We start from the raw sequence: 114,269 nt of genomic DNA on the forward strand, positions 1-114,269 counted from the left end.
TCCTGGCCCCGTCGCAGCCCCAGTACCTCCGCCGCGGCGAACGTCTCGTCCCGGGGCCGGTCCGCGAAGTGCGCGCCGAGGACGGCGTCCAGCTCCTCGTGGTCGAACACGTCCTCCTTGCTGTCGAACTTCGCCCGTACCCGCGGCCGTTCGACGACGGCGACCATGCCGCCGTGCGCGACGAGCAGCTGTCCGTTGATCCGGGCGGCGGCGGGCGAGGCCAAATAGCCGACCAGCGGGGCCACATGCTCGGGCGCCAGCGGGTCGAGGCCCACGTCCGGTGGTGCGAAACCGGCGAAGACGTCCTCCGTCATCCTGGTGCGGGCGCGCGGACAGATGGCGTTGGCCGTCACCCCGTACTTGGCGAGCGCGAGCGCCGTGGACGTCGTCAGTCCGACGATTCCCCCTTTGGCGGCGGCGTAGTTGGGCTGCCCGGCCGAGCCCGCCAGGAACGCCTCCGAGGAGGTGTTCACGATCCGCCCGTACACCGCGGCGCCCGCCGCCTTGGAGCGGTCGCGCCAGTGGGCGGCGGCGAAGCGGGTCGTGTTGAAGTGCCCCTTCAGATGGACCCGGATCACCGAGTCCCACTCGTCCTCGGCCATCGAGAAGACCATGCGGTCGCGCAGGATGCCCGCGTTGTTGACCAGGATGTCCAGTTTGCCGAACTCGCCGATCGCCAACTCGACGAGCTGGCGGGCCTGTGCGAAGTCGGCGACGTCCCCGGTGTGGGCGAGCGCGGTGCCGCCGGCCGACCGGATCTCCCGCGCCACCTCCTCGGCGGGCCCGGCCGACGCCTCGCCCGACCCGTCCCGGCCGGACTGCCCGTAGTCGTTGACGACGACGGCCGCGCCCAGCCGCGCCAGCTCCAGCGCCTCGGCCCGGCCGAGCCCGCGCCCGGCGCCGGTGACGATCGCGGCCAGCCCCTCGAGTGGCAGTGCCATCGGACGGCCCCCTCAGATCTCTATGCAGGTACGGAGCGCCGCCCCGGTACGCATCTGGTCCAGTGCCTCGTTGATCTCGGTGAGCGCCACGCGGTGGGTGATCAGGCCCGACAGGTCGATCCGGCCGGCCCGCCACAGGCCGATCGTCCGCTCGTAGGAGCGCAGGACGTCGCCGCCGCCGTACATCGAGGGCAGGATCCGCTTCTCGTCGAAGAACAGCTCGAACATGTTGAGCTGGAGGTGGTCGTCCAGGGCGCCCGCGCCGACGACGACGAGGGTGCCGCCGCGCCGGGTGTTGTCGTACGCGGTGCGGGCGGTGGCGGAGCGTCCGACGACCTCGAAGACGTAGTCGAACCCTTCGCCCGCGGTGACCAGTTGCTTCGCGTCGGGCAGCTCGTCGGGTGAGACGGCCTTCGTGGCGCCGAAGGCGAGGGCGGCCTCCCGGCGCGAGGCGACCGGGTCGACGGCGACGATCTCGGCGGCGCCCTTGAGCCGCGCGCCCTGGATCGCGGAGATGCCGACGCCTCCGCAGCCGATGACGGCGACCGACGAACCGGCCTCCACGTCGGCCGTGTTGAGGGCGGCGCCCAGGCCGGTGGTCACTCCGCAGCCGATCAGCGCGGCGATGTCGAAGGGGACGTCGTCGGGGATCGGGACCGCGCAGCCCGCGTCGACCACGACCTCCTCGGCGAAGGTCCCGGTGCCGGCGAAGCCGAAGACATCGCCGCCGGGGCGACGGAAGTTGGGTGTGCCGGCGTTCATGAACCCGGCCAGGCACAGTTCGGTCTGGCCCCGCTTGCACGCGGGACACGCTCCGCAGGCCGGCAGCCAGCAGACGACGACCCGGTCACCGGGCTTCACCCGGGTGACGCCCTCGCCCACCTCCAGGACCTCACCCGCACCCTCGTGACCGGGCACGAACGGGGCGGGCTGCGGGAGCACGCCGCTCATCGCGGACAGGTCCGAGTGGCACAGGCCCGTGGCCCGTACCCGGATCCGGACCCGTCCGGGGCCGAAGCCCACCGCCTCGACGTCGTCGAGGACCTCCAGCTTTTCCTGGCCGATCTCGTGCAGTACGGCTGCGCGCATGGTGCGGCTCCCCTCGGGTCCCCTCGGATGCTGGGCGGTTCTGGAGGTGAATTCGGCTGCTGCCGACGGTGGTTCAGGTCGTCCGGATCATCCCGACGGTCCGGGTCCCTTCGAACGGTCCGGCCCTTCGGACGGTCCGGGTTCCTTCGGCTCGTTGCGGGCTCTTCCGGCGCCTCCCGGGTCCCTTCGGCTCGTTGCGGGTTCCTTCGGCGCGTTCAGGCGCGTTCAGGCGCGTTCAGGCTGGCTCAGGAGTGTTCGACGAGTGTGTCGGCGAGGACCGGGGCGTCGTCCCGCTGTACGGCGCTGACGGCCACCCGGACCGCACCGTCACCGCGCCACATGCGGATCCGCAGGGTCTCCCCCGGGAACACCACCCCGGCGAAGCGCGTGGCGTAGCCGCGCACCCGGCTCACATCGCCGTCGAGCAGCGTGTCGACGACCGCCTTGAGCGTGATGCCGTAGGTGCACAGGCCGTGCAGGATGGGCCGGTCGAACCCGGCGAGTTTCGCGAACTCCGGGTCGGCGTGCAGCGGGTTGTAGTCGCCGGAGAGGCGGTAGAGCAGGGCCTGGTCCTCGCGGACGGTCCGCTCGACCACCTTGCCGGGCTCACCGGCGGGCGGGTCGAGCCGGGCGGAGGGGCCCCGGTCGCCGCCCCAGCCGCCTTCTCCCCGGACGAAGATCTGGGCGTCGTTGGTCCACAGCGGCCCGTCCGCGTCGGCGACCTCGGTGCGCATGACGAGGACGGCGGCCTTGCCCTTGTCGTACACGGCGGCGATGCGTCCGGTGGCGGTCGCCCGGCCCGTCACCGGGATGGGTCGGTGGATCTCCAGGCGCTGGCCGCCGTGCAGGACGCGGGCGAGGTCGACCTCGACACCGGGCATGGACAGTCCGCTGATCACGCCGGGCGAGCCGGAGCCGGCGACGGTGGCGAAGCTCGGCAGGACGTGGAGCCGCGACTCCAGCGTGTAGCGCAGTTCGTCGGGGTCGGTGGCCGGACGGCCCGCGCCGATGCCGAGGTGGTACAGCTGGACGTCCCGGCGGTCCCAGGTGATCTCGCCGGTCCGCGGTTCGGCGGCGAGTGCCTTGGCTGCGTCGATGGGCATGGAGCTCCTGATCGCTCGGATCGATCGGATCGATCGCGTCGTTCCAAGACCTCGGCACGGCCGTCCGCACCGATCGGCCGCACCGAGGCCGTCACGGGGCCGCGGAACCCGCCCGAGCCAGAACCGATCTAGAACGCGTTCCAGTGCGGCGACCCCCTGTATAGCCCAGGCCCCGGAAGTTGTGAAGACACCTGACGGCATGTCAGAAACGGGTGCCGGTGACATTTGTCCTGCCCGACCGCGTACTTCCGGCACTGCCGCTCGCGGGCCCGGAACCGTAGCGTCGAGGACCGGCGGACCGCCCGTGGCACGCACGGCGGGGCCGCGGTGGACCGTCGAGCACGGGCAGTGGACACGCGGGAACGGGGGACGGACACATGACCAGGTCGTTCGAGGAACGGCGCCGCGCGGCGGCCCGCCGCCGGGACTCCTGGCGCTCGGCGCTGCGTACGGCACGGGAGCGCCGTCGGCAGTGGAGAGCGGACAAGGAGCGCTGCAAGGCCGAGTACCGGAGCGCCCGGCGGGCCGGGCGGATCACCGAGGACCCGGGTCCGCCGGCCAGCGGGTTCTCCCTGCTGCCGTGGCTGCTGATGGGGATGGGCGCGTTCTCCAACCTCTTCCAGGGCGACGCCGACCCGTGGATCGGCGGCCTGGGCCTGCTGACGTTCAACTCGCTCTACGTCTACGTCTCTTTCCGCGCCTTCGTGAAGGAGACCCGCGAGGCGGCCTCCACGCGGCTGGCGCTGGTGGCGCTGGGTGTCGTGACCTGCGGACTCGCCCTCGGCTACGGCGGGAGCTGGTTGCTCTTCCTCCCGCTGTTCGGCCTCGCGACGGGCGCGGTGCTGCGCGGCCCCCAGCTGCGGACCATCGGCACCGCCGTCGCCGTCCTGGCGGGCGCGGTCTCCTGCGCCCGCGACGGCTGGGACGGGCTCACGATCGCCTACGCCACCTGGATCTCGACGATGGTGACGGCCGCGATCCTCTCCCTCTCCGAGGCCGTACGGGAGCTGCGCGCCGCCCGTGAGGAACTCGCCCGCCGGGCGGTGGAGGAGGAGCGGCTGCGCTTCTCCCGCGATCTGCACGACCTGCTCGGCCACACCCTGTCGGTGATCGTGGTGAAGTCGGAGGCGGCCCGGCGGCTGGCGCCGCGCGACATGGACGCGGCCCTCTCCCAGGTCGTCGACATCGAGGCGGTGGGCCGCCAGGCGCTGACCGAGATCCGCGAGGCGGTCACCGGCTACCGCGAGGGCAGCCTGGGCGGCGAGCTGGACCGGGCCCGCTCGGCCCTGACGGCGGCGGGTGTCGAACCGTCGGTGAGCCGGTCGGGACCGCCGCCGGACCCCAAGACGGCGGCGCTGCTCGGCTGGGTGGTGCGCGAGGCGGTCACCAACGTGGTCCGGCACAGCGACGCGAGCCACTGCGGGATCACGGTGTCGGGCACGCCGGAGCGGGTCCGGCTGACGGTGACGGACGACGGCGGCACCGACACCAGCACCAGCACCTGCACCGGCGGAGGCCGAGGCGAAGTCGGCGGCGACACGGGCGGTGGCGGTGACGACCGCTGTGCGCCGGGCGGCGGCACCGGGCTCACCGGACTGCGCGAGCGCCTGGCGGCCGCGGGCGGCACCCTGACGGCGGGTCCGGGACCGCGCGGCGGCTTCACGGTCACCGCGGAACTGCCGGTGGAACTCCCGACACCGCCCCCGGACACCCCCGCCGTGGACGGCACCGGCACCGGCACCGGTGTCGGCGTCGACACCGTGCCGTCCGTGGCGGCCGGCCCTAACCTGGGCCCGTGACCGAGATGCCGGGTTGGCCCGTGAACGAGATGCCCTCCGACCACCGCCCCGCCAAGTCCATCAGGGTGCTGCTCGCGGAGGACCAGGGCATGATGCGCGGGGCGCTGGCCCTGCTGCTGGGGTTGGAGGCGGACATCGAGGTCGTCGCGCAGGTGGGCACCGGCGACGCGATCGTGGACGCGGTCCTGCTCCACCGGCCGGACGTCGCGCTCCTCGACATCGAACTCCCCGGCATCAGCGGCCTGGACGCGGCCGCCGAGCTGCGCGACCAGGCGCCCGGCTGCCGGGTGCTGATCCTGACGACGTTCGGCCGGCCCGGCTATCTGCGCCGGGCCATGGAGGCCGGGGCCTCGGGGTTCCTGGTCAAGGACGGCCCGGTGGAGGAGCTGGCGGCGGCCGTCCGCCGGGTGCTGGCCGGCGAGACGGTCGTGGACCCGGCGCTGGCCGCGGCCGCGCTGAGCGCCGGACCGAACCCGCTCACGGCCCGCGAGTGCGACGTCCTGAAGGCCTGCGTGGACGGCGCGACCGTCGCCGACATCGCCACCCGGCTGCACCTGTCGGAGTCCACGGTCCGCAACTACCTGTCCGCCGCGATCGGCAAGACGGGCACCCGCAACCGCATGGAGGCGATGCGGGAGGCACGGCAGCAGGGCTGGCTGTAGCCCTCGGACTGGCTGTAGCCGTCGGGCTGGTCGCGGCGGTCGGGACCGCCGCTGGCATAGTGCCCGCATGCCCTTACCGATACGGATCCTCAGGCGTCCGGCCGCGCTGGCGGCGAGTGTCGCGGCGCTGTTCGCCACGGCCGTGGCACCCGCCTCGGCCGACGGCCCGGACCAGGTCGTGCTGCGGTTCGAGACCGTGCGCACCTACGTCATGTACCACGCCGACGAGGGGTCCAGGGCCTCGAACGACGACTTCGCGATCCCGGTCCACGTCGAGCGGAGCGAGGGTGGCGAACCGGCCCGCAACGTCCGGGTGGTCGTGGACGCGTCCGGCCTGGAGGGCGTCGCCCGGCTCGGCGACAACGACATGTGCGCCGCCGAGGGCGCGGTCTACACGTGTGCGTACGGCTCCTTGCAGAACGGCGACGGCGAGAGCTACACGCCCCTCACCCTCCTCGGGGTGGACGGCGTCGAGCCCGGCGACAGCGGGACGGTGACGTACACCGCGACCGCCGACAACGCGCCCACCGTCACCGGCACCACCCGGATGACCGTCGGCGGCCCGACGCTCTCCGCTCCGGGACAGGAGAAGGGCGTGAGCGGACTGGCGCCGGGGAAGTCCGCGAACGTGACCGCGCGGCTGGCCAACAACACCCGCTTCCCCACGGAGGGGGGCGTCGCCCTCAGGGTCGACGTGTCGGAGGGGATGACACTGACCGCCCTGCACCGCAACTGCTTCTACACGGACCCCGCGCCCACCTCCGCCTGGTGTGCCTTCCCCACCCGGGCCGCGGCGGGCGCCGCCTACCGCACCGGCGCGCCACTGGTCTACACGCTCACCCCGCCCGGAACCCTGACCGGCGAGGTGACCTACACCTGGTCGTCGTCCGCGAGCCGCCCGGCCGGTCACACCGTGCGCGGCACCGGCCCGCCGCTCACCCTGGTCCGGACGGCGGCTCAGGCCTTCGGCGAGAGTCAGGGCCGGGTCGGGATCACCACCACCGTGCAGGCCGACTACCGTCCGGTCACCGCGACCGTGCGGGGCCGGGTCGGCGACACGGTGAAGGTGCGGCTCGGACTGGAGGACCTCGGCCCCGGCCGGACACAGGGCGACGAGGAGACGGGCCGCTTCGAGGTGGTCCCGCCGGAGGGCACCACGGTCACCTCGATCCCGTACACCTTCGAGGGGGACGGCGGGAAGTGGGCCTGCGACCGGCCGGACCGGACCGGCGGGGCGTTCGTCTGCGAGATCGGCTACGACCGGTTCTACGAGGTGCGGCACGAAGGGGGCACGACCGCCATCGACTTCCACATCCGTATCGACCGTCAGGTCCCGGGCGCCGAGGGCACGGTCCGCACGTACAACCCGTTCGACCGCACTCCGGCCAACGACCTCGCCGTCATCCCGCTCGACGCCTCGCCCGCTCCGGCCTGCCGCCGCGTCCCGGGCCACCCCTGGACGTGGGCCGCGGGCGCCCTGGCCGTCGTCCTCCTGGCAGCGGTGTACCGCCGTCGCCGCGGGCGGTCGGCGCTCTAGACGCCCGCGCCCGTGCGCCGCAGCACCCGCAGCGAGCCGGTGTCCGAGACCTCGGTGAAGGCCCCGGAGGCCAGGGCGCGCAGGTAGACGCGGTAGGGGGCCTGGCCGGTGAACTCGTCGACCGGGTCCGGGAACACGTCGTGGATGACGAGGAGCCCGCCCTCGGCGACATGGGGCGCCCAGCCCTCGTAGTCGGAGGTGGCGTGCTCGTCGGTGTGACCGCCGTCGACGAAGACGAGGCCGAGGGGCGAGTTCCAGAACGCGGCGATGCGCGGCGACCGTCCGACCAGGGCGACGACATGCTCCTCCAGGCCCGCGCGGTGCAGGGTCCGGCGGAAGGTGGGCAGCGTGTCCATCAGGCCGACCTCGGGGTCGACGGTCTCCGGGTCGTGATACTCCCAGCCCGGCTGCTGCTCCTCGCTGCCGCGGTGGTGGTCGAGGGTGAGCGCGCTGACCCCGGCCTGGCGGGCCGCGTCCGCGAGCAGGATCGTGGAGCGCCCGCAGTAGGTGCCGACCTCGAGCAGCGGCAGCCCGAGAGCGGCCGCCTCGACGGCGGCCGCGTACAGCGCGAGTCCCTCGTCGACCGGCATGAACCCCTTCGCCGCCTCGAACGCGGCCAGGATCTCGGGCTTGGGTGCCGCGGGCATGGGGGTCCTCCGGGTACGTGCGGGGTGGGACGGGCGGGGCGGTACGCGCGGGTGGATGCTCCGGGCTTACGGCCGCCCATGCTGCCGCACCCCCCGCCGCCGAGGCGACAGGGGGTGCGGAAACGACGGCGACGGGGCGGTCGGACCGTGGGGCCGGGCCCGGCGGGGGTCAGGCGTCGACCGTCTCCCCCGGCAGGGCCAGGTCCAGGTCGACCGGACGCTCGTCGCCCGCGTGGGTCGCGGAGCTCGCCAGCGGACCGTGGCCGGTGGCCTTGGCGGCGAGGACGTAGGCGCCCTGGGCGGGGACGGCGAGGGCGTAGCTCCCGTCCTCCTCCGACAGGGTCGCGCCGGCCTGGCGGCCGCGGCGGTCGATGAGCGTGACCTTGGCGCGGGCGACCGGGGCGCCGTCGGCGTCCAGGACCCGGCCGCGGAAGCCGTTCAGGACGTCCTCGGCGTGCTTCAGGTTGGCTTCCTCCTCGCTGCTGGCGCGCAGCTGCGGCACGGCCGACGGGCGCTGCTGCCGGGGCAGGAAGAGGGCGAGGAGCAGGCCGATGGCGACCGCGCCGGTGGCGATCAGGAAGGAGACGCGGAAGCCGTGCATGGTCGGTACGGCGACGCCGCCGACGTCGTTCGCGGTGTTGGCCAGCACCATGCCGATGACGGCGCTGGACACCGAGGTGCCGATGGACCGCATCAGGGTGTTGAGACCGTTGGCGGCGCCGGTCTCCGAGGCCGGGACCGCGCCGACGATCAGCGCGGGCAGGGAGGAGTAGGCCAGGCCGATACCGGCACCGAGGACGACGGCGATGACGAGGCTCTGCCAGGCGGCGCTCATCAGGCCGAGGCCGGCGCCGTAGCCGATCGCGATGATCAGCATGCCGAGGATCAGGGTGAACTTGGGGCCGTACTTGGCGGACAGCCTCGCGTAGACGGGCGCGGTGAACATCATCGTCAGGCCGAGCGGCGCGACGAGCAGACCGGCGACGACCATCGACTGGCCGAGACCGTAGCCGGTCGCCTTCGGCAGCTGGAGCAGCTGCGGCAGGACCAGGGAGACGACGTAGAACGAGACGCCGACCATGATCGAGGCGAGGTTGGTGAAGAGGACGGCGGGTCGGGCCGTGGTGCGCAGGTCGACGAGCGGGGCCTTCAGCCGCAGCTCCATCACACCCCACAGGACGAGGACGACGGCCGCGGCGGCGAAGAGGCCGAGGGTGGTGCCGGAGGCCCAGCCCCAGTCGCTGCCCTTGGTGATCGGCAGCAGGAAGAGGACCAGACCGGTGGAGAGGCCGATCGCGCCCACGACGTCGAAGCTGCCCTCGGCGCGCGCCGGGGACTCGGGGACGACGAGGAGGGTGAGGGCGATGGCGAGGGCGCCGAGGGCGGCCGCGCCGTAGAACAGGGCGTGCCAGTCGGCGTGCTGGGCGATCAGGGCCGCGAGCGGCAGGGCGAGGCCACCGCCGACGCCGATCGAGGAGCTCATGAGGGCCATCGCCGAGCCGAGCTTCTCGCGCGGCAGCATGTCCCGCATCAGGCCGATGCCGAGCGGGATGGCGCCCATCGCGAAGCCCTGGAGGGCGCGGCCGGTGATCATCGTGATCAGGTCGCTGGTGAGGGCGCTGACCAGCGCTCCGACGACCATCACCGCGAGGCTGGCTATCAGCATGCGGCGCTTGCCGTACAGGTCACCGAGGCGGCCCATGATCGGGGTGGCCACGGCGCCCGACAGCAGCGTCGACGTCAGGACCCAGGTGGCGTTGCTGGGCGCGGTGCCCAGCAGCTGGGGCAGGTCCTTGATGACCGGGACGAGCAGGGTCTGCATCACCGCGACCACGATGCCCGCGAAGGCGAGCACCGGGACGACGGCTCCGCTCGCTTCGCGGGATGGCCTGTCGGTCGTCGTGTGCGTCATGAGGTGGGGCCTCCGGGGCGGGTCGTTCGTGGGTTACATGGGAGCTGAACCTGTATGCATGGGCAACTATTCCGATGCTTTGGCGTACTAACGTTTTCTTTAGCTTCTCTTGAAGGAACGGCCGGAAGACGGCCGCGCACGGGCGGCCGCAAGGGGGCGGCGCCCGGGCACACGGGGGCCGGAAGGGGGCGGCGCCCGGACGGCCGGAGGACGGCGGCGATCGGACGGCCGGAAGGGGGCGGGCGATCGGTCGCGGTCGCGGCGGTCAGCGGGCGGGGGTCTGGAGGATGCCGCTGAGCAGCACGTCCAGGCCCCAGGTGTCGCGGTCACCGGCCGAGAAGAGGGCCGACCGCAGCGCGGTGATCATCGGATAGCGCTCCGCGGGCAGGGCGGCGTAATGGCGATCGGCGTCCGCCACGACGGTCTCCTCCTTGCCCCCCTTGGTGAGGTGGGCACTCTGCTCGGCGGCGGCCGCGGCGCTGTGGAGATGCAGCAGGTCGACGGCCCAGGCGGCGGTGATGTCGTCCAGTCCCGCCTGCTTGAGCAGCGCGAGCATGCGGTCGAGGACGAGCAGGGCGTTGGCGCCGGTGGGGATCGCGCCGAGGGCGACGGCGGCCAGCCCCTCATGGCGGCTCATGGCCTCGACACTCGCCGCGACCAGGGCGTGCAGCTGCTCCCGCCAGGAGCCCTCCGCGGTGAGCGGGACCCGGGCGAGCGCCTCGTCCAGCATCGCGGCCATCAGGTCGTCGCGGTTGGCGACGTAGACGTAGAGCGAGGCCGGACCCGTGTCGAGCTCCTTGGCGACCCGGCGCATGGTCAGCGCGTCCAGCCCGTCACGGTCGAGGATGGCCAGCCCGGCCCGCACGATCGCCTCACGGCTGAGGGGGGCCTTGGCGGGCCGCGCGCGGCGGCTGATCGGCTCGGGGGTCGCGGGGGGCGGGGTCACGGGGAGAGGGTATCCGGCACGAACGCCGGTCGCCACGAACGGCGACCGTGACGAACGTCGGCCGTGACGAACGTTGTTTGACACGAACGGCGTTCGCTCCCTAGTCTCGGCGCATCAACTGAACGAACATCGTTCGCCACGAACGTTGTTCGCAATCAGACACTCAACGATCCGCCGTGATCCGCCGATACCTCGCGACCCGTCGGCACCGCGCAACCGGTCGACATTTCGTGACGGGCCGGCGCCTCACGACCGGCCGGCCCCTCATGACCCCGGCGCCTGGTGGCCCGCCCGCACCTCGCGATCCATCAGCACCTCGCGATCCATCAGCACCTGGCGATCCGTCGGCACCTCGCACCCGCGGGCACCCCAGGATCGATCGACGGCTCACCCGTTCGCGCGTCCGCCCGTCCGCCAACCACCCCGTCCACCCCCCTCACCCACAGAAGGACCCGTCATGATCCTCATCACCGGAGGCCGCGGCGCGGTAGCCACCCGGCTGCTCGCCCTCCTGCACGCCGACGGCATCCCCGTGCGGGTCGGCTCCGCCGCCCCCGCCGACCTCACCCCGCCGCCCGGTGTCGAGGCGGTCGCCCTCGATCTCACCGACCCGGCGACCTTCCCCGCCGCCCTGAACGGCGTCACCTCCGTCTTCCTCTACGCGAGGCCCGACCGCATCACCGAGTTCGTCGAGCACGCCCACCGGGCCGGCGTCACCCATGTCGTGGTGCTGTCCAGCTCCAGCGTCCTCGGCGCACCCGGATCCGAGCCGAAGGACGACCTCCTGGCCGGCTCCCATCTGGCCGTGGAGCGGGCGCTGCTCGACTCCCCGATCACCACCACCCTGCTGCGACCCGGCTCCTTCGCCTCCAACGCCGCCTCCTGGGCCTGGTCCGTGCGGGCCGGGCTGCCGGTCGGCCTGCCCTTCCCCGGCGCCCACACCGACCCCCTGCACGAGAGGGACCTGGCCGAGGCCGCGCACGCCGTCCTCACCGACCCCCGGCACCGCGGTGGGCGGTTCACCCTCACCGGACCCGAGTCGCTGACGTTCGCCGAGCAGATCGACCGGCTCTCCGCCGTCACCGGCCGTGCCATCGCGGTCGAGCACGTCACGCCCGAGGCGTGGCGGAAGCAGACCGACGGACACATCCCCGCCGCCTACGCCGACGCGCTCCTCGCCTGGTGGGAGTCCACCGACGGCAGGCCCGTCGCCCTCACCCGCACCGTCGAGGAACTCACCGGCCACCCCGCCCGCCCCTTCACGGTCTGGGCCGCCGACCACATCGCCGACTTCACCGCCCCCTGAGCCGGCGGCGGCCGGCACCGTCCGTCGTCCGCCGCCGTCCCCAGTCCCCAGTCCGCCGTCCGCCGTCCGCCGTCCGTGGCACGTCATCCGGCATCTGTCATCCGTCCGGACGCCGTCGCACTGAGACCCCGCCGGGGTGGCCGTTAGGGTGGCAGGCGTGTCGTACGCAGGCTCGAACCCCGGTCCCTCCGACCCCTCCGACCCCTTCGGCCCCTCACGGCCGCGCCGCTCACCGCTGCGCCGCCCGCTGACCGTGGCGCTCGCCGCGCTCGTGCCCGGAGCGCTGCTGGGCTGGCTGGCGTACGGGGCATGGGGCGGGACAGGAAGCGGCGGGACGGACGGCCCCCGCGCGGGGGCCGTGCCGAGCGTCCTCGGCTCCGCCACGACCGGCGAGGGCGGCACGGGTGGTGACGGGAAGACGGGTGCGGGCACGGGTGCCGGCACGGGCACTGCGTCCGCCCCGGCCGCCGGTCCCGGCGGGGCCTCCCTCCGGGGCAAGGTCGTCGTCATCGACCCCGGGCACAACCCCACCAACTACCTGCACACCGCCGACATCAACAGCAAGGTGGACGTCGGCACCCACCGCAAGGAGTGCGACACGACGGGGACGTCCACGAACTCCGGGTACAGCGAAGCGCAGTTCACGCTGGACGTGGCCCACCGGCTGCGCGCGATCCTCCAGCGGCAGGGCGCGACGGTGAAGCTGACGCAGGACGCGGACCGGCCGTTCGGCCCGTGCGTCGACGAGCGCGCCCGGATCGGGAACGCGGCGCGGGCCGACGCGGTCGTCTCGATCCACGCCGACGGCGCCGGGGCCGGGCAGCGCGGCTTCCACGTGATCCTGCCGGGCGCGGTGCACGCGGGCGCCGCCGACACCCGTGCGATCGTCGGCCCGTCGAAGGACCTCGGGAAGCTGATCGCGGGCGACTTCACCCGGGCGACGGGTACTTCACCGTCCAACTACGTCGGCGACGGCACCGGTCTCGTCACGCGTGAGGACCTGGGCGGTCTCAATCTGTCAACGGTTCCCAAGGTGTTCATCGAGTGCGGCAACATGCGCGATACCAAGGACGCGGCGCTGCTGACCAGTGGCGCCTGGCGGCAGAAGGCGGCGCAGGGGATCTCTGAGGGAATCGTGAGTTTCCTGCGCGGGTAGTGATCAGGGCGCTCATCCCTGCGGACAGCGCGATCGTGGTGACGATAGTGTCATCCCTACGATGAGGGGCCACCCCCGCGCTTCACACAGGGGCCTGACGGCGACATGGTGACAGCGACGCCTCTACCGACATGTGTACGCGTGTACCGATGACGAGACGACTGACGAAGGACCTGAAGTGAATATCCGCTCCCTCACTCGAGGCGACGGCGTGGTGATCGGAGCAGCGGTATTGCTGTTCATCGCGTCGTTCCTGGACACGTTCGACGGCTCCGGCAGTGACGTCCCGAACGCCTGGGACAACCTCGGCCTCGTAATGAGCATGTATCTCGGCGGAATCATCGGTGCCGCCCTGATCGTCGTCGCCCGCGCGCTCCCGCAGCCGCGCAAGGTGGCCGGCATCGACCTGGGGCAGTTCGGTGTCGCTCTGACGGTCTTCGCCGCGTGGACGGCGTTCTGGACGATCATCGACCCGCTCGGCGCGTTCAGCGACACCTTCGGCAGCGCGGACGTGGACACCGGCTCCGGTCTCATCCTGGGCCTGATCGCCGCGCTGCTGCTGGCCGGCGGCGCGATCGCCACCCCGCTGGTGCCCGCCCTCCAGGCCGCCCTCGTTCCGGCTCCCCGGCCGGCGGCCCCGCAGCCCTACGGCGCCCAGCCGCCCGCGGGTTACGGCTACCCGGGCGCGCCGCAGCCGTCGGCCTTCGGCGGTGCGCCGCAGCAGGGTCAGCCGGGTCAGGCGCCGTTCGGCGGTGGCCAGCCGGGTCCGGCGCAGCCGTCGGGCGGGGACTTCTCCCCGTTCTGGTTCGCCGTGCCGGTGCCGCGTCCGCTGTACGCGGAGGACGGCGCGCCCACGCCGATCGCCGAACTGGCGCCGGGCACCTGGTACCTGGCGGTCGAGCAGGGCGCCCAGGGCCTGGTCGCCCAGACCCAGGACGGCCGCCGCGGTGTCCTGCGGGACTCCTCCGGCATCCAGCGCGGCTGAGCCTTCGCCCGCGCGGCTTTCCGCACGGCCCCTCGCCCTTCCGGGCGGGGGGCCGTTGTCGTACAGTCGCAGCCTTCCCTTGTCTGACACACCGTCAGGAGGCGGGCATGCGGCTCGGTCTGGCGCTCGGCTACTGGGGCCGCGGCCCCTCCCCCGACCACGTGGAGCTGGCGCGCGAGGCGGAACGGCTCGGCTACGACTCCGTGTGGACGGCGGAGTCCTGGGGCTCGGACGCCTTCACCCCTCTCACCTGGATCGCCGCCCACACGTCGACGATCGAACTGGGCACGGCGGTCGCGCAGATGGCGGCCCGCTCCCCCACCACCACCGCGATGCACGCGCTGACCCTGGACCATCTCTCGGGCGGCCGGATGAACCTCGGGCTCGGCCTGTCGGGCCCCCAGGTGGTGGAGGGCTGGTACGGGCGGCCGTTCCCCGGCTCCCCGCTGACCGCGACCCGGGAGTACGTGGACGTCGTGCGTCAGGTGCTGCGCCGCCGGGCGCCGGTGGAACTGGACGGCCGGTTCCACTCCCACCCCTACCGCGGCCCGGACGCGACCGGCCTCGGCCGGCCGCTCAGGTCCATCACCCACCCGCTGCGCGCCGAACTGCCGGTGCTGCTGGGCGCCGAGGGTCCGCGCAACGTCGCCCAGACGATCCGGATCGCCGACGGCTGGCTCCCGTTGTACTGGTCGCCGAACCGGCCGGACGCGTACGGCCCGGCGGTGGCGGAGCTGCCCGAGGGCTTCCGGGTCGCACCCCTCGCCCAGGTACGCGTCTGTGACGACGTCGGCGCGGGTCTGCTCCCCGTGAAGACCATGCTCGGCTTCTACATCGGCGGCATGGGCCACGCCACCCGCAACTTCCACGCCGACCTGATGGCCCGCATGGGATTCGAGCGAGAGGCCCGGCACGTCCAGGAGCTCTTCCTCGCCGGGCGGCGCGAGGAGGCGGTGCTGGCCGTCCCGGACGCCTTCGCCGACGAGATCTCCCTGGTCGGCCCGCGCGAACGTGTCGCCGAGCGGCTGGAGGTCTGGCGCAAGGGGCCGGTGACGGACCTGCTGGTCGTCGCCCCGGACCGGACGACCCTGCGGGTGCTGGCGGAGCTCAACTCATAGCCAGGGGCGCACGGAGAGCGAACACTCCACGTTTCAACCGGGATTCCGGGGCCAGACGCAAGTCATGTCTCGATATCGCAGTGGTTCCAACTCCGCCGGAACGGTCATAGCGGTGGTCGCGGACGTCATGGCCGTCATCCTCGGGCTGTGGATCCTCATGTACCTGCTGGACGCCAACCGGGGCAACGACCTGGTCCAGTTCGTGCATGACGCGGCCAACTGGCTGGCCGGCTGGTCACGTGACCTGTTCACGTTCGACGAGGCGTGGGCGCGGGTGGTGGCAGGGTACGGCCTCGCAGCGGTCGTCTACCTGTTCATCGGCCACGCGATCGCCAACCGCGTACACCGCCACTAGCACGGATCCCGGGCCGGGTGCCGAGTCGGGCACCGGGCCAGGCGCCGGGTCGAGCGTCGGGGCGGGTCCTGGGATCCGCCCCGGTCGCCGGTCAGGCGCAGCAGTCCGCCTCGAGCCCGGTCAGTCCGCTCGGCAGCTGCTCCCCGCCGAACACGGCGCAGGTGGCCTCGTGGCCGCCGAGAGCCGCCACGGCGAGCAGCAGCGACCCCGCGGTCCAGGTGGTCAGCTCCTGGGGCCAGATCGCCTCGTCCTCGAACACGAACCCCGTCCAGTACAGGCCCGACTCCGCGTCGCGCAGATGCTGGATCGACTGAAGGATCTCCAGCGCCCGGTCGGACTCGCCCACCACCCACAGGGCCAGGGCGAGTTCGGCCGATTCGCCGCCCGTCACCCACGGGTTGGGGACGACACAGCGCACGCCGAGACCCGGGACCACGAACCGCTCCCAGTCGGCCTCGATCCGGGACTTGGCCTCCGCGCCGGTCAGCGCGCCGCCCAGCACCGGGTAGTACCAGTCCATCGAGTAGCGGCCCTTGTCGAGGAACCGCTCGGGGTGCCGCCGGATCGCGTGCCGCAGCGCGCCCACCGCCAACTCCCAGTCGGGCTGCGGCTCTTCGCGCTGTTCCGCGATGGCCAGCGCGCAGCGCAGCGCGTGGTGGACGGAGGAGGAGCCGGTGAGCAGCGCGTCGGCGGTCGGGGTGCCGTCGTCCTCGCGGCGCCAGCCGATCTGGCCGCCGGGCTGCTGGAGCCGCAGCACGTACTCGACGGCCGCGTAGACGGCCGGCCACATGCGGTCCAGGAAGGTGTCGTCACCGGTGGACAGGTAGTGGTGCCAGACGCCCACGGCTATGTAGGCGACGAAGTTCGTCTCGCGCCCGCGGTCGGTGACGTCGTCGAAGGCGCCGTCCGCGTAGGCCGCGAACCAGGAACCGTCGTCGTTCTGGTGCCGGGCCAGCCAGGTGTACGCCCGCTCGGCGGCCTCGTGTTCACCCGCCGCGTCCAGCGCCATCGCCGCCTCGGTGTGGTCCCACGGGTCGAGGTGGTGGCCACGGAACCACGGGATCGCGCCGTCCTCACGCTGCACGGCGAGGATGCCGGCGACGGTCGCGGCGGCCTGCTCGGCGGTGAGGACCCCGGGCAGGACGAGGTGTTCTGTCCGGGGGGTCGTCACTTGGCGCCCGCCCCGGTCTTCTGGGTCTTCTGGTTCGTGTCGTTCTTCTGGGTCTTGTCGCTCTTCCGGGCCTGCCCGGCGGCCTGCGCGGTCCGCTCGGTCTGCTCGGCAAGTCGCGGCAGGTGCGGCTTGGTCGCGTACGCCACGAAGCTCTTGCCGATGAGCGGGTTCAGCGCCTGCTCGGCGACCCGGGTGGCCAGGGGCTTCTTCATGATGTCCCAGACCAGCAGCTTGTGGTACGCCCGCACCGGCAGCGCCTTGTCGTTGTCGACGCCGAAGGCGCACTTCAGCCACCAGTACGGCGAGTGCAGCGCGTGGGCGTGGTGGGTGCCGTACGGCCTCAGGCCCGCCTCGCGGATCTTCGTCAGCAGCTCGTCCGCCCGGTAGATGCGGATGTGGCCGCCCTCGACCTCGTGGTAGGCGTCGGAGAGGGTCCAGCAGACCTTCTCGGGGCCGTAGCGCGGGACGGTGATGGCGATGCGGCCGCCCGGCTTGAGCACCCGCACCATCTCAGCGAGGACGCCCTTGTCGTCCGGGATGTGCTCCATGACCTCGGAGATGATCACGACGTCGAAGGACTCGTCCGGGAAGGGCAGGGCGAGGGCGTCGCCCTCCATGGCCGTCGCGGTCGCGCCCTCGGGGGCCTCGCCGGCCTCCTTCATCGCCGCGAACCACTTGGCGACCTCGCGGATCTCCTCGGCGTTCTGGTCGAGGGCCACGACCTGCGCGCCGCGCCGGTAGCACTCGAAGGCGTGCCGCCCGGCACCGCAGCCCAGGTCCAGGACTCGGTCGCCCGGGGCGAGCGGGAACCGGGAGAAGTCGACGGTCAGCACGTGGCCCTGCTTTCGCGATCGGATGCGTCGGATACGGCGTCGATGTCGGCACCGGCACCGGCACCGACGACCTCGACGGCTGCGGGGGCGGCGGGAGCCGCGGAAGCCTCGGCGACCCGGGGGCGACCGCCGTCGGCTATCGCCTCGCGGTACCGGGCGACGGTCCCCTCGGCGGCCCGCGCCCAGGTGAACCGCTCCAGCACCCGTTGCCGTCCGGCCGCGCCGAGCCGGGCCCTCAGCTCCGGGTCGCCCAGCAGCCGGCCGAGACCCGTGGCCAGCGCGCCGGAGTCGCCCGGCGGCACGGCAAGGCAGGTCTCGCCGTCGCGCCCGGCGACCTCGGGGATCGCCCCGCCGGTCGTGGCGAGCAGCGGGGTGGCGGTGGCCATGGCCTCGGCGGCCGGCAGGGAGAAGCCCTCGTACAGCGACGGCACGCAGGCGACCTCCGCCGAGCGGACCAGGTCGACCAGTTCGGCGTCGGAGATGCCCTTGACGAACTCGACGGCGCCTTCGAGGCCGTAGCGCTCGATCGCCTGGGCGACCGGCCCCTCCTGCGGGCGCTTGCCGACGACGACGAGATGGGCGTGCGGGTGCTCGGTGCGCACCTTGGCCAGCGCCTCGACGAGGAAGACCAGGCCCTTGAGCGGGACGTCCGCGCTGGACGTCGTCACGATCCGGCCCGGCACGACGGCCACGGTGGGGTCCGGCGAGAACAGGTCGGTGTCGGCGCCGATGTGGACGACGTGGATGCGGTCGTCGCGGACGCCGAGATGGTCGACGATCTCCTGGCGGGAGGTGCCGGAGACGGTGAGCACGGACGGCAGCCGGCGCGCGACCCGCTTCTGCATCCGGGTGAACGCGTACCAGCGGCGCACGGACCAGCGGCGGCGCCGTCCCTCGGCGGCGTCCAGCTCCAACTGCCGGTCGACGGTGATGGGGTGGTGGATGGTGGTGACCAGCGGTGCGCCGATGTCCCCCAGCAGCCCGTATCCCAGGGTCTGGTTGTCGTGCACGATGTCGAACTCACCGCTGCGCGCGCGCAGATGGCGGCGGGCCCGCAGCGAGAACGTCAGCGGCTCGGGGAAGCCGCCGGTCCACATCGTGGCGACCTCGAGGGCGTCGACCCAGTCGCGGTACTCGCCGCGCTTCGGGGTCCGGAAGGGATCCGGCTGACGGTAGAGGTCGAGGCTGGGCAGCTCGGTGAGGGAGAGGCGGTCGTCGTGGCCCGGGTCCAGCACCGGATAGGGCTGGGAACCGATCACCTCGACGCGGTGTCCGAGTCGGACGAGCTCACGCGAGAGATGCCGTACGTAGACGCCCTGACCCCCGCAGAACGGGTTCCCCTTATAGGTGAGGAGCGCGATGGTGAGCGGTCGCCCTCCGTCGGCGGCGAGGTCGTGCCGGGGCCCTGCCTTACTGGCCTCAGCGGTCACTCCGGGCCCCCTTCTGCCTGCATTGTCCCGCGAGACTACGACGGGACGCTAATCTAGAACAAGTTTCAGACTTGATCGTTCGGGAGGCTCTGAATCTACCGGCAGGTAGGAGAGCTGTGAGCAGTGGATCAGGTGATTCACGCCACGGCCGACCACCCCGTCGAGCTGTGTGCCCACTGAGCCTCACCGACTGTCACGGAACGGGACCCATGTCTGCGGAAGCCAGCCCCCAGCGCCCTGCGCACTCCCCGCTCACCGAGCGGCAGGAGGCGCGCCGCCGCCGCATCCTGCACGCGAGCGCGCAGTTGGCCAGCCGGGGCGGTTTCGACGCGGTGCAGATGCGGGAGGTCGCGGAGTCCTCGCAGGTCGCGCTCGGCACGCTCTACCGCTACTTCCCCTCCAAGGTTCACCTGCTGGTCGCGACGATGCAGGACCAGCTGGAGCACATGCACGGCACGCTCAGGAAGAAGCCCCCGACGGGCGAGCGGGCGGCGGAGCGCGTCGCGGAGACCCTGATGCGCGCCTTCCGCGCCCTCCAGCGCGAGCCGCACCTGGCGGACGCGATGGTCCGCGCGCTGACCTTCGCCGACCGCAGCGTCTCGCCGGAGGTCGACCAGGTCTCCCGTCAGACGACGGCGATCATCCTCGACTCGATGGGTCTGACCGATCCGACCCCCGAGCAGCTCTCGGCGGTCCGCGTCATCGAGCACACCTGGCACTCGGCGCTCATCACCTGGCTGTCGGGGCGCGCCTCCATCGCCCAGGTACGGATCGACATCGAGACGGTGTGCCGCCTGATCGACGTGACGGACCCCCACGCCTCCGACGACTGAGCGCGGGACCGGGACACGTCAGGGGGCGCGGACCGGGGGCGAGGTCCCGGGGGGGCGCGGTCCCGGGGGGCGAGGTCCCGGGACACGACGGGACCTACGAGACGACGAGGGTTCTTTCAGGTCCTGTCCCGCGACCTTCGGATCCCTCGGTCCGTCCGTCGACGTCGGCCCCGGCGGATGCCTTCGCGTCTCGCAGAAGTCGGCTACTCCGGTCGAACCCCCTCATTCGCCTCGTAGGCCACTACCAGGATAAAACGTCATAAACCTGACGCAATACCCTCTGGAGATTTTTCCCTCACCCCTACTCCTCCGGCGGGAAGACCGCCTCCCCGCTGCCGGACAGCGTGATCATGATCGCCTCCACCGGGCAGCTCTCCGCCGCCGCCAGGACCGGCTCGTTGGCGTCCGGGTCCGGGTCGACCGGATGGGACTGACGCGCGGTGTCGAGCCGGAAGCCGTCCGGCGCGTGGTGGACGCACTGGGCGGAGCCGATGCACAGGGACCGGTCCACCTCGACGTGCCACCGGTCCCCCGCCCCCGCGCCCTCCCGCGCCTGCGCGAGCGGTACCTCCACCCGGCTCACCCCTCCCATCCCGCCGGCAGATGGATCATCTTGTGCTCGAGGTACTCGCCGAAGCCCTCGGGCCCGAACTCCCGCCCCAGCCCCGAGTTCTTGTAGCCGCCGAACGGGCCGAGCATGTCGAGGCTGAAGGTGTTCACCGAGTACGTCCCGGTACGGACCTGCCGGGCGACCTCGACGCCGTGCCCGACGTCGGCCGTCCACACGCTGCCGCTGAGCCCGTAGTCGGAGTCGTTCGCGATCCGCAGCGCCTCGGACTCGTCGCCGTAGGGCAGCAGGCAGATCACCGGCCCGAAGATCTCCTCGCGGGCGATCCGCATGGAGTTGTCCACGTCGCCGAACAGGGTCGGCTCCACGTACCAGCCGCGGTCCAGACCCGCCGGGCGCCCGCCGCCCGTGAGGATCTTCGCGCCCTCCTCCTGCCCGATCCGGATGTAGTCGAGGTTCCGGCGCTGCTGCCGCTGCGCCACCAGCGGGCCGACCTGGGTGGCCGGGTCCAGCGGGTCGCCGACGACCAGCGCGGCCGCCGCGGCGGCGAAGGCGTCCGCGAACTCGTCGTAGCGCGAGCGCGGCAGGAGGATGCGGGTCTGGGCCACACAGGCCTGCCCGTTGTTCATCCAGGCGGCCGAGACGATCCCGGGGACGGCCGTGGCGAGGTCCGCGTCCGGCAGGACGACCGCCGCCGACTTGCCGCCGAGCTCCAGGGTCACGCGCGTCAGGTTCCTGGACGCCACCTCCATGACCCGCTTGCCGGCCGCGACCGAGCCGGTGAACGACACCTTGTCGACGCCCGGATGCCCGACCAGGTACTCGCTCACCTCGCGGTCCGCCGGCAGGATCGACAGCACGCCCTCCGGCAGCCCTGCCTCCCGCGCGATCTCGGCGAGCAGATACGCGTCCAGCGGCGACTCGGGCGACGGCTTCAGCACCACCGTGCAGCCGGTGAGCAGCGCGGGCGCGAGCTTGGCGGCGGCGACGAACTGCGGGACGTTCCAGGGGACGACGGCCGCGACGACCCCCACGGGCTCCCGCCGCACGAGGATCTTCCCGAGCACGCCGTCGCGCCGCTCCTCGAAGGCGAAGCCGCGCGCGACGGTGATCGCCGCGTCCCACACCATCATCGCCCCGAGGGCCTGCGCGAGGACGCTCCAGGAGTACGGGGAGCCGTTCTCGGAGGAGATCACCCGGGCGATCTCCTCGTGGCGCAGCGCGATGCCGTCCTTGATACGGGTGACGACGGCGATCCGCTCGTCCAGCGACAACCGCGGCCAGGGCCCCTCGTCGAAGGCCCGCCGCGCCGCCGCGACCGCCCGGTCGACATCACCGGCCGACGCGTGCGGCACCCGCCCGATGACCTCCTCGCTGTGCGGCGAGACCACCTCGATGACGTCCTTACCCAGGGGGTCGGTCAGTTCCCCGCCGATGAACAGCTGTCCGTGTTCCACGAGCTCGGCCATGGCCACTGCCTTCGTCTACGTTTCTGACGGTGTTTCAGGAACTGATACCAGTTCTAGTTATAGTGGGCAATGGCCGTGTGACGGAGGGCAGATGAAGAGCAGTCAGGGCGAACCCACCACGTACGACCACGGCGGCGGTGTCCGGTCGCTCCGGGTGCCCATCCCGGACAATCCGTTGGGGCACACCCTGGTGTACGTCGTCGACACCGACCGGGGGCCGGTCCTGATCGACACCGGCTGGGACGACCCGGCGTCCTGGGAGGCGCTGACCGCGGGGCTGGCCGCGTGCGGCACCTCCGTCGCCGAGCTGCGCGGAGTCGTGATCACCCACCACCACCCCGACCACCACGGCCTGTCCGGCCGGGTGCGGGAGGCCTCCAGGGCGTGGGTGGCGATGCACGCGGCGGACACCTCGATCGTGCGGCGGACCCGCGAGACGCGCCCCGACCGCTGGTACACGTACATGGCGGCGAAGCTCACCGCCGCCGGCGCCCCGGAGGAGCACATCGCCCCGCTGCGGACGCCGCCCGCCCGGCGGCGGCCCTTCCCCGGGCCGGCGCCCGCCCTCCCAGACCGCGAGATCGTCCCCGGCGAGTTCCTCGACCTCCCCGGCCGCCGCCTGCGCGCGATCTGGACGCCGGGCCACACCCCCGGCCATGTCTGCCTCCACCTGGAGGAGGAGCATCCCTCGCAACTCCCCGGCCAAGGGCGGCTGTTCTCCGGCGACCACCTGCTGCCGGAGATCACCCCGCACATCGGCCTGTACGAGGACCCCGACGACGCCACCGTCACCGACCCCCTCGGCGACTACCTCGACTCGCTCGAACGCGTCGGCCGGCTCGCCCCCGCGGAGATCCTCCCGGCCCACCAGTACGCCTTCACCGACGCGCCCTTCCGGGTACGGGAGTTGCTCACCCACCACGAGGACCGTCTCACCGGCCTGCTCGCCCTCCTCGCCGCCCCCCTCACCCCCTGGCAGCTCGCGGAACGCATGGAGTGGAACCGCCCCTGGCCGCAGATCCCCTACGGCTCACGGAACATCGCGGTGTCGGAGGCCGAGGCGCATCTGCGGCGACTGGTGAAGCAGGGACGCGCGGAGGCGGTGACCGGGAGCGACCCGGTGACGTACGTGGCGGTGTGAATCGCTCGCGGCGGCCGACACCGTCGGTACCAATGCCCTTGGCACCATCACCCTCATGGTTCCCTCTCCCGCCGGATACCGGTGGTCCCGGTGATCTCGGTGGGTCCGGCGAATCCGCGTAGGCTGCTGATCCGATCCGATCGTCGGACCACGGGGTCGATCGATCGCGGGGTCGATGGATCACGGGGTCGATGGATCACGGGTCAGGGGATCAGGGGGATCCAGGGGGATTCAGGGGGATGAGAGCCGATGCAGCACGCCACTGAGGCGTTCCAGCCGCTCCAGGCGGACGATCCGTCCCTGGTGGGCGGTTACCGTCTCGCCGCCCGGCTCGGTGCGGGCGGCATGGGCCGGGTCTATCTGTCGCACACGCAGGGCGGACGGCCGCTGGCGCTCAAGGTCGTACGTCCGGAGCTGGCCGACGACCCGGCCTTCCGGCGGCGGTTCGGCCGGGAGATCAAGGCCGCCCGGCGGGTCCGCGGCGCGTACACCGCCGAACTGATCGACGCCGACGCCGACGGCGCTCCCCCCTGGCTGGCCACGCTGTACGTGCCCGGACCCTCGCTGGCGGAGGCCGTCGGCCGGCGTGGACCGCTGCCGGTGCCCGCGGTGCTGTGGCTGATGGCGGGGGTGGCGGAGGCACTCCAGGCCATCCACGACGCGGGAATCGTGCACCGGGACCTGAAGCCGTCGAACGTTCTGCTGGCCGCCGACGGGCCGCGCGTGATCGACTTCGGCATCTCGCTGGCCACCGACCTCACGTCGAACACCGCCACCGGCCTCGCCGTCGGCACGCCCCAGTTCATGGCCCCCGAGCAGGCGACCGCGGGAGAGGTCACCGCGGCGACCGACGTGTTCGCGCTCGGCCAGACGGCGGCGTTCGCGGCCCTGGGCGAGCCGCTGTACGGGGACGGCCCCTCGGTCAGTGTGCTGTACCGGATCGTGCACTCGGAACCCGACCTGTCGCCGCTGCCCGAGCCGCTCCGTCCGATGATCTCCCGCTGCCTCGCCGCCGATCCGGAGGAACGGCCCACCCCGACGGAGGTCGTCGAGTGGTGCAGGCGACGCCTGGACGCAGACACCGGCCCAGGCGCCGGACCGGCCGTCTGGCGGGACGTCACCGGGCCGGAGGTGGCCGTTCCGCCTCCGGTCCCCGATCCCACCCCGGTGCACACGCTGCCGTTGATCCCGCGGCCTTCGCGCAAGGTGCCCTCGCACGAGGCGCCCCCGCACACGGCTCCTCCGCCCGCGACGCCCTTGCTCGCGCCGGTGCGGTCGCAGCTGACGGGGCCGGACGGGCGGCCGGGCAGGCGCCGGCGCGCCGCGCTGGTCACGGCCGCCGCGGTGACCGCGGGTGCGGTGGTGCTGAGCGGCCTGGTGTGGACCGTGGTGGAGGCGGCGGACCGGCTGCGCCACCGGGACACCACCGCGTCGTCCGCCACGCCCGGTCCGACCGGGTCCGCCCAGTCCTCGGAGCCCTCGGAGTCCTCGGAGTCCTCGGAGTCGTCGTCATCGACGTCGTCCGGGGACCGGGGGGTGGAGGGGGCAGCCCCCTCCACGACCGTGCCCGCGACGCCGCGGGCCACCGCGTATCCCCTCCAGTGGCTGGACGCGAAGACCTCGCTGGACGTGAAGGAGCCGGTCCGGCGCGAGGACGCCAAGGGGGACATCCGCTTCTCCTGCGAGGAGACCGGCTGCGCGCTGGAGAGCGACACCAGCGTGTTCGGCCTGGTGTACGGCGATCCCGGCGGCTCCCTCGACTCCTGCCGGATCGTCCTCACCGGCGCCGAGAGCCACCGGCTCCCCCTCGCCGCGGCGGCGGCCGGCAGCGAGATCTGCGTCAGGCACCCGTCCGGGGACATCGCGCTGCTGGTGATCCAGGTGAAGTCGACCGCGCTGCCGGACATCGCCTTCCTGACCGCGGACATGACGGTCTGGCGGGCGGGCTAGCGGTCCGGCCGGCCCACCGTCGCTCTGATCAACTCAGCCGCCGGGCCGAGGAGTTCCGTCTCCGCGCGGCTCATCGTCGGGTTGGCCGCCCGTCGGCGCAGGGCCTCCGTCAGGCCCTCCTCGGTGACGTCGGAGGGGTCGGCGAGCAGCGCGGTCAGCATCGCCCGGGCCGGGTCGGCGAGCGGCAGGCCGGAGACGGCGACCTGGGCGAGGATCACCGCGGACATGCCCCAGTCGAGCCCCGGGTCACCCTCCCCCGCGTTGGCCCAGTCGATGACCCGGGGGCCGTCGGGCGTGAGGATCACGTTGTCCGGGTGGAGGTCCAGGTGCAGCACGCGGGCGTCGGCCGAGACCCGTCCGGGCAGGGCGTGCAGCTCGCGCAGCAGCCGGGCGAGGACGGCCCCCGCCTCCGCGGGGTCCAGCGTCCCGGCCGCGAACGCCTGGAGCATCGTCGGCCCTTCCAGCCGTTCCATCACCAGGTCGGCGCGGGAGCCGGTGGGCCGGACGGCGGGTGCGGGGTAGCCGTGCTCGCGCACGTGGGACATCACCGCCGCGAGGAGGGCCGAGTCCTCCCAGCCCTCCCGGTCCCGCCGCAGCACCCACGCCGCGTCGATCTCGTACACGTCGGCCGTCCGACCCGAGCCGAGCAGCCGACCCGGCAGCCCACCCGGCGACTCGGCCTGCGGCCCGCCCGGCACCTCACTCGGCGGCTCAGTCTGCGGACCGCCCGTCGGCTCAGTCCGCGGTCCGTACGGCGACTCAGTCTGCGGACCGCCCGTCGGCTCAGTCCGCGGTCCGTACGGCGGCTCAGACTGCGGACCGTACGGCGGCTCTGCCTGCGGTCCGTCCGGCAGCCCAGCCTGCGGGTCGTCCGACAGCTCACCCCGCAGCCCAGCTCGCGATCCGTCCGACAGCTCACCCGGCAACCCAGTCCGCGGCCCGCCCGGCAGCTCGCGTGACGCCCTCCCCGTATTGGTCATGGCCCGAACATATCGAGGGCCGGTACCGATACCGGGCCGGGATCGAGGCCGTGTCGGGGGAGGGTTCCGGTGTCTGCGGGGCGCTTTCACAGGCGCCCCTCAGGCGCTCCGCTACCTGCCGGTAGAGTGGCCGCGTCGTCATCACGCCCGTACGGGGGGAAGCCGGTGCAATTCCGGCGCTGACCCGCAACCGTGAGCCGTCCGAGCCGTCCAAGTCGGCGCGGCGGCAAGCCGGATCGCCCGGTACGGGACCGTGACCGGCTCACGTGCGTCGGCAGGCCCGCCGCCGCACGGCACCGTCGAGGTATACGGAGCCGAGCCGCCGGGATGTCCCGTGCCGCCCGGCCGCGTGACCTCACCGACCGGGAGAGGCACCCGCCGATCATGAACATCCGCCGCAGCGCCGCTGCTCTGGCAGCCGTCACCGTCGTGCTGGGTGCCGCTGTCCCCGCCGTCGCCGCCACCCCGTCCCCCACGCCGTCGGTGGCGATACCCGACGGGTTGTACGGCACCACCGATCCGACGTACGACGGCGTCTGGCGCCAGTCGCTGGCCCTGCTGGCGCAGCGGACCACCGGCGTCACCCCCGCCGACCGGGCCGTGGCCTGGCTGACCGGCCAGCAGTGCGCGAACGGCGCCTTCGCCGCGTACCGCGCGGACACCACCAAGGCGTGCGACGCCAAGCTGATGGTGGACACCAACAGCACGGCGGCGGCCGTCCAGGCGCTGACCGCGCTGGGCGGTCACCAGGCCGCGACCGACAAGGCCGTCAGCTGGCTCAAGTCGGTCCAGAACGCCGACGGCGGCTGGGGCTACACCCCCGGCGGAGCGAGCGACGCCAACTCGACCTCCGTGGTGGCGGGCGCGATGGCGGCGGCCGGGGAGAAGCCTTCGGAGGTGCGCAAGGGCGGCAAGTCGTCGTACGACGCTCTCCTCAAGCTCTCCATCAAGTGCGACGTCGAGCCCGACGGCGGCGCGTTCGCGTACCAGCCGGACAAGAAGGGCGCCCTCGCGGCCAACGCGGACGCGACGGCGGCAGGCGTGCTCGGCGTCCTCGGCAAGGGGTTCGTGACGACGGCCGGCAAGACGTCGGCGGCCCCCGCCTGCGACTCCACCACCGCGGGCACGCCGAGCGGGCTCGCCCGCAACGGCGCGTTCTTCCTCGAAAGCCAGGTCCGCGACACCGGCTACCTGAAGTCCGCGCTGCCCGGCGCCGAGGAGCAGCCCGACTACGGCAACACCGCCGACGCCGTCGTCGCCCTCGCCGCGCAGGGTGCGACCGGGCAGGCGAAGAAGCCCCTCGCCTGGCTCGAGCAGAACTCCGCGGCCTGGGCGAAGCAGAGCGGCCCCGCCGCCTACGCCCAGCTCATCTTCGCGGCCCACGCCATGGGCGCCGACCCCCGCGACTTCGGCGGCGCCGACCTCGTCGCGCAGCTCGACGCGACGGGTCCGGCCCCGCAGGCCACGGCGAAGGCCACCGATCAGGCCGCCGACGCCGACAAGAAGGACGACAAGAAGGACGACTCGGACGCCGGTTACGGCGTCTGGTGGACCGTCGGGGTCTTCCTCGTCGCCGGTATCGGCATCGGCTTCCTGATCAGCGGCCGCGGCAGGAAGCAGCAGCCGTGACGCGCCGGAGCGCCGCCCTCGTCCTCGCCGCGCTGCTGTTGTCGCTGACCGGCGCGGTTCAGCCGGCCCAGGCCGCCGGCTACCGCTACTGGTCCTTCTGGGACCGCTCGGGCGACGGCTGGACGTACGCCACCCAGGGCCCCTCCACCGCCCGCCCCGCCGACGGCGACGTCCAGGGCTTCCGGTTCGCCGTGAGCGCGGACTCCCGGGACGCCTCTCAGCCGCGCGGCGCGGCCTCCTTCGCGGCGATCTGCGCGAAGACCCCCGAGCGGGACGGCACGAAGCGGGTGGCCCTGGTCATCGACTTCGGCACGGCGGCCGACGCCCCGAGCGGCGAGACCCCGCCGTCGCCCCGCACCGCCTGCGCCCGGGTCCCGTCCGACGCGACGACGGCCGAGGCACTCGCCTCGGTCGCCAAGCCCCTGCGCTACGACACGAACGCCCTGCTCTGCGCGATCGCGGGGTATCCGGAGACGGGCTGCGGCGAGCAGGTGTCCGGGCAGGCGCCGGGAACGGACGGGCCGACGTCCACCGCGGAGCCGGACCCGGCGAACGAGTCGGAGCCGAAGGCGGAGGAGAAGAAGGACGAGAAGGGGGACGGCGGGCCGTCCGTGGGGCTGTACGCGGGCGCGGCCGTCGTGGCGGTCCTGGGCGCGGCGGCGGTGCGGCAGGCCCGGCGGCGAGGATCCCGCAGGGATGGCTGACGGCCGGATGGCCGACGGCCGCCCCCGCACACCACGCACCGCGCTCCACCCGGCCGCATGGTGGCTGTGGGCGCTCGGCCTCGGCACGGCCGCCACCCGCACCACCAACCCGCTCCTCCTCGGTCTGCTGCTCACCGTGTCCGCCTACGTCGTCACCACGTGCCGCCCCGACACCCCCTGGTCCCGCTCCTACTCCGCGTTCCTCAAGCTCGCCCTCGCCGTCCTCGTCATCCGGCTGGTCTTCGTCGTCGCCCTGGGCTCGCCGATCCCGGGTACGCAGGTGCTCGTCACGCTCCCCGAAGTCCCGCTCCCCGACTGGGCGCAGGGCATCCGGCTCGGCGGGGCGGTCACGGCCGAGGGTCTGCTCTTCGCGCTCTACGACGGCCTGAAACTGGCGACCCTGCTGGTCTGCGTCGGAGCGGCCAACGCCCTGGCCAGCCCTTCCCGCCTCCTCAAGACCCTCCCCGGCGCCCTGTACGAGACGGGCGTGGCGGTGGTCGTGGCCCTCACCTTCGCCCCGAACCTCATCGCGGACGTCCACCGCCTGCGCGCCGCCCGGCGTCTGCGGGGCCGCCCCGACACGGGTCTGCGCGGCCTGCTCCAGGTGGGCCTGCCGGTCCTGGAGGGCGCCCTGGAACGCTCCGTCGCCCTCGCCGCCGCGATGGACGCCCGCGGCTACGGCCGTACCGCCGACGTCCCGGCCCCCGTCCGCCGGACGACCGCCGCCCTCACGCTCGGCGGTCTGCTCGGCGTCTGCGCGGGAACGTACGGCCTGCTCACCGCGGCGGGCGGCAGCTACGGCCTGCCCGTGCTGTTCGCCGGGGTCCTCGCGGCCCTCGCCGGGCTGCGGCTGGGCGGCCGCCGCTCCCCCCGCACCCGTTACCGTCCGGACCGCTGGACCCCGCGGGCGTGTCTCACCGCCGCGTCCGGTGCCGCGGTCGCGGCCCTCCTCACCGTCGCCGCGTCGAGCGACCCGGCCGCCCTGCACCCCGGTGTGGTCCCCTTGACCGCCCCCGCCCTCCCGCTCTGGCCGGCGGCGGCCGTACTCCTCGGCCTGCTGCCCGCGTTCCTGCACAAGGAGCCGTCGTGATCCGCTTCGAGAACGTCTCCGTGACGTACGACGGCGCCGCCGGACCCACCGTCCGCGACGTCGACCTCACCGTCCCCGAGGGCGAACTCGTGCTCCTGGCGGGCCCGTCGGGCGTGGGGAAGTCCACGCTCCTCGGCACGGTGTCCGGCCTCGTCCCGCACTTCACCGGCGGCACCCTGCGCGGTCGCGTCACGGTGGCCGGCCGGGACACCCGCACCCACAAACCGCGCGAACTCGCCGACGTCGTGGGGACGGTGGGGCAGGATCCGCTCTCGCACTTCGTGACGGACACCGTCGAGGAGGAACTCGCCTACGGGATGGAGTCGTTGGGGCTGCCGCCGGCGGTGATGCGCCGCCGGGTCGAGGAGACCCTCGATCTGCTCGGCCTGGCCGCCCTGCGCGACCGCCCCATCGCCACCCTCTCCGGCGGCCAGCAGCAGCGGGTCGCGATCGGCTCGGTCCTCACCCCGCACCCGCGCGTCCTCGTCCTGGACGAGCCGACCTCCGCGCTCGACCCGGCGGCCGCCGAGGAGGTCCTCGCCGTCCTCCTGCGCCTCGTCCACGACCTCGGCACGACCGTGCTGCTGGCGGAACACCGTCTGGAACGCGTCCTCCAGTACGCCGACCAGGTCGCCCTGCTGCCCTCGCCCGGCGCGGCCCCGCTGCTCGGCGCCCCGGCGGACATCATGGCCGTGTCCCCGGTGTTCCCGCCGGTGGTGAGCCTGGGCCGGCTGGCGGGCTGGTCCCCGCTCCCCCTGACCGTCCGCGACGCCCGCCGCAGAGCGGCCGACCTGCGGGAACGCCTGACGGAAGCGGATCACGCGGACTCCGGGGACCGTGCCGATCACACGGGTCCCGGAGACCGTGCGGATCACGCGGATCACGCAGACCGCGCGGATCACACGGGCCCCACAGATCGCAGGGACCGCACGGATCACACGAATCCCGCAGACCGTGCGGACCCCGAGACCTCCGTAGACCCCGAAGACCCCGCGGACCCTGCGGATCACGCAAACCCCAAAGACCCCGCGGACCGTGCGGATGACGTGGACCGGTCTCTTCCACCGGCTCCCGCGCCGCCCCGCCCGCGCTTCTCCCCCTTCCGCAGGCGTCCGCGCCCGTCCGCCCCGTCCGCCCCGTCCGCTCTCACCACGGCCGTCGCGCCCGTCGCGACCGCCGCCCCCACCACGCCCGTCGCCGCCGTCGAGGCTCGGGCCCTCTCCGTGCGCCGGGCCCGGGTCCAGGCGCTGCGCGAGGTGGACCTCACCGTCCGGGCCGGCGAGACCGTCGCCCTCATGGGGCGCAACGGCGCCGGGAAGTCGACGCTGCTCAACACGTTCGTGGGCCTCGTCGAGCCGTCGGCGGGAACGGTCCGCGTGGGGGGTCTGGTGCCGCACCGCACCCCGCCCCGGGAACTCGTACGCCGCGCCGGTCTCGTCCCGCAGGAGCCGCGCGACCTGCTGTACGCCGACACGGTCGCCGCCGAGTGCGCGGCCGCCGACCGGGACGCGGGCGCCGCCCCCGGCACCTGCCGGGCCCTGGTCTCGGACCTCCTCCCCGGCATCACGGACGACACCCACCCCCGCGACCTCTCCGAGGGCCAGCGCCTCACCCTCGCGCTGGCGGTCGTCCTCACCGCCCGCCCGCCCCTTCTCCTCCTGGACGAGCCGACCCGCGGTCTGGACTACGCCGCGAAGGCGCGCCTGGTCGCCGTCCTGCGCGGGCTCGCCGCCGCGGGGCACGCCATCGTCCTGGCCACCCACGATGTGGAGCTGGCCGCGGAACTGGCCCACCGCGTGGTGCTGCTCGCGGAGGGAGAGGTGATCGCCGACGGCCCCACCGCGGAGGTGGTGGTCTCCTCCCCCTCCTTCGCCCCCCAGGTCACGAAGATCCTGGCCCCGCAGAAATGGCTCACGGTCGCGCAGGTGCGCGAGGCGCTGCGGCGGGAGGCCCTGCGATGACGATGCCCGCGAGGCGGCGTCCCGTACATCTCGGCCCCCGTTCGCTCGCCGCGTTGGCACTGGTCGGCGCGGTGGGCGTGATCGCGTTCGGCTGGCCCTTCCTGGCCCCGCCCGCTTCGGCGCTGAACGCCCATGCCCAGGACGCACCCTGGCTGTTCGCGGGCCTGCTGGTGCTGCTGGTCGCGGTCGTGGCGGCGACGATCTCGGAGTCGGGGCTCGGCGCGAAGGCCGTGGCGATGCTGGGTGTGCTGGCCGCGACGGGCGCGGCGCTGCGTCCGATCGGCGCGGGGACGGCGGGCATCGAGCCGATGTTCTTCCTCATGGTGCTGAGCGGCCGGGTCCTCGGCCCGGGCTTCGGCTTCGTCCTCGGCTCGGTCACGATGTTCGCGTCCGCGCTGCTGACGGGCGGGGTGGGCCCGTGGATGCCGTTCCAGATGCTGGCGATGGGCTGGTTCACGATGGGCGCGGGCCTGCTGCCGGGCTCCGAGCGGCTGCGTGGCCGTGCCGAATGGGCCCTGCTCGCGGCCTACGGCTTCGTGGCCGCCTTCGCGTACGGGACGGCGATGAACATGGCCGGGTGGCCCTTCATGGGGGCGCTGGCCTCCGGTGTCGCCTTCGACCCGGACGGGACGGTCCGGGGGAACCTGGCCCGCTTCGCCGCGTACTGCGTGGCGACCTCGCTGGGCTGGGACCTGGGGCGGGCGGTGGTCACGGTCCTGCTGACCCTCACCCTCGGTCCGGCGGTGCTCAGGGCGCTACGCAGAGCGACCCGCCGCGCGGCCTTCGAGACCGCGGTCACATTCGAGGCCCCTCGGAAGGGCCCAGAGGGCCGTTGACCGGTGAAGCACCCCACATGACCCACATCACCTACTATCCGACGTAGTCGGACAAACCGGACGCCATGCCCATGCCATAACGGGGTCTGACCTGGGCATTGAGAGCCAGCTCACACGGAGCACCGACCCCCCGAATACGACCACAACTAGCAAAAGGGGTCTTTGCGGACGGCGCCCGATCCTGTTTCTCTGGATGACGTCGCAGGGTGCCACCGGGTCCACGGACTCAGGCACCACGGCATGCAGCCACCCACCGCAACCACACGGTGCGGCCACGCACCGCGTGACTCCGGCATGCAAGCGACCGCCATCGTCCCCGAAGGAAAAGGTTCTCTGTGTCCGTCTCCGTCATCCGTCGCATCGCTTCCCCCAAGAAGGCCCTCACCGGCATCGCCGTGGCCGCCGCCACCGCGGGGATGGCGCTGTCCGCCGCCCCCGCCCACGCCGCGACGCCCTCCTCCGCCGCCCAGGCCCAGGCGATCGCGCACAAGATGATCCCGAACGCGGCTCAGTACAAGGCCTTCTCGAACATCGTGAAGCACGAGAGCGGCTGGAACGTCACCGCCACCAACGCCTCCTCCGGCGCCTACGGCCTCGTCCAGGCCCTGCCGGCCTCCAAGATGGCCTCGGCCGGTTCCGACTGGAAGAGCAACGCCAAGACCCAGATCAAGTGGGGTCTGGACTACATGAACTCGCGTTACGGCAGCCCGGTCGCCGCCTGGAACTTCTGGCAGGCCAACGGCTGGTACTGAGCCACGCCACCGCGCTGACCAGCGCCCCCGCACCCGTCGAAGGCGGCGGCCCCCGATCCCCGGGGCCGCCGCCTTCGGCGTTTCCTCACCTTGCCGTGCTCAACTGAGCGGATGACCGGCACCGAGCCCCCGACCGAGCCCTCAGAGCCTTCGCCGCCTTCGGCTTCTTCGGCTTCTTCCGCGGACCCGGACGCCCGCGGCGGCGTCCGGCTGGTCCCCGTCCTCCTCGCCCTGACCGCCATGAGCGGCCTGATCGACGCGGTCACCTTTCTCGGCCTGGGGCATGTCTTCACCGCCAACATGACCGGCAACGTCGTCGTCCTCGGCTTCGCCGCCGCCGGCGCCCCGGGCTTCTCGGTGCCGCACACGGCGACCTCACTCGCCTGCTTCCTCGCGGGCGCGGCGACCGGCGGGCGGATGGCGCGACGGACGGAGGGGAGCTCACGCCGCAGATCCGCCCGGGTGATGCTGGGCGTGGAGGCGCCCCTGCTGGCCGTCGCCGCGGCCGTGGCGTCCGTCACCTCGGACGACGCCCCGGCCACGGTCTACACGATCATCGCCCTGACCGCCTTCGCGATGGGACTGCGCAACGCGACCGTCCGCAGACTCGCGGTGCGCGACCTCGGCACGACCACCGTCGTGACGATGACCCTGACCGGCCTGGCCTCCGACTCCCGGGCGGGCGGCGGCACGGGCGGGCACTCGTCCCGCCGTACGGCATCCGTGGCCGCGATGTTCGCGGGCGCCGTACTGGGCGCGGCCCTGGTGCTCCACAACGACCTGGCGATCCCGCTGCTGGTGGCCGCCACGACCTCGGCGGTCCTGGCGCTGACGGCCTCCGGCAGGGAATGACCGAGGCCCCTCGCCCTCGCGGGGCCACCGGCCCCCCGCCCTCGCGGGGTCACCGATCCGCGCCCTCGTCGTGTCACCGGTCCGCGCGGTGTCCCTCGCTGTAGTTCTTCCCGATGGGCCGGCCCGGGATCGGCTTGGCGATGAGAGCGACCGGGACGAACAGCGAGAAGTGACCGATCGCCATGGTGAGCATCCAGAGCTCCTCGTCGTCGTAGAGCTCCGCCGCCCTGGCGAACAGCTCGTCGGAGACGCGTTCCCCGTAGGGATTGGGGGTGAGGACGGCCTCCACCAGCTCCAGCGCGATCCGTTCGGCGTCGGTGAAATAGGGGGCACCCTGCCAGGTCGCCACGGCGGTGATGCGCTTCTCGCTCTCCCCCGCCTTGCGCAGGCTGTCGGTCAACGCGACGGCGTGGTACGTGCTGCCGACGATCTGTGCGGCGCGGAACAGCATCAGGTTGATGGTGGTCTTCGCGACCGGCCCGTTCCAGACGGCGCCCCGGACGGCTCCGGAGAGCTTGGACAGCTCGGGGAAGAGGTGAGTGAGGTCGGGCAGACGCGACCGGACGGCGTCACCCTGCTCCGCCGACGTGCCGGCCGTCGGCGAACCGGGCGCCGTGCCGGGCGCCGCCTCGACCGTCACCTCGGTCCTCCCGCCGGGCGCCGCCTCGACCGTCACCTCGGCTGTCGTGTCGCTCGTCGTCGTGTCGCTCGTGGCAGACGTGGACATGGCGAGTTCGTCCTTCCTTCGTCCTGATGGATGTCTCACCGCTCCGACAACGCAGGTGCTCGGAATGTGAGGCGGGACGCCGACGTCACGTTCGCGGGCGCCGTCTCGTCGAAGTGATGAGCGATGACGCGACCGAGGGAGCCGGCGACACCATGACGACCCCATCCATCCCGCGGGACGGCCACCCCGACCCGGGTCTGAGCACGCTCATGAGCGAGCGGCGTCAACTGATCAACGTGGCCTACCGGCTCCTCGGCTCCCTCGCCGAGGCCGAGGACGCCGTGCAGGAGACCTACGCCCGCTGGTACACCCTGTCCCCGGAGCAGCGGCGCGCCATCGACTCTCCCGGCGCCTGGCTGACCAGGGTCGCCGGCCGCATCTGCCTCAACCTGCTCAACTCGGCACGGGCCCGGCGGGAGAACTACATCGGCGACTGGATCCCCGAGCCGCTGCCGGGATCCGGCGAGTGGTCGGGGGGCCGGACGGGCGGCGGCGCCGTCGACCCGGCCGACCGCGTCACCCTCGACGAGTCGATCACCATGGCCTTCCTCGTCGTCCTCGAGTCGACGACCCCCGCCGAACGCGTCGCGTTCGTCCTCCACGACGTCTTCCGCTATCCCTTCGCCGAAGTCGCCGACATCGTCGGCCGTACGCCGGCGGCCTGCCGTCAGCTGGCCTCGTCGGCCCGCCGACGCCTCCGCGCCGCACGCACGCCCGCGCCCCCGACCGCGCGGCAGGCCGCCGTCGTGAGGAACTTCAGGCGGGCCTGGGAGGCGAAGGACATCGACGCCCTGATCGGCCTCCTCGACCCGGACGTCACGGCGACCGGCGACGGCGGCGGCCTCGCCACCACCGTGCGCCGCCGGTTCGAGGACGCCGGACAGCTCGCGCGCGGCCTGGTCGAACTGGTCGACAGACTCGCCGACCTGACGATCGTGGAGCGCACCGTCAACGGCCGGCCCGGCCTGGTCGCGCGGCAGGACGGCGTCGTCGTGACCGTGTACTCCTTCGACATCGCGGACGACCGGATCACGCACAACTGGGCCGTCCGCAACCCCGAGAAGCTGCGGCCGTGGACGGGCCGACGGCACCGGCGACCCGACGGAGCGCTGGCCTGACCAGGACCGCCGGGGACCGGCACCCCCGGCCGGGTCCCTCACCCGGCGCTGACCCGAAGCTCCTTCACGCCGTTGATCCAGGCGGACCGCAGCCGCCGGGGATCGCCCACGAGCCTCAGGTCGGGCAGGGCGTCGGCGATGGCGTTGAAGATGAGGTTGATCTCGAGCACGGCGAGCGACTTGCCGAGACAGAAGTGGGGCCCGCCGCCGCCGAAGCCGAGGTGCGGGTTCGGGTCCCGGGTGACGTCGAACTCGTCGGGCCGCTCGAACACCTCGGGGTCGCGGTTGGCGGAGGCGTAGAAGAGACCGACCCGGTCCCCCTTCCTGATCTGCTTCCCGCCCAGCTCGGTGTCCTGGGTCGCGGTCCGCTGGAAGGCGATGACGGGTGTGGCCCACCGCACGATCTCCTCGGCGGCGGTGTCCGGCCGCTCGCGCTTGTACGACTCCCACTGCTCGGGATGGGTGAGGAAGGCGTGCATCCCGTGGGTGGTGGCGTTCCGGGTCGTCTCGTTCCCGGCGACGGCCAGCATCAGCACGAAGAAGCCGAACTCGTCGGAGTTGAGGTTGCCCTCGTTCTCGGCGGCCACGAGCGTCGAGACGATGTCGTGAGCGGGGCACTGCTTCCGCTCCGCGGCCATGTTCATGGAGTACGCGAGGATCTCGGCGGCGGACTGCTGCCCGACCTCGGCCGTGATCGCGAACTCGGGATCGTCGTACCCGATCATCTTGTTGGACCAGTCGAAGATCTTCGAGCGGTCGTCCTGGGGTACGCCGATCAGCTCGGCGATGGCCTGGAGGGGCAGCTCCGAGGCGATGGACGTGACGAAGTCGAAGGAACCGTCCTGCGCGCGGGCGCGGTCGACGATCGCCGTGGCGCGGTCGCGCAGCCGCTCCTCCAGCGCCCGGATGGCCCGGGGCGTGAACCCGCGCTGCACGATCTGCCGCACGCGCGTGTGCTCGGGCGGATCCATGTTCAGCAGGATGAGCCGCTGGGCGTCGATGGAATCCCGTTCGATGTGCTCGTTGAACCGGATGATCGCGGTGTTGAGGTAGGAGGAGAAGATCTCGGGGTGGGTGGAGACGTACCGGACGTCCGCGTGCCGGGTCACCGCCCAGTAGCCGTCGTCCTGGAAGCCGGCCACATTGCCCGACTGAGGGATCCAGCGGACCGGTTCGGCGAGCCGCAACTCCGCGAACTCCGGTAGCGGCACATGGTGCTGAAGCAGGTCGGGATCGGTGAAGTCGAATCCGTCGGGAAGCTCTGGACAGGGCATCGGCGGCTCCAGCCATCGGACGATGCGATCTGACGGTATCTGACGGTTCATCAGAAACAGATTGTCGTGAAGGTAGTTCAGGACCCTCGAGCCTGCAAGACCCTTGCGGTGACGCACATCACGTCAGCAGACTGCACACAGCAGAGAACTAGAACACGTACTAGTTCCGAAGGGATCCGCACCCATGGCCGCCGAACCCGTGATCGTGGAAGCAGTCCGCACCCCCATCGGCAAGCGCGGCGGCGCGCTCGCCAACCTGCACCCCGCCTACCTCCTGGGCGAGACCTACCGCGAACTACTCGGCCGCACCGCCATCCCCGCCGACGCGGTCGAGCAGATCGTCGGCGGCACGGTGACCCACGCCGGTGAACAGTCCATGAACCCCGCCCGCACGGCCTGGCTGACCGTGGGCCTGCCGTACGAGACGGCCGCGACGACGGTCGACTGCCAGTGCGGCTCCTCGCAGCAGGCGAGCCACATGACCGCGAACATGATCGCGGCGGGCGTCATCGACGTGGGCATCAGCTGCGGAGTCGAGGCGATGTCCCGCGTGCCCCTCGGCTCCGGCTCGAAGCACGGCCCCGGCAAACCCTTCCCGGACGAGTGGAACGTCGACCTCCCCAACCAGTTCGAGGCGGCCGAACGCATCGCGCGCAACCGGGGCTTGAGCCGGTCGGACGTGGACGCCCTGGGTCTCCTCTCCCAGAACCGGGCGGCGACGGCCTGGTCGGAGGAACGCTTCAAACGCGAGACGTTCGCCGTCCAGGTCCCGACGACGGAGGACGAGCAGGCGGCGGGCCAGGGCATGTGGCGCCTGGTCGACCGCGACGAGGGCCTGCGCGACACCTCGCTCGACGCCCTGTCCCGCCTGAAGCCGGTCATGCCGACGGCGATCCACACGGCCGGCAACTCGTCGCAGATATCGGACGGCGCGGCGGCGATCATGTGGGCGTCGAAGCGGATGGCCCGCGCCCTGAAACTGAAGCCGAGGGCGAGGATCGTCGCCCAGGCCCTGGTGGGCGCCAACCCGCACTTCCACCTGGACGGCCCGATCGACGCGACCCGCGCCGTTCTCGGCAAGGCGGGCATGTCCCTGAAGGACATCGACCTGGTCGAGATCAACGAGGCTTTCGCGTCGGTGGTGTTGAGCTGGGCGCAGATCTTCGACGCGGACCTGTCCAAGGTCAACGTCAACGGCGGAGCGATAGCCCTCGGCCACCCCGTCGGCGCGACGGGCGCCCGCCTCATCACGACGGCCCTGCACGAACTGGAACGCACGGACAAGGAGTTCGCCCTGATCACCATGTGCGCGGGCGGCGCCCTGGCGACGGGCACGATCATCCAGCGCCTGTAGCGCCACCACCGGTCCAGGCGAGGAAGGCGGAGAACGCGGCGGGCTCGATGGCGAGTATCGGGCCCGCCGGGGTCTTGGAGTCGCGGACGGCGATGGGGGCGGGGGCCTCGGCGATCCCGACACGGGTGACAAACCCCTACGGCCGACCACTCCCGACCCCGACGAGGCGGAATCGAGCGAGTGTTGTCACGGCTCGTTCGTTCGAGAACCCTTCCGCTTCAGCCAGGCAGCCACGCAGGACAGCGCGAGGGCCACGACCCCGAAACCGGGGGACCACAGCCATCCCCTGGGAAGGTCTTGATGAGGAGCGATCAGCCAGAACATCCCCGACAGAACGGCCCACGCTCCGAGCACCCGCAGAGTGACCGCTCGCCGCGAGAGCGGCTTCGCCCGAAGTGCCTTCTGCCGCACCTCCTCGTATCCACCGGTCCGCGTGTAATAGGCATGCAGCCATCGAGCATTGCGGCACGCGGCCCAGACGAGCAGCCCCAGCCCTGCCCCTGTCGAGGCAGCCTGTAGCAGAACAACGGGATCGTCGAAGCCGGACAGGACCGCAGCGATCGACACCGCCATCACAGTTCCGCTCGTCGCGCCGACGCGCACGGGATGGCGAGCCGCCGCCAGTTCCAGGCGGGAAGGCGGCGCGCCCGTTCCCAGGACCCGGTCGACCGCCAGCAACGCCTTCTCCCAGCGACGCATGTCCACCCCCATGGAATCCCGCGGCACCGATCAGAAGGACGGCCGCACCAAGGTGCCGGTCGGCCGTACCGGTGCGATGCCGTCGTACCGCGATGTTAGCCTCGCGGTTTTCGACGATGAAGGATCCCCCTTGTCCCCCACCCCCGCGGCCACCCGCGATCGGCTGCCCTCTCTCACCGGGCTTCGGTTCTGGGCCGCGTTGCTGGTGGTGATGTATCACCTGTCGCGGCAGGTGGGGAGCGTGCCGGGGGTCGGTGATGTCGTCCGGTACGGGCGTAGTGGGGTCACGTTCTTCTTCGTGTTGTCGGGGGTGGTGCTCGCCTGGACGTACGCGGGGGCGGGGGTCGCCGTCCGGGTTTTTCTGTGGCGGCGGTTCGCTCGGGTCTGGCCCTTGCTCGCCGTCAGTGTGGGGGCGTCCGTCGGGGTGTGGTGGGCGGTCATGGACCGGGGGGTGTCGGTCGGGGCGGTGGTGGCGACCCTGCTGCTCGTCCACGCGTGGTTCCCGCAGCCCGTGATCTTCACCGGCGGCAATCCCGCCGCCTGGTCGCTCAGTGACGAGGCCTGGTTCTATCTCGCCCTTCCCGTGCTGCTGGCCGTGCTGGGCACGCGGCGGGCCAGGGTGTGGGCGTGGACCGCGGGCGGGGTCGTCCTCGTCGCGCCGCTGCTGTGGGTCGGACTGTCCGGGCTGTCGGCCACCACGCGTACCTGGGCGCTCGACTATCTGCCGCTGACCCGGTCCCTTCAGTTCGTGCTGGGGGTGGTGGCCGGACTGGCGCTGAAGCGCGGGTGGCGGCCGCCCGTGTCGCTGCCGGTGGCCGTCGGGCTCGTCGTCGGCTGGCATCTGGTGCTGATCCCGTGGTCGGGCGCGGTGCCGGATGCCGTCTGGTACAGCCCCTACTCCGCCTCCCAGTTGCTCTCCGCGCCGCTCTTCGCGGCCCTGATCTGCGCCGCCGCCCGGGCCGACCTGGACGGGCGGCGGACCGGGCTGGGCGGGGGCTGGACGGTCAGGCTGGGGCACTGGTCGTTCGCCTGGTATCTCCTCCACGAGATCGTGATCCGGGTGGCCGTGTTCGCGTGGGGCAGGCCCGCGCCCGGTGGCGGGACGCTCCTGTTCTGGGCGGGGGTGCTGGTCGTCAGCCAGGCCCTCGCCGCCCTGGCGTATCACTGCGTCGAGCGGCCGGCCGAGCGTCGGCTGCGGGGGCTGGTGGCCGGGCCCGGTCGCGGCCCCGCGGACGGATCAGCCCGGCGGCGTCGGGCGGTCGCCCGGGCGGTCGTCGAGACGGACACGGTTTCGGGCGCGGTATCGGGCCCGGTATCGGGCCCGGTATCGGGCCCGGTATCGGGCCCGGTATCGGGCCCGGTATCGGGTGACTGCCCGCCGGGCGGCTGAGATCAGCAGGGCCACGCCGATGATCAGGGAGCCCGCGGTGAGGAGCGCCAGCACGACCAGCGTCGGGTTGACCCAGGGCGGAACGAGGTCGTACGACGCGTTGCACCTGTTGTGCAGCGGGAAGATCCGTGACGGCTCGCGCCAGTGCTCCGCGCGGTAGGCGTCGTCGTACTTCTGGCCCTTCAGGAGCGTGCAGGTCTCCGCCACGTCCAGGCCGCCGGACCAGGCGCCCCATATCCACGTGAGGAACGACCCCACGCACGACAGTGCCGAGAGCACCAGCCAGAGGAGCGGTGTTCGCCGCATGGACCGCGCCCTCGGGTTCGCTGTCATCCAGCGATTCTCCCCTCCGGTGATCGGAACGCCGGGCCGCCCCCAACTCCCGTCGGTAGCATGCGCTTTGTCCCGTCCGCGCAGCAGCTGGCCGGGGCGAACACGGGGAGGGGATCCGACGTGCTGAGCGAAGCGTTGACCGCGGCCGCGGCCGGTGGGGGGATGGCCGTCGTGCAGGCGGCCGGGACGGACGGCTGGGCCTGGTTCCGGGTGCGGTGTGCCCGGCTGGTCGGGCGGGGGGACTCCGACGCCGAACAGGAGGCGATCGAGCGGCTCGACCGGACCGCAGCCGTGCTGAACGCCGTCGACGAGGGTGAGCGCGAACGGGTGCGGGCGGTGCACGCGGTGTTGTGGCAGGGGGAGTTCGCCTCGCTGCTCGACACCCTCGCGGACGACGAACGAGCCCGGCTCGTCGAGCGACTCGTGCAGCTCAGCAAGGAGTTCGGTACCGAGGGCGGGCCGGCCCGTGGTGTCGTCAGCGGCAACACCTTCCACGGGCCCACCGCCGTGCAGACCGGCGATCACAACCGGCAGGAGAACCACTTCGGGTCCGGCGGATGACCGACTCCGGGGCTGAGAGCACTCCCGGCTCCGGCGAGGTCTCCGGGAACACCTTCCACGGGCCGACCGCCTTCCAGGCCGGGGATCACAACGTCCTCAACGTCCAGCACGTCCATCACCACGCGGCTCCGGCCGCCGAGGACCCCCTCGACAGCGTCGCCGACGAACTCGCCCGGGTCGTCGGTGCCCAGTGGCAGGAGGAGGCCGGGCTGCGGCGGCTGCTGGAGCCCGCGCCGCTGCCCGTGCGGTGGCGGGTGAGTGAGCGCCAGGTGGCGGGCAGGGTCGTCGCGGCCACCGCGGAGGGGGCGGGCCGGGCGCGGTTCGGGCCGCTGCCGGGGATCGCCCCGGCCACCCGGGCGCGGCTCCGCGACGGCGGCGGGGCGGCCGAACTGCACGGCGTCTACGGCGGGCTGGCCTCCGGGCGGCTGCTGCTCGTCGGGCCGCCGGCCGCCGGGAAGACCGCCGCCGCCGTGCTGCTGCTCCTCGACGCGCTCGCCCATCGGGCCGCGCGGGCCACACCGGCGGACCGGGCTCGGGTGCCCGTCCCCGTACTGCTCTCCCTCGACGGATGGGAACCCGCCGAGGACACCGCCGTCGACTGGGCCGCCGACCGGCTGACCCGTGAGTACACGCTCTTCCACGGGAGGGAAGGGCGGGTCCGGGCGCGGCAGTTGCTCGAACAGGGGCGGGTCTCCCTCTTCCTCGACGGCCTCGACGAGGTCACCGGCAAGCTGCGCGGGGCCATGGTCGGCGCGCTGGAGACGGCACCGTTCCGGCTCGTGCTGGTGTCGCGGTCCAGGGAGGCCGTGCTCACCGCGAAGAAGGCCCGGCTGGGCGGCGCGCTCGCGGTGGAGATCCAGCCGGTCAGGCCCGCCGACGCCGCCGGATATCTGCTGAACCGGTTGCCCGCCACGCCGTCCGCCGCCTGGCGGGAGCTCACCGGGCGGCTCCTCACGGAGACCGGGCCGCTCGCAGCCGGGCCGCTCGCCGCCGCGCTCGCCGGGCCTCTGGCCATCGCCCTGCTCCGCGACGTGTACGGCGACGACGGTCCCGTCGACGAACTGCTCGACACCGCCCGCTTCCCCACCCGCGCCGCCGTCGAGAACCATCTCCTCGATCACGCGGTCGTCGCCGCCTACACCCGGCGCCCGGGGCACCCCCGCCCGCGCTGCTCCGCCCGGACGGCCGAACGCACGCTCCGGTACCTCGCCACCCGGCTCACCCAGGAGGGCGGCCACGACCTGCGCTGGTGGCACCTTCCCGGCTGGACGGGTCACCGGCCGCGGCTGATCGCGGTGTGGATCGTGTCCACGCTCGTGTGCGGGCCGCCCGGCACGGTCATGGCCTGGAGTCTCCACCCGACTCCGGCGGTGGCCCTGCTCGGCGTCCTGGCTTCGATCGGGGGCGGCTTCGGCGTCGCCGTGCGGATCACGGAGTTCAGCGAGCCGCAGCCGCTGTCGAGTGCCGGCCGGCGCGACATCTTCACCCCGGACACGATCCGGTCCGGCATCGGGCAGTGGCTTTTCGTGGGGACCGGGCTCTGTCTCGCGCTGCCGCTGGTCTTCGACCCCGGCCCGCCGGTCTGGCTGCTGTATCTGGTGACGCTGCCCATCGGCTTCTCCGAGCTGCTGGTGACCGGCCGAGGCCACAAGATCCTCTCCGGTACCCCGCTCCTGTCCGCCGGCTCGGGGCGGCGCTACGACAAGGTGCGGGAGGGGTTCGCCCGGCCCCAGGTGGTGGACACCCGGTCGGTGGGCCCGATGGACGTGTGGCGGCACCACATAGGGCTGCGGCTCTTCCTGGGGCTGCTGACCGGGTTCGCCCTCGCGCTGTACATCGGCCCGATCATCGCCTGGACGCAGTACCCGCTCCTCGGCGCGATGTTCGCGCTGACGGCCGCCCTGTGGACCGGCGCCACCTCGGTCCTCGTCGGCAACCTCGCCGTCGCGACCGCCCTCACCGCCGTACAGCTCCACTTCGAGGAGGGCACCCCCGTACGGCTGATGCGCTTCCTGGAGGACGCCCGCCGCCGCAACCTGCTGCGGGCGACGGGCCCCGTCTACCAGTTCCGGCACGCGCGGCTACAGGAGCGGCTCGCGCGGACCGAGGAGTGATCGGATCGGACGGCTGTCACGGGGACGGACGGTTCCTAACGGCCGGGCTTCGGCATCGGCACCGTCTCGGTCCACCGGAACGTCATCGACAACGGCTTCTGGCCGCCGGGGAAGACCGAGCGGGCGGCGTTGGAGATGCCTGACGCCATCGGGTCCTTCGCTCCGTTCTCGTACCCCTCCTTCGACACGCCCCGGGTCAGTGACTCGACGGTCATCTTCTGGGTGATCTCGAACTGCACCGTCCCGCGCTGGTTCAGTCTGTTGTAGCCGGTGACGGTCGCCTTCATGTTGAAGGAGCCGAGTACGGCGCGGGTGGCACCGGCCGCCGTCTCCGGGTCGTTGTCACCGGCGAGCTGCATCAGGGCGTCGGACACCTCGCCCACCATCATTCCCTTGAGGGGGAGATCGTTCATGGCCGCGCCGTACTTGGTCTTGTAGTCGAGGCCCTTGATGGTCTGCCCGATCTTCGTGTTCTTGCGGTGCGACAGGAACGTGCGCACGACCTGCATCCAGATGTGGTCCTGGACGGCCTGGGTCATCTTGTCGTTCTCGTCGAAGTAGTAGGCGGACGGAGTGACGCCCATGAACCACATGGCCGTGAGCTGGGTGGCGTTCGGGTTGAGGATGACCTCCGGGTTGAGGACCAGCTGCTCGCGGTAGGCCGCCGCGGCCCGTCGGCCCAGCTCGTCCTGTCGCGACCAGGTGTCGCCGCCGGCCGTGCCGCAGTTGCTGTTGCACGGGTGGGGCGTCTGCGGCTTCGAATAGTCGACGGCTTCGTTGGGGCGGCCGTTGCCGGGGGTGCCGTCCGGGCGGGTCGGGCAGGCGGCGTCGTCGCCGTGGCCGCCGCAGGCGAGGCCCAGGCCGGTGGGGTCGCTGTGGGTGAGCGGGTTCTGTACCGCGTACGAGTAGCCGTTGAGGGTCTGGAGCTTGTCGGCCTCCAGGAGCGGGTCGACGCTGATGAACTGGCCGATGGACGCGTCGTACTCACGGGCCCCGATGTGCGTCAGGCCCGAGGTGGCGTCCCGTGTCTTGCCCAGGAAACCCTTGTCGTCCGGCCAGGGCCCGTTCAGCGTCGTACCGCGGTCGGCGCCGAACGGGGTGGTGTAGCGCTTGGTGAAGGTCTGACCGGCGTCCGGGTTGAGCGCCAGGGTCGAGGTCCGGTGCTGGTCGGCCGTGAGGTAGGTGAGCTTGTCGGCGCCCGACTGGTTGGAGCGGAGGGCGACCGTCAGGTCCTCGGCACCGTAGTAACGCTGCGCCCAGGTGGTGCCGTTGGCGCGGAGGTGGAGTTCGGTGGCGCCGGTGTACAGGACGCGCTCGCCGTTCTGGGTGCTGCGGATCAGCAGGGTGCCGTCCGTCGTGTAGAGGTAGTCGGTCGCCACTCCCCCTTCGGTGAGCCGGCTCAGCTTGCCGTCGGGTGACCACTCCAGGGTCTGGGTTCCGCTCGTGCCGGGGCGGTGCCAGGTGTTGCCGGACTTGTCGTAGTCGTAGACACGCTCCGGGGCGGCGCAGTCGGTCTTGGTCGTGGTGCCGGTCAGGACGTGTTTCTGCGTGGTGGCGGTGTAGCAGTACGTCGTCTTCGTGTCGCCGGTGCTCTTGTGGACCGTCTCGCCGGTCCGCTGGCCGGCGTCGTTGTAGGAGTAGGTCGACCAGTACGGGGCCGGGCCCGACAGGCTCGACGCGCTCTTCGTGTCGGCGCACTTCTGCGAGGCGGGCGTCCAGGCCTCGGTCAGGCGCTGGTGGCCGTCGTAGGCGAAGCACTGGGTCTCCGCGGAACCGTTGCCGCCCAGGAGGGTCGGGTCGCCGATCGCGGTGACGTTGCCGGTCTGGTCGTAGGTGTACTCGAGGTCGCGGAGCATGTAGCCGTGCGTCTGGTCCGTGACGTTGCTGCGGGTCAGCCGGCCGGTGCCCTCCTCGTAGGTGTTGTTCACGTAGAAGCTCTTGGCGCCGGTGCCGCCGGTGCCCAGGGTCAGCTGCTGGGGCTGGGCCTGCGCCGAGTAGTCCACGGCCAGGAGATAGCCGGTCGCGCCGCCGACGGAGGTCACGTCGCCCACGTCGTCGTACCCGTAGTCGACGATCTCGGACGACAGGCCGCCCACGGCGGGCTCGCGGCTGAACTTCTTGCTGCCGTCGGTGTTGAAACCGGTCTCGTACGCGAGTGTGGCGGGTGCCCCGGCCTTGACGAACGGGTCGGTGGCCGGCAGCTGGAGCTCGGTCCCGGTGGGGCGGTCGAGGCTGTCGTAGGCGGTGACGGCCTGTGTGTAGGCCGCGCCCGCCTTGCCGTCGACGTAGCGGGTGGAGGAGGTGAGCCGGCCCTTGAGGACGCTGTCGTAGGCGAAGCCGGTGAGCTGGTTGGCGTCCGTCTTGGAGGTCTTCCAGGTACCGGTGGTCCGGCCAAGGACGTCGTAGGCGGTCAGGACGGCCGTGCCGCGCGCGTCGGTGGTCCTGACCGGCCGGTCGAGGGCGTCGAACTCGGTGAGCGTCACGCCCTTGTCCGGGTCGGTGCTGATGCCCTCACGGCCGAACAGGTCGTACACGTACGACCACTTGGCGCCGTCGGGGCCGGTGATCGTCAGCTTCTTGCCGTCCGGGGCGAAGTCCGTCTTCATGGACGTGTACGAGGCGCCGGCGCTGCCGCCGTAGGCGGCGTCGGCCGGGCTGGTGCTCGCGTACTCGCGGGTCTCCGTCGTCTGGCCGCGGACGTCGGTGATCGTGCGCTGCGCCGAACCGCCCTCCAGGGCCGTGGTCGCGACCGAGTCGCCGGTGTAGCTGGTGCTGGTGGACCACTTCTTGACGCCGTAGGTGTACAGGGTGCTGGTCGTCGCGCGGCCCGCCCCGTCGAACACCGTCCCCGTCTGCTGGGGCGCCTCGCCGTACTCGGCCCGCGTGTACGTGCCGTTGGGCGTGCTGGTGGTGTCGAAGATGTCGGCGTACGCCTCGTAGGCCAGGCCTCGCGTGTCGTAGCGGGTGTCGGTCAGCAGCCGGCCGCCCTCGGGGGTGGGCGACTGGGTCTGGAGGGGGCGCAGGAGAGCGTCGTAGATCGTGTAGGTGGTCTTGTAGGTCTCGCCGTCCTTCTTCAGCGTCGAGGTCGACACCCAGGACGGCTTGGTGTTGTCCGAGTGGTAGGCGTACTTCTGGTTGGGGCTCTGGCTGCCGCTCGTCCGGTTCGGCAGCCACACGTCGGTGAGCCTGCCGAGGGCGTCGTAGGCCATCTCGGTCTTCTTGAGATTCACGTCGTAGGTGCGCAGCGGCACCGCGCGACGCGGGTCCAGGAAGGTGACCGTGGTGTACGTCTTGGCGTTCGTGCTGATCGTCTTGGTCAGCGGCCCGGCGTCGACGGGGGTGTAGGCGGTGCTGGTGGGGTTCCCCACCGCGTCGGTGACCTTGAGGGTGCGTCCCAGGGTGTCGTACGTCGTGGTGGTCGCCGTCTGCCAGCCGGACGGGAGCCGGTCGCCGGCCGCGTCGGCGGTGGCGGCGTAGCCGGTGGGGCGGCCGGTCCAGGTCGCCAGGCCCTTCGTGGGCTTCTGTGTCGCGGACCAGGTGGTGGCGTTGGCGGTGTCGTAGACGGTGCCGACGTCGGCGAGGACGCTGCCCCGCTCGGGCGCGGCCGGCTTCATCGTCGCGGGCAGGGCGAGCGAGGCGTCCGCGGTCGCGCAGCCGCGGGCGACGGTGCGGGTGCGGGAGGTCAGGCCGGTGAGGCCGAGGTCGGTGTTGCGGGCGTACCAGGTGCGGGTGCAGGTCTCGTCCGAGGCCTTGCCGACCTGCCCGGAGTCGTCGACCGTGACGGGCATGCCGTAGCTGTCGTAGGAGGTGTTCGTCAGGCGCTCGCGCCAGGTCTGCGAGGCGGTGAGGTAGGTGTAGCTGTGTGCCTTCTGCGGGCGGACGTAGCGGGCGACGTGGTCGCCTGCTCCGGGCACGCTCTGCCGGGCGGTCTCCTGCGACCAGGGGTCGTTGACCGTCGCCGAGACCGCCGTGGACCCGTCGTACGTGACCTGTTCGCGCAGCTGACCCGCGTACTGCTCGCTGTCGGTGAGGGCGGCGGCCCCGAGGGCGGGGGACGGCAGGGGGGCGACGGAGACGGACTTGGCGGTGCCGTCGCTCTTCTCGTCGCCGTCCATGCCCTGGAGGTAGAGGGAGACCGTCCGGGAGCGTGTCACGCCCGTCGCGCCGGTCCACGCGGTCACCTGGGCGTAGCCGCGCCACTGCGACCAGGTCCGCTCGGCCTTCGGGGCGAACGGGTCGTCGTCGTAGTGCCAGGCGGCACCGCCGTAGGAGTAGGCGTGCTCGACGGCCTCGTTGTTGCCGGTCGGGTCGGAGACGCCGACCGCCAGCACCCGGTACTTCTGGAACCAGTCGATCGAGGCGTCCTCACCGCCGTTGATGTGCCAGAACTGCGGGTAGCAGGAACGGGTGTTGGTGTCCGGGGCGGCGCCCAGCACCTGGCTGCGCACGCACTCCGCCGCCGACAGCGTCACGGAGGTGATGGCGCCGGTCTCGGAGACGACGGTGGAGATGCGCGGGCGGGTCAGGGGCAGGATGTCGTCGGTGCCGTCGACGCGGTTCGGCCGCATCTGGTAGGTGAAGGAGACCGGGTCCATCGCGATGGCGGTGCCCGCCTCAGCGGTCCGCCTGAGCGACTTCAGGGTGAGCACCTGGTCGGAGCTGTCACCGATGTCACCGCCGTCGAGGTACTGCTCGACCAGGTCCCAGGAGTCCACCGCGTCGTACTCGGTGGAGGTGGCGTCGTAGGAGAAGGTGTCGATCCCGGTGAGCCGCTTGCGGGAGAAGAAGGCGGGGCCGACCGCCTTGCAGTCGTCGTCGTCCTTGGCGCAGACCGCGTCGAACGGCACGTCCGGCCAGTTGTCGGCGGTGTCCTTGGTCAGCGAGGAGCAGTCCGAGGCGGTGCAGCGCTCGGCGTAGCCGAAGGTGACCTTGGCGTCCGCCTTGTCGGTGAACAGGGCGCCCTCGCGCAGCCCGTACTCGATCCGGTTCAGGTAACTCCCGCGCGTGTAGGCGGCGTCGGCCGTCTCGGCCTTGTTCTTCTTGTAGTAGTTCGATTCCTTCGTGTACCAGTAGGTGGCCGCGTTGTCCCGCAGGTCCTCGACGTAGTCGAGGTTCCACCGCCAGGCCTGGGTGAGGGAGCGGTCGGCGAAGGCGTCACCCGCCGAGTAGCCCGGCTCGCCGGAGTCGTCGCCGAACACGGGCACCGTGGCCACGGAGTTGGTGCGCTGGGTGTCCGCGCCGTCCAGTTTGTTCAGGCCGAACACGTACTTCGTGCCGTCACCGGTGACGACGGTCCAGTACTCGCCGTTGTCGTCGCCGTTGTCGGCGCCGGTGGACCGGGTCACCTTCGACGCGTCGTCGCCCTCCAGCCGCCACTGGCCGTCGTCGTCCTTGACCAGCCGGGTCGACCTGCCGTTCAGCACGAGACGCGCGTTGTCGTACTTCCAGCAGAGGTCCGAGATGTCCTCGTGGCCGTCCTCGTCGCAGGAACCGTAGGTGCGCTCGATGTAGGACTCGGTGAGCGAGAAGCCCTCACCGACCGACGTGCCCTGGTTGTTGGACGTGGCGGTGCGGCCGTCGACGCTGCCCGAGTCGTACGACAGGGACAGGGGCGGCAGCGGGCCCGCCGCCGCGGGCGGCAGCGTGAAGTCGTAGGACCAGGTGAACGACCCCGAACTGGCGCCCGCCTCCCAGGACGAGGACTCCGAGAGCGGGGTGGCCGAGTAGTCGCCGGTGCCCTTGGGCGACTGTCCGGACCCGGCCGCGGCTGCGGTGACGGCCAGCACGGTGGCGGCCGGGGCGGCGCCGCCCGCGGCCTTCGTGAGCCGGGTCGTCGTGCCGTCCGTGGCCTCGGCGATGCCCACCTTCGCCGAGACGGACTGCCGCGCGGGGTCGTTGTCGGAGGCGAGCGGACGCTGGGTGCGGCACTCGCTCTTCCGCGGGGTCGTCAGGGCGCACGCGGGAAGCTCCACCAGGCGCAGCCGCTGGGACCAGCCGCCGCCCAGGGCCGAGGAGAAACCGCTGTAGTCCACGCTCACTTCGGCCTTGCCCGCGGTGTCCGCCGCGGCGGTCAGCAGGACCCCCGTGACGCCGGCCGCGCGGGCGGCCTTCTGGTCCAGCACGGTGACGCGCGCCGTGCCGGCGGCCGCGGCCCTGTCCCCGGCCGGGGGCGCCACCGTGACCGGGACTCCGCCCGGTTCGGCCTTGCCGGTCTTGCCGCCCGCGAGGGCGAGTGTCGCCGCGCCCTGTCCGGGCCAGGCCGCCTGCCGCTCCGTACGGGCCCGTTCGGCCTGGGCCTTGTTGGCCTTGTTCTCCCGGGCGACCCGTTGCCGGGCTTCCTTCGCGCCGGGGCCGTCGACCGTCTCGACCTTGCTGACCCGGGACTTGGGCACGTCGGGCCGCCCCAGGCCGGAGGTCTCCGCGGCCTGGGCCAGCTGTGCCGCGCCCAGTGGTGCGACGAGCGCCAGGGCCAGCGACTGCACCAGCAGCCGGCCGGCTCGGTGCCGTCCGGCGGCACTCCCTCGCCAGATTGAGGTGCCCCTGCCAAAGATCATGGTTGTCTTCCCCCGGTCCTGTGCGGTGGTGTGGAGAGAGGCGCGAAGACGACGGGGCAGGGCAGCCCGCCGAGCGAACCGCCCTGCCCCGCCTCGTCAGTCGCCCACGGTTTCCTCGATCTGGTCGGATCCGGCCATCGCGCCCGCCCACAGGCGCACGTCCGCGACGCGTCCGGGCAGGTAGTGCCCCCACGCGGCGGCGGCGAAGTCCTTGCCGACCGCGAAGTCGCCCGAGCCGATCCGGGCCGTGAACACCTGGTCGTCGCCGTTCTGGACGGCTCCCAGGTAGAGGCCGATCGTGCCGTCCTGGGCGTTGAAGACGCCGGTCATCCTGACCGTGCCGTCCACCGTGGCGGCCTCCTCCGAGGCCACGGCGCTGAAGGTGCCGTCGGCGTTGAGCCGGCCGAAGCGCCAGAAGCCCACCGGAACGGTCTTCTCCTCCAGGGTCTCCTCGTCCAGCACGGTCTGCTTGTCCGTCAGCTCGTACCAGAAGCCCCAGGCCGATCCGTCGGCCGTCCGCTGCCCCACCACCTGACCGGTGTAGCCGACGCTCTTGGCGGCGAGCGCGGGGGCGTCCAGGGACGCCAGCGCGGTGACCGTGAACGACCCGGTGTCGTCCACCACCGGACCGGCCGTGGTGGCCGCGTCGTCCACCCCGTCCAGGACGATCGACTCGCCGTTCAGCGAGGCACCGCCGCCGAGGGTCAGCGACCGGCCGTAGCCCGAGGTGGTGTCCGCGATCGTGGTCCCGGATCCCCGGTCGGCCGACCAGTCGGCGACCAACTCCACACCGGCGTACCCCTGCGAGGTCAGCGCCCGGGCGTCGTCCTCGATCTCCTCGGAGGACAGGGCCCGCTGCCACGCCATGGGTTCGTCGACGCTGCCCTTGAAGTAGTCCACGTAGGTGTCCGCGTACAGCAGGCGGCCGATCTGGAACGCGCCGTCCGCGTGCCAGGCGGGCCCCGCGTCGACCGATGCCTGGAGCTTGCCGTTCACGTAGAGGTGGACCTTCTTGGCGACGGCGTCATGGACACCGGCCACATAGGTCCACACGCCCTTGGGCGAGGTGGTGGGCGCGGCCGCCTCGTGGAAGGAGCCGTCCGTGCCCAGCACGCGCATGCTCCACTTGGTGCCGTAGGAGATGATGAACGGGCTGTACTTCGCGGTGAACGGGCTCGTCGCCGTGGACTGGCTGAGGACCGTGACGGTCTTCGTGGAGGCCGGGTCCACCCGTACCCAGGCGGCGACCGTGTACGACCCGGCCGTGTCCAGCACCGTGCCGGACGTGGCCGCGTAGCCGGTGGTGCCGTCTAGGGCCAGCCCCTTGTCCGTCACCGGCGTCGCCAGCGGCACGCCGGCGGCGTCCCGCGTGATCAGCCCGCGCCGGCCGCGGTCGTCGCGGACCGCGCCACCGCCGAGGGTCGCGTTGTCCGCGCCGTCCCAGGTCGCGGAGTCCACCGCTGCCCCGTCGGTCTCGCCGAACTGCCACTGGCCGACCGGCTTCTCACCGTCGGCGACCAGGAAGTCGACGACCGACTGGGCGCCGTAGCGGCCGATGCCGTCCTTGGCCCGCACGTACAGGCGGTACGTGCCCGCCTTCGTGGGCGTGATGCCGACCGACACGGAAGCACCGGTCTGGTCCTTCGACCACGCGGCCGTCGAGGAGAGCTTGTACTGGTAGGCGACGTTGGTGTCGCCGGTGGCGGGCCCGAACTTGAACGTGCCCTTCACCGCGGGACCGCCGTGAGCGGTGCAGTCGTTGGTCGTGCAGGACGTGTAGGGGCTCCCGACCGTGATGGCGGGTGCCTTGGGCGCGCTGGAGTCCACCTTGAAGTAGCACCAGCCGGTGGTGGAGGCGTTGGACGCGCCGGACAGATAGCTGGCGCCCCCGTTGTAGTACGACCGCGCCCAGGCCCGGTACCGGTAGAGGGTGCCGTCCGTGAGGGTGGACCAGGTCAGCGTCACCTTGGCGTTGTCGCCGACGTAACCGGTGGAGGGCCGGGCGTCGCCGTTGCCCGGCGCGGTGTCCACCCAGGTGCTGCCGCTCTTGCTGTCGAGGTCGTAGGCGATCCGCAGCTGGGCGTCCTTCTCACCGCCGGCCTTGGTCTGCGCGGTCGCGGCCAGCGCCGGGGTGGGGTCGGAGACGACCGCGGGGTCGCTCTCGGTGGTCTCGCAGACCGTGCCGGAGCCGGTGACGAGGCCGATGCCGCTCGGCTTGTCGGGCAGGCCGACGAAGTTCACGGCGAGCACGGCGTCGTTCTTGAACCGCTTCCACGCCGACGGGTCCGACTCGTCGTGCGCCTTGATCTCCAGCGTCAGCCGGGAGAACTTGCCCGCCGCGAAGCTCGACACCGTGGAGGTGAGGTTCTCGTTCGTCTCCTCCGGGTTGTCGTTGAACTCGATCGGCGCGTCCGGCGCATCCGGGTCGCACAACGACCCACGCCCCGCGGACACGTTCCGGTCCACCATCAGGTCCAGCTCCGCCGGCCGCGAGGACCACGTCGTCGCCGAGGAGATGTTGTTCGTACGGACCAGATCCACCCAGCGCGGATCACACTGAAACGCCCAGGGCTCCGTCACCCGGAACGTGGCGTCCAGGACCTTCTTGCCCTTCAGACTCGCCGGGGAGAACTCGAAGTACAGCTTCTGCACATACCCCGGACCGCAGTAATAGCCGTTCCACGTACCGCACTTGCCCGCGCCCTTGCCCTGATCGTCATCACCGTTGCTCCACCCGTACGACTCGTAGCCGTCACTGCGCAGCAGCGTGCGCTCCGACTCGCCCCAGGTCACCGTCGGATCGATGAACAGCGGAAAGGCCGAGGCCTCGGACGTGGTGAGCATCGCCGTGTCCGGGACCACCGACAGCGAATCCTTCGTGACCGCCACGTCCATCCTCGCGACCTTGTCACCCTGACCCGGCTCCACCCCCGAACCCGACGGAGCCACCTCGGCAGGATCGGAGGTCGCGACCGGCTCCTCACCTCCCACCCCCGCCCGCAGCAACTGGGGCCGGGCCCCGGAAGTCCCGGCCCCGCCGGCCGCCTCCCCCGCCGAATCCCACATCCGCGCCGGCGGCGCCTTGAACACCGTACGGCCGCTGCCGTCCACGGCCGTGAGATTTCCTGCCGCACCCTCACGAACGTCCAGCCCCCGCGTCCTCAGACCGAAGGTGAGCTTGTTCAGCTCCTCGTTCGCCGCGGCCTCCGGCGTCTTGACGACGAACACCGGCTGGAAACTCTCCGGCGTCGCCGTCACCTGAAGGTCGACACCCGGAAGAACCTCGGCGTACACGGCATTCGTGCCGTCGAGTCGGGGAGCGGGCAGCTTCCCGGGCCAGTGAAGTTCCAGGGAATTCCCCTGCTCCTCGATCCGGGCCAGGGCCGCCTTTTCCCCTCCGCCCGAGAACGCGATCGACACGGCCGCCGCCCTGGGACCGACCGAACCGTCGGAACGCTTCTCCAGAGTCGCGTCCGGCGCCTGCCAGCCACCCCCCGGCTTCGCCACCCGCACCGGAACGACCGACTGCTCCAACGTGAACGTGAAACCGTCGGGATTGGCGAAGACCGTGGTCCGGTCCGTCCGCTCCCCCGCCACCTCCACCCGCTCGCCGGAGGCCTTCGCCTGCGCCAGCGCCCGCTGGCCCTCCGTCGAAGGCGCGGAATCCGCCTCCGGGAAAGCGGCCGCGGCCTGCTGCGCGGGCAGCGCCAGCATGCTCAGCAGCACGGCCACCGCGGCCGTCGTCGCTCCCGTTGCCCTGCGTCCGCCGCGTCTGCGACGTCCGGACGTGCCTGAACCACCCCGTGCCGACAGCACTGAACTCCGCCCCCCAGAGTCAGAGAATCCCGAAAAAGTAATCGCATTCAAACCCTCCCCTCACCCAGCGTCAAGGATCTATCGCTTTGCGCAATGGCCATTTGACACACCAAATCCGGTCAACTGCCGTGCGGGAAAAGTACTTTCTTCCAGACAACGTCCGCACAGAGCGCGCGACGAAAGCGGGACGAAAGAAAAGAGAATGACGAAAGAAAGCGGAAAGGAAGAGGGAAAGAGGGGCTGAGGGAGAGGTGAAAAGGAGGGCGAAAGGGGCGGCGCCCGCTAGTTGATGGTCATCACCACGTACAGGCCCGCGACGACCGCGAGCACGCACACGACCGCCAGAACCACCAGCACGAGGCCGATCAGACCCGTCGCGCCGGCGATCGCCGTCCACCCGGCCCGTTCCGCGCGCTCGGCCCGCCGGACCGCGTCGCGGTAGTCACTGTCGTCGTTCCAGTCGTGATCAGTCATGATTCCCCCTGACCGGAGCCTACCGGCCGCCTTGTCCCGCCCCCTGGCCCGACCGACTCGGTGCCGGGTTCTTCTCCGTGCCCGCGGGCCCGGCGGATTCGGTGGACCTGACGGCGTCCGCCGCCTCCGCCGTCGTCGTCCCGGCCCGTGCCGTCGCCCGCGCCGTCGCGAGCCGCGCCCGGGGGCCCATGAACAGGTACGACAGCCCGAAGCCGCCGCCGACCACGACGGCGCCGCCGACCGCGTCCAGCACCCAGTGGTTGCCCGTCGCGACGATCGCCGACACCGTGAAGAACGGGTGGAGCAGGCCCAGCGCCTTCATCCACCACTTCGGGGCGACGATCGCGATGACCAGCCCGCACCACAGGGACCAGCCGAAGTGCAGGGACGGCATCGCCGCGTACTGGTTCGTCAGCGCCGTCAGCGTCCCGTAGTCCGGCTTGGTGAAGTCCTGGACACCGTGGACCGTGTCGATGACACCCAGGTCCGGCATCAGGCGGGGCGGGGCCAGCGGGTAGAGCCAGAAACCGACCAGCGCCAGCAGCGTCGCGAAGCCGAGGGAGGCACGGGCCCAGCGGTAGTCGACCGGGCGGCGCCAGTACAGAAGTGCGAGGACTGACAGCGGCACCACGAAGTGGAAGGACTCGTAGTAGAAGTCGAAGAAGTCCCGCAGCCACCCGACCTTCACCACCGCGTGGTTGGCCCAGTGTTCGATGTCGATGTGCAGGAACCGCTCGATGTCGAGGATCTGCCGGCCGTGGGCCTCCGCGCGGGCCCGGCCGCCGGAGTTCGTGCCGCCGGTCGCCGCCAGCCGGACCTGCTGGTAGGCCGCGTACGTCACCCGGATGAGCAGCAGTTCGAGAAGGAGGTTGGGGCGGGTCAGGACCCGCTTCAGGAAGGGCAGCAGCGGTACCCGCTTCCAGCGGGTGGGGACCGGCCGCGCGTACTCCGTGGGGACGGGTGTCCGGTAGTACGGGGACGTGCGCGGCAGGAACGGCAGGACCGTGGCCGCCGCGATCGCCGCCAGCAGCACCGCGTTGTCGCGCAGCGGGTACAGGGCCGCCATGTTCGGCAGCATCATCTTCGCCGGGAGGGTCATCACCAGGATCACCGCCACCGGCCACACATAGCGGTCCGAGGCGCGCTTGCCGACCCGTCCCACCACCGCGGGCAGGACCCACAGCAGCTGGTGCTGCCAGGTCGTGGGCGACACGACGATCGCCGCGCAGCCCGTGAGGGCCACCGCCAGCAGCAGCTGGCCGTCGCGGGCGTAGCGGACCGCCCGGCGGACGCCCAGCACGGCGACGGCCGCGCCGAGCGACAGGAACAAGCCGATCTCCAGCGGTCCGGAGAGGCCCAGGCGCAGCAGTGCGCCGTGCAGGGACTGGTTGGCGAGCGCGTCCGCCTCGCCGCCGAGCCCGACCCCCGCCATGTGGTGCACCCAGTAGGTGTACGAGTCGTGCGGCATCGCCGCCCAGGCGAGCGCGGTGACCGCGGCGAACGAGGCGCCGGTGGCGGCCGCGGCGCGGCGGCGGCCGGTGCACCACAGCAGCGCGGCGAAGAGCAGGACCGTGGGCTGGAGGGCCGCCGCCAGGCCGATCAGGGCGCCGGCCACCCGCCAGTCCCGTGCGACGAAGCAGCCGAGCAGGACCAGCAGCACCGGGATGATGCTGGTCTGGCCGAGCCAGAGGGTGTTGCGCACCGGCAGCGACAGCATCAGCAGGCTGATCGCGACGGGCGCGGCGAGCAGGGCCGTCCGTCTGCTGACCGGCTGGGGCAGCGCACGCGCCATGATCAGGCCGAGGGCGGCGACCAGCAGCAGGGTGCCGAAGGTCCAGCCCCAGCCCAGGGCCTGTTCGGCCGCCCGGGTGAGGGGCTTGAGGACGAGCCCGCCGAAGGGGGTGCCCGTGAAGCGGGTGGAGTCGTAGAGCGAACCGTTGACGTGCAGCACGCCGTCCGGTCCGACCCAGGTCTCCAGGTCGGTCAGCCGTTCTCCGCGCGGGGTGCCGAGGACGACGGCCACCTGGCGCACGGCGAGGACCGCCGCGACCAGCCAGAGCCCGAGGCGGGCCGCGCGCAGCCGTGCCCTCGTCGTGTCGGCCGCCGTCGCCCCGAGGGCCTCCGCCGGCCGCCCGCTGTGCTCCGCATTCGCCACGCCTCGTCGGCCTCCCGCCGCGTCTGTCCCACGTCCCGTGCGCGAAGAGTTTCCTCTCGCACCCTATGAGGCTCGCACCGCCCCAGGACAGAGACGCAGGCCATCCCCACTTCACCTGACGTCCGCTCTCCTTTTGTCCGGAAGACGATAGTCCTCCCGGGACCCCGTCGTTCCCACGGACCGCCATGCGGGACGGTCAGGAGCCGGTCGGGGGGCGGGAATTGGATCAGGCCGCGAACGGATCGGGGGCTTCGGACGTACCGTCGTTGCCACCACAATGCGCGCTGGCGGGTACGGAGAGTGCGGGAGGGGTTACGAGGCATGGTGGGTTTCCTGCGGGGACGGCGGACGCGGCGGACGCGGTTACGCGGCCGGGTCACGGCCGTGCTGCTGGCGCTGCTGGCGATCCAGCTCGGTTCGCTCGTCGCGCCGGCCTACGCCTGCGGGTGCGGCGCGCTGATCCCCGGTGACCAGCGGCAGGTCGTGGTCGGCCGGGAGGTCTCCGCCGTGCGCTGGGACGGCGCGCGGGAACAGATCGTGATGCGGCTGACGGTGGACGGGGACGCCGAGCGGGCCGCCTGGATCATGCCGGTGCCGCACCGGGCGACGGTCGGCCTCGGCGATCCGGAGCTGTTCGACCAGCTCGCCGCGGCCACGGCCCCCGTGCACCGCACCCGGCACCACTTCTGGCCACAGGACGGCGACTGGCCGCTGACCACCGGTGGCGACACGGTGGGCCCGCCGCCGCCCGGGGCAGGACCCCGTGTCGGCGTGATCGGCCGCGAGCGTCTCGGCCCGTTCGACGTGGCCCGGCTCACCGCCACCGACCCGGCCGCGCTCGACGCCTGGCTGCGCTCCCACGACTTCGCCCTCCCCGGCCGCCTGGAGACCGCGCTCCAGCCGTACGTCGACCGGCGCTGGGAGTACGTGGCGGTCCGGCTGGCGCCGGAGACCGCCGGGTCCGCGCTGCGCGGCGAACTCGAGCCGCTGCATCTCACCTTCGCCACCACCGGCCTCGTCTATCCGATGCGGCTGTCCCGGTTGGCGGCCACCCCGCAGTCGCTCGGCCTGTACGTCCTCGCCGCACACCGCATGGAACCGGCCTCGCGGATCGGCGGCGAGCGGCCCCGGGTGACGTACGCCGGGCCGCTCGGCAGGGCGACCGGCCCGCTGGCCGCGCTGGCGAAGGGCACGCCGTACCTGACGGCCGTCGCCCAGGAGTTCCCGCGGCCCTCGGAGATCTCCGGGGACCACGAGCTGCGCCGGGCGGCCACGGACGCCGCGTACCGGCAGGTGGTCTACGAGGACCGGCTGCTCGCGCTCGCCGGGATCCCGGTGTGGCTGCTGACGGTCGTCGGCGGGCTGGCCGTGCTGAACACGGTCGCGGTCGTGCTGGGGGTCCGCTGGGGCCGGGCCCGCCGGGCGCCCCTCCCCAGCCCCCGCCATGCCTCGGGCCTCCAGCCGGCCACCCCTGCCGGGACGGCCCCCTCCGCACCGACCACGCCCATCTGGCCGGCCGCGCCGACCGCACCGACCGCACCGACCGCACCGGCCACGCTCTTCGGGCCGACCGCACCGCCCGCGTCCTTCAGGCCGACCGCACCGCCCGCGTCCTTCAGGCCGACCGCACCGCCCGCGTCCTTCAGGCCGACCGCACCGCCCGCGTCCTTCAGGCCGACCGCACCGCCCGCGTCCTTCGGGCCGACCGCACCGCCCGCACCGACCACACCGGCCGCGCCAGCCGCACCTGGTGCGCCACCGCCCGTGGCCCCGCGGCCGCCGTCCTCGCGCCCCGCGCCCCCTCGGCCGCCGCGGCCGCCCGAGCCGGCGGCGCCTCCCAGCACATCCCCCACTTCCGCCCCTGCCCCCACTTCCGCCCCCGCGCCCGCTCCCGTTCCGCCGAAGCCGACCGCGCCGCCCGCACAGCCCCCGTCCCCTTCCGTGCGCTCCACGCGCCCCACTCCGCCCGCGCCCCCTGCGGAGCCCTCCGCTTCGCTCCCTCCCGCCGGGCCCCCTGCGCCGAACGGCTGAAAGCCCCGGCCGGGGAACCGGGGGGCTCGACTTAGCATGCCTGACTAGACATACCGCCAGATATGTCAGGTACACGAGAGGCAGAGCGCATGAGCGAGTCGCAGGCCTGGGACGCCGTCGACGCCTACTTCACCGACCATCTCGCCCCGGACGACGAGGTGACGGCCGCGGCCCTGCGCGACAGCGAGGCCGCCGGGCTGCCGCACGTCAACGTCACGGCGAACCAGGGCAAGCTGCTCCAGCTGCTCGCGGAGATCCAGGGGGCCCGGACGGTCCTGGAGATCGGCACCCTCGGCGGTTACAGCACGATCTGGCTGGCCCGCGCGCTGCCGTCCGACGGCCGGCTGATCTCGCTGGAGTACGACCCCCGGCACGCGGAGGTCGCCACCCGCAACATCGCCCGCGCGGGCCTGGACAAGCTGGTCGAGGTGCGGGTCGGGCCCGCCCTGGAGTCGCTGCCGCTGCTGGCCGACGAGAACCCGCCGCCGTTCGACCTCGTCTTCATCGACGCCGACAAGGTGAACAACGCCCACTACCTGGAGTGGGCGCTGAAGCTCACGAGCGTGGGCAGTCTGATCGTCGTCGACAACGTCGTACGCGGCGGCCGGGTCGTGGACGCCGACAGCGACGAGGGGGACGTGGCCGGCACCCGCGCCGCGATCGAGCTCATCGGCTCGCACCCCAGGCTGAGCGGCACGGCCGTCCAGACGGTGGGGGCGAAGGGCTACGACGGCTTCGCGCTGGCGCGCGTGCTGGCCTAGGCCGTGTCCGCGGGGTCCCGCCCGGCGCTGCCCTGCGGACACGACCCGGCCGCACGGCCCTTCCCCGGAAGCCGTCACGCCTCGTGATAGAAGCCCACGTTGACGCTGCGCGGCCCGGTGCGGTCGAGGACGATGATCTCGCCGGAGCCGCCGCGCGCCAGCGGCACGGTCCCGCCGTAGGCGAGCGGCTGCGCGTACCCGCCGCTCACCAGCCGTACCTCGGAGGACGGCTCGTCCTGCGAGCCGCGCAGCCAGGAGACCTGCCAGGTGCCCTCGGGACCGCACAGGAACTCCAGGTGCACCCGGGAGACGAACAGCCAGTCGTCGGGGGTCGCGAGGCGGCACACGGACTTGTCCCGGCCCACCCGGAGCACGGCACCCGGGTCGCTGGGCGAGTCGGCCATCAGCATGCCGGCCGTGGCGCCCTCTTCCGTCCCGGAGACGGTGGCCATGGTGAGTTCGAGCACGTGCGCTCCCCTTGAGATGTCTTCGGCATGCCTGTCGGCCTGCCGCTCCTCAGTGTGCTTGTACAGCGGCCGCATGATAAATCGCCCGGCCCCACCGCGTCCGGCACAATGGACGCATGACCGAGCGAAAGCCACCGGGTGTCCCGTTCGAGTCCTGGGTCGACAAGCAGATCCGGGACGCGGAGCGGCGCGGTGAGTTCGCCGAACTCCCGGGCGTGGGCAAGCCGTTGCCGGCGGGTACGGACACCACCTACGACGAACTCTGGTGGATCAAGCGCAAGATGGCCCGTGAGGGCCTCTCCGTCCTGCCGCCGACGCTCGCTCTGCGCAAGGAGGCGGAGGACGCGCTCGCGGCGGCGTACGCGGCGCCGTCGGAACGCATCGTCCGGAAGATCATCACGGACGTCAACGTCAAACTGCGCGACATGATGTTCAAGCCGCCGCCCGGCCCCCCGCTGGGCATGAAGCCGTACGACGTCGAGACGGTCGTACGGGAGTGGCGGGAGCGCCGGGCGACGGCAGGTGGGCCGGCCGCGAGGGCCGAAGGGGCCGAGGGCTCAGAGGTGTAGCAGCCGCTCGGTCAGTTCGCGGTAGTCCCGCAGGGCCAGCCGGAGCTGTTCGGTGTCGGTGGCCGTGGCGGTCGCCGAAGAGCGGTCCTTGCCGCCCTCGGCCGGCTGCCAGGACCCGCGCAGGGTACGGCGTCGCTGGTCCACGGCGTCCGTGAAGCGCGCGGCGAGTTCCTCGAGCACCCGGTCGGCCTCCGCGACGGCGTCGCGCGGGCCGTCGACGAACCCGACGACCGCGTGCCGCATGCGGGAGGCGATCCGGTCGCACTCGTCGTCCGGCAGGAGGGACTCGCCGTGACCGCCGGGACCGGCGTGCGCTGCGGCCGTCGTCGGTGCGCGGCCGGTGACGGTGTCCGCCGCGCCCGCCTCGCGGTGGCGGGGCGGTGCCCCTTCCTCCGAGGCGCTGAGCGGGCCCGCGTCGCGGCCGGAACCGGCGGCCCGGCCGCGCGCCGCGCCGCCCGTCTCGAAGCCGGTACCCGGCGGCGTCTGCTCCTCGACGGCTGTCGTGCCGCGAGTCGTCCCGCGCGGGTCCGCCGACGTCGTCCGTCCCCTCTCCCCCGGCAGGACGGTCTCGCCCGGCAGAGCGGCTCCACCCGGCGCGGCGGCCTCGCCGCTCCGTCCGGCCTCACCGGGCAGTGCCGTCTCGGCGGGCCCCGCGGTCCGAGCGGAGCGTGCGGCCTCGGCGGACGGCGCGGTGTCCGCGGACCGTGCGGTGTGCGCGGACCGTGCCGCGTCGGCGGCCCGTACGGCCTCGGCGGTCCGTGCGGCGTCGCCTGCCTTCGTGGCGCGGGCCCGGTCGCCCGCCGGGCGGTGGTCGTCGACGGGGACGCCGGGGACCGCGTCCGGGCTCGTACCCGTGTCCCGTGACGTGTCCCGCGTCGGGTCCGGCGTCTTGTTCGGTGTCAGATCGGGCATGGCGGTCAGCTCTCCTTCGCCTGGTGGCGGTGGAAGCCCCGCGGCAGGTGGTGGCCGGACCGGGAGCCGTTCTGGCTCACGCGCTGCTGCGCGCGAGGGCGGTCGGCGCCGAGGGAGGTCCCGCCGAGCAGGTCCTCGAAGAGGGCGCGGGCATCGACCATGGCGGCCCGCAGGTCCTCCGTGCCGGGCGCGCCGGACGTGCCGGTCGCGTGGGTGTCGTGCGTGCCGACGCCGTTGGCGCGCACCCGTGCGACATGGTGGACGCGGCGGTAGCCGTGCACGTGGTGTGCGTGGTGGACGGAGAGGGCGGCGAGCTGCTCCTCGTACTGGGCGCCGTCCGGGAAGCCCCGGGCACCGGCCACTTCCGCGAGCAGCCGGTCGGCCTCGGTGACCGCCTCCTGGGGCGAGTCGACGAACCGCTCCTGCGCGGCCGTCCAGCGGGCCTCGAACCTCTCACGCTCCGCGGGCTCGAGCGGGCGCTCGCGCAGCCCGCCGTGCCGCTCCACGAGGGCGTCGAGCTCGCGCTCGGCGGCCTTGACGTCGCCGTCGTGCCGGGCCACGGCACGGTCGTACTCGGGCCCGAAGCGACGCTTCAGACCGTGTCCGCCGTGCGAGCCGCGGGCCCGCACGGCCAGGACGGCCGCGACGGCGACGATGGCCGCCACGATCACGATCAGAGCGATGATCACTCCTGTGGACATGCCTTGCCTTCCGGTGTGTCGGCCCCACGGGCCGGTTCTCAGGTCGGGTTGCCCGGACTTCCCCGCCCAAACGGCATCCGCGGCCACCGGGCCGTGGGTGCCGGCGCCGGTCGGACCGTGGGTGCCGGCGCCGGCCGGGGCGAGGGGCCGACGCATTTCCGGTTGCGGATCCGCCGGACCGCCCTCGGACAATGTCCGCATGACGACGCCTCAGGTCTGGACCCTCACCGCCGAGCCCTTCGACTCACCGGCCGCCCGCGCCCTCTGGCGGGCGTACTACACCGAGGTCAGCGACCGCTACTACCTGCTGCACGAAGGGCGCAGGACCGATCCGGCCGAGCTGGAGCGGGGGGTCGTCGACCACACCGGTGCCGAACTCGCCCCGCCCGGTGGGCGGTTGCTCGTCGGCCGGTACGGCGGTGAGCCGGCCGGCACCGCGGGCGTACGGCTGAGGGACGCCGGCACCGCCGAGCTCACCCGGGTCTTCGTGCTGCCGGAGCTGCGCGGCAGGGGCGGCGCCGCGCTGCTCGTCCGGGGCGCCGAGGACGCCGCCCGCGCGCTCGGCGCGACCCGGATGATCCTCGACACCCGCGACGACCTCGTCGAGGCCCGAGCCCTGTACGCGCGGCTGGGTTACACGGAGACCGAGCCGCACAACGCGGACCCGTACGCCGACCACTGGTTGGCCAGGTCGCTCGGGCAGGGGGCCAGCGGGGCGCCGGGGCAGGGGACCATCGGCGCGCAGGGGCAGCGGACCAGCGGGTCGCCGGGGCAGGGGGTCAGCTGAGCCGGTGGTCGGGCACCACCCGCCCGCCGTGCGGCTGTTCGCGGTCCGAGCCGCACAGCTCGCTGTTCAGCTCCTTGACGAGCTGGACGAGGTCGGTGGGCCGGTCCGGGCCCCACCAGTCGCCGAGCAGTTCGGCGAGCGACTCCTCGCGGACCTCGGCGAGCCGCTCGGCGACCTCGCGGCCCTCGTCGGTCAGCACCATGTCGAGACCCTCGCGCGCGGCGAGCCCACGGCCCTCGACCTGCCGGACGGCCTCGATGATCACCGGCAGCGGGACGGTGGTGCGTTCGGCCAGCACCGCCGGTTCGACACGGCCGCAGCGTTTGATCCGCAGCAGCAGCCAGCTCGACGCCGGAAGGAGGTCCTGGCCGGCCCGGGCGGCGATCTTCCGGTAGATCTCGCGGCGGCCCTCGCGGGTGCCGAGGACGGACAGCGCCCGGCACACCTCGTCGTAGGAGGACCGTTCCACCGGGTTGCTGGCGAGGGTCTCCGTCACGTCGGGCGCGGTGACCGAGGCGCGCAGCGGGTCCTCCTTGAGGAACCACGCCAGGACGAAGCCGACGAGGGCGACGGGGGCGGCGTACAGGAAGACGTCGGTGATGGCGGACGCGTACGCGTGCAGGGCCTGGGGACGCACGGTGGACGGCAGCTCGGCGATGCCCCGCGGGTCGGACTCGAGTCCGTCCACCGAGACCCCGGACGGGAGCCGCACGCCCCGGAAGGCGTCCGTGAGCTTGTCCCCGAGACGGCCCGAGAAGATCGTGCCGAAGATCGCGACGCCGAAGGAGGCGCCGATCGAGCGGAAGAAGGTCGCGCCGGAGGTGGCGACGCCGAGGTCCTCGTAGGCGACGGCGTTCTGCACGATCAGCACCAGCACCTGCATGACCAGGCCGAGACCGAGCCCGAACACGAAGAAGCAGGCGCTCATCGCGCCCGTGGAGCTGTGCTCGTCGAGCCGGTGCAGGAGGAGCAGGCCGAGCGTGGTGACGCCGGTGCCGAGGACCGGGAACACCTTCCAGCGGCCGGTGCGGCTGACGATCTGTCCGGAGGCGGTGGACGCGAGCAGCAGGCCGGCCACCATCGGCAGCATGTGCACGCCCGACAGGGTCGGTGAGACGCCCTGCACCACCTGGAGGAAGGTCGGCAGGTAGGTCATCGCGCCGAACATCGCGAAGCCGACGATGAAGCTGATCACCGCGGAGAGGGTGAAGGTGCGGACGCGGAACAGCTTCAGGGGGAGCACCGGTTCGGCCGCCCGCCGTTCGACGGCCACGAAGGCCACGGCCAGCAGGACGCCCACCACCGCCAGGGCGACGATCTGCGGCGAGGCCCAGTCCCAGGTGGTGCCGCCGAGCGAGGCCACCAGGACCAGGCAGGTGGCGACCGCGGCGATGAGGAAGGTGCCGAGGTAGTCGATGACGTGCCGGGCCGACCTGCGCGGGATGTGCAGCGCGGTCGCGATGACGGCGAGGGCGACGACACCGACGGGCAGGTTGACGTAGAACACCCAGCGCCAGCTCAGATGCTCGGTGAACAGGCCGCCCAGCAGCGGGCCGAGGACGCTCGTGGCGCCGAACACCGCGCCGAACAGGCCCTGGTAGCGACCGCGGTCGCGCGGCGGGACGAGGTCGCCGACGATGGCCATCGACAGCACCATCAGGCCGCCGCCGCCCAGTCCCTGGAGTGCGCGGAAGGCGATCAACTGCGGCATGTTTTGCGCCATTCCGCACAGCGCCGAGCCGATCAGGAAGATGACGATCGCGGTCTGGAACAGCCTTTTGCGCCCGTACTGGTCACCGAGTTTGCCCCACAGCGGGGTCGCGGCCGTCGACGCGAGCAGATACGCGGTGACCACCCACGACAGGTGCTCCATACCACCGAGCTCGCTGACGATCGTGGGCAGGGCGGTCGACACGATCGTCTGGTCCAGGGCCGCGAGCAGCATGCCGAGCAGGAGGGCGCCGATGGACACGAGGACGTTTCCGGACACGTGTTCCTCACGCGGATCCGCCGCCCTGCTGTGCGCGTCCAAGACCATGGATGCCTCCCGAGGCTGTGGTGACCCCCTCCATCGTGATCGGTGTGACCCGTTATGGCCTCTCGAGTCCTGTTGCGCCCTGACGGAATACGACATTCCGGGGGCCGCGGGCGGCGAGGCGTGTGAAGGATCTGCATAATCTCTGGAGTTTGAATGGGGAGGGACGAACACGTGATCGATCCGACGGGGCACCAGGGGCGCTCGGGGCAGCAGGGGCTGCCGTGCCCGGAGTGCGGAGCGCTCCGCGCGCTCGACAACACCCCGTCCTGCGCCTGCGCCCGGCGCGCCTCCGAGGCCCAGCGCGACACGCGCACGACGGAGGCGGCCGCCGCGGAGGACTTCGATCCGTTGCGTATACGGCCCTACGTCGAGCTGGGAACCGACGCCGGGGGCGAGCCCGGCGGCAGGATCGGCGACCAGACCGGCGACGGGACGACGGGCGTGGCGGGGAACGAGCCCCAGGGCCGCCCCGGGAGCCCCTCCGGCCCCACCGACGTGACCATGCCGCTCCCGGCCGTGCCGGGCGTTCCGGGTGTTCCGGGTGTTCCGGGTGTTCCGGGCGGGGCTGCCGTGCCAGGTGTTCCGGCCGACGCGACGATGCCCCTGCGCGCCGTGCACCCGGCCGGCCCGGCGCCCGACAGGACGGCGGCGCTGCCCACTCCCCTGATGTCGTCCGCCTCCGAGCCCAGCACGACCGATCTGAGCCTGTTCGAGGCGGCGGACGCCGACGTCCTACACCCCGACGACGAGGAGCCGGACCGCCCGCGCCGCCGCACGCTGCTGATCGCGACGACCGCGGCCGTCGTCGCCGTGGTGGCGGCGGCCGGTTTCGCCTCCGGGCTGTTCACCTACGAGAAGCCGACGCGGGACGGGGCGGCGCCCCAGGATGTGCGGGCGGCCGTGCCCGACGTCTCGACCAGCGCCGCCTCGGCATCGGCCTCGCCGAGTCGCTCGGCGTCCCCGTCGGCCTCCGAGGCCTCGCCGTCGCCCTCGGAGAGCGAGAGCCCGTCGCCCTCGGCTTCGGAGTCGACCGCCTCGCCCTCGGCGTCCCCGTCGGCGGACGCCGGACAGGCCACGCCGACCGCCCGCGTGACCGGCTCCCTGGCGCCCGGCGACGGGACGGACGACGAGGACGACCCCGGCGAGGCGGTCGTGCTGCGACGCGGCGACAAGGGCGCCGAGGTGACCGAACTCCAGCTGCGGCTGCACCAGCTGTTCCTCTACAACGGCGAGGCCGACGGCACGTTCAGCGGCCAGGTCGAGGACGCCCTGCGCAACTACCAGTGGTCGCGGGGCACGACGGGAGACGGCATGGGCGTCTACGGACCGCTGACCCGGGCCCGCCTGGAGTCGGAGACGGCGGAGCCGTAGCCCCGCGGCGCCTCACGCCACGTGGAGGCGCACCCCGGACCCGTCCGGCTCCACCCGGACCTGCCGCAGATCACGGACCACCGCGTCGGGTCCGTGCACGGCCGCCCGGGGCCCGACGCCCACGACCCGCATCCCGGCGGCCCGGCCGGCCGCTATGCCCGCTCCGGAGTCCTCGAACACCACACAGTCGGCCGGGGCGATCCCCAGCTCGGCCGCGCCCTTCAGGAAGCCCTCGGGGTCCGGCTTGCTCGCGCCGACCGCCTCCGCCGTGACGCGCACGTCCGGGAGCGGCAGTCCGGCCGCGGCCATCCGGGCCGTCGACAGCGGCCCGTCCGCCGAGGTGACCAGCGCGTGCGGCACACCCCGCAGGGAGGCGAGGAACTCCGGCGCGCCGGGCACCGGAACGACGCCGTCCATGTCGACGGTCTCCTCCGCGAGCATCCGCGCGTTGTCGGCGTGGTTCAGGTGCACAGGCCGGCTGGGCAGCAGCACGGCCATCGAGGCGTAGCCCTGACGGCCGTGGACGACCTTCATCACCTCGTCGCCGTCGAGCCCGTGCGCGTCGGCCCAGCGTCGCCAGACCCGCTCCACGACGGTGTCGGAGTTCACGAGGGTGCCGTCCATGTCGAGCAGGAGGGCGCGGGCGGTCAGGACCGGCATCAGCAGCTCCAGGTAGGAAGAGACAAGGCGGCCCCGCCCGCCGGTCAGGGAAAACGGACGGGAGCCACTTTGTTTCTCTACGGTACAAAACAATGCGGGTCCACCGCCACCCCGGGCCGCGAGGCTGGGTGAGCGTTCACCCGCCGTTCAGCTCGGCCCCGGCCTCAGCCGGCGATCGCCTCCCACAGGCTCCACACGCCGAGGGCCAGCATCAGCAGGGCCGCGATCTGCGTGATCAGCTTGAGCGGCACCCGCTTCATCAGCGCCTTTCCACCGACGATGCCGAGTCCGGCCACCGCCCACAGCGCCAGCACCGCACCCAGTCCGACCGAGAGCGGATCGTCGTAGCGGGCGGCGAGGTTCGCCGTCATGATCTGGGTGAGATCGCCGAACTCGGCGACGAGGATCAGCATGAAGCCCGCGCCGGCGACCTTCCAGAAGGACTGGTTCTCCGGCCGCCGGACCTCCTCCTCGCCCTCGTCCTTCTTCAGCAGCAGCACCGCCGCGCCACCCAGGAACAGGACACCGGTCAGCGCGTGCACGAGCTGCTGCGGGAGGAGGGTCAGCACGCTGCCCGCCGCGACGGCCAGCGCGACATGCAGCGCGAAGGCGGCGGCGACCCCGGCGAAGACGTACGAGGCGCGGTAGCGGGTGCCGAGGACGAGGCCGGCGAGCGCGGTCTTGTCCGGCAGCTCGGCCAGGAAGACGACGCCGAAGACGAGCGCCGTCACGGTGGTGCTGATCAAGGTTCCTCAATCGGTCGGGGCCGCCCCACCGAGAGTCCTGAGCCCTTCAGGAGAAAAGACACCTCGGCACGGCAGCACACATGTCATCCCTGCCGTGGGGCACGGATGTGCACTGCTTGCCGAAGGTCTCGCTGGCCGACCCTGTGACGGGCCTGCCTCCGGGCGCCGGCTCAGACGAGCTGAGCAGTATGTCGACGGTCCGGCGAAGAGCTACTCCCCTTCTGCGTTCCCCATTGTACGAGATCGTTCTGCCATAAACCTTGTCGTGTCATGCACACGTCACTAACTTCTCACCGGGCGCACATCTCCCCGCAACGTGCGGCCGCGAGCATTCCCACGCTCGCGCTCCAACACCCCGCCTCCCCCATGGAGTTCGCATGTCGAAGTTCTACGCGCGTGGACGGCTGAGCATACTCGCCGCCCTCACCGGCCTCATAGCCTCGGTCGGGCTGCTCAACTCCCCGACCGCCTCCGCCGCCCTCCCCACCCCGGTCAGCGCCGCGACCGCGCGGACCTACCTCGCCTCGCTCACCGTGGCGACCGAGGTCCGCACCGGCTACAGCCGTGACCTCTTCCCGCACTGGATCACCATCTCCGGCACCTGCAACACCCGGGAGACGGTCCTCAAGCGGGACGGTACGAACGTCGTCACCAGCTCCGCCTGCGCCGCCACCAGCGGCAGCTGGTTCTCCCCCTACGACGGCGCCACCTGGACCGCCGCCGCCGATGTCGACATCGACCACATGGTCCCGCTCGCCGAGGCCTGGGACTCCGGGGCCCGCAACTGGACCACCGCCCAGCGCCAGGCCTTCGCCAACGACCTCACCCGCCCGCAGCTCATCGCCGTCACGGACAACGTGAACCAGTCCAAGGGCGACCAGGACCCGGCCGAGTGGATGCCGTCGGTCACCTCGTACCGCTGCACCTACGTCCGCGCGTGGGTCCAGGTCAAGTACTACTACGGCCTGTCGGTGGACTCCGCCGAGAAGAGCGCGCTCACCGGCTACCTGGCGAGCTGCTGATCGACTCGTGACCGGGGCGATCTCGCGGGGATCTCCCCACTCCCCTCCGTCGTTCCGTACCGTACGGGGCGACGGAGGAGGGCGATCTCGTGACCGAACTGCGGCTGGGACCACTGCTGAGGTACGCCGACGGCTCGACGGCGACCGTATGGATCGAGGCGAGCCGACCGTGCGCCACCGAGGTGCGCTGCGCGGACGGGGCGGGCGGCACCGCCCACACCTTCCAGGTGGCGGGCCACCACTACGCCCTTGTCCAGGTGACGGGCCTGACGGCGGGCACCGCCACGGGGTACGAGGTGTTCCTCGACGGCGCCCGGGTGTGGCCGCTGCCCGACTCCCCCTTCCCGCCCTCGGAGATCCGCACCCCCGCCGCGGCCGACGCCGGCGCGGACGGTGACGGGGACGGTGGCGGTGAAGAGGTCCGGGTGGCGTTCGGCTCCTGCCGCTGGGCGGCACCCCCGGCCGGCGGGCACGACCCCGTGGGTCCCGACGCCCTGGACAGCCTGGCCGCCCGCCTGGCCGCCGATCCGGCGGCCGAGCGGCCCGACGTCCTGCTGCTGCTGGGCGACCAGGTCTACGCCGACGAGGTCTCCGACGCGACCAAGGAGCGGATCTCCGCCCGGCGCGGCCTCGCCGACGCGCCGGGGGCCGAGGTCGCGGACTACGAGGAGTACACCTGGCTCTACTACGAGTCCTGGCTCGACCCCGAGGTGCGCTGGCTGCTGTCCACCGTGCCCAGCTGCATGGTCTTCGACGACCACGACGTCATCGACGACTGGAACACCTCCGCCTCCTGGCTGGCCGACATGCGGGGCACGCCCTGGTGGCGCGAGCGGCTGCTGAGCGGCCTGATGTCGTACTGGGTGCACCAGCACCTCGGGAACCTCTCCCCGGCCGAGCTGGCCACCGACCCGCTCTACGCCGCCGTGCGCGAGGCCCCCGACGGCACCGACGCGCTGCGCGCCTTCGCCTGCCGCGCCGACGCGGACCCCGCGTCCGTGCGCTGGAGCTACCGGCGCGACTTCGGGCGGGTGCGGCTGCTGATGGTGGACAGCAGGGCGGCGCGGGTCCTCGCCGAGGGTGAGCGCGCGATGCTCCACCCTGGCGAGCTGTCCTGGCTGCGCGAACAGGCCCTCGACGATCCCGGCTCCTTCGACCACCTGCTCCTGGGCACCTCGCTGCCCTGGCTGCTGCCGCACCTGGTGCACGACGCCGAGGAGTGGGACGCGGCGCTGAGCCGGGGCGAGCGCGGGGAGCGCTGGGCCCGCGTCGGGGAGAAGGTGCGGCGGGGGGCGGACCTGGAGCACTGGGCGGCCTTCCCGGAGTCCTTCGCGCAGTTGGCGGCGCTGATCGCCGAGACCGGTACGGGAGCGGGGGCACCGGCGAGCGTGCTGGTGCTCTCCGGGGACGTGCACCACGCGTACGTGGCCGAGCCGTACTGGCACGACGGAAGCGGTCCCGACGCGCGGGTGCTCCAGCTCACCTGCTCCCCCGTGCACAACTCGGTCCCGCTGTCGATCCGGGTGGGCTTCCGCTTCGGCTGGAGCGCCGTGGCCCGGGCGCTCGGCCGCCGGCTCCGCCGGCACGGCCGCTGCCCCCGGCCGCCGGTCGGCTGGCGCAAGAAGGGCGGGCCGTGGTTCGGCAACCAGCTCATGTTCCTCACCCTGCGCGGGCGTTCGGCCCGGCTGCGGCTGGAGCAGGCGCAGGAGGACGGGTCGCTCACGACGGTACGGGAGTCCGACCTGACGTCCTGAGGCGGGACAACCGGGGCGTCCGGGGCCCGCGTTGGCTTCCGGGACGACCGACGGCATGATGAGGCGGACCGTCCGCTTCCACCGCGGGTTCCGCGGGCGGTCCGCTCCATCGCGCCCCACACGCCCGGGAGTCACCCTCTTGCCCTCAGTGAACGCCGACCGAGCCGACGCCGAAGCGCCCACGCCGGACGCGGACGCGGGACCACCGGTCACCGTGTCCGTCGCCCTCGTCGGCGCCGGGCCGCGCGGCACCAGCGTCCTGGAACGCCTCTGCGCCTCCGCGCCCGGCCTCCTTCCGCCCGGGACGCGACTGACGGTCCACGTCGTCGACCCCGCCCCGCCGGGACCGGGGAGCGTATGGCGCACCGGGCAGTCGCCGGAGCTGCTGATGAACACCGTGGCCTCGCAGGTCACTCTGTTCACCGACGACAGCGTGGACTGCGCGGGCCCGATCCGCCCGGGCCCGAGTCTGCACGCGTGGGCGGCCGGCACGCTGGGCCCGGACGAGTACCCGACCCGCGCGCACTACGGCCGCTACCTGGAGTGGGTGTTCGCCCGGACGGTGCGCCAGGCCCCGCCGTCGGTGCACGTCGAGACGCACGCGGCCCGCGCGGTCCGGCTCGACGAGGAAGCCGACGGCCGCCAGGTGCTCACCCTGGACGACGGCCGGATCCTGTCCGGCCTGTCCGCCGTCGTCCTCGCCCAGGGGCATCTGCCGGTGGTCGCCGACGCCGCCCAGCGACGCCATGGCGCGTACGCGCGGCGGCACGGCCTGCGGCACGTGCCGCCCGCCAACCCGGCCGACGTCGACCTCGGCACACTCGCCCCCGGCGAACCGGTGCTGCTGCGCGGCCTGGGCCTGAACTTCTTCGACCACCTGGCCCTGCTGACCACCGGCCGGGGCGGCCGCTTCGTCCCCACCGGCACGGGCACCGGCACCGACCCGCGCACGGGCCCCGGCAGCGGCAGCGGCACCGGCGCCGGCACCGGCAGCGACCGTGCGGCCCTGCGCTATCTGCCCTCCGGTCACGAGCCGCTGCTGTACGCCGGCTCCCGGCGCGGCATCCCGTACCAGGCGCGCGGCGACAACGCCAAGGGACCGTACGGCCGGCACCGGCCCCTCGTGCTGACCCCGGAGGTGATCGCGGGGTTCCGCAAGCGCGCGGACTCCGGCGAGGCGCCCGACTTCCTGGCCGAGATATGGCCGTTGGTGGCCAAGGAGGTGGAGACGGTCCACTACGCGGCCCTGCTGCGGCAGCCGGGGCGGCCCGGACCCGTCGAGGACTTCGTACGGGAGTTCACGGCCGTCCCGCACCGCGACGACCGGGAGGCCGTGATACTCGACGGGTTCGGGATACCGCGGGCCGACCGCTGGAGCTGGGAGCGGATCTCCCGGCCGTACGCGGGACGGCGGTTCGCGCATCCGGGGCAGTGGCGGGACTGGCTGCTCGGGTATCTGCGCAGGGACGCGGCGGACGCCGCCCGGGGCAACGTGGACGGGCCCGTGAAGGCGGCCCTGGACGTCCTGCGCGACCTGCGCAACGAACTGCGGCTGATCGTCGACCACGCCGGACTGACCGGCGCCTCCCGCCGGGACCACCTGGACCGCTGGTACACCCCGCTCAACGCGTTCCTGTCCATCGGCCCGCCGCGCCGCCGCGTCGAGGAACTGGCCGCCCTGGTGGAGGCGGGAGTGGTGGAGGTGCTCGGGCCCCGGCTGGAGGTGCGGGAGGAGGACGGGGCCTGGCGGGCGCACGCGCCGGACGTGCCCGGGTCGGCCGTCCGGGTGACGACGCTCATCGAGGCGCGGCTTCCGGAACCGGATGTGCGACGCACCGCCGACGGCCTCCTCGCGCGGCTGCTGACGACCGGACAGTGCCGCCCCCACACGGTGGACGGCTACGAGACCGGCGGGCTGGACGTCACCGCGCGCCCCTACCACCTGATCGACCGCCAAGGTCGGCCGCACCCACGGAGGCTGGCCTTCGGAGTGCCCACGGAGGGCGTGCACTGGGTCACCGCGGCGGGCGCCCGCCCAGGGGTGGACTCGGTCACCCTCTCGGATGCGGACGCGGTGGCGCGAGCCGCTCTGCGCACGGCGGCCGGGGAGGCCGCATGCCCGGCCGAGTCCCGGGCGGAACGGACGGGACCACCGGCGCAAGGCCCGGCCACCGAGCGGGAGCCCGCGGCGCGGAAGGCCACGGTCTCCGCCTGATCCCGTCCCCGGGACACGGTGGTCCGCGGTCACCCGGGCTCCCCCGGAGCCCGGGTGACCGCGGATCAGCAGGAGGTGCGTGCACCGGGTGAACATGCCGCACCGAACACATGAGCCCCCCGTGAATCCACTGTCACACCCCGGGCGTACGCTGTATGGCTGTCATTGGCCGCACCTGCCGCTCCCCCGCGACACAGCGGCACGGTCGGCCGTCACGGGGGAGACACGGGGAGTCAGTGGTGTTCGAAAGTGTGGGGGTTCTGCTCGGCAGCCCATGGATCTACGCGGTGGTGGGCCTGTCGGTCCTCCTCGACGTGTTCCTGCCGGTGCTGCCCAGCGGGGTGCTCGTCATCACGGCGGCGACGGCCGCCGCGGCCGGTTCGGGCGCGGCGACCGGGCAGGTGCCGCACGACGTGCCGGACATCATGGTCCTGATCCTCTCCGCGACCACCGCCTCGGTGCTGGGCGACCTGGTGGCCTACCGGCTGGCCTGGCGCGGCGGTGCGCGCCTGGACCGGGCGATCTCCCGCTCCCGTCGGCTGACCACCGCGCAGGAACGTCTCGGCGAGGCGCTGGCCCGGGGCGGCGGCGCCCTGGTCGTCCTGGCCCGCTTCGCCCCCGCCGGCCGCTCCGTCGTCTCCCTCATCGCGGGCGCCGCCCACCGCCGCCCCCGCGAGTTCCTCCCCTGGTCCGCCCTGGCCGGCCTCTCCTGGGCGGGCTACAGCGCCGCCCTCGGCTACTTCGGCGCGCACTGGCTGGGCACGACCTGGCTGGCGACGGGAGTCTCGGTGCTCGCGCTGTTCGGCGCGGGCGCCGCCGCGGCGTACGTCATGCGACGGCAGCCCACGGCCTAGAACACGGGCCTGGGCCGGACGTCGACGCGGGCCTGGGCCGGACGTCGACGCGGGCCTGGGCCGGCGACAGGGCTGCCGGGGACGCGACCGGGGCGGGCGCTACGAGGGCGTGGGCGCCGTCGCGGCACGGCCGGACCCGCGCACCTCCAGCCCGTCCAGCAACTCCGCCGTGGCCGCGGCGATGACCTCGACCGCTCGCTCGAACACCTCCCGGTTGTGCTCGGCCGGTGCCCGGAAGCCGGACACCTTGCGGACGTACTGAAGGGCTGCGGCGCGCATGTCGTCCTCCGTCGCCTTCTCGGGCAGGGCGGGGGGACGCAGCGTCTTGATGCTCCGGCACATGTCTCCCAGTCTCCCCCGTCACCCCGCCCTCGTGCCATGATCACCTCACAGGCGGCCACCGCACCCGCGGGGCCGACCGACGAGAGGGACAACCGCACATGACGAAGGACATACTCAGCGTCGCCGTCCTCGGCCCCGGCGGGGTGGGCGGGCTGCTCGCGGCCCTGCTGTCCCGGGCCGGCCACCGGGTGACCTGCCTGGCCGGCGAGGAGACCGCCGCGACCCTGCGCACCGAGGGCATCAGCGTCCGCAGCACCGTCTTCGGCGACTTCACGGCCGCGGTCGCGGCCGACACCGAGCTGCGCACCCCCGTGGACGCGGTGCTGGTCACCGTCAAGCACACCGCCCTGGAGGCGGCCCTGACCCGGGTCCCGGCCCCGTCCCTGGGCGAGGACACCCTCCTGGTGCCTTTCCTGAACGGCATCGAGCATCCGGCGGCCCTTCGGGCCCGGTACCGACCGGACCGGGTCGCGCCGGCCGTCGTCCGGGTCGAGTCGACCCGGGTCGCGCCGGGCGTGATCGAGCACGGCAGCGCCTTCGCGGAGATCGACCTGACCGGCGACGCCGTGCCGCGCCCGCGGCTCGACGCGTTCGCACGGGTCCTGGCGGAGGCCGGCCCGGCCGTACGCGTCGCGGCGGACGAGACGTCCGCCCTGTGGGCGAAGATGGCCTTCCTCGCACCGTTCGCCCTGCTCACCACGCGACACGGGCTGCCGCTGGGCGAGGTCCGCACCCGGTACCGCGAGGAACTGACCGCCCTGGTCGAGGAGACCGCCGCCGTCAGCCGCGCCTGCGGCGCCCCCGCCGACCCGGCCCGGGCACTCGCCCGTTACGACTCCTTCGCCCCGGCCACGAAGTCCTCCATGCAGCGCGACGCCGAGGCCGGGCGCCCTCTCGAACTCGACGCGATCGGCGGGGCGTTGCTGCGCGCGGCCGAGCGGCACGGGGTCGCGGTGCCGGTGACCGCGCGCCTGGTAAGGGAGTTGACGGACACTACGCGGTAGCGGCGGGCCCGGTGCGCAGGTCGACGTACCAGTCGTTGGACCTGATCGGGTTCCCCTTCGGGTACTCGAGATCGACCTGCCCGAGCAGGGTGAACCCGGCCTTGCGGCACACCCCGTTGGACGCCGTGTGGTCCACCTTGGGAAACGCGTGCAGGGCCGGGTGACCGCCGTCCGCGGCCCGCTGCCGTACGACGTCCACGAGCGCCCGGGCCGCCCGCGCGGCGAGCCCCCGGCCCTGGAACTCGGGCAGGATCGCCCAGCCCGTCTCCCACGCCGGCGCGCCACGCCACTCGCGCTCCCAGTACCCGATCGAGCCGACGGTCTCCCCGGTGTCCGCGAGCGTCACCCGGTACATGAGCCCGGCGAACGGCTCGACATAGCGCCGATGCCGGTCGGCCAGCTTCTCCTCGCTCTCCGGCCCACCCAGATGTTCGGTCATCGCGGGACTGTTGGCCCGCCGGAGCAGCCAGAAGTCCCCCTCCGACCACGGCACCAACACCACCTGTTCCCCTCCCGCCGCGTCTTCGTCCATGCGCGTCACCCTAGGCCGTGGGTACGACACCGGCGCCGGGCCGCCACCCGTGCGACGCTACGGTGAGGAACCGATCGGTGATCCGGACGGTGGACCGGTCGACGGACCGGTCGGTGAATGCAGGTCGGCGCCCCCACCACGGGTGGGGAGGTGGAGGGAAACCAGTGACCAGCCCCGCTCCGCACGGTCCTCGCTCCGTGCCCCCGGCACTCGCCCCCGCGGTCGTCCCGGTACTCGCCTACGACGGGGACTGCGGCTTCTGCCAGGCCTCCGTCGACCGTCTCCGCGGCCTCGCCGCACCGGCGCTGGAAGCGGTTCCGTGGCAGTTCCTGCCGGCGGAGTCGACCGCCGCGCATCTCGAACGGCTGGACCGGGAGGTGTTGTTGCTGCGCGGCGGCGCGGTCCTCGCGGGCGGGTCCGACGCGCTGGCCCGCTGGCTCGGCACCTCACCGTCCGCCGCGTACCGCACGCTCTCCGCCCTCCTCCGGCTGCCCGGCGTCCGGGGCTGCGCCCGCCTGGTCTACCGCCGGGTGTCGCGCAACCGGCACCGGCTGCCCGGCGCCACGGCGGCGTGCGCGGTCCCGCCGCGCGGCGCGTGAGGCCCGGCGCACGCCGTCACGTCCCACCGGCGCGGCCCCGCCCGCCCTCACCGACGCCCCCGCGGACACCCGAGAAACATTCGAACGTACGTTCACACGAACACCCCGAAGGAGCTCGCCACTCAAATTCGAACAGGCGTACCATTGCCGGGTGGCTACGACCTATGACTTTCCCAGCGACCTGCGCGCCGGTCAGGAGGAGCTGCATCAGGTCAGGGCCGAGCTGTCGGCCCTGCTGAAGCGGCTCCCCTGGTCGGTCGAGCCCCTGGACGGCTTCAGCGACGACGCGGGCTGGCGCAAGACCGAACGCCCCGCGTCCCCCGGCTGGACGGCCGACGAGCAGGCCGAGGTGGAGAAGCTCCGGCGGCGCGAGCACGAGCTCGCGGTGTTCGTGACCTGCCACCGCTTCTGGGCGGAGGTCGCGGCCCCGGACCGGGTGTCGGCCCGCATGAGCCTCAAGCACACCTACGGCACCCCACCGGAGGACCACGGTTAGACCGCGCTCCGGCCCGGTTCTCGGCCGACCCGCCAGGGCCGGAGTTTCTCGGGGTTGCGCACCGCCCAGATACGCCTGATCCGGTCGCCCGCGATCTCGAACGCGAACACGGTCGCGATGTCGCCGCCCTGCCGCGTCACCAGGCCGGGCAGCCCGTTGACCGTGCACTCCAGGAACGTCGTGCGGTCGCCCGAGACCCGCGCGATCTCGGCGTAGGCACGGGCGACCCGCTCGCCGCCCACGATCGGGTGCAGATGGGTGACGGCCAGCCCGCCGCCGTCGGCGGTGGCGATGGCCTCGGGGTCGAGCAGGCCGATCAGGGCGTCGATGTCCTTGGCCTGCCAGGCCGTCCTGAACCGCCTGACGATGGCGGCCTGCCCGGCGCTCGGGCCCGCCGTGGCCTGTGCGGTGCGCAGACGGCGCCGGGCGGACGAGGCCAGCTGACGGCACGCCGCCGGGGTGCGCCCGACGATCCCGGCGATCTCGCCGAAGGGGAAGCGGAAGACGTCGTGCAGGACGAACGCGACGCGCTCGGCCGGCGTCATCGCGTCGAGGACGACCAGGAAGGCCATCGTCACGGACTCGTCGAGGGTGACCCGGTCGGCCGGGTCGGTCCCGCCGGTGCCGGAGCGCCCGGTGATCCACTCCGTGGGCTCGGGCAGCGGTTCCGGGATCCAGTCGCCCACGTACCGCTCCCGCCTGACCCGCGCCGAGCCGAGCAGGTTCAGGCAGATCCGGCCGGCGACCGTCACCAGCCAGGCGCCGGGCGACTCGATGGCCCGTTGCTCCGGTACGGACAGGGCGCACCAGCGGGCGTAGGTCTCCTGCACGACGTCCTCGGCGTCGGAGAGCGACCCGAGCAGCCGGTAGGCGAGGTTGATCAGCCGGTGCCGCTCGCTCATGATCGCGCCGAGATCCGGATCGCTCCGCTCGTCGCCGGGCTCGGCTCTGGTGGTCATGGTCCGGAGTCTCCCTCGCTCGGCTGTGCCTGCACCCGTTACGACAGAACAGCGCACCGGACTGTGAGGCGAAGCCCCACCTCACATTCCGCAGGGCTGGGTTGTCCTGTCCGACAGGACGACGACCAGACCCTGAGGAGACTTCGATGAACGACTTCCAGGCCATCGCGGACCGTGTCGAGATCGAGGCGCTGCGCGGCGAGTTCACCGACGCGTTGATGATGCGCGACCGGCCCCGCCTGGCGGCGCTGTTCACACCCGACGGCGTCCTGCGCATGCCCGCCGTCCCCGCCGAGCAGGTCGGCCGGGAGGAGATCCGCGTCGGCGGTGAGCGGCTCCAGAGCCAGTGGGACTTCTTCGTGCAGACCACCCACCCCGGCACGATCCTGCTCGACGGAGACACCGCGACCGGCCGGGCCTACATCCAGGAACTCGTTCGCACCCTCGACGGACGCGAGGTGCTGAACTACGCCGTCTACCACGACCGTTACGAGCGCACCCCGCAGGGCTGGAAGTTCGCCGAGCGGGAGTACGAGATCAGGTACCTCGACACCTCCCCGCTGGCGGGCACCTCCCCGCACGCGGCGCGGGGCTCCGGGACCGCCCAGGAAGCCGTCACCGCCGCCCCGGCTCCGGCCCGCTCCTTCGCCGACCCGGCGTCGGCCGAGCAACTTGAGCGGACCGCCGCCGCACTGCGCGCCCACGGCTTCGCCGCCGAGATCCTGGACGACGCCGCGGCCGCGCGTGCCCGCCTCAGGGAACTGATCCCCGAGGGTGCCGCCGTGCTCACCGGGGCCAGCGAGACCCTCCGGCTGTCCGGCATCGACGAGGACATCAACACCGGCGACCGCTACGACGCCGTCAGGCCGCGCGTCCTGGCCATCGACCGCGCCACCGGCGCCGACGAGATCAGAAGGCTGCTCGCCGGCCCCGACTACGTGGTCAACAGCGTCGCCGCGGTCACCGAGACCGGCTCGCTCGTGCTCGCCTCGGGCAGCGGCAGCCAGCTCCCCGCCAACGCGGGCGGCGCCGCCCACGCGGTCTGGATCGTCGGCGCGCAGAAGGTGGTGCCCGACCTGGGCACGGCGCTGCGCCGCGTCGAGGAGCACGCCCTCCCGCTGGAGGACGCCCGCGCCCAGGCGGTGTACGGGACGCCCGGCGCCGTCAACCGCCTGCTCGTCCTCAAGGCGGAACCCCGCCCCGGCCGCGGCACCGTACTGCTCCTCCGCGAAACCATCGGCTACTGACCGCCCCCGCCCTCGACGCACACACGAAAGGGCCCCCGGATCTCTCCGGGGGCCCTTTCGCTCACCTGGTGGGCGCGGACGGTTTCGAACCGCCGACATCCTGCTTGTAAGGCAGGCGCTCTACCCCTGAGCTACGCACCCGGGACGAGTCGACAGCCTACATTGCCCGGGGCCGTGCCCCGCAAACCCGTATCCGGGGGTTAGCCCCACCCCGGATGCGGGAGCGGGCCGGATCGTCCGGCGGCCGGCCGCTCCCTAGTGTCGTCAGGGCAACGTCAGGCAGCCCAGGGGGAGATCACCATGGCACGTACGTCACTTCCGGTCCGCGCGGTCCTCGTCACCGGGGCCGTCGTGGCCCTGGCCGTGGGCACCACCGCCTGCGGCGCGTCCGCCGCCGACGACGAGCACCCCGATCACCGGTCCTTCGCCCTCCAGGGCCGCACGCTCACCGTCGACTCCGACGACTCGGCGCTCGAGATCGTCGCGTCGGACACGGCCGAGGCGGGCAGGGTCGACGTCACCCGCTGGTTCCAGGGGTCGGTCACCATCGGCAAGGAGCCGAAGGTCAGCTGGTCGATGAAGGACGACCGGCTGACGCTGCGGATGCACTGCTCCGGTGTGGTGGCCGACTGCTCGGCCAAGCACCGCGTCGAGGTGCCCCGGGGCATCGCGGTGAAGGTCGGCAGCGACGACGGCAGCGTCCGGGCCCGGGGCTTCCGGGACGCGCTGAGCGTGCGCACAGAGGACGGCTCCGTGCACGTCACCGACGCGAGCGGGCCGCTGGAGCTGCGCAGCGACGACGGCTCCGTACGCGCCGAGGTCGCCTCCCGCACGGTGGACGCGCGCACCGCGGACGGCTCGGTCCGCCTGACGCTGTCCGCCGTGCCGGACCGGGTGGAGTCGGTCAGCGACGACGGCTCGGTGACGATCTCGCTGCCCGAGGCGACCTACCGGGTGACCGCGAAGACCGACGACGGCGGGGTGGACGTGTCGGTACCGCGCGACGAGTCCAGCGAGCACGTCGTGAGCGCCCGCACCGCCGACGGCAAAGTCACCGTCCGGAACGCGAACTGACCGACCCGTGTGTTCGTCCTTACCGGGTGGGAGAATGACACCGGGCAGGGCGGATCACAGCACGGGAGAGGGATGTGACGGCGACACCAGCGCAGCCGTATTCGCCGTTGGTGCCGCGCGCACAGCGCCACCGTGCGCGCCGGGGACCCTACGCGCTCCGGGACGCCCTCTTCCTCGTCGCCCTCCCCCTGGTGGCCGCCCTCGCGCTGCCCGCCGCGTTCGCCGGTGGCGGCACCCGGCGCTGGTTCGGCGGACGGGCGGAGGGACAGCGGGCCGAGGCCCAGGCCGCCAAGGACGCGGCGGCGGCCGCCTTCTACGAGCTGGACAGCGCCCAGCGCGATCTGCGGATCTCCATCGAGACGATCAGGGCCGTGGACGACTCGCCGGCCGCCCGGCGCGCGGTCTCCGACTTCGAGGCCGTCGGCAGGCGGATCGACGAGGCCAGCCACCAGTACATCGACGCCGTGGACGCCCACGACCTGGACCGGGACGACCTGGAGGCCTCCGCGGCCGTCCAGGCGCGCACCGAGCTGACCCGGGCCAAGGACGAGCTGGGCCGGGTGAAGCAGGAGCTGGACCGGTTCGCCGAGGGGCTGGGCCCGCTGCTCGGCAAGGCCGAGACCCAGCTGGCCCGGCTCGCGCCCGCCGTGGAGCGGGCCCGGCAGGCGCTGCTGGCCGCGTCGAACGCGCTGGACGCCGTACGGGAGAGCGGGCTGCGGGCGGACGGTCTCGCGGCGCGGCTGGCGGCGCTGGCGCCCGAGCTGACGAAGCTGAACCAGGGCGCGGGGCAGCACGGCGTGCCGCAGACGCTGGAGCGCGCGGAGCGGGTGGCGCGGGAAGCCGAGGCGGTCCGGGCGGAGGCGGAGCGGCTGCCGGAGCGGGCCGCGGAGATCGACCACCGGCTCGTGTCGCTGCGTACCCGCGCCCAGGCGCTGACGACCCGCTCGGAGCAGGTGGAGCCGATCCTGAGCGAGCTGCGGCGGCGGTTCTCGGCCGCCTGCTGGCAGGACCTCCAGCACGTCCCCGACCAGGCCGGGGAGCACGTCCGGCAGGCCGAGGCCAAGCTGGACGAGGCGCGCGCGGCGCGGGACGCGCAGCGCTGGCCGGACGCCACCGCGCTGCTGTCGACCGCGCGCGCCCTGCTGAACGGCACGGACGAGGCGGTCTCGGCCGCCGGTGACCGGCTGGCCAGGCTGAACGCCGTGCAGAAGGATCCGCAGGCGGAGATCGACCGGACCAGGTTCGCGATCCGGGACGCCCAGCGGCTGGCGATGGCGGGGCGCAACACGCCCGATCCCCGGCACGCGCGCCCGTTGGACGACTCGGTGGCCCGGCTGGAGCGGGCGATCGGGACGCTGGAGGGCCGGCACCCCGACTACTGGCACTTCCTGACCGAGACGGAGGCCGTCCGGCGGGCCGTGGCGGACGTGGTGGCAGGGATCCGTGAGGAGCGCGGCACGGGGCACTGACATTGCCGCGGACGCCGGGCTGACGGATATTGAAGGGTACGTACGCCCTCCATCGGCGCATCCACCCTCAGGGAGGCGGAGATGGCCACACACGCGGTACACGGCCGGTCCAGGCGGCGCATCAGGTTCGACGAGCATCTGCCCGTCGACCACCGGCTGAACCTGGTCTACCGGATCGGCGCCGGCCTGATGGGCGTGGGTCTGATCGCCTTCGGGATCTTCGGCATCGTCCACCACATCGGCTTCTTCGACACCGGCGGGGACGAGGTCTGGAGCCTCAACACCAACGGGTCGCTCAGCTGGCTGTCGGTCGCCGTCGGGCTGCTGCTGCTCGTGGGCATGGTGATCGGCGGGAACTTCGCGTCCACGCTCAACATGACGCTGGGAGCGCTGTTCGTCGTCAGCGGCTTCGTGAACATGGCCCTGCTGGAGACGGACTACAACTTCCTGGCCTTCGAGATCCAGAACTGCATGCTCAGCTTCGTGATCGGGATCCTGCTGCTCGTCTTCGGGATGTACGGCAGGGTGGGGTCCGCCCTGCCGCACGACAACCCGTACTGGCGGGCCCGCCACTCCGAGAAGTGACGGGCCGGCCGGATCAGGTGCGGTAGGCGTAGAAGTACGCGGTCGGGTAGGACGAGACGAGGCTCGCCACCGACCTGCGCAGGGTGTTGTTGGAGTGGTAGGTGACGTACGGGACGCCGCCGCTCTTCGCGGTGACGATCATCGTGTGGTCCTTGGACCCGTCGCGGTCGAAGTCCATCTGGAGGACGTCGCCGACCTCGAGCTGGTAGACGTTGGCGAGCGCGGTGGTCCGCTTGGAGTTCTGGGCGAACCAGGACCACTCGTTGACGCCGACGAACGAGTCCGACTGGATGTCGGCGTTGCCGAACCACCTGGTGTAGTCGTACACGTAGCCGGGGACGTGCTTCCAGCCGCCCGCCTTCAGCGACTGGCTGACGAAGTTGGTGCAGTCGCCGCCGGCGCCGTGGCCGTTGTAGTCCGGATAGTCCTTGTTGTAGACGTTCCAGTACTTCTCGGCGTAGGCCGCCATCGCCTTGTAGTCATAGGCGGTGCCGGTCTTCGGGACGGCGACCGGATTGCGGGTGGTCGCCGCGCGCGCGGCGTTCGGCATCGTGTCGTCGGCCGTCGTGGCCGTCTTCACGGACACCGGCTTGGTGAGCGCGTTCACCGCGAGACCGCCCTGGTCGGTGTCGCGGATGTCCGTCAGCTGCCAGTTGCCCTGCCGGTCGGCCTTGAACGTCAGCTCGTGGTGGGCCTCGAAGCCGGTGCTCTTCGGCTCGTTGCCGCGGACCTTCTCGTAGGTCAGCGTCGTGCTCTCGGTGACCGCGGCCTTGGCGGTGCGGCCGGTCACCCGGGTGGCGTTCAGGGTGACGGTGGTGCTGGCCTTGCTGTACTTCTCGCCGGCCTTCGCCAGCTTGTCCTTGCGGTCGCCCAGCGTGGACAGGGCGGCGTCCTCGGTGCGGGCCGTGCCGGAGGACAGCTTGACGTCACCGGAGAAACCGTCGGTCAGCGGCTTCGACCGGTCGCCCTGCTCGCCGGCGACCAGGGCGTCGGTACGGTCGGTGAAGACCGCGTCCGCGAGCCGCTGGAAGGTGGCCTTGGTCCGGGCGTCGACCTTGGGGTCGTCGACGACGGCGGCACCGGCGGACCAGTTGGGCAGCAGAGCCACTCCGGCGACGACCGAAGTGGCGGCTGCCCCGAGTATCGCGACGCGGCGTCGGGTCGCCCTCAATTTCCTTGACTTCACTGATGTTTCCCCTCTTGCCCCGGCGGAGGGATGCCGGGAAGGGCATCTTTGCACGGCGTGTGTGGCTGTTGTGAAGAGGGGACCGGGTTGAGGTTTGGTTACTTCACGACGGTCGACCAGTCCGGGTTCTGAGCCGGATCCAGGGTGCGCAGCCGCTCGAGCGTGGCCGGTGTCTGCACGTCCATCCAGTCCGCCAACTCCTGGAAGGAGACGCACTTGACGTCCTTCTTGGTGCACACGTTCTCGATGACCTGGTCGACGGACTTCATGTAGATGCCGCCGTTCCACTCCTCGAAGTGGTTGCCGATGAACAGCGGGGCGCGGCTGCCGTAGTACACGCGGTTGAAGCCGGCCATGTAGGCGTCGACGGTCTGCTGTTCCCAGGTCGGGTACTGGGCCGCGTCGCCGTCGACCTCGCCGTCGGACTGGTTGTAGAGGAAGTTGAAGTCCATGGACAGGCCTTGGTACTTGCCGCCGTCGTAGGGGAGCAGCTGGAGCGGGAAGTCCCAGATGCCGTTCTTCTTCGTCGGCCAGATCTGGAAGTCACCGGTGGAGCTGGCGTCGTAGCGCCAGCCGTAGCTCTTGGCGGCCTTCAGCAGATTCGCCTGGCCCTCCAGGCAGGGTGCGCGGCCGCCGACGACCGCCTTCTTGAAGTCGAAGGGGAGCGGGTCGATGTCCGTGTAGCCGGTGTTGGTCTTCCAGTTCTCCACGAAGGAGTAGAACTGGTCGATCTCGCTCTTCCACTGCTCGACGCTCCAGTCACCGCCGCCCTTGGCGCCGCAGAAGTGGCCGTTGAAGTGGGTGCCGATCTCGTTCCCCTCCTTCCACGCCTCGCCGAGCTGCTCCAGCGTGGTGCGGATGTGTTCGTCGGTGGGGAAGCTGATCGCCGCCGTGCCCTTGGGGTGCAGCGGCGGGGAGTACAGGTCCTTCTTGCTCTTGGGCAGCAGGTAGATGCCGGTGAGGAAGAAGGTCATGTGGGCGTTGTACTCCTCGGCCATCTTCCGGTAGTGCTCGAAGAGGCCGTCGTCGCCCATGAGCGCGCCGTCCCAGGAGAAGACCACGAACTGCGGCGGCTTCTCCCCCGGCTTGAGCGGAACCGCTTTCAACTGTCCCGTCTGCGGGCCGGTGTACGAGGTGGAGCCGTCCCCCAGGACGTGCGTCTTGCCGTCCCACTTCGGCTCCTTGGTGGCCCCCGCCGACGCCTTCTTGTCGTCCCCCGAGGAAGCGGTCGGCGCGGTGTTCGTCGTGCGGTTGAGCACCAGGTATCCGGCCACCAGGGACGCGACGACGAGGAGCGCCGCCAGCGTCAGGAACCCCGGATGCGTGGTGGCGGGGTGGCGCGTTGCCGGAGCCTTGCGGCGGCGGCCCGACGGTGACTTCATGTGCGGATCATTCTCCGGATTTCGGGGACGCGGGTGCCCGTTTCGGTGGTCAGCCGAGCGGGCTCATGGCACCTGACCAGATGCCGTAGGGAACGCTGTCGTCGGTCGTGCCGGCGATGCCCTTCAGTGGAAGCGGCTGGAGACTCTTGCCGAGGTCGATGCGGTAGACGACGACGGCCGTGGACACGGCCTTGGCCGTGCCGACGTACCAGGCCGCGGTGTCGTCCTGGGTGGTGCCGGCCTTCCCGGCCACCCGGCCGAGCGAACCGGACCGGGCGGCGTTCTGCTGGGCGGCGGGCACGTCGTCCGGGTGGGCGGTGCGGAAGGAGTCCGCGAGCGCGGAGTTGACCTCCTCGGCCACGTCGGCGCCGAAGGCGCGTTCGGTGGCCGGGGTGTCCAGGACGACCTTGGTGCCGTTCTTGGTGATCAGGCGCACCGAGTACGGCTCGGTGTGCTTGCCGCCCGCGGCGAAGGTGGAGTAGCCGCTCGCCATCCGGATCGCGCTGGGCGTGGAGCTGCCCATGGACAGCGCGGGCACCTGCGCCCCGATGCTGGAGGAGAGCAGCCCGGACTTCTCGGCGGTGGCGCGCACCACGTCGAGTCCGGTGTCCATGCCGAGCTGCATGAACGGCGTGTTCACCGACAGCTCAAGCGCCCGGTGCAGGGAGATCTGCCCGTACGACTCGCCGTCGTCGTTCTTCGCGGCGACCACCTTGCCGCTGCGGTCCCAATAAGGCCCCTCGGGCGTGGTCACCGGCACCTTGTCGTCGCCGTCGTAGAGGGTCTCCCCGGTGACCGGGGTGGTGTCCCCGTCGCGGGTCTTGTGGGTCCCGTGCTCCAGGCCGGCGGCGTACACGAACGGCAGGAACGCGCTGCCGGCCGAGACGGTGGTGGCGTTGGACTCGTTGTAGCCCTGTGTCCGGTGGTCGGGGCCGCCGTAGACGGCGAGGATCCGTCCGTCGGAGGCCACCGAGGACGCGCCGTAGTGGGCGGTCTTCGCTTTCGCCGGGTCGTCCTTCAGGGCGTCCTTGCGGGCCTTGGTGACGGCGTCGGTGAGCTGGGTCTCGCGCTTCTTGTCGAAGGTCGTGTAGATCTGGTAGCCGCCCAGGTCGAAGTCCTTGTCGGAGATCTTCCCGGCTTTCTTGGCGTACTGGGAGGCGAGTTCCACCAGGTAGTCGCTCTGCTCACCGGTGTCGTACAGCGGGTTGGACTTGAGCGGCTCGGGGAACTTCGTGTACTTGGCGCGCTCCGCCTTGGACAGTTTGCCGATGTCGACCATCCGGTCCAGGGTCCACGACCAGCGTTCCACGGCCCGGGCGCGGTTGACCGAGCTCAGCGTCGGGTCGTACAGGCCCGCGCCCTTGAGCAGGGAGGCGAGGAACGCGGCCTCGCTGGCGTTGAGCTCGCCGACGTCCTTGCCGTAGTAGGCCTGGGCGGCGCGCTGGATGCCGTAGGTGCCGCGGCCGAACCAGCTGGTGTTGAGGTAGCCCTCGAGGATGTCGTCCTTGCTCATCTGGTTGTCGAGCTTGAGGGCGATCATGGCTTCGGTGAACTTGCGGCTGACCGTCTGGTTCTGGTTCAGGTAGACGTTCTTGACGTACTGCTGGGTGATCGTGGAGCCACCCTGGGTGTCGCCCTGGCCGAGGGTGCGGAACAGGGCGCGGCTGATGCCCTTGAAGGAGATGCCGGGGTCGCTGTAGAAGCTGGCGTTCTCGGCGGCCAGCACCGCCCAGCGGACGTCCTCGGGGATGTCCTTCAGCGGCATCGCCTGCCGCTGAACCCAGCCGGTGCGGGCCATCGGCGTCCCGTCGGCCCAGAAGTACACGTTGTCCTGCTGGGTGGCGTACGAGTTGATGTTGTCGGGGATGTCGGTGGCCGCGTAGGCGACGACCAGGAGCATGCTGCTCAGCCCTATGGACGCCAGGACGCCGCCGAGGCACTGCCGCCAGGAGGGTATCCAGCGCCGCCAGTCGGTACGGCCCGGGCGCGGGTACTGGGGGCGCAGCTTGCGGGCGTAGGGCGTGACACGAGCCACATAGGGAGCCAGGACGGCGAGCAGCGGAGCAAGTCGGGGACCCAGAAACGAAGATATCCGGGCAAAAAGCGAAGGGCGAGGGGCCTTTCGCCTGTTTTTCGACGAACGCGGCTTTTCGTCGTCACCCTCTTCGGGAATGTCCGGTATTGCCGGTATATCCGAGACCCGCAGCTGCATGGTCTCGTCCGGCCGAAAAGATGCAGGAAGCTTCAACTGCATGGTTTCATCCGGCTGTTGGGGCTTGTCCCCCTGCCCCGCCTCGCTCACGACGCGTCTCCCTCCGCACTCCGTATTGCTCGCAGGCAGACGTACAGACTGACGAGGGCCTGACATGGTTGCCGTTGACGCGGCCGCAAACCTTGAACCCTCCCGACCTTGGAGTTCAACGCGGCGCTCTCAAATTACCAGCGCCCTTCGCAAATTCTCCACAGAAGAAATCGACAGAAGCGAACAGAGGTGAAACTGCTGACACCAGGTCCGAGCATAGGGGCTTAGTCTGACGCCATGCCTCGTTACGAGTACCGCTGCCGGACCTGCGGCGACACCTTCGAACTGAGCCGACCGATGGCACAGTCCGCCGAACCCGCCGACTGCCCCGCGGGCCACGACGACACCGTCAAGCTGCTCTCCGCGGTGGCCGTGGGCGGGACGAAGTCCGCCGCCCCCGCGCCCGGGGCGGGCGGCGGAGGCGGCGGTGGATGCTGCGGCGGCGGTTGCTGCGGCTGACGCCGCCCGCCGGATTTCTCAGGAGTTCTTCAGGAACTCCCGCAGAATGCGCTCCCCGGCCAGCACGCCCCGCTCGGGCAGAGCGGTGATGGCCGGGGCCGTCCAGGCGGCGTCGGCCAGCTCGCCGTGCCCGGGACGCCAGCCCCGGTCCGCGACCAGCAGCAGGTCGGCGTCGAGCAGCGAGTCACCCGCCGCCAGCGTCAGTTCGGCGCCGGTGCGGCGGGCCACCTCGCGCACGGCCGCGCTCTTGGTCAGCGGCTTCGGCACGGCGTAGATCTTGCGGCCCTGGAGGGACACGGTCCAGCCGCGGTTCTCCGCCCAGGCCGCGAGCTCCTTCACCCACTCCTCGGGCAGCAGCTCGCGCTCCACGACCAGGTAGGCGAACAGGTCCTCGGCGACCCGCTGCTTGCGCAGCCAGAGCGGGTCCGCCGACTTCGCCAGGTACTCCTCCACCTCGGCGAGCGGCGCGCACTCGTCGGCCAGCCTGGCCAGCACGCTCGCGTGCCAGTCCTGGTCGGTCGCGCCGTCGACCAGCAGATGGCCGCCGTTCGCGCAGATCGCGTACTTCGGCGGCGGACCCGGCAGATTGATGCGCTGGTACTGCTTGCGGGTCCGGGTGGTCGTCGGCACGAACACCGCCCGGTCCCCGAGGTCGGTCAGCAGCTGAGCCGACGTCTCCGTCATGAACGACAGCGGCCTCGCCTCGTGCACCTCCACGCACAGCAGCCGCGGCGCCCGCGCGTCCGGCATGGTCAGCGCCAGGGCGGCCGCCGAGTAGATGAGCGTACGGTCGAGATCGCTCGCCACCAGAACTGGCATCAGACCGTCACCGCCTTGCCGTCGGCACCGGTCGCGCCCCGGGTGAACTGCGGGTGGATCAGCCCCACGCAGGTGTACGGCAGGTCGCCGACCTCCTCGACGGGCACCCCTCGCTGTCCGGCGAGCAGCCGCACGTGGTCCAGGTCGGCGCCCGCCCCGGCCCGCGCCAGGATCTTCCACGGCACCCGGCGCAGCAGCACCCGGGTGGTCTCGCCGACCCCGGGCTTGACCAGGTTCACATCGTGGATGCCGTACTCCTCGCTGATCCGCTCGACCGCGGCCCAGCCCTCCCAGCTCGGGGTGCGGTCGCTGGCGAGCAGCTCCTTCACCGCGCCGGCGACCGTGTCCGTGACCTCGGGGAAGCGGGCGGCGACGGCGTCCAGGAAGGCCACCGAGACGTCCGTGCCGGCGAGCTCGCGGTAGAACTTCGCACCGTGGAAGTCGTTCGGCCCGACCAGGTCGGCCCGCAGCACCGTGCGCGAGATGAGCCCCGAGACGGTCGAGTTGAGACAGGCCGACGGGATGAGGAAGTCGTCGCGGGTGCCGTACGTCCGCACGCACGAGCCCGGGTCGGCCAGCACCGCGATCTCCGCGTCGAAGCCGGCCGCACCGCCGCCCGCCTCGAACTCCTCGATCGCCGCGGCCAGTTCCCGGGTGATCGCGCCCTTGCCGGTCCAGCCGTCGACGAAGACCACGTCACGCGGGTCGTGATGGGCGGCCAGCCAGCGCAGCGCGTTGGCGTCGATGCCCCGGCCGCGCACGATCGACACGGCGTAGTGCGGCAGGTCGAGGCCGTGCCGGAACTGCGCCCAGCGGCGCATCAGCACACCGACGGGGGTGCCGGCCCGGGCGAGCGAGACGAGCACCGGCCGCGGGGACCGCTCGGCGATCACCGTCTCCGTGACCACACCCACGGCCTGCGCGATCCGCGCCGCCGACGTCTCCAGGGCCGCGTGGAACAGCTCCTGGTACTGCTCGCTGGGCTGGTACTCGACGGGCAGCGACTCGGCGTAGTGCGCGCCGCCGCTCTGGATGGCCTCCTCGCGCTCCTCGGTCGGCGCCTCCAGCGTCACGTCCGAGAGGTCCTGGAGCAGCCAGCCGACCTCCTCGGGCGGGTACGAGGAGAAGGCGGGGCCGCGAAGGGGCTCGGGCAGCATGGCGGGTCTCTCTTCCGGCAAGGCGGCCGCGTACAGCGGCTGGGGGACGTACGACGGCACGACCGCGAGGACGACGTGCGGGGTGTGCGCGGCGAGCTCGGACAGGAGGCCGCCGGGAGCGTGCAGCTCCCGGGTGTCGGCCACGGAGTCCACGACGACGACGACGGCGTCGAAGCCGCCGCCCGCGACGTTATAGGCAAAGCGCTCGCCGGGGCCGTCGGCCGGGTCGTCGTGCGCGGGGAAAACGATTCGGCTGCGGATCGCGTAGCCCGGGTCGTCCACGGCGAGGACGGGCGAGCGGGTGGTGGTCGAGGAGCGCACCTCGGCGGCCACCACCTGCTCCAGCTCACGGGCCAGCCGCAGCGGGGCGTACATCAGTTCCTCGAAACCGAGTACCAGGACGCGCGAGGCGTCCTCGGGTATCGCCTCGGCGAGGCGGGCGGTCATGGCGGGCAGGGCGGTCTCCAGCCGGGCCCGGTGCTGGGGCGTGAACCCGTGCCGGCCGCCGTCGGGGAGGCCGCGGGGCCAGCGCAGGTCGACGCGGAAGATCTGGCCAGGGGGCCGCGTCTGGCCGGTGCGGTCGCCTTCCGGGTGCGGGTGCGTCGTGGCTGCTCGCGCAGTTCCCCGCGCCCCTGGGGGGTTGCCCCGCGCGTCGGCATCGGTGCTCTGCGGGGGAGCGGCCGCCGCCTCCTCGGGCTCGGTGCGGGCAGCGCCCTGAAGGGGTGCGGGGAACTGCGCGACCAGCCCCCGCGCACCCGCGGACGACCGATCACCGCCCGCGGCACCCGCACCCTCGGCCTCGTGGCGGGCGACCAGCTCCTGGCCCTTCTCCAGCACGCCCGGGGGCAGCCGCACCGTCCCCGACGCCGCGGCGACCAGGTCCACCCGGGCGCCGATCTCGCGGGCGAAGTCCTCCAGGCGGCCCGCGTCCGCGGCCGACCGCATGTCGACCAGCGCCACCACGACGTACCGTCCCCGCGGATACCGCTCGTGCAGATCACGCACGGTGTTCAGCACCGTGTTGCCGGTCGAGAACTCGTCGTCGACCAGGACCAGCGGCCCGTCACCCACCAGCAGCGTCGGATCCTCCGGCAGCAGCAGGTGCGAGGTGGCGTGCGAGTGGGACTCCTCGAAGCCGCCCGCCTGCGCGACCCCCGCGACCGGGCGCCGGGTGGAGTGCAGGTACGGGGCGGTGCCGAGGCCGTCGGCGACCGAGTGGCCGAGGCCGGTGGCGGTCTCCGCGTAGCCCAGGACGACCGCCCGGGCGGACTCCTCGGCGCCGAGCAGCTCACGCACCCTGCGGCCGAGGGCGAACCCGTGACCGTGCACCACGGACGGCGACTGGGGCACGTGCTTGCCCAGGACGTTGGAGACCAGCAGATGCGCCCGCTTGGGATTGCGGCGCAGGGCCAGCCCCAGCAGGTCCGTCAGCGTGTCGTCGCCCACCAGCTCGACACCGAGCCGCTCGGCGACCCACGTCCCGGACCAGATCCCGTCGTCCCCGTTGTTCACTGCGTTGTTCATGCGTCCCTTGTGAGTGAGGTGGTTCTTCAGCCGGGTATACCGGCGGCGAGCAGGTCGACGAAGCTGACGTCCTCGTGCGCGACACCGAAGACCTCGGCGCGGAGCATGGTGCGCTCGGCCCAGGCGCGGTGCGGCTTCACCTCGTTCATCTTGTTCGTGTACTGCGACCGCAGCACACCCCCGCCGCCGCGTTCCGGCCGCAGGATGTCCGCCGCGTCGCTGTACTCCTCGTGACTGACGACGGACAGCGCGTGCACGGCCGGCACGTGCGAGGGGTGGATGCAGGTCTTGCCCAGCAGACCGTTGGCGTGATCCAGGGAGATCTCGCGCAGCAGCCCGTCCATCGCGTGCTCGATCAGTTTCTCGCGCAGTTCGACGGCCTGCCCCTCCAGGAAGGGACTGTGCCGCAGCATCGGCTTGAACATGCGCTCGGGAACCCGGAAGTACTCCCACACGGGACCGGTCACGGTGAACCCGGTGCCGTCGGCCCGGCCCAGCATGTTCACCACGTCGGCGATCACGGAGGCCACGATCTGGACGTCGTAGGCGGTCATGTCGGGCGCTCTGCGCAGCCCGTACGAGGAGCAGAAGTCGGTCACGCCGAGGCGCAGCGCGAGGACCCGGCTGCGGTACTTGTCGACGGCGCGGGCGATGCCCTCCAGGGAGTCCACCCGCGACTCGCGGTACATCAGCTCGGGCGTCTCCAGGACGGGCATGCCGAACAGCCGCCGCCCGCTCGCCGTCTCGGCGCCCGCCAGTGCCTCCAGGAAGGGGATGCCCCGCTCCTCGGTGAACTTCGGGAAGACGAACCCGCTCAGCAGCTCCACGCCGGCCCCGAGCCGCCGGACCAGGTCGGGGATCTGCTCGGGCGTGCGCACCCGGATGAAGAGCAGCGGCGGCTCCACGCCGTCGGTGTCCCGGCGCCCCAGCAGGTCGGCGAACTGCTGGACCAGGTTCTCCTCGCCGGCCTCGACGTCCTCGTCGCCGATGGAGTCCTCCAGGCACAGCACCATCGACACCACGCCGCGCCCGCTCTGCTTGACGATGTCGTCCGCCAGCCGGGGCCTGGTGGCCGGGCTGTACAGCGTGGCGCCCAGAGCCGCGGAGAGCAGCCTGGCCGGGGAATCCGTGTCGAAGACACACGGCTCCCGGTAGAAGAGACGCTCCCGCACCTCAGGGGCGAGGTGCCCGAAATGACGCATAAATCTCCCCCGTGGTGCAAGCAAGTCTGTGGATTCGGTATGAGGTGGCCGGTAATAGTACGTAGGGATCCATGTCAGAGGTTCCCACCCGGCATGAATTTCAGGTAACTCGCGGATGAGACTTGCCGTGTACCCCGCGTTGTCGTGAGCAGGCCCGAGAAGGCAGGATGACCGCATGACGCACGCGATGCTGAAGGGGTCGAACGTCCCGCTGAAAGCCACCACGGTACGCGCCGTGCTGCGCTGGACCCCCGGGCAGGGGGTCCCGGACGTCGACGCCTCGGCGCTGCTCCTCGGCCTCGACGGCCGGGTGCGCTCCGACGAGGACTTCGTCTTCTACAACCAGCCCAGGCACCCCTCCGGGAAGGTCTGGCGGCTCGGCAAGAAGCGCGTCGCCGAGGGCCTCACGGACACCATCCAGACGGATCTGTCCGGTGTCGAGTCCGGCGTCGGCCAGATTCTGCTGGTCGCCTCGGCGGACGGCGTGACGTTCGACCGCGTACGTTCCCTCACCATCGCGCTGTACGACGCGGCAGCCGACGCCGAACCGCTCGCCACGTTCGACATCCGCCCCGAGACGGGCGAGGAGACGGCGCTGATCTGCGGCGAACTGTACCGGCGCGGCGAGGGCTGGAAGTTCCGCGCGCTGGGCGAGGGCTACTCCAACGGCCTCAAGGGCCTGGCCACCGACTTCGGCATCTCGGTGGACGAGTCGGAGGAGGCGTCGGCCGCCGCCGAACCGGCCTCCGAGCCGGCCCCCCGCACGCCCAGCCTCTCCCAGCCCCTGCCGCCCGAGCAGCCGACCTCGGCGGTACCCCAGCAGCAGCCCGCGTACGGCTATCCGGCCAGTCTCCCGACGTACGGCTACGGCTATCCGGACGGCTCCTTCCGGCTGCCCCCGCAGGGCCCCCAGTTCGTCGGACGCTGAGCCGCCGGGAACCGGCGGCCCGGGTACCGCGAACCGGGGCGTCGTCGGCCCGGGTGCCGCCGGGGCGCTACTTCTCGGCCTTCGTCTTGTAGCCCCGGCCCCAGGACAGGCCCCAGCCGTACAGGCGGTCCAGCTCCGCCTGGAAGCCGTAGACGAACCGCACCTCGCGCCGCACCATCAGCTCGTTCTTCACGTTCTCGATCATCACCACGGCGCAGGACCGGGCCTGCGGATGCCGTTCGTCGAGGCCTATCTCGATCCGCGGCCCGTTGCTCGGGTAGAGCGTGACGATCGCGTGCGTGCGGTCGAACGCCGGCGTCTGGTCGTAGATGTAGACGAAGACCAGCAGCCGCTTGATCTGTTCCCGGTGGTCGAGGTTGACGTACATCGTCTCGCCGGACGCCGACCCGAACCGGTCGTCCCCGCTCAGCTTCACGTACGGCGCCGCGTTGACGTCCCCCAGCAGGCCGCCGAGCGGCTGCACGACCCCCTTCGTGCCGTCGGCCAGCTCGTACAGGCAGCCGAGGTCGAGGTCGACGTTCACCATGCTCTGGCTGTGTCCGATGACCTCCGGCGGCCGCAGCGCCTTGAAGGGGTGCCGCAGCAGGCTCTCCCGCTGCGGTCCGCCGATGTCGGACGTCCGCATCCGCCAGGTCAGGTTGACGCGCAGGTTGCCGGTCGCGGCGCCCTGCTTGGTCAGGGAGACCTGGGAATGCCGCTTGGTCAGTTCGATCGCGTTGGTGGCCGCGTTGCCCGAGTCGAAGTCCGCCGCCCGGCTGCCCAGGAGCCCGTCGAAGATGCCCATTCCCGCCCCCACGTCCGCTGATGAAAACCGGCGGGGCGGCCGGTGGAGGACTCGTCCTCACCGGCCGCCCCGCCCAGAGCGTTCCTCGCTCCCCAGGTGATCACACCCCGGACGAGACCTCAGTCTTCTCGTCCGAGCCCTGGGCTCCCTCGGCCGCCGCCAGCGCGCGGTTGCGGCGGACGGAGGACAGGAAGGACCAGCCGATCAGGACGACACCGACCAGGCCGGTGATGACCTCGTTGATCTGGTACTGGATGGTGATCATGAGGATCACGGCGAGGGCGCCGATCGCGTAGTGGGCGCCGTGCTCCAGGTAGACGTAGTCGTCGAGGGTGCCCTGGCGGACCAGGTACACGGTCAGCGATCGGACGTACATGGCGCCGATGCCCAGGCCCAGCGCCATCAGCACGATGTCGTTGGTGATGGCGAAGGCGCCGATGACGCCGTCGAAGGAGAAGGACGCGTCGAGGACCTCGAGGTAGAGGAACATGAAGAACGCGGCCTTGCCGGCCAGGACGACGGGCGAGCGCTGCTTGCCGGTGCGCGCGGCCTCTTCCTCCGCCTCGTGCTCGCGTTCCTCTTCCTCCTCGAGCTTGTCCTCGAAGTAGCCGGAGAGACCGCCGACGACCATGTACGTGATCAGACCGGCGATACCGGAGATCAGCACCGTCTGCGCCTTGTCGACGTGCGCGCCGCCGTGCTGGTGGGCGTGGGTCGCGAAGGTGAAGGCAGTGATCAGCAGGACGATCAGCGCGATGCAGACCGACAGCATGTCGACCTTGCCGAGCTTGGAGAGCGGGCGCTCGATCCAGCGCAGCCACTGGATGTCACGGTCCTCGAAGATGAAGTCCAGGAAGATCATCAGCAGGAACATGCCACCGAACGCGGCGATCGACGGGTGAGCGTCGGTGACCAGCTGCTGGTACTGGTCCTTGTCGTTGAGCGCGAGGTCGACGGCGTCGATCGGGCCGATCTTGGCACTGATGGCGACGATCACGACGGGGAAGACCAGGCGCATGCCGAAGACGGCGATCAGCACACCGATGGTGAGGAAGATCTTCTGCCAGAAGGCACTCATCTTCTTCAGGATCCCGGCGTTGACCACCGCGTTGTCGAAGGACAGCGAGATCTCCAGGACGGAGAGGATCGCCACGATGCCGAAGGCCTCCCACCCCCCGTAGAAGACCGCTGCGACCAGGCCGAGCGCGGTGACCGCGAACGACCAGCCGAAGGTTTTCAGAAGCACTGGCTACCCAATCGTGTCTGGGGGTCCCCCCAAGCGAAGCTTGGGGGTGGATCTCCCCCACGCCGTACTCGGTTTTACGAAACGTTGACTCCGAAGTCTAGAGCGATGCCCCGCAGCCCCGACGCGTACCCCTGCCCCACCGCACGGAACTTCCATTCGCCCTGGTATCGATAGAGCTCACCGAAGATCATCGCGGTCTCCGTGCTGGCGTCCTCGCTCAGGTCGTAGCGGGCGAGCTCCTGGCCGTCGGCCTGGTTCACCACCCGGATGAACGCGTTGGAGACCTGACCGAAGGTCTGTCCCCGCTCGTCCGCCATGTGGATCGAGACCGGGAAGACGATCTTGTCGCACTGGGGCGGCACCTTGGAGAGGTCCACGAGCAGCGACTCGTCGTCGCCGTCGCCCTCACCGGTGAGGTTGTCGCCGGTGTGCTCCACCGAGCCGTCCGGACTCTTGAGCTGGTTGTAGAAGACGAACCACTCGTCCCCCATCACCCGCCCGCTGGTGCACAGCAGCGCGCTGGCGTCGAGGTCGAAGGGGGCTCCGGTGGTGGAGCGCGCGTCCCAGCCGAGTCCGATCATCACCTGAGTGAGGTTCGGCGCGGCCTTGGACAGGGAGACATTGCCTCCCTTGGCGAGCGTGACGCCCATGATTGCTGGTCCTCCCCTAGGTGGTGCTCAGGTGCTTCCTCTTCGGTTGTCCTGCACGTCCGGCGCCGCCCGTAAACGGTGCGGCGCCGGACGGTCGGACCTTCCGGCCCCGCGGACGACTCAGACGTTGACGCCGAAGTCCTGCGCGATACCGCGCAGGCCCGACGCGTAGCCCTGGCCGATGGCACGGAACTTCCACTCCGCGCCGTGCCGGTACAGCTCGCCGAAGACCATCGCGGTCTCGGTGGACGCGTCCTCGCTGAGGTCGTAACGGGCGATCTCTGCGCCGCCGGCCTGGTTCACGACGCGGATGAACGCGTTGCGGACCTGACCGAAGGACTGCTGCCGGTTCTCCGCGTCGTAGATCGACACGGGGAAGACGATCTTGTCGACGTCGGCCGGGACCCCGGCGAGGTTGACCTTGATCGCCTCGTCGTCGCCCTCGCCCTCGCCGGTGGTGTTGTCACCGGTGTGCTCGACCGAGCCGTCGGGGCTCTTCAGGTTGTTGAAGAAGACGAAGTTCGCGTCACTGGCGACCTTGCCGGCGCTGTTCACCAGCAGCGCGCTGGCGTCCAGGTCGAAGTCGGTGCCGGTCGTGGTGCGGACGTCCCACCCCAGACCGACGATGACCGCGGTCAGGCCCGGGGCCTCCTTGGTCAGCGATACGTTGCCGCCCTTGCTGAGGCTGACTCCCACAAGTCCTCCATTGGTGTCCTGGGGCGGGGAGCCCCTGGTGCGTCGGATATCGGATCAACGAGTCGATCCTAGTGACGGGTTCCCGCCCCACGCAGGCCCTGGCGCCGAAGAATCACAGGGTGTCGAGGGCGGCGACGTACTCGCCGAGGTCACGGGCGTCCGGCAGCGCGTTGACGACGGTCCAGCGCACCAGGCCCTCCTTGTCGATGACGAAGGTGCCGCGCACCGCGCAGCCCTTGTCCTCGGCGAAGACGCCGTAGGCACGGCTGACCTCGCCGTGCGGCCAGAAGTCGCTGAGCAGCGGGTACTCCAGGTCCTCCTGCTCGGCGAAGACGCGCAGGGTGTGGATGGAGTCGTTGGAGACCGCGAGCACCTGGGTGTCACGGTCGGCGAACTTCGGCAGGTTGTCGCGCACCTCGCACAGCTCTCCGGTGCACACGCCGGTGAAGGCGAAGGGGTAGAAGAGCAGGACGACGTTCTTGCTCCCCCGGAAGTCGGAGAGCTTCACGGCACGGCCGTGGTTGTCCTTGAGCTCGAAGTCGGGGGCCTTGTCGCCGACCTGGATCGCCATCGCGTGGATGTCCCTTCGGGGTGGGGCTGTCTGGGTGGTTCCACCCTACGCAGCGACCGCCGAAAGGCCGCCGGACGGGCCGGGCACCAAGGCCCGTCCCGTCCGGCGTCACATCACTTCACGGCACTTCCGGACGTCACTCCCTGGACGTCACTTCTTGGACTTCGCGGCCTTGGGCGTCACCAGCCGGCTGCCACTCCAGTCCTTGCCGACGCTGACGCTCTTGCTGGCCGACAGACCCGCAGTCGTCGAGGCTTCGGAGATGTCGCTCGGCTCCACGTATCCCGTACGGCCGGTCTTCGGCGTCAGGAGGAGGATCGACCCGCCTTCTTCGATGTACGTGGTGGCGTCCACCAGCGCATCCGTCAGGTCTCCGTCATCGTCGCGGAACCAGAGCACCACGGCGTCGGCGACGTCGTCGTAGTCCTCGTCCACCAGATCGCTGCCGATGACTTCCTCAATGGACTCGCGGAGCTCCTGGTCGACGTCGTCGTCGTAGCCGATCTCCTGGACCACCTGCTCGGGCTGGAAACCCAGCCTGACGGCAGGGCTGGTCCGCTCCTCCGCGTGGTCCGCGGTCGCGCTCACGGGTTGCCTCCTGATCATGTTTTGGGGAATAACTCAGCCACGCGCGTGCGCGAAGCATTGGCCGTAGTCCACACGGGCGGGACGGATCGCGCAAGTACCCGGCGGTTCGGACCGCCGAAACGGTGACGATCCTGGCCGTGTCGACGCAACTCCAGGCACGCGATTCGGACGGATGGTGACGTACACCACACCTATCTGCCCTGTTTGCGTATTTGAGAACCATCCAAGGGTACGAGATTCGAACGAGTGCCGGTTACCTCGGGGTAGAGATGACGTTTGCGGCCCCTAGGTACACGATGGGGGCGGTGCAGGCACCGGATACGCAGCGAGACACCCCGCGAGGCACCCGCGAGGCATGTACGAGGCACGTACGAGAAACACCGTCCCACACAGCCCTCTGACAGGTAAGGAACAGCGTGGCTTCCGGATCCGATCGCAACCCGATCATCATTGGCGGCCTTCCGAGTCAGGTTCCTGACTTCGACCCCGAGGAAACGCAGGAGTGGCTCGACTCCCTCGACGCCGCGATCGACGAGCGCGGCCGGGAGCGGGCCCGCTATCTGATGCTCCGGCTGATCGAACGGGCCCGCGAGAAGCGCGTGGCCGTGCCCGAGATGCGCAGCACGGACTACGTCAACACGATCCCCACCAGGGCCGAGCCCTTCTTCCCGGGCAACGAGGAGATCGAGCGCCGGATCCTGAACGCGACCCGCTGGAACGCGGCCGTGATGGTGTCCAGGGCCCAGCGGCCGGGCATCGGGGTGGGCGGTCACATCGCCACCTTCGCCTCCTCCGCGTCGCTCTACGACGTCGGCTTCAACCACTTCTTCCGGGGCAAGGACGAGGGCGACGGCGGCGACCAGGTCTTCTTCCAGGGCCACGCCTCCCCGGGCATCTACGCGCGCGCGTTCCTGCTCGACCGGCTGAGCGAGCAGAACCTGGACGCGTTCCGCCAGGAGAAGTCGAAGGCCCCGGACGGGCTGTCCTCGTACCCGCACCCGCGGCTGATGCCGGACTTCTGGGAGTTCCCGACCGTGTCGATGGGTCTCGGCCCGATCGGCGCGATCTACCAGGCGCGGATGAACCGGTACATGCACGCGCGCGGGATCGCCGACACGTCGAAGTCGCACGTGTGGGCGTTCCTCGGCGACGGCGAGATGGACGAGCCGGAGTCGCTCGGCCAGCTGACCATCGCCGCCCGTGAGGGCCTCGACAACCTGACCTTCGTCGTCAACTGCAACCTCCAGCGCCTCGACGGCCCGGTGCGCGGCAACGGCAAGGTCATCCAGGAGCTGGAGTCGGTCTTCCGGGGCGCCGGCTGGAACGTGATCAAGCTGATCTGGGACCGCTCCTGGGACCCGCTGCTCGCCCAGGACCGCGACGGCACCCTCGTCAACCGGATGAACACGACGCCGGACGGCCAGTACCAGACCTACGCCACCGAGTCGGGCGCCTACATCCGCGACCACTTCTTCGGCGACGACCAGCGGCTGCGCGCGATGGTCGAGGGCATGACCGACGACCAGATCCTGCACCTGGGCCGCGGCGGTCACGACCACCGGAAGATCTACGCGGCGTTCAAGGCGGCCGTGGAGCACAGCGGCCAGCCGACGGTCATCCTCGCCAAGACGGTCAAGGGCTGGACGCTGGGGCCGAACTTCGAGGGCCGCAACGCCACGCACCAGATGAAGAAGCTGACGGTGGCCGACCTCAAGGGCTTCCGCGACCGGCTGCACCTGCCGATCTCCGACAAGGAGCTGGAGGGCGGCCTCCCGCCGTACTTCCACCCCGGGCGGAACTCGGAGGAGATCCAGTACATGCACGACCGCCGCAAGGGTCTCGGCGGGTATGTGCCGACCCGTGTGGTGCGCTCGAAGCCGCTCGCCCTGCCGGACGACAAGGCGTACGCGAGTGTGAAGAAGGGCTCGGGCCAGCAGTCCATCGCCACGACCATGGCCTTTGTGCGGCTCCTCAAGGACCTCATGCGGGACAAGGAGCTCGGCAAGCGCTTCGTACTGATCGCGCCGGACGAGTACCGCACCTTCGGCATGGACTCCTTCTTCCCGAGTGCGAAGATCTACAACCCGCTCGGTCAGCAGTACGAGGCGGTGGACCGTGATCTGCTGCTCGCCTACAAGGAGTCGCCGACCGGGCAGATGCTGCACGACGGCATCTCGGAGGCCGGCTGTACGGCGTCCCTGATCGCGGCGGGCTCGGCGTACGCCACGCACGGCGAGCCGCTGATCCCGGTCTACGTCTTCTACTCGATGTTCGGTTTCCAGCGCACCGGCGACCAGTTCTGGCAGATGTCGGACCAGCTGGCGCGCGGTTTCGTGCTGGGCGCGACCGCCGGCCGTACGACCCTGACCGGTGAGGGTCTCCAGCACGCGGACGGCCACTCCCAGCTGCTCGCCTCGACGAACCCGGGCTGTGTGGCCTATGACCCGGCGTTCGGCTTCGAGATCGCGCACATCGTGCGGGACGGTCTGCGCAGGATGTACGGCAGTTCCACCGAGCACCCGCACGGCGAGGACGTCTTCTTCTACCTGACCGTCTACAACGAGCCGATCCAGCACCCGGCCGAGCCGGACGGCGTGGACGTCGAGGGCATCCTCAAGGGCGTGTACCGCTTCAGCGAGGGCACCTCGGGTTCGATCCCGGCACAGATCCTCGCCTCCGGTGTGGCCGTCCCGTGGGCGGTCGAGGCGCAGAAGATCCTCGCCGAGGACTGGAACGTCAAGGCGGACGTCTGGTCGGCGACCTCCTGGAACGAACTGCGGCGCGAGGCCGTCGAGGTCGAGCGGCACAACCTGCTGCACCCGGAGGAGGAGCAGCGGGTGCCGTACGTGACGCGCAAGCTGGCCGGGGCCGAGGGGCCGTTCGTGGCCGTCTCGGACTGGATGCGGTCGGTGCCCGACCAGATCGCGCGCTGGGTGCCGGGCACGTACCAGTCGCTCGGCGCGGACGGCTTCGGCTTCGCGGACACCCGGGGAGCGGCTCGCCGGTTCTTCCACATCGACGCCCAGTCGATCGCCGTGGGGGTGCTGACCGAGCTGGCGAAGGAGGGCAAGGTCGACCGGTCGCTGCTGAAGCAGGCCATCGACCGCTACCAGCTGCTGGACGTGTCGGCGGCGGACCCGGGGGCGGCCGGAGGCGACGCGTAGCCGCTCCGCCGGCGGGCCGGTGGGCGTCCGCGGGTCGTCGGGGGCCGGCCGTCCGGTCCCCGCGCCCCTGACGGGACTCACCGGCCCCCCGTTTCCCTACGATGCGGGCATGCAAGAACAATCGGCGCAGAGCCGGTGGGAGCTCTGGACCCAACGGCCGCTGCTGGCCCTCGCGGTGGTGTTCGCCGTCGCCTACGCCGTACCGATCGTGGACACCTCGGCCGACCACACGCTGACCACGGCCTGCACCGCGGTCGAGTGGGTGGTGTGGGGGGCGTTCGCCGCGGACTACGTGGTCCGGCTGGCGCTGGCGTCCGACCGGCGGCGGTTCGTGCGGACGCACTGGCTGGACCTGTGCGCGGTGGTGCTGCCGCTGGCGCAGCAGCTCAAGCTGCTGCGGCTGGTCTCGACGCTGCTGCTGGTGGGGCGGCGGGCGCGGATGGCCTCGCAGATCCGGATGACGACGTACGTCGTGGGGGCGGTCGTCGGGCTGCTGATGTTCGGCTCGCTCGCCGTGCTGTCGGTGGAGCGGGGGTCGCCCGACGGGAACATCCGCACGCTGGGTGACGCCCTGTGGTGGTCGTTCACGACGATGACGACCGTGGGATACGGCGACCACGCGCCGACCACCGGACTGGGGCGGATCATCGCCGTCGGGCTGATGCTCTCCGGGATCGCCCTGCTCGGTGTCGTGACCGCGAACATCGCCGCGTGGTTCATCGCCCGGTTCGACAAGGACGACATCGAGGAACGCGCTCAGACGGAGGCGATCCTGGCCCTGACGCTGGAGGTGCGGGCGCTGCGGGCGGAGGTGGCGGCGCTGCGGGACAGTCCCGACGAAGCGCCGCCCTCCGGCCGCCCGCCCGTGTCGGCCGACCGTCCGGCCCGCTGGGCCGGGAGCCGGCTGCCGGTGCTAGAGAAGCCCGTTGCCCGTGCCGGCGGCGCCCGCCAGCCAGATGACCGCCAGCAGGGTGTCGATCGCGCCGAGGGCGACGGCGACCAGGGCCGGTACCGGACGGGAACCCGCCCAGCTGCGGCCCATGGCCAGCCAGCCGCAGACGATCGCCGCCGGGCCGAGGACGATCCCCAGCGCGAAGAATCCGGCGACCGCGCAGACGAGGCCGACGATGCCGAGCGTCGCGCGATCCGGCCCGGTCCGTGACCCCATGCGGCCACGTGAGCGGGGGTACCTGCGCGTGCCGTTTCCGAAGCCGGCCATCGAACAACTCCCTCGATTCCGGGGATGTGTTGTTGTTCGGGTACCCGCGACACGCGGAACATTCCCCGCAGTTGCCGGGCTGTCGGCGCGCTGTCCCCCTCCGGCAGCGCGCCGCGGCCCTGGCCGCCCTCCCATCCGGAGGGCTTGACTAACTGTGACCTGCGACGCGTGCCGGAGGCGAGGAACCTTTAGCGTTGTCACCCTGATAGGGGAAACTCGTTGAGATTCCGTCAGGGTTGAGGTCCTGTCAGATATGCCCCACGCCCGCGCCCGCCTCCGCGTTCTCGCCCCGCTTGGTGAGCAGCGCGACGAACACGGCGACGACCGCCACCCCGGCGGCGACCAGCGAGGCGAGGCTCATCCCGGAGATGAACGTGTCGTGGGCGACGTCCGTGATCTTCGCGGCGATCGCCTCCGGGGTGCCCTTCGCGACCGGGGCCACGCCGACCTGGACGGCCTCGGAGGCCTGGTCCAGCTGGGCGGGGGTGAGTTCGGGCAGACCCGCGCCCTTCCAGTTGGCGGGCAGGTCACCGTCGACCTTGGAGGCCATCACGGCACCCAGCACGGCCGTACCGAGGCTGCCGCCGATCTGCATGGCCGCCTGCTGGAGACCGCCCGCGACGCCGGACAGCTCCATGGGGGCGTTGCCGACGATGACCTCCGTCGCGCCGACCATGACCGGGGCGAGACCGAAGCCCAGCAGGGCGAACCAGACGGACATGAGACCGCTGCTCGTGTCCGTCTCCAGCGTGGACATGCCGTACATGGCGATCGCGGTGGCGGCCATACCGCCCGCCAGCGGGATGCGCGGGCCCAGCTTGGTGATCGCCGCGCCCGCGAGCGGGGAGCCGACGATCATCATGCCGGTCAGCGGGAGCAGGTGCAGGCCCGCGTCTATCGGGCTCATACCGTGCACGTTCTGGAGGTAGAACGTCACGAAGAACAGGCCGCCCATGAAGGCGATCGCCATCAGGACCATGAGGACCACGCCCGCCGACAGCGGGACGGAACGGAACAGCGCCAGCGGGATGAGCGGCTCCCTGACCTTCGTCTCCCAGAAGGCGAAGGCCACGAAGAGCACCGCGGAGCCGACCAGGAAGGCCCAGGTCGCGCCGTCGGCCCAGCCCCAGGTCGGCGCCTTGATCAGAGCCCAGACCAGACAGAACATCGCGCCCGAGAGCAGGGCGATGCCGAGGAGGTCGAAGGAGCGCGGGGCGTTCTCCGCGCGGTGGTCGAGCAGGATCACCACGCCCATGACGAGGGCGAGGGCGCCGACCGGCACGTTGATGAAGAACACCGACTGCCAGTTGACGTGCTCGACGAGGACACCGCCGAGGATCGGGCCGCCGGCGGTGGACGCGCCGATGACCATGCCCCACAGGCCGATGGCCATGTTGAGCTTCTCGGCCGGGAAGGTCGCGCGCAGCAGACCGAGCGCGGCCGGCATCAGCAGGGCGCCGAACAGGCCCTGGAGCGCCCGGAAGGCCACGACCGCGCCGATGCTGCCGGACAGGCCGATCGCGCCGGAGGCGGCCGCGAAGCCGACGACGCCTATCAGGAAGGTCTGGCGGTGGCCGAAGCGGTCACCGAGCTTGCCCGCGGTGATCAGGGAGACCGCGAGGGCGAGGAAGTAGGCGTTGGTGATCCACTGGACCTCGGCGAAGGTGGCACCCAGGTCGCTGGCGATCGCCGGGTTGGCGATGGCCACGATGGTGCCGTCGAGGGCCACCATCATGACGCCGACGGCGACGGTGATGAGGGTGAACCACGGGTGGCCGCGCAGCCCCTTGGCGGGCGGCCCGTCCGACGGGTCTGCCGGTGCCTTGCCGCCCGGTCCGGTCGCGTCGATGGTGGTCTGACTGGTCATGCGTTCGAGGTTAGTGACAGCCACTGACAATTGACAATCGAGTTCATAAGCCGGTAACTGACACTCCATGGAGACTCTGCGTGAGCGCAAGAAGCAGCGCACCCGGGACGCGCTGTTGCGCGCCGCGGTGGAGCTGTTCACCTCGCGGGGGTACGAGCGGACCACCGTCGACGAGATCGCCGCAGCCGTCGACGTCTCGCAGCGCACCTTCTTCCGCTACTTCGCCGGGAAGGACGAGGCCGCGCTCGCGCTGGTGGAGATGACGGTGGAACGGTTCGTCGAGGCGGTGCGCGCCCGTCCGCCGCACGAGCCGCCGATGGAGGCGCTGCGCCAGGCGGTGCTGGACGGCTGGGACTCCATCAACGAGGTCGTCGAGTCCGTCGTGCCCGTGGAGCGGTATCTGCGGATGTACCGGGTGATCGAGTCGACGCCGGTGCTGCTCGCCGCGCATCTGCGGCGCTCGGTGGAGGTGGAGGAGGACCTCGCCCGGGTGGTCGCCGAGCGCGAGGGGCTCGACCTGGACGCCGATCCGCGGCCGCGGCTGGCGGTGGCCGTGTTCAGCGGGGTGATGCGGGCCACGGAACGTCAGTGGTCCACGGACCCGGACTTCGGCCTGGACAGGATCCGCGCCCTCACGTCCCTGTATCTCGACGGGGTGGGCCCGGCCCTGCTGGGGGACTGGCGCGGGGCCTGACGACGCGGCAGCGGGGCGAGGGCGGCGTGCCGGACATAGAGACGTAAAGGGCTCTATGACCCGTCCCACGCCCGTCGAAACGTGATCCCCGTCACTTGGGTCACCCGAGACCCTCTCGTTCTCCTAGTGTGTCCTTTCAGTGACTTCCTTCGACACCTCCCCGCAACTCAACGTCTGGCGCGCATTGGCCGCCCTGGCCGTGGTGTTCGTGATGCTGGCGACCACCGGCTGGACGGCGCTGCGCCATCAGCGGGAGACCACCGCCCTCCAGACCTCGCGCTCGGAGTGGGAGCACGGCCGGCTGGCCGGACACCGGTTGCCGGACCCCGACTCCGCCCCCGCCCGGCTCGCCCGCTTCTTCGCCTCGCTGAGCGCCCCGCAGCGGGCCGCGCTCGCGCAGGACTACCCGCTCGCGGTGGGCAACATGAACGGCGCCCCCGCCGAGCTGCGCTACCGCGCCAACCGGGTGGCGCTGCTCCAGCAGATCCGGCTCGAGCGCGCCCGCATGCACGACGACCGGCTCACCCCCTCGGGACAGCAACTGGCCGGCCGGCGCATGCACCGCTACGAGTCGATGAGCACCGCCGACCGGCAGATCCTCGCCTTCGACCCGGACGGCTCCGGCCGGGTGGCCGAGGTGTTCGGCAGTCTGGACCGGGCCGAGCGGATCTCCGTCGTCGTCCCCGGCGTCGACACCGACCTGCTCACCTTCCAGCGCACGAACCGCAAGTACTCGGCGCCGGTCGGCATGGCCCAGGCCCTGTGGTCGGCCGAGCGGGAGGCGAGCCCCTCGACGCCCACGGCCGTGATCGCCTGGGCCGACTACACCTCGCCCGACGGTCTCGGCATCGACTCGGCCACCGCGATGCGCGCCGAGAGCGGCGCCGTCCGGCTGAACGCCCTGCTGAACGCCCTGCCGGGCAGCGCCCCGGTCTCGATGTTCTGCCACAGCTACGGCTCGGTGGTCTGCGGGGTCGCCGCGCACGCGATGCCGGACCGGGTGGCCGACATCGCGGTGGCGGGCAGCCCCGGGATGCGGGTGGAGAACGCCGCCCAGCTGGACACCGACGCCCGGGTGTGGGCGATGCGGGACGCCGACGACTGGGTGCAGGACGTACCGCACCTGGAGGTCGGCGGTCTCGGGCACGGCGAGGATCCGATGGCGCGGGAGTTCGGCGCACGGGTGCTGTCGGCACGCGAGGCCAAGGGTCACGGCGGCTACTTCGAACCGGGTACGGACAGCCTGCGCAACTTCGCCGAGATCGGCACTGGCGCGTACCACTCGGTGGAGTGCGCCCACGATGCTGCCGCCTGCACGGCGGGTTTGTCCGATACGACACAGGCCGGACGCGCGTAGAGACGCAGGAATTGCGGCGCGCGCGGGGAGGGGACGAAGAATGGGTGTCCCGCATACGATGAGCCGCATGGGTGACGTACTGGCCGGATTTCATGCCGCCTGGGAGTTCGATTCCGACTCCGTCCTCATCCGCTACGAACGGGGGCTGCGCACGCCCAAGCTGCTGTCGGCACTGGGTGAGCGCCGGATTCCGCTGGCAGCCATCGGTCGGGTGACCCTGACCGCGGGCAAGCGCGGGACGGTCGTGCTCCAGGCGGAGCCGAGGCCGGGGGCCGATCCGTTGATGGAGGCGGCCGCGGGACAGCTGAAGGAAGGGTGCGACCCGTACCGGCTGGTGCTGCCCGCCGAACGGGAGACGCTCGCCGAGTACTACGCCGACGAGCTGCGGGAGCGGCTGACCGACTCCGGGCCGACGGAACGGTTCCTCGTGGACGCGCCCGAGGCGCCGCTGTCGTTCAAGGCCTACGACGGCAAGGCCTCGTTCGACGGGCGCACGGTGCGGTTCCGGTGGTTCTGGACGGGCGCGTCGTCGGCGAAGTGGAAGGCGGGCGACCAGAGTTTCGCCGTCTCCGCGCTGAGCGGGGTCGAGTGGCGGTCGCCCGAGGTGTTCGAGGGGCATCTGCGGCTGCTGCGCGGCGAGGCCGCCCCGGCCCAGGCCGACCAGGACCCGGCGACCGTCGTCTTCGGGCTGGGCTACGGGCCGGTGCACGAGTCGCTGCCGTTCGCGGCGGCCGTGCTGGCGGCGGTCCGCGGACGCGGATCCTCGGCGGCGGTCCAGCCGGCGGCCGTCCCGGCGGTGGCCGCGCCGCGCCGGGACCCCGCCGACATCGCCGAGCGGATCCGGCACCTCGGGGAGCTGCACCTGGCCGGGCTGGTCACCGACGAGGAGTTCTCCGCCAAGAAGGCCGAGCTGCTCGCCGAGCTCTAGACCGGAGACGGCCGGGGCCCGGTCCGCACGGACCGGGCCCCGGGGCTCATTCGCGGCCGGCGGAGGTGAACGCCATGTCCGGGTAGCGGTCGCCCGCGACCCTGCCCGCGATCGGCTCCAACGACGCCAGTTCCTGCGGCGTCAGTTCGACGGCCGTGGCCGCCGCGTTCTCCTCGACCCGGCCGGGCTTGCGGGTGCCCGGGATCGGGACCACCGTCAGGCCGTGCGTCCGGGACCGCTGCTGGACCCAGGCCAGGGCGATCTGGCCGGGGGTCGCCCCGCGGGCCGCGGCGATCGCGCGGACGGGCTCCAGGAGCGCCCCGTTGGCGGCGGCGTTGTCGCCGGTGAACCGGGGCTGCTGACGGCGGAAGTCGTCGGCGGTGAGGTCCTGGTCGGCGTCGGCGAAGGAACCGGTGAGGAAGCCCCGGCCGAGCGGGGAGTACGCGACCAGGGTCACGCCCAGTTCACGGGCCGCCGGAACCACCTGGGCCTCGATGTCACGGCTGAACAGCGACCACTCCGACTGCACCGCGGCGATGGGGTGGACCTCGTGGGCCGCGCGCAGTTCGGCTGCCGTCACCTCGCTCAGGCCCAGCTGCCGGACCTTGCCCTCGCGCACCAGTTCGGCCATCACGGCGGCGGTGTCCTCGATCGGCACGTTCACATCGCGCCGGTGCATGTAGTAGAGGTCGATGACGTCGACGTCCAGCCGCCTCAGGCTCGCCTCGACGGACGCGCGGATGTACGGGGCGTCGTTGCGGATGATCCGCCGGGTCGGGTCGTCCGGCGGGACCGCCAGCGCGAACTTGGTCGCGATCACGACCTCGTCGCGGTGGGCCTTGAAGAACGGGGAGAGGAACCGCTCGTTCTCCCCCGCGCCGTACGCGTCCGCCGTGTCGAACATCGTGACGCCGAGCTCCAGGGCGCGCTCCAGGGTGGCCCGGGACTCCTTCGCGTCCGCGGGACCGTAGGCGAAGCTCATGCCCATGCAGCCGAGGCCCTGGACGCCGATCGCGGGGCCCTGCCCGCCGAGTCGCGCCGTCGGGATCCTGGGGTCGGTCATCGGGCGGTCCCTTCCGCTTCGTGGTGCCGGTCGCCGGTGGCGCCCGCGTAGAACGTGATCTTCCGGTCGAGCACCGCGAGGGTGTCCTGGAGTTCGGCGATCCGGGCCCGGACGTCCCGCCGGGTCGCCTCCAGCAGCTCGTACCGCTCGCGGAACGTGCTCTCGCCCTCCCGCACCAGCTCGGCGTACCGCACCATGTCGGCGACCGGCATGCCGGTCAGCCGCAGCTTCCCGACGAGGTCGAGCCAGTCCAGGTCACGGTTGCTGTAGCGACGCTGGCCGGTGTGCGAGCGGTCGATGTGGGACATCAGCCCGATCCGCTCGTACCAGCGCAGAGTGTGGGCGGTGAGGCCGGTGAAGGCGACGACCTCGCTGATCGTGTAACTGTCCTGTCCGTCCGGACGGGGGTGCCGCGGGGGTGGCGCGGCGCAGACGTCCGGAGGGTTCGGGGTTTGCTCGATGGTCACGGACGTGGTCTGGAGCACCGTCATGACCTCCACGCTATGGCCTTGGAGTGCGCTCCAAGCAAGCGGAATCGGTAAGAAACCCGGGAGCCGCGGCTCGATCACGCCGGTCGGCGTGCGGGCCCCGGGTCTCGTGGCGCCGCGCCCCGCCGCGGGAAGCGGCTGTCCGAGCCGGACCCCTCGGCGGAGCCGCCGCTCCGGGACGCTTAGGCTCGACGGCATGTCGCTGAAGAGCCTCGCGCTGATCGAGAACTGGCCGGTTCCCTCCGCCTCGGCGGGGGTGGTCCGGGCCGACGGTGCCGACGGTACGGTCCTGGGGACCCATGGCCCGGCCGGCCGGCGTTTCCCGCTGGCCTCGGTCACCAAGCCGCTCGCCGCGTACGCCGCCCTCGTCGCGTACGAGGAGGGGGCGATCGAGCTGGACGAACCGGCCGGGCCGCCCGGGTCCACGGTCCGTCATCTCCTCGCGCACACCTCCGGGCTGGCTTTCGACGAGCACCGGGTGACGGCGCCTCCCGGCGAGCGGCGGCTGTACTCCAACGCCGGGTTCGAGCAGCTCGGCGACCATCTGGCGAAGGCGACGGAGATCCCGTTCGCGGAGTATCTGCGGCAGGCGGTGCTGGAGCCGCTGGGGATGACCGGTACCTCCCTGGAGGGCTCCCCGGCGAAGGACGGCGTCTCGACGGTCGAGGACCTGCTGCGGTTCGCGGCGGAGGTCCAGGCGCCCCGGCTGCTGGACCCGCGGACGGTGGCGGCGGCGATGACCGTGCAGTACCCGGGGACGAAGGGCGTGCTGCCGGGGTACGGGCACCGCAACCCCAACGACTGGGGGCTCGGGTTCGAGATCCGCGACTCCAAGTCGCCGCACTGGACCGGGACTTCCTCCTCGCCACGGACCTTCGGGCACTTCGGGCAGTCCGGTACGTTCCTGTGGGTCGATCCCGAGGCGGGCCTCGCCGGGGTCGCCCTGACGGACCGGGCGTTCGGACCGTGGGCGATCGAGGCGTGGCCCGTGTTCACGGACGCGGTGCTGGCGGAGGCCCGGGGCTGACCTCCCGGCCCCGGACCGAGGACGCCGAAAACGCCGAGGACACCGGGAACCGGAGCAGCACAGAACCCGGAGCAGCACAGGACCCGGAACGAGACGGGATCCGGAACCACACGGGACCCGTATCAGCAGAAGACCCAGATCAGCAGTTCCGTGTCGGTCACGCCCACCGCCTCCACGTCCTCTGCGTCCGTGATGCGCGCCGCGTCCCCCGGCGCCAACTCCTCGCCGTGCACCCGGGCTTCGCCGCGCACGACGTGGACGTAGACGTGCGGCGCGTCCGGCACCGCCGTGCGCTCCCCCGCGCCCAGACGCCGTACGTGCAGCATCGCGCCCGCCTCGGGGACGGCGTACGGGGTGGAGTCGGCGATCCCGCGGACCGTCTCGTAGGACGGGTCGCCGCCGGGGTCGAGGGGGGCCAGCCACATCTGGACGAAGGCCAGGGGCACCCCGGCGTCGTTGCGTTCCACGTGCCGTACGCCGCCCGCGGAACTGAGCCGCTGCACGTCCCCCGGGCGGATCACGCTCTCGTGGCCGGCCGAGTCACGGTGGGTGAGCTCGCCCTCGATCACCCAGGTCACGATCTCGGTGTGGCTGTGGGGATGTTCGTCGAAGGCGGCGCCGGGCGCGAGCCGCTCCTCGTTGCAGGCGATCAGCGGGCCGAAGCGGAGGTTGCCGGGGTCGTAGTGGGAGCCGAAGGAGAAAGCGTGCCGGGTGTCGATCCCGGCGGCCGGGTCCCCGCCTCGGTAGCGCTCGTCGGCGCGCCGTACGTCCATCACGCGTCCACGGTAGACCCGCGTCCGCCCGGGCGATGACCGCGCGCCGCCCCCGCCCGCGACCCGGCGGCGCACGCCCCCGTCCCGATAAGGCAGTCTTGTCCCGTGCCCGAACCCGAAACCAGTCACCCCGATCCCGCGGCGCACGCCGTCCACCCCCACCCCGCGACCCTGAAGCGGCTGGAGAAGTCCTCCGGAAGTCTCGCCGCCCAGGCCATCGCGCGGATGGACGAGACACTGTCGTGGTACCGGGCGATGCCCCCGGAGAACCGTTCCTGGATCGGGCTGGTCGCCCAGGCGGGCATCGCCGCCTTCACCGAGTGGTTCCGGCACCCCGACGCCCCGCAGGCCATCTCCACGGATGTGTTCGGGACCGCGCCGCGTGAGCTGACCCGGGCCATCACGCTGCGTCAGACCGTCGAGATGGTGCGCACCACGATCGAGGTCATGGAGTCCGCGATCGACGAGGTGGCGGCCCCCGGCGACGAGAACGTGCTGCGGGAGGCGCTCCTGGTGTACGCCCGCGAGATCGCCTTCGCCACCGCCCAGGTCTACGCCCAGGCCGCCGAGGCACGCGGCGCCTGGGACGCCCGGCTGGAGTCGCTCGTCGTGAACGCCGTGCTGAGCGGTGAGGCCGACGAGGGGGCGGTGAGCCGCGCCGCCGCCCTGGGGTGGAACGCGCCCGAACATGTGTGCGTGGTCCTCGGGACGGCCCCCGAGGGGGACTCCGAGCTGACCGTCGAGGCGATCCGGCGGGCCGCGCGACACGCCAAGCTCCAGGTCCTCACCGGGGTGCTCGGTTCCCGACTGGTAGTGATCGCCGGTGGCAGCGACAACCCGCTCGCCGTCGCGAGGTCCCTGATCGGGCCGTTCGCCGCGGGACCCGTGGTGGCCGGACCCGTCGTACCCGACCTGCTCGCCGCCACCCGGTCCGCACAGGCCGCCGCGGCCGGGCTCAAGGCCGGTTCCGCCTGGCAGGACGCACCCCGGCCGGTGCTGGCGGACGATCTGCTGCCGGAGCGCGCTATCGCCGGTGATCCCGGTGCGCGTGAGCAGTTGGTGGAGGAGATCTACAGACCGCTCGAGGAGGCCGGATCGGCGCTCCTCGAGACGCTCGCCGTCTATCTCGAACAGGCGTCCAGCCTGGAAGGGGCCGCACGGATGCTCTTCGTTCATCCGAACACCGTGCGCTACCGGCTTCGACGTGTGACTGACGTCACCGGTTGGTCGCCTTCGGATGTACGCTCCGCGTTCACGCTCCGGATCGCGCTGATCCTGGGGCGCCTGGTCGACGGCGATCCCCAGACCTAGGCTTTTGTCGGGGCTCCACAAAACCCCCTGCCGTTCTTCGTCCCTGTCCCCACGGGCGGCTTCGGCCGTCCACAAGAGAGAGTGTGAGAGTGCTCGTACTCGTCGCTCCCGGCCAGGGCGCCCAGACGCCCGGCTTCCTGACCCCCTGGCTCGAACTCCCCGGTGCCGCCGCCCGCGTCGCCGCGTGGTCGGACGCCATCGGCCTGGACCTCGCCCACTACGGCACCCAGGCCGACGCGGACGAGATCCGTGACACCTCGGTGGCCCAGCCGCTGCTGGTGGCCGCCGGAATCCTGTCCGCGACCGCGCTCGGCGAGGTGACCCCCGGCGCCGTCGCCGGCCACAGCGTCGGTGAGATCACCGCCGCCACCTTCGCCGGAGTCCTCGACGACACCGCCGCGCTGACCCTCGTCCGCAAGCGCGGCCTGGCCATGGCCGACGCCGCCGCGATCACCGAGACCGGCATGTCCGCGCTGCTCGGCGGCGACCCCGAGGTCTCCGTCGCGCACCTGGAGAAGCTGGGGCTGACCCCGGCGAACATCAACGGCGCGGGCCAGATCGTCGCCGCGGGCACGCTCGAGCAGCTCGCCGCGCTGAACGAGGACAAGCCCGAGGGCGTCCGCAAGGTCGTCCCGCTGAAGGTCGCCGGTGCCTTCCACACGCGGCACATGGCCCCCGCCGTCGAGGCGCTCGCCAAGGCCGCCGTGGAACTCACGCCGGCCGACCCGAAGATCCGTTACGTCTCCAACCGCGACGGGCAGTCGGTCGCCACCGGCGCCGAGATCCTGGAGCGGCTGGTCGGCCAGGTCGCCAACCCGGTCCGCTGGGACCTGTGCATGGAGACCTTCAAGGAGCTCGGCGCGACCGCGCTGATCGAGGTCTCCCCCGGCGGCACGCTGGTCGGCCTCGCCAAGCGCGCCCTGCCCGGCGTGAAGACGCTGGCACTCAAGACCCCCGACGACCTCGACGCCGCTCGCGAGCTCATCGCCGAGCACGGCGTCGCCTGAGGAGCCCTGATGGCGAAGATCAAGCCCAGCAAGGGCTCCCCGTACGCACGGATCCTCGGCGTCGGCGGCTACCGGCCCGTCCGGGTCGTCCCCAACGAGGTGATCCTCGAGACGATCGACTCGTCCGACGAATGGATCCGCTCGCGCTCCGGCATCGAGACCCGGCACTGGGCGAACGCCGAGGAGACCGTCGCCGCCATGTCGGTCGAGGCGTCCGGCAAGGCGATCGCCGACGCCGGGATCACCGCCGGGCAGATCGGCGCGGTGGTCGTGTCGACCGTCTCGCACTTCAAGCAGACGCCGGCCGTCGCCACCGAGATCGCCGACAAGCTCGGCACGAACAAGGCCGCCGCCTTCGACATCTCGGCCGGCTGCGCGGGCTTCGGCTACGGCCTGACCCTCGCCAAGGGCATGGTGGTGGAAGGTTCCGCCGAGTACGTGCTCGTGATCGGCGTCGAGCGGCTGTCCGACCTGACCGACCTGGAGGACCGCGCGACGGCCTTCCTGTTCGGCGACGGCGCGGGCGCGGTCGTGGTCGGCCCGTCGAACGAGCCGGGGATCGGCCCGACGGTCTGGGGCTCCGAGGGCGACAAGTCGGAGACCATCAAGCAGACCGTGCCGTGGACGGACTACCGCGACGGCGAGGTCGCCAGGTTCCCCGCGATCACGCAGGAGGGCCAGGCGGTCTTCCGCTGGGCCGTCTTCGAGATGGCGAAGGTCGCCAAGGAGGCGCTGGACGCCGCCGGCATCACCGCCGACGAACTCGACGTCTTCATCCCGCACCAGGCCAACGAGCGGATCATCGACTCGATGGTGAAGACTCTCAAGCTGCCGGAGTCCGTCATGGTCGCCCGTGACGTGCGCACCACCGGCAACACCTCGGCCGCCTCGATCCCGCTCGCGATGGAGCGGCTCCTGGCGACCGGCGAGGCGAAGAGCGGCGACACCGCGCTCGTCATCGGATTCGGGGCGGGTCTCGTCTACGCCGCCACTGTCGTTACCCTCCCCTAGGCACTCCGTGCCGGATCAACCGGTCCGGTGCGGGACACACCCCATGCCACACCCTCTGGAATATCAAAGAAGGAGCGCCACATGGCCGCCACTCAGGAAGAGATCGTCGCCGGTCTCGCAGACATCGTGAACGAGATCGCCGGCATCCCGGTTGAGGACGTCCAGCTGGACAAGTCCTTCACCGACGACCTGGACGTCGACTCGCTGTCCATGGTCGAGGTCGTCGTCGCCGCCGAGGAGCGCTTCGAGGTCAAGATCCCGGACGAGGACGTCAAGAACCTCAAGACCGTCGGCGACGCGACGAACTACATCCTCAAGAACCAGGCCTGATCCATCGGCCCCCTGGGCTGAACTGCCCCGCCACCCGGCGGTGGCGCCGCTGAATCCTCGTAACGTTGGAGAAAGAATCCGTGAGCCCGACCAATCGCACCGTGGTCGTCACCGGTATCGGCGCAACCACACCGCTGGGTGGCGACGCAGCCTCTACCTGGGAGGGTCTGGTCGCCGGCAAGTCCGGTGTCAAGGTCCTGGAGCATGAGTGGGCGGCCGAGCAGGCCGTCCGCATCGCGGCCCGCGTCGCGGTGGAACCCCTCGAGGTCCTCCCGCGGCCGCAGGCCCGCAAGCTGGACCGCTCGGCGCAGTTCGCGCTGATCGCGGCCCAGGAAGCCTGGAAGGACGCCGGTTTCGCCGGCAAGGCCGGTGAGGACGGCAGCGAGGGCGACGTCGACCCGGACCGGCTCGGCGCGGTCATCGCCTCCGGCATCGGCGGCGTCACCACCCTGCTCGACCAGTACGACGTGCTGAAGGAGAAGGGCGTCCGCCGCGTCTCCCCGCACACCGTGCCCATGCTGATGCCGAACAGCCCGTCCGCCAACGTGGGCCTGCTCGTGGGCGCCCGCGCGGGCGTGCACACGCCGGTCTCGGCGTGCGCCTCGGGCGCGGAGGCCATCGGCTACGCCATCGAGATGATCCGGACGGGCCGCGCCGACATCGTGGTCGCCGGCGGTACGGAGGCGGCGATCCACCCGCTGCCCATCGCCGCGTTCGGCAACATGATGGCGATGTCCAAGAACAACGACGACCCGCAGGGCGCCTCGCGTCCCTACGACGTCGCCCGCGACGGTTTCGTCATGGGCGAGGGGGCCGGCGTGATCGTCCTGGAGTCCGCCGAGCACGCCGCGCAGCGCGGGGCCCGGGTGTACGCCGAGGCGGTCGGCCAGGGCATCTCCTCCGACGCCCACGACATCGTGCAGCCGGAGCCCGAGGGCCGCGGCATCGCCCACGCCCTCCAGAACCTGCTGGACAGCACCGACCTGAACCCGGCGG

The 114,269-nt window shown here is 72.0% G+C and carries 97 protein-coding genes, 1 tRNA gene, 1 pseudogene and 1 riboswitch (1 of these 100 running past the window's edge); of the genes and pseudogenes, 52 read left to right on the forward strand and 47 right to left on the reverse strand.

What is annotated here, in order from left to right:
- The 3 genes from AOQ37_RS30525 to chsH3 form a co-directional block, all read right to left on the reverse strand.
- Positions 1-941: 3-oxoacyl-ACP reductase (locus AOQ37_RS30525; protein ID WP_062649055.1), on the reverse strand; the 941-nt coding region annotated here is incomplete at its 3' end.
- Positions 942-953: 12 nt separating this feature from the next.
- Positions 954-2,030 carry a Zn-dependent alcohol dehydrogenase gene (locus AOQ37_RS30530; protein ID WP_062649057.1) on the reverse strand — a complete coding sequence of 359 codons (1,077 nt, stop codon included), beginning with the start codon at positions 2,028-2,030 and terminating at the stop codon, positions 954-956.
- 245 nt (positions 2,031-2,275) lie between these two features.
- Positions 2,276-3,133 carry an enoyl-CoA hydratase ChsH3 gene (chsH3, locus tag AOQ37_RS30535; RefSeq protein ID WP_062649059.1) on the reverse strand — a complete coding sequence of 286 codons (858 nt, stop codon included), beginning with the start codon at positions 3,131-3,133 and terminating at the stop codon, positions 2,276-2,278.
- Between the two features lie 377 nt (positions 3,134-3,510).
- Here chsH3 and AOQ37_RS30540 point away from each other — a divergent pair, with 377 nt between their 5' ends.
- From AOQ37_RS30540 to AOQ37_RS30550, 3 genes are all read left to right on the forward strand, one after another.
- Complete coding sequence (locus AOQ37_RS30540) at positions 3,511-4,932, forward strand: sensor histidine kinase (protein ID WP_078890424.1); 1,422 nt, start codon at positions 3,511-3,513, stop codon at positions 4,930-4,932.
- Between the two features lie 29 nt (positions 4,933-4,961).
- Positions 4,962-5,594 (forward strand): response regulator transcription factor, encoded by a 633-nt coding sequence (locus AOQ37_RS30545; RefSeq protein WP_062649507.1) that lies wholly within the window; start codon positions 4,962-4,964, stop codon positions 5,592-5,594.
- A gap of 67 nt (positions 5,595-5,661) precedes the next feature.
- Complete coding sequence (locus tag AOQ37_RS30550; RefSeq protein ID WP_062649061.1) at positions 5,662-7,131, forward strand: hypothetical protein; 1,470 nt, start codon at positions 5,662-5,664, stop codon at positions 7,129-7,131.
- Here AOQ37_RS30550 and AOQ37_RS30555 read toward each other — a convergent pair.
- The 3 genes from AOQ37_RS30555 to AOQ37_RS30565 all read right to left on the reverse strand — a co-directional run bounded on the left by AOQ37_RS30555 (position 7,128) and on the right by AOQ37_RS30565 (position 10,636).
- Positions 7,128-7,778 carry a class I SAM-dependent methyltransferase gene (locus tag AOQ37_RS30555; RefSeq protein WP_062649062.1) on the reverse strand — a complete coding sequence of 217 codons (651 nt, stop codon included), beginning with the start codon at positions 7,776-7,778 and terminating at the stop codon, positions 7,128-7,130. The genes AOQ37_RS30550 and AOQ37_RS30555 overlap by 4 nt on opposite strands.
- A 169-nt stretch (positions 7,779-7,947) precedes the next feature.
- Positions 7,948-9,690 carry an MFS transporter gene (locus tag AOQ37_RS30560; protein ID WP_062649064.1) on the reverse strand — a complete coding sequence of 581 codons (1,743 nt, stop codon included), beginning with the start codon at positions 9,688-9,690 and terminating at the stop codon, positions 7,948-7,950.
- A 265-nt stretch (positions 9,691-9,955) separates the two neighbouring features.
- Positions 9,956-10,636, reverse strand: a complete 681-nt coding sequence (locus AOQ37_RS30565) for a TetR/AcrR family transcriptional regulator (protein ID WP_062649066.1) — start codon at positions 10,634-10,636, stop codon at positions 9,956-9,958.
- A gap of 457 nt (positions 10,637-11,093) precedes the next feature.
- Between AOQ37_RS30565 and AOQ37_RS30570 the strand changes: the two genes are divergently transcribed.
- From AOQ37_RS30570 to AOQ37_RS30590, 5 genes are all read left to right on the forward strand, one after another.
- Entirely contained in the window at positions 11,094-11,942 is an 849-nt protein-coding gene (locus tag AOQ37_RS30570; protein ID WP_062649069.1) for an NAD(P)H-binding protein, read from the forward strand.
- A gap of 157 nt (positions 11,943-12,099) precedes the next feature.
- Entirely contained in the window at positions 12,100-13,098 is a 999-nt protein-coding gene (locus AOQ37_RS30575; RefSeq protein WP_062649071.1) for an N-acetylmuramoyl-L-alanine amidase, read from the forward strand.
- Between the two features lie 178 nt (positions 13,099-13,276).
- Entirely contained in the window at positions 13,277-14,083 is an 807-nt protein-coding gene (locus AOQ37_RS30580; protein WP_078890425.1) for a DUF5336 domain-containing protein, read from the forward strand.
- Between the two features lie 107 nt (positions 14,084-14,190).
- A complete protein-coding gene (locus AOQ37_RS30585; RefSeq protein WP_062649075.1) occupies positions 14,191-15,201 on the forward strand; it encodes an LLM class F420-dependent oxidoreductase in 1,011 nt (336 codons plus the stop codon).
- A 64-nt stretch (positions 15,202-15,265) separates the two neighbouring features.
- Positions 15,266-15,556: a hypothetical protein gene (locus tag AOQ37_RS30590; protein ID WP_054238057.1), complete on the forward strand. Its 291-nt coding sequence runs from the start codon at positions 15,266-15,268 to the stop codon at positions 15,554-15,556.
- Positions 15,557-15,647: 91 nt separating this feature from the next.
- On the opposite strand, the gene AOQ37_RS30595 is transcribed toward AOQ37_RS30590, so the two are convergent.
- The 3 genes from AOQ37_RS30595 to AOQ37_RS30605 are packed head-to-tail and all read right to left on the reverse strand — an operon-like array spanning position 15,648 to position 18,990.
- The gene (locus AOQ37_RS30595; RefSeq protein ID WP_062649077.1) at positions 15,648-16,727 is read right to left on the reverse strand and encodes a prenyltransferase/squalene oxidase repeat-containing protein; all 1,080 of its coding nucleotides are present in this window, start codon (positions 16,725-16,727) and stop codon (positions 15,648-15,650) included.
- Complete coding sequence (locus AOQ37_RS30600; protein WP_062649079.1) at positions 16,724-17,560, reverse strand: class I SAM-dependent methyltransferase; 837 nt, start codon at positions 17,558-17,560, stop codon at positions 16,724-16,726. The genes AOQ37_RS30595 and AOQ37_RS30600 overlap by 4 nt, the downstream gene beginning before the upstream one ends.
- Positions 17,554-18,990: a glycosyltransferase family 4 protein gene (locus AOQ37_RS30605; RefSeq protein WP_062649081.1), complete on the reverse strand. Its 1,437-nt coding sequence runs from the start codon at positions 18,988-18,990 to the stop codon at positions 17,554-17,556. Before AOQ37_RS30605 ends, AOQ37_RS30600 begins: the two co-directional genes overlap by 7 nt.
- Positions 18,991-19,199: 209 nt before the next feature.
- On the opposite strand from AOQ37_RS30605, the gene AOQ37_RS30610 reads away from it, so the two are divergent.
- Positions 19,200-19,823 carry a TetR family transcriptional regulator gene (locus AOQ37_RS30610; RefSeq protein ID WP_062649083.1) on the forward strand — a complete coding sequence of 208 codons (624 nt, stop codon included), beginning with the start codon at positions 19,200-19,202 and terminating at the stop codon, positions 19,821-19,823.
- 301 nt (positions 19,824-20,124) lie between these two features.
- On the opposite strand, the gene AOQ37_RS30615 is transcribed toward AOQ37_RS30610, so the two are convergent.
- Together AOQ37_RS30615 and AOQ37_RS30620 are read right to left on the reverse strand one after the other, a co-directional pair.
- Complete coding sequence (locus tag AOQ37_RS30615; protein ID WP_234437053.1) at positions 20,125-20,397, reverse strand: ferredoxin; 273 nt, start codon at positions 20,395-20,397, stop codon at positions 20,125-20,127.
- Positions 20,398-20,402: 5 nt separating this feature from the next.
- A complete protein-coding gene (locus tag AOQ37_RS30620) occupies positions 20,403-21,860 on the reverse strand; it encodes an aldehyde dehydrogenase (protein ID WP_062649087.1) in 1,458 nt (485 codons plus the stop codon).
- Between the two features lie 91 nt (positions 21,861-21,951).
- Here AOQ37_RS30620 and AOQ37_RS30625 point away from each other — a divergent pair, with 91 nt between their 5' ends.
- Together AOQ37_RS30625 and AOQ37_RS30630 are read left to right on the forward strand one after the other, a co-directional pair.
- On the forward strand, positions 21,952-23,001 hold the full coding sequence (locus tag AOQ37_RS30625) for a Strvi_7410 family MBL fold metallo-hydrolase (protein WP_062649089.1): 1,050 nt from the start codon (positions 21,952-21,954) through the stop codon (positions 22,999-23,001).
- A gap of 249 nt (positions 23,002-23,250) precedes the next feature.
- A complete protein-coding gene (locus AOQ37_RS30630) occupies positions 23,251-24,951 on the forward strand; it encodes a serine/threonine-protein kinase (protein ID WP_062649091.1) in 1,701 nt (566 codons plus the stop codon).
- Here the strand turns inward: AOQ37_RS30630 and AOQ37_RS30635 are convergent.
- Complete coding sequence (locus AOQ37_RS30635; RefSeq protein WP_062649511.1) at positions 24,948-25,613, reverse strand: phosphotransferase; 666 nt, start codon at positions 25,611-25,613, stop codon at positions 24,948-24,950. The genes AOQ37_RS30630 and AOQ37_RS30635 overlap by 4 nt on opposite strands.
- 474 nt (positions 25,614-26,087) lie before the next feature.
- A riboswitch (cobalamin riboswitch) is annotated at positions 26,088-26,184 on the forward strand.
- A gap of 131 nt (positions 26,185-26,315) precedes the next feature.
- Between AOQ37_RS30635 and AOQ37_RS30640 the strand changes: the two genes are divergently transcribed.
- The 7 genes from AOQ37_RS30640 (at position 26,316) to AOQ37_RS30670 (ending at position 33,755) form a co-directional block, all read left to right on the forward strand.
- The gene (locus tag AOQ37_RS30640; protein ID WP_062649513.1) at positions 26,316-27,560 is read left to right on the forward strand and encodes an SCO2321 family membrane protein; all 1,245 of its coding nucleotides are present in this window, start codon (positions 26,316-26,318) and stop codon (positions 27,558-27,560) included.
- On the forward strand, positions 27,557-28,264 hold the full coding sequence (locus AOQ37_RS30645) for an SCO2322 family protein (RefSeq protein WP_062649093.1): 708 nt from the start codon (positions 27,557-27,559) through the stop codon (positions 28,262-28,264). Before AOQ37_RS30640 ends, AOQ37_RS30645 begins: the two co-directional genes overlap by 4 nt.
- Positions 28,257-29,354, forward strand: a complete 1,098-nt coding sequence (locus tag AOQ37_RS30650; RefSeq protein ID WP_062649096.1) for an energy-coupling factor transporter transmembrane component T — start codon at positions 28,257-28,259, stop codon at positions 29,352-29,354. The genes AOQ37_RS30645 and AOQ37_RS30650 overlap by 8 nt, the downstream gene beginning before the upstream one ends.
- Positions 29,351-31,315: an ABC transporter ATP-binding protein gene (locus AOQ37_RS30655; protein WP_062649098.1), complete on the forward strand. Its 1,965-nt coding sequence runs from the start codon at positions 29,351-29,353 to the stop codon at positions 31,313-31,315. The genes AOQ37_RS30650 and AOQ37_RS30655 overlap by 4 nt, the downstream gene beginning before the upstream one ends.
- On the forward strand, positions 31,312-32,151 hold the full coding sequence (locus tag AOQ37_RS30660; RefSeq protein ID WP_062649100.1) for an ECF transporter S component: 840 nt from the start codon (positions 31,312-31,314) through the stop codon (positions 32,149-32,151). The genes AOQ37_RS30655 and AOQ37_RS30660 overlap by 4 nt, the downstream gene beginning before the upstream one ends.
- Before the next feature lie 335 nt (positions 32,152-32,486).
- On the forward strand, positions 32,487-32,903 hold the full coding sequence (locus tag AOQ37_RS30665; protein ID WP_062649102.1) for an aggregation-promoting factor C-terminal-like domain-containing protein: 417 nt from the start codon (positions 32,487-32,489) through the stop codon (positions 32,901-32,903).
- A gap of 111 nt (positions 32,904-33,014) precedes the next feature.
- Positions 33,015-33,755, forward strand: coding sequence for a YoaK family protein (locus AOQ37_RS30670; RefSeq protein WP_062649103.1), 741 nt, complete (start codon positions 33,015-33,017; stop codon positions 33,753-33,755).
- Positions 33,756-33,828: 73 nt separating this feature from the next.
- Here AOQ37_RS30670 and AOQ37_RS30675 read toward each other — a convergent pair whose 3' ends face one another.
- Positions 33,829-34,482 (reverse strand): carboxymuconolactone decarboxylase family protein, encoded by a 654-nt coding sequence (locus AOQ37_RS30675; RefSeq protein WP_078890427.1) that lies wholly within the window; start codon positions 34,480-34,482, stop codon positions 33,829-33,831.
- Positions 34,483-34,634: 152 nt separating this feature from the next.
- Between AOQ37_RS30675 and sigJ (AOQ37_RS30680) the strand changes: the two genes are divergently transcribed.
- Positions 34,635-35,600 (forward strand): RNA polymerase sigma factor SigJ, encoded by a 966-nt coding sequence (sigJ, locus tag AOQ37_RS30680; RefSeq protein ID WP_062649517.1) that lies wholly within the window; start codon positions 34,635-34,637, stop codon positions 35,598-35,600.
- A 38-nt stretch (positions 35,601-35,638) separates the two neighbouring features.
- On the opposite strand, the gene AOQ37_RS30685 is transcribed toward sigJ (AOQ37_RS30680), so the two are convergent.
- A complete protein-coding gene (locus AOQ37_RS30685; RefSeq protein WP_062649105.1) occupies positions 35,639-36,874 on the reverse strand; it encodes a cytochrome P450 in 1,236 nt (411 codons plus the stop codon).
- A 184-nt stretch (positions 36,875-37,058) separates the two neighbouring features.
- Between AOQ37_RS30685 and AOQ37_RS30690 the strand changes: the two genes are divergently transcribed.
- The gene (locus AOQ37_RS30690; protein ID WP_062649107.1) at positions 37,059-38,228 is read left to right on the forward strand and encodes a steroid 3-ketoacyl-CoA thiolase; all 1,170 of its coding nucleotides are present in this window, start codon (positions 37,059-37,061) and stop codon (positions 38,226-38,228) included.
- Here AOQ37_RS30690 and AOQ37_RS41900 read toward each other — a convergent pair.
- The gene (locus AOQ37_RS41900) at positions 38,212-38,343 is read right to left on the reverse strand and encodes a DUF397 domain-containing protein (protein ID WP_078890440.1); all 132 of its coding nucleotides are present in this window, start codon (positions 38,341-38,343) and stop codon (positions 38,212-38,214) included. The genes AOQ37_RS30690 and AOQ37_RS41900 overlap by 17 nt on opposite strands.
- Before the next feature lie 71 nt (positions 38,344-38,414).
- Positions 38,415-38,927, reverse strand: a complete 513-nt coding sequence (locus tag AOQ37_RS30695; protein ID WP_159401389.1) for a hypothetical protein — start codon at positions 38,925-38,927, stop codon at positions 38,415-38,417.
- Between the two features lie 130 nt (positions 38,928-39,057).
- Here AOQ37_RS30695 and AOQ37_RS30700 point away from each other — a divergent pair, with 130 nt between their 5' ends.
- The 3 genes from AOQ37_RS30700 (at position 39,058) to AOQ37_RS30715 (ending at position 43,325) form a co-directional block, all read left to right on the forward strand.
- On the forward strand, positions 39,058-40,317 hold the full coding sequence (locus AOQ37_RS30700) for an acyltransferase family protein (protein ID WP_234437055.1): 1,260 nt from the start codon (positions 39,058-39,060) through the stop codon (positions 40,315-40,317).
- Positions 40,318-40,710: 393 nt separating this feature from the next.
- Positions 40,711-41,211 carry a hypothetical protein gene (locus AOQ37_RS30710; protein WP_159401390.1) on the forward strand — a complete coding sequence of 167 codons (501 nt, stop codon included), beginning with the start codon at positions 40,711-40,713 and terminating at the stop codon, positions 41,209-41,211.
- Positions 41,208-43,325 (forward strand): hypothetical protein, encoded by a 2,118-nt coding sequence (locus AOQ37_RS30715; RefSeq protein WP_062649114.1) that lies wholly within the window; start codon positions 41,208-41,210, stop codon positions 43,323-43,325. The genes AOQ37_RS30710 and AOQ37_RS30715 overlap by 4 nt, the downstream gene beginning before the upstream one ends.
- 35 nt (positions 43,326-43,360) lie before the next feature.
- On the opposite strand, the gene AOQ37_RS30720 is transcribed toward AOQ37_RS30715, so the two are convergent.
- From AOQ37_RS30720 to AOQ37_RS30735, 4 genes are all read right to left on the reverse strand, one after another.
- Positions 43,361-49,879 carry an RHS repeat domain-containing protein gene (locus AOQ37_RS30720; protein ID WP_234437056.1) on the reverse strand — a complete coding sequence of 2,173 codons (6,519 nt, stop codon included), beginning with the start codon at positions 49,877-49,879 and terminating at the stop codon, positions 43,361-43,363.
- Positions 49,880-49,975: 96 nt separating this feature from the next.
- Positions 49,976-53,593: a laminin G domain-containing protein gene (locus tag AOQ37_RS30725; protein ID WP_062649518.1), complete on the reverse strand. Its 3,618-nt coding sequence runs from the start codon at positions 53,591-53,593 to the stop codon at positions 49,976-49,978.
- 384 nt (positions 53,594-53,977) lie between these two features.
- Positions 53,978-54,169 (reverse strand): hypothetical protein, encoded by a 192-nt coding sequence (locus AOQ37_RS30730; protein ID WP_062649118.1) that lies wholly within the window; start codon positions 54,167-54,169, stop codon positions 53,978-53,980.
- A gap of 19 nt (positions 54,170-54,188) precedes the next feature.
- Entirely contained in the window at positions 54,189-56,324 is a 2,136-nt protein-coding gene (locus tag AOQ37_RS30735; RefSeq protein WP_078890428.1) for a bifunctional glycosyltransferase 87/phosphatase PAP2 family protein, read from the reverse strand.
- Between the two features lie 321 nt (positions 56,325-56,645).
- On the opposite strand from AOQ37_RS30735, the gene AOQ37_RS42030 reads away from it, so the two are divergent.
- Together AOQ37_RS42030 and AOQ37_RS30745 are read left to right on the forward strand one after the other, a co-directional pair.
- Positions 56,646-58,355 (forward strand): DUF2330 domain-containing protein, encoded by a 1,710-nt coding sequence (locus AOQ37_RS42030; protein WP_062649120.1) that lies wholly within the window; start codon positions 56,646-56,648, stop codon positions 58,353-58,355.
- A gap of 89 nt (positions 58,356-58,444) precedes the next feature.
- Positions 58,445-59,116 carry an O-methyltransferase gene (locus AOQ37_RS30745; RefSeq protein ID WP_062649122.1) on the forward strand — a complete coding sequence of 224 codons (672 nt, stop codon included), beginning with the start codon at positions 58,445-58,447 and terminating at the stop codon, positions 59,114-59,116.
- 74 nt (positions 59,117-59,190) lie between these two features.
- On the opposite strand, the gene AOQ37_RS30750 is transcribed toward AOQ37_RS30745, so the two are convergent.
- Positions 59,191-59,583, reverse strand: coding sequence for a hypothetical protein (locus AOQ37_RS30750; RefSeq protein WP_062649124.1), 393 nt, complete (start codon positions 59,581-59,583; stop codon positions 59,191-59,193).
- Between the two features lie 116 nt (positions 59,584-59,699).
- Here AOQ37_RS30750 and AOQ37_RS30755 point away from each other — a divergent pair, with 116 nt between their 5' ends.
- A complete protein-coding gene (locus tag AOQ37_RS30755) occupies positions 59,700-60,152 on the forward strand; it encodes a DnaJ family domain-containing protein (protein ID WP_062649126.1) in 453 nt (150 codons plus the stop codon).
- On the opposite strand, the gene AOQ37_RS42035 is transcribed toward AOQ37_RS30755, so the two are convergent.
- Positions 60,141-61,064 (reverse strand): hypothetical protein, encoded by a 924-nt coding sequence (locus AOQ37_RS42035; RefSeq protein WP_062649128.1) that lies wholly within the window; start codon positions 61,062-61,064, stop codon positions 60,141-60,143. The two genes, AOQ37_RS30755 and AOQ37_RS42035, sit on opposite strands and share 12 nt — an antisense overlap.
- Before the next feature lie 5 nt (positions 61,065-61,069).
- Complete coding sequence (locus tag AOQ37_RS30765) at positions 61,070-61,765, reverse strand: hypothetical protein (RefSeq protein WP_062649130.1); 696 nt, start codon at positions 61,763-61,765, stop codon at positions 61,070-61,072.
- A gap of 199 nt (positions 61,766-61,964) precedes the next feature.
- Here AOQ37_RS30765 and AOQ37_RS30770 point away from each other — a divergent pair, with 199 nt between their 5' ends.
- Positions 61,965-62,552, forward strand: coding sequence for a GNAT family N-acetyltransferase (locus tag AOQ37_RS30770; protein ID WP_078890429.1), 588 nt, complete (start codon positions 61,965-61,967; stop codon positions 62,550-62,552).
- Here AOQ37_RS30770 and AOQ37_RS30775 read toward each other — a convergent pair.
- Entirely contained in the window at positions 62,545-64,590 is a 2,046-nt protein-coding gene (locus AOQ37_RS30775) for an MDR family MFS transporter (RefSeq protein ID WP_062649132.1), read from the reverse strand. The two genes, AOQ37_RS30770 and AOQ37_RS30775, sit on opposite strands and share 8 nt — an antisense overlap.
- A gap of 171 nt (positions 64,591-64,761) precedes the next feature.
- Here AOQ37_RS30775 and AOQ37_RS30780 point away from each other — a divergent pair, with 171 nt between their 5' ends.
- The gene (locus AOQ37_RS30780) at positions 64,762-65,961 is read left to right on the forward strand and encodes a peptidoglycan-binding domain-containing protein (RefSeq protein WP_234437057.1); all 1,200 of its coding nucleotides are present in this window, start codon (positions 64,762-64,764) and stop codon (positions 65,959-65,961) included.
- 12 nt (positions 65,962-65,973) lie between these two features.
- Here the strand turns inward: AOQ37_RS30780 and AOQ37_RS30785 are convergent, their stop codons facing one another.
- Both AOQ37_RS30785 and AOQ37_RS30790 read right to left on the reverse strand, forming a co-directional pair.
- Entirely contained in the window at positions 65,974-66,621 is a 648-nt protein-coding gene (locus AOQ37_RS30785; protein ID WP_062649136.1) for an HAD-IA family hydrolase, read from the reverse strand.
- Between the two features lie 164 nt (positions 66,622-66,785).
- Entirely contained in the window at positions 66,786-67,367 is a 582-nt protein-coding gene (locus AOQ37_RS30790) for a TMEM165/GDT1 family protein (RefSeq protein ID WP_062649138.1), read from the reverse strand.
- A 377-nt stretch (positions 67,368-67,744) separates the two neighbouring features.
- Here AOQ37_RS30790 and AOQ37_RS30795 point away from each other — a divergent pair, with 377 nt between their 5' ends.
- The 4 genes from AOQ37_RS30795 to AOQ37_RS30810 all read left to right on the forward strand — a co-directional run bounded on the left by AOQ37_RS30795 (position 67,745) and on the right by AOQ37_RS30810 (position 73,212).
- A complete protein-coding gene (locus AOQ37_RS30795; protein ID WP_062649140.1) occupies positions 67,745-68,389 on the forward strand; it encodes an HNH endonuclease family protein in 645 nt (214 codons plus the stop codon).
- Positions 68,390-68,478: 89 nt separating this feature from the next.
- Positions 68,479-70,143 (forward strand): alkaline phosphatase D family protein, encoded by a 1,665-nt coding sequence (locus tag AOQ37_RS30800; protein WP_062649142.1) that lies wholly within the window; start codon positions 68,479-68,481, stop codon positions 70,141-70,143.
- A gap of 148 nt (positions 70,144-70,291) precedes the next feature.
- Positions 70,292-72,358 (forward strand): FAD/NAD(P)-binding protein, encoded by a 2,067-nt coding sequence (locus tag AOQ37_RS30805; protein ID WP_062649144.1) that lies wholly within the window; start codon positions 70,292-70,294, stop codon positions 72,356-72,358.
- 239 nt (positions 72,359-72,597) lie between these two features.
- A complete protein-coding gene (locus tag AOQ37_RS30810) occupies positions 72,598-73,212 on the forward strand; it encodes a DedA family protein (RefSeq protein ID WP_062649146.1) in 615 nt (204 codons plus the stop codon).
- 99 nt (positions 73,213-73,311) lie between these two features.
- On the opposite strand, the gene AOQ37_RS30815 is transcribed toward AOQ37_RS30810, so the two are convergent.
- Positions 73,312-73,554: a DUF2277 domain-containing protein gene (locus AOQ37_RS30815; protein ID WP_062649148.1), complete on the reverse strand. Its 243-nt coding sequence runs from the start codon at positions 73,552-73,554 to the stop codon at positions 73,312-73,314.
- Between the two features lie 98 nt (positions 73,555-73,652).
- Here AOQ37_RS30815 and AOQ37_RS30820 point away from each other — a divergent pair, with 98 nt between their 5' ends.
- Complete coding sequence (locus AOQ37_RS30820; RefSeq protein WP_062649149.1) at positions 73,653-74,558, forward strand: ketopantoate reductase family protein; 906 nt, start codon at positions 73,653-73,655, stop codon at positions 74,556-74,558.
- Here the strand turns inward: AOQ37_RS30820 and AOQ37_RS30825 are convergent.
- Positions 74,548-75,090 carry a GNAT family N-acetyltransferase gene (locus AOQ37_RS30825; protein ID WP_062649151.1) on the reverse strand — a complete coding sequence of 181 codons (543 nt, stop codon included), beginning with the start codon at positions 75,088-75,090 and terminating at the stop codon, positions 74,548-74,550. The genes AOQ37_RS30820 and AOQ37_RS30825 overlap by 11 nt on opposite strands.
- A gap of 197 nt (positions 75,091-75,287) precedes the next feature.
- Here AOQ37_RS30825 and AOQ37_RS30830 point away from each other — a divergent pair, with 197 nt between their 5' ends.
- Positions 75,288-75,689: a thiol-disulfide oxidoreductase DCC family protein gene (locus AOQ37_RS30830; protein WP_062649520.1), complete on the forward strand. Its 402-nt coding sequence runs from the start codon at positions 75,288-75,290 to the stop codon at positions 75,687-75,689.
- A gap of 151 nt (positions 75,690-75,840) precedes the next feature.
- Entirely contained in the window at positions 75,841-76,185 is a 345-nt protein-coding gene (locus AOQ37_RS30835) for a DUF8825 domain-containing protein (RefSeq protein ID WP_062649153.1), read from the forward strand.
- On the opposite strand, the gene sigJ (AOQ37_RS30840) is transcribed toward AOQ37_RS30835, so the two are convergent.
- The gene (sigJ, locus tag AOQ37_RS30840; protein ID WP_062649155.1) at positions 76,182-77,144 is read right to left on the reverse strand and encodes an RNA polymerase sigma factor SigJ; all 963 of its coding nucleotides are present in this window, start codon (positions 77,142-77,144) and stop codon (positions 76,182-76,184) included. The genes AOQ37_RS30835 and sigJ (AOQ37_RS30840) overlap by 4 nt on opposite strands.
- A gap of 146 nt (positions 77,145-77,290) precedes the next feature.
- Here sigJ (AOQ37_RS30840) and AOQ37_RS30845 point away from each other — a divergent pair, with 146 nt between their 5' ends.
- Positions 77,291-78,391: a nuclear transport factor 2 family protein gene (locus AOQ37_RS30845; RefSeq protein ID WP_062649157.1), complete on the forward strand. Its 1,101-nt coding sequence runs from the start codon at positions 77,291-77,293 to the stop codon at positions 78,389-78,391.
- 66 nt (positions 78,392-78,457) lie between these two features.
- Here the strand turns inward: AOQ37_RS30845 and AOQ37_RS30850 are convergent.
- Positions 78,458-78,532: transfer RNA gene (locus AOQ37_RS30850), tRNA-Val, on the reverse strand.
- Between the two features lie 159 nt (positions 78,533-78,691).
- On the opposite strand from AOQ37_RS30850, the gene AOQ37_RS30855 reads away from it, so the two are divergent.
- From AOQ37_RS30855 to AOQ37_RS30865, 3 genes are all read left to right on the forward strand, one after another.
- Positions 78,692-79,465 carry a DUF4097 family beta strand repeat-containing protein gene (locus AOQ37_RS30855; protein WP_062649159.1) on the forward strand — a complete coding sequence of 258 codons (774 nt, stop codon included), beginning with the start codon at positions 78,692-78,694 and terminating at the stop codon, positions 79,463-79,465.
- A 74-nt stretch (positions 79,466-79,539) separates the two neighbouring features.
- Positions 79,540-80,934 carry a hypothetical protein gene (locus tag AOQ37_RS30860; RefSeq protein WP_062649161.1) on the forward strand — a complete coding sequence of 465 codons (1,395 nt, stop codon included), beginning with the start codon at positions 79,540-79,542 and terminating at the stop codon, positions 80,932-80,934.
- Positions 80,935-81,015: 81 nt separating this feature from the next.
- A complete protein-coding gene (locus AOQ37_RS30865) occupies positions 81,016-81,519 on the forward strand; it encodes a DUF4383 domain-containing protein (protein ID WP_062649163.1) in 504 nt (167 codons plus the stop codon).
- Between the two features lie 13 nt (positions 81,520-81,532).
- On the opposite strand, the gene AOQ37_RS30870 is transcribed toward AOQ37_RS30865, so the two are convergent.
- From AOQ37_RS30870 to AOQ37_RS30880, 3 genes are all read right to left on the reverse strand, one after another.
- Positions 81,533-82,690, reverse strand: coding sequence for an amidase domain-containing protein (locus AOQ37_RS30870; protein ID WP_078890431.1), 1,158 nt, complete (start codon positions 82,688-82,690; stop codon positions 81,533-81,535).
- Between the two features lie 113 nt (positions 82,691-82,803).
- A complete protein-coding gene (locus AOQ37_RS30875; RefSeq protein WP_062649167.1) occupies positions 82,804-84,087 on the reverse strand; it encodes a polysaccharide deacetylase family protein in 1,284 nt (427 codons plus the stop codon).
- Positions 84,088-84,136: 49 nt separating this feature from the next.
- Entirely contained in the window at positions 84,137-86,341 is a 2,205-nt protein-coding gene (locus AOQ37_RS30880) for a transglycosylase domain-containing protein (RefSeq protein ID WP_199825110.1), read from the reverse strand.
- A gap of 285 nt (positions 86,342-86,626) precedes the next feature.
- On the opposite strand from AOQ37_RS30880, the gene AOQ37_RS30885 reads away from it, so the two are divergent.
- Positions 86,627-86,848 (forward strand): FmdB family zinc ribbon protein, encoded by a 222-nt coding sequence (locus tag AOQ37_RS30885; RefSeq protein WP_062649169.1) that lies wholly within the window; start codon positions 86,627-86,629, stop codon positions 86,846-86,848.
- 18 nt (positions 86,849-86,866) lie between these two features.
- On the opposite strand, the gene AOQ37_RS30890 is transcribed toward AOQ37_RS30885, so the two are convergent.
- The 3 genes from AOQ37_RS30890 to AOQ37_RS30900 are packed head-to-tail and all read right to left on the reverse strand — an operon-like array spanning position 86,867 to position 91,550.
- A complete protein-coding gene (locus AOQ37_RS30890) occupies positions 86,867-87,667 on the reverse strand; it encodes an HAD family hydrolase (RefSeq protein ID WP_062649171.1) in 801 nt (266 codons plus the stop codon).
- Entirely contained in the window at positions 87,667-90,348 is a 2,682-nt protein-coding gene (locus AOQ37_RS30895) for a phosphoribosyltransferase (protein ID WP_062649174.1), read from the reverse strand. Before AOQ37_RS30895 ends, AOQ37_RS30890 begins: the two co-directional genes overlap by 1 nt.
- A gap of 26 nt (positions 90,349-90,374) precedes the next feature.
- The gene (locus AOQ37_RS30900; protein ID WP_062649176.1) at positions 90,375-91,550 is read right to left on the reverse strand and encodes an HpcH/HpaI aldolase/citrate lyase family protein; all 1,176 of its coding nucleotides are present in this window, start codon (positions 91,548-91,550) and stop codon (positions 90,375-90,377) included.
- Positions 91,551-91,725: 175 nt separating this feature from the next.
- On the opposite strand from AOQ37_RS30900, the gene AOQ37_RS30905 reads away from it, so the two are divergent.
- The gene (locus tag AOQ37_RS30905; RefSeq protein WP_062649178.1) at positions 91,726-92,478 is read left to right on the forward strand and encodes a TerD family protein; all 753 of its coding nucleotides are present in this window, start codon (positions 91,726-91,728) and stop codon (positions 92,476-92,478) included.
- 67 nt (positions 92,479-92,545) lie between these two features.
- Here the strand turns inward: AOQ37_RS30905 and AOQ37_RS30910 are convergent, their stop codons facing one another.
- The 6 genes from AOQ37_RS30910 to AOQ37_RS30935 form a co-directional block, all read right to left on the reverse strand.
- The gene (locus AOQ37_RS30910) at positions 92,546-93,283 is read right to left on the reverse strand and encodes a TerD family protein (RefSeq protein ID WP_062649180.1); all 738 of its coding nucleotides are present in this window, start codon (positions 93,281-93,283) and stop codon (positions 92,546-92,548) included.
- 100 nt (positions 93,284-93,383) lie between these two features.
- Positions 93,384-94,529 (reverse strand): DUF475 domain-containing protein, encoded by a 1,146-nt coding sequence (locus tag AOQ37_RS30915; RefSeq protein WP_062649182.1) that lies wholly within the window; start codon positions 94,527-94,529, stop codon positions 93,384-93,386.
- A 74-nt stretch (positions 94,530-94,603) separates the two neighbouring features.
- Positions 94,604-95,179, reverse strand: coding sequence for a TerD family protein (locus AOQ37_RS30920; RefSeq protein ID WP_062649184.1), 576 nt, complete (start codon positions 95,177-95,179; stop codon positions 94,604-94,606).
- 120 nt (positions 95,180-95,299) lie between these two features.
- Complete coding sequence (locus AOQ37_RS30925) at positions 95,300-95,875, reverse strand: TerD family protein (protein ID WP_062649187.1); 576 nt, start codon at positions 95,873-95,875, stop codon at positions 95,300-95,302.
- A gap of 112 nt (positions 95,876-95,987) precedes the next feature.
- The gene (locus AOQ37_RS30930) at positions 95,988-96,446 is read right to left on the reverse strand and encodes a peroxiredoxin (protein ID WP_062649189.1); all 459 of its coding nucleotides are present in this window, start codon (positions 96,444-96,446) and stop codon (positions 95,988-95,990) included.
- Positions 96,447-96,596: 150 nt separating this feature from the next.
- Positions 96,597-97,034, reverse strand: a complete 438-nt coding sequence (locus tag AOQ37_RS30935) for a DUF3052 domain-containing protein (protein WP_020126915.1) — start codon at positions 97,032-97,034, stop codon at positions 96,597-96,599.
- A gap of 416 nt (positions 97,035-97,450) precedes the next feature.
- On the opposite strand from AOQ37_RS30935, the gene aceE reads away from it, so the two are divergent.
- Positions 97,451-100,198: a pyruvate dehydrogenase (acetyl-transferring), homodimeric type gene (gene aceE / locus AOQ37_RS30940; protein WP_062649191.1), complete on the forward strand. Its 2,748-nt coding sequence runs from the start codon at positions 97,451-97,453 to the stop codon at positions 100,196-100,198.
- Between the two features lie 109 nt (positions 100,199-100,307).
- Positions 100,308-101,030: pseudogene (locus tag AOQ37_RS30945) on the forward strand (potassium channel family protein); the annotation flags it as partial.
- Between the two features lie 81 nt (positions 101,031-101,111).
- Here AOQ37_RS30945 and AOQ37_RS41515 read toward each other — a convergent pair.
- Entirely contained in the window at positions 101,112-101,417 is a 306-nt protein-coding gene (locus AOQ37_RS41515) for a small hydrophobic protein (protein ID WP_078890432.1), read from the reverse strand.
- 247 nt (positions 101,418-101,664) lie between these two features.
- A complete protein-coding gene (locus tag AOQ37_RS30950) occupies positions 101,665-103,284 on the reverse strand; it encodes an MFS transporter (protein ID WP_062649193.1) in 1,620 nt (539 codons plus the stop codon).
- 67 nt (positions 103,285-103,351) lie between these two features.
- Here AOQ37_RS30950 and AOQ37_RS30955 point away from each other — a divergent pair, with 67 nt between their 5' ends.
- The 3 genes from AOQ37_RS30955 to AOQ37_RS30965 all read left to right on the forward strand — a co-directional run bounded on the left by AOQ37_RS30955 (position 103,352) and on the right by AOQ37_RS30965 (position 106,263).
- Positions 103,352-103,978 (forward strand): TetR family transcriptional regulator, encoded by a 627-nt coding sequence (locus AOQ37_RS30955; protein ID WP_062649195.1) that lies wholly within the window; start codon positions 103,352-103,354, stop codon positions 103,976-103,978.
- A 139-nt stretch (positions 103,979-104,117) separates the two neighbouring features.
- Positions 104,118-105,335 (forward strand): alpha/beta hydrolase, encoded by a 1,218-nt coding sequence (locus tag AOQ37_RS30960; protein WP_062649197.1) that lies wholly within the window; start codon positions 104,118-104,120, stop codon positions 105,333-105,335.
- 58 nt (positions 105,336-105,393) lie between these two features.
- Complete coding sequence (locus AOQ37_RS30965) at positions 105,394-106,263, forward strand: DUF4429 domain-containing protein (protein WP_062649199.1); 870 nt, start codon at positions 105,394-105,396, stop codon at positions 106,261-106,263.
- A gap of 46 nt (positions 106,264-106,309) precedes the next feature.
- Here the strand turns inward: AOQ37_RS30965 and AOQ37_RS30970 are convergent, their stop codons facing one another.
- Together AOQ37_RS30970 and AOQ37_RS30975 are read right to left on the reverse strand one after the other, a co-directional pair.
- Positions 106,310-107,326, reverse strand: coding sequence for an aldo/keto reductase (locus AOQ37_RS30970; RefSeq protein ID WP_062649201.1), 1,017 nt, complete (start codon positions 107,324-107,326; stop codon positions 106,310-106,312).
- Entirely contained in the window at positions 107,323-107,817 is a 495-nt protein-coding gene (locus AOQ37_RS30975; protein ID WP_062649203.1) for a MerR family transcriptional regulator, read from the reverse strand. Before AOQ37_RS30975 ends, AOQ37_RS30970 begins: the two co-directional genes overlap by 4 nt.
- Positions 107,818-108,010: 193 nt before the next feature.
- Between AOQ37_RS30975 and AOQ37_RS30980 the strand changes: the two genes are divergently transcribed.
- Positions 108,011-108,841: a serine hydrolase domain-containing protein gene (locus AOQ37_RS30980; RefSeq protein WP_062649205.1), complete on the forward strand. Its 831-nt coding sequence runs from the start codon at positions 108,011-108,013 to the stop codon at positions 108,839-108,841.
- Positions 108,842-108,963: 122 nt separating this feature from the next.
- Here the strand turns inward: AOQ37_RS30980 and AOQ37_RS30985 are convergent, their stop codons facing one another.
- Positions 108,964-109,614: a pirin family protein gene (locus AOQ37_RS30985; protein WP_107085343.1), complete on the reverse strand. Its 651-nt coding sequence runs from the start codon at positions 109,612-109,614 to the stop codon at positions 108,964-108,966.
- Between the two features lie 105 nt (positions 109,615-109,719).
- On the opposite strand from AOQ37_RS30985, the gene AOQ37_RS30990 reads away from it, so the two are divergent.
- From AOQ37_RS30990 to fabF, 5 genes are all read left to right on the forward strand, one after another.
- Entirely contained in the window at positions 109,720-110,925 is a 1,206-nt protein-coding gene (locus AOQ37_RS30990; RefSeq protein WP_062649209.1) for a PucR family transcriptional regulator, read from the forward strand.
- A gap of 89 nt (positions 110,926-111,014) precedes the next feature.
- Positions 111,015-111,932, forward strand: coding sequence for an ACP S-malonyltransferase (locus AOQ37_RS30995; RefSeq protein WP_062649212.1), 918 nt, complete (start codon positions 111,015-111,017; stop codon positions 111,930-111,932).
- Positions 111,933-111,941: 9 nt separating this feature from the next.
- Complete coding sequence (locus AOQ37_RS31000; RefSeq protein WP_062649214.1) at positions 111,942-112,943, forward strand: ketoacyl-ACP synthase III; 1,002 nt, start codon at positions 111,942-111,944, stop codon at positions 112,941-112,943.
- A gap of 81 nt (positions 112,944-113,024) precedes the next feature.
- Positions 113,025-113,273, forward strand: coding sequence for an acyl carrier protein (locus tag AOQ37_RS31005; RefSeq protein ID WP_020126931.1), 249 nt, complete (start codon positions 113,025-113,027; stop codon positions 113,271-113,273).
- Between the two features lie 80 nt (positions 113,274-113,353).
- A protein-coding gene (fabF, locus tag AOQ37_RS31010) for a beta-ketoacyl-ACP synthase II (RefSeq protein WP_062649216.1) crosses the window boundary here: on the forward strand, positions 113,354-114,269 show its 5' portion. Its footprint extends 365 nt past the window's final position; 916 of the gene's 1,281 nt are visible here — the first part of the coding sequence; the start codon lies at positions 113,354-113,356; its stop codon lies off the right edge, out of view.

The sequence above is a fragment of the Streptomyces maremycinicus genome (assembly GCF_001184025.1).
GTDB classification, from domain to species: domain Bacteria; phylum Actinomycetota; class Actinomycetes; order Streptomycetales; family Streptomycetaceae; genus Streptomyces; species Streptomyces maremycinicus.

What these genes read in the sequence shown, in the direction of transcription:
- AOQ37_RS41515 (WP_078890432.1), bottom strand. Translation starts at nt 101,417, where the DNA reads ATGGCCGGCTTCGGAAACGGCACGCGCAGGTACCCCCGCTCACGTGGC.
- AOQ37_RS30755 (WP_062649126.1), top strand. Translation starts at nt 59,700, where the DNA reads ATGACCGAGCGAAAGCCACCGGGTGTCCCGTTCGAGTCCTGGGTCGAC.
- AOQ37_RS30620 (WP_062649087.1), bottom strand. Translation starts at nt 21,860, where the DNA reads ATGGCCGAGCTCGTGGAACACGGACAGCTGTTCATCGGCGGGGAACTG.
- AOQ37_RS30725 (WP_062649518.1), bottom strand. Translation starts at nt 53,593, where the DNA reads ATGCTGGCGCTGCCCGCGCAGCAGGCCGCGGCCGCTTTCCCGGAGGCG.
- AOQ37_RS42030 (WP_062649120.1), top strand. Translation starts at nt 56,646, where the DNA reads ATGGTGGGTTTCCTGCGGGGACGGCGGACGCGGCGGACGCGGTTACGC.
- AOQ37_RS31000 (WP_062649214.1), top strand. Translation starts at nt 111,942, where the DNA reads ATGGCGAAGATCAAGCCCAGCAAGGGCTCCCCGTACGCACGGATCCTC.
- AOQ37_RS30745 (WP_062649122.1), top strand. Translation starts at nt 58,445, where the DNA reads ATGAGCGAGTCGCAGGCCTGGGACGCCGTCGACGCCTACTTCACCGAC.
- AOQ37_RS30895 (WP_062649174.1), bottom strand. Translation starts at nt 90,348, where the DNA reads ATGAACAACGCAGTGAACAACGGGGACGACGGGATCTGGTCCGGGACG.
- AOQ37_RS30965 (WP_062649199.1), top strand. Translation starts at nt 105,394, where the DNA reads ATGAGCCGCATGGGTGACGTACTGGCCGGATTTCATGCCGCCTGGGAG.
- AOQ37_RS30610 (WP_062649083.1), top strand. Translation starts at nt 19,200, where the DNA reads ATGTCTGCGGAAGCCAGCCCCCAGCGCCCTGCGCACTCCCCGCTCACC.
- AOQ37_RS30905 (WP_062649178.1), top strand. Translation starts at nt 91,726, where the DNA reads ATGACGCACGCGATGCTGAAGGGGTCGAACGTCCCGCTGAAAGCCACC.
- AOQ37_RS30770 (WP_078890429.1), top strand. Translation starts at nt 61,965, where the DNA reads ATGACGACGCCTCAGGTCTGGACCCTCACCGCCGAGCCCTTCGACTCA.
- AOQ37_RS30545 (WP_062649507.1), top strand. Translation starts at nt 4,962, where the DNA reads ATGCCCTCCGACCACCGCCCCGCCAAGTCCATCAGGGTGCTGCTCGCG.
- AOQ37_RS30690 (WP_062649107.1), top strand. Translation starts at nt 37,059, where the DNA reads ATGGCCGCCGAACCCGTGATCGTGGAAGCAGTCCGCACCCCCATCGGC.
- AOQ37_RS30710 (WP_159401390.1), top strand. Translation starts at nt 40,711, where the DNA reads ATGCGCTTTGTCCCGTCCGCGCAGCAGCTGGCCGGGGCGAACACGGGG.
- AOQ37_RS30675 (WP_078890427.1), bottom strand. Translation starts at nt 34,482, where the DNA reads ATGTCCACGTCTGCCACGAGCGACACGACGACGAGCGACACGACAGCC.
- AOQ37_RS30715 (WP_062649114.1), top strand. Translation starts at nt 41,208, where the DNA reads ATGACCGACTCCGGGGCTGAGAGCACTCCCGGCTCCGGCGAGGTCTCC.
- AOQ37_RS30775 (WP_062649132.1), bottom strand. Translation starts at nt 64,590, where the DNA reads ATGGTCTTGGACGCGCACAGCAGGGCGGCGGATCCGCGTGAGGAACAC.
- AOQ37_RS42035 (WP_062649128.1), bottom strand. Translation starts at nt 61,064, where the DNA reads ATGCCCGATCTGACACCGAACAAGACGCCGGACCCGACGCGGGACACG.
- AOQ37_RS30695 (WP_159401389.1), bottom strand. Translation starts at nt 38,927, where the DNA reads ATGCGTCGCTGGGAGAAGGCGTTGCTGGCGGTCGACCGGGTCCTGGGA.
- AOQ37_RS30855 (WP_062649159.1), top strand. Translation starts at nt 78,692, where the DNA reads ATGGCACGTACGTCACTTCCGGTCCGCGCGGTCCTCGTCACCGGGGCC.
- AOQ37_RS30685 (WP_062649105.1), bottom strand. Translation starts at nt 36,874, where the DNA reads ATGCCCTGTCCAGAGCTTCCCGACGGATTCGACTTCACCGATCCCGAC.
- AOQ37_RS30585 (WP_062649075.1), top strand. Translation starts at nt 14,191, where the DNA reads ATGCGGCTCGGTCTGGCGCTCGGCTACTGGGGCCGCGGCCCCTCCCCC.
- AOQ37_RS30920 (WP_062649184.1), bottom strand. Translation starts at nt 95,179, where the DNA reads ATGGGCGTCACGCTCGCCAAGGGAGGCAATGTCTCCCTGTCCAAGGCC.
- AOQ37_RS30540 (WP_078890424.1), top strand. Translation starts at nt 3,511, where the DNA reads ATGACCAGGTCGTTCGAGGAACGGCGCCGCGCGGCGGCCCGCCGCCGG.
- AOQ37_RS30555 (WP_062649062.1), bottom strand. Translation starts at nt 7,778, where the DNA reads ATGCCCGCGGCACCCAAGCCCGAGATCCTGGCCGCGTTCGAGGCGGCG.
- AOQ37_RS30875 (WP_062649167.1), bottom strand. Translation starts at nt 84,087, where the DNA reads ATGAAGTCACCGTCGGGCCGCCGCCGCAAGGCTCCGGCAACGCGCCAC.
- sigJ (WP_062649517.1), top strand. Translation starts at nt 34,635, where the DNA reads ATGACGACCCCATCCATCCCGCGGGACGGCCACCCCGACCCGGGTCTG.
- AOQ37_RS30910 (WP_062649180.1), bottom strand. Translation starts at nt 93,283, where the DNA reads ATGGGCATCTTCGACGGGCTCCTGGGCAGCCGGGCGGCGGACTTCGAC.
- AOQ37_RS30900 (WP_062649176.1), bottom strand. Translation starts at nt 91,550, where the DNA reads ATGCGTCATTTCGGGCACCTCGCCCCTGAGGTGCGGGAGCGTCTCTTC.
- AOQ37_RS30630 (WP_062649091.1), top strand. Translation starts at nt 23,251, where the DNA reads ATGCAGCACGCCACTGAGGCGTTCCAGCCGCTCCAGGCGGACGATCCG.
- AOQ37_RS30885 (WP_062649169.1), top strand. Translation starts at nt 86,627, where the DNA reads ATGCCTCGTTACGAGTACCGCTGCCGGACCTGCGGCGACACCTTCGAA.
- AOQ37_RS30975 (WP_062649203.1), bottom strand. Translation starts at nt 107,817, where the DNA reads ATGACGGTGCTCCAGACCACGTCCGTGACCATCGAGCAAACCCCGAAC.
- AOQ37_RS30845 (WP_062649157.1), top strand. Translation starts at nt 77,291, where the DNA reads ATGAACGACTTCCAGGCCATCGCGGACCGTGTCGAGATCGAGGCGCTG.
- sigJ (WP_062649155.1), bottom strand. Translation starts at nt 77,144, where the DNA reads ATGACCACCAGAGCCGAGCCCGGCGACGAGCGGAGCGATCCGGATCTC.
- AOQ37_RS30560 (WP_062649064.1), bottom strand. Translation starts at nt 9,690, where the DNA reads ATGACGCACACGACGACCGACAGGCCATCCCGCGAAGCGAGCGGAGCC.
- AOQ37_RS30970 (WP_062649201.1), bottom strand. Translation starts at nt 107,326, where the DNA reads ATGACCGACCCCAGGATCCCGACGGCGCGACTCGGCGGGCAGGGCCCC.
- AOQ37_RS30880 (WP_199825110.1), bottom strand. Translation starts at nt 86,341, where the DNA reads ATGCAGTTGAAGCTTCCTGCATCTTTTCGGCCGGACGAGACCATGCAG.
- AOQ37_RS30660 (WP_062649100.1), top strand. Translation starts at nt 31,312, where the DNA reads ATGACGATGCCCGCGAGGCGGCGTCCCGTACATCTCGGCCCCCGTTCG.
- AOQ37_RS30625 (WP_062649089.1), top strand. Translation starts at nt 21,952, where the DNA reads ATGAAGAGCAGTCAGGGCGAACCCACCACGTACGACCACGGCGGCGGT.
- AOQ37_RS30650 (WP_062649096.1), top strand. Translation starts at nt 28,257, where the DNA reads ATGGCTGACGGCCGGATGGCCGACGGCCGCCCCCGCACACCACGCACC.
- AOQ37_RS30720 (WP_234437056.1), bottom strand. Translation starts at nt 49,879, where the DNA reads ATGATCTTTGGCAGGGGCACCTCAATCTGGCGAGGGAGTGCCGCCGGA.
- AOQ37_RS30765 (WP_062649130.1), bottom strand. Translation starts at nt 61,765, where the DNA reads ATGTCCACAGGAGTGATCATCGCTCTGATCGTGATCGTGGCGGCCATC.
- AOQ37_RS30590 (WP_054238057.1), top strand. Translation starts at nt 15,266, where the DNA reads ATGTCTCGATATCGCAGTGGTTCCAACTCCGCCGGAACGGTCATAGCG.
- AOQ37_RS30950 (WP_062649193.1), bottom strand. Translation starts at nt 103,284, where the DNA reads ATGACCAGTCAGACCACCATCGACGCGACCGGACCGGGCGGCAAGGCA.
- AOQ37_RS30640 (WP_062649513.1), top strand. Translation starts at nt 26,316, where the DNA reads ATGAACATCCGCCGCAGCGCCGCTGCTCTGGCAGCCGTCACCGTCGTG.
- AOQ37_RS30570 (WP_062649069.1), top strand. Translation starts at nt 11,094, where the DNA reads ATGATCCTCATCACCGGAGGCCGCGGCGCGGTAGCCACCCGGCTGCTC.
- AOQ37_RS30955 (WP_062649195.1), top strand. Translation starts at nt 103,352, where the DNA reads ATGGAGACTCTGCGTGAGCGCAAGAAGCAGCGCACCCGGGACGCGCTG.
- AOQ37_RS30550 (WP_062649061.1), top strand. Translation starts at nt 5,662, where the DNA reads ATGCCCTTACCGATACGGATCCTCAGGCGTCCGGCCGCGCTGGCGGCG.
- AOQ37_RS31005 (WP_020126931.1), top strand. Translation starts at nt 113,025, where the DNA reads ATGGCCGCCACTCAGGAAGAGATCGTCGCCGGTCTCGCAGACATCGTG.
- AOQ37_RS30670 (WP_062649103.1), top strand. Translation starts at nt 33,015, where the DNA reads ATGACCGGCACCGAGCCCCCGACCGAGCCCTCAGAGCCTTCGCCGCCT.
- AOQ37_RS30820 (WP_062649149.1), top strand. Translation starts at nt 73,653, where the DNA reads ATGACGAAGGACATACTCAGCGTCGCCGTCCTCGGCCCCGGCGGGGTG.
- AOQ37_RS30815 (WP_062649148.1), bottom strand. Translation starts at nt 73,554, where the DNA reads ATGTGCCGGAGCATCAAGACGCTGCGTCCCCCCGCCCTGCCCGAGAAG.
- AOQ37_RS30730 (WP_062649118.1), bottom strand. Translation starts at nt 54,169, where the DNA reads ATGACTGATCACGACTGGAACGACGACAGTGACTACCGCGACGCGGTC.
- AOQ37_RS30980 (WP_062649205.1), top strand. Translation starts at nt 108,011, where the DNA reads ATGTCGCTGAAGAGCCTCGCGCTGATCGAGAACTGGCCGGTTCCCTCC.
- AOQ37_RS30530 (WP_062649057.1), bottom strand. Translation starts at nt 2,030, where the DNA reads ATGCGCGCAGCCGTACTGCACGAGATCGGCCAGGAAAAGCTGGAGGTC.
- AOQ37_RS30985 (WP_107085343.1), bottom strand. Translation starts at nt 109,614, where the DNA reads ATGGACGTACGGCGCGCCGACGAGCGCTACCGAGGCGGGGACCCGGCC.
- AOQ37_RS30930 (WP_062649189.1), bottom strand. Translation starts at nt 96,446, where the DNA reads ATGGCGATCCAGGTCGGCGACAAGGCCCCCGACTTCGAGCTCAAGGAC.
- AOQ37_RS30825 (WP_062649151.1), bottom strand. Translation starts at nt 75,090, where the DNA reads ATGGACGAAGACGCGGCGGGAGGGGAACAGGTGGTGTTGGTGCCGTGG.
- AOQ37_RS30890 (WP_062649171.1), bottom strand. Translation starts at nt 87,667, where the DNA reads ATGCCAGTTCTGGTGGCGAGCGATCTCGACCGTACGCTCATCTACTCG.
- chsH3 (WP_062649059.1), bottom strand. Translation starts at nt 3,133, where the DNA reads ATGCCCATCGACGCAGCCAAGGCACTCGCCGCCGAACCGCGGACCGGC.
- AOQ37_RS30785 (WP_062649136.1), bottom strand. Translation starts at nt 66,621, where the DNA reads ATGCCGGTCCTGACCGCCCGCGCCCTCCTGCTCGACATGGACGGCACC.
- AOQ37_RS30865 (WP_062649163.1), top strand. Translation starts at nt 81,016, where the DNA reads ATGGCCACACACGCGGTACACGGCCGGTCCAGGCGGCGCATCAGGTTC.
- AOQ37_RS30795 (WP_062649140.1), top strand. Translation starts at nt 67,745, where the DNA reads ATGTCGAAGTTCTACGCGCGTGGACGGCTGAGCATACTCGCCGCCCTC.